The sequence below is a fragment of the Streptomyces sp. NPDC094448 genome (genome assembly GCF_044763775.1).
Taxonomy (GTDB): domain Bacteria; phylum Actinomycetota; class Actinomycetes; order Streptomycetales; family Streptomycetaceae; genus Streptomyces.
The window spans coordinates 445,879-561,221 of the sequence record NZ_JBIWGU010000003.1; the positions used below are offsets into that span (position 1 = coordinate 445,879).

Sequence of the window (115,343 nt, forward strand, 5' to 3'; positions counted from 1 at the left end):
CGGTCACGGAGGGCACGTCGCCGACGAAGGTCTCGTCCAGCGGCACCCCGCGCGAGGTCAGGTTCGGGGCGAATGCCGCGCAGACGAGCAGCGCCGTCAGGGTGCCGGCCCAGACCCGGCGCGGCGCCCGGTCCACCAGGCCGGCGATCCGGCGCCAGATCCGGTGCGATCCGGTCGCCCTCGCCGGGTCGTCCCGGTCGTCACGATCATCCCGATTGCCCTGGTTGCCCCGGTGGGGCCGTGCGGGCCAGTAGGCCGCGCGGCCGAGGAGGACGAGCACGGCGGGGAGGAAGCTGAGCGCCGCCGCCACCGCGCAGACGATGCCGATGGCGCCGACGGGCCCCAGCGCACGGTTGTTGGTCAGATCGCTCAGCAGCAGCGCGGGCAGCCCCAGCGCCACGGTGGCAGCGCTGGCCAGTACCGGCCCGGCCGTACGCCGCAGGGCGGCCCGCATCGCCGGCGTACGGTCGTCCCCCCGCTCCAGCTCTTCGCGGTATCTGGCCGTCAGGAGCAGTGCGTAGTCCGTGGCCGCCCCGATCACCAGGATCGACAGAATGCCCTGGACCTGGCCGTCGACCCGCACGATTCCCCGTGCGGCGAGCGCGTACACCACCGCGCAGGCGAGGGCGAGCGCGAACACGGCGGCCACGATGATCAGCAGCGGCAGCAGGACGCTGCGGTAGACCAGCAGCAGGATGACGAGCACCGTGGCCAGGGCCACGCCCAGCAGCAGACCGTCGATCCCGGCGAACGCGTTCTTGAGGTCCGCCTGGGCGGCCGCCGGACCCGCGAGATGGACGGTGGTCCCCGGCACCGTGCGGGCCGTGGCCCCGATCGCGTCCAGGGCGTCCGCCAGACCGTCGTCGAGATCGGTCCGCAGCGGCACCACCGCCCGCAGGGCGCGGCCGTCGTCCGATACGAGGGCGGGGGACGGGTTTCCGGCGAGTGCGCGGGAGCCGTCGAGCCCGTCCAGGGCACGGGTGGCGTCCGCGCGCGCCGTCTCGCGCAGCGGGCCGCCCCCGGGCGCGGTCCACACCACGACGAGTGGCACGGTGTCGTTCTGCCTGAAGTCCTTCTGCGCGTCGACGACCCGGGTCGACTCGGCGGTACGGGGCAGAAACGCGGCCTGGTCGTTGGTGGCGACCTCGCCGAGCTTCCCCGCGTACGGGCCGAGCATCCCGCCGACCCCCAACCAGACGGCGACGAGGAGCAGCGGGATCAGCAGACGGGCGGCGCGGGAGGACCGGGCGGGGCGGGCGGTTCGGGGCATGGAGGACACATCCGCTGTCTCGACGGGCAACTGACGGGCGACGGGCGAATTATCTTGATGGAGTGAGACATTCGGATCGTAGGTGATGCCGGTGTCCTCGGCCGCACCCACCCCGCACCCCGTTACGCCGCCGGGCCCGGGGGCTCCTCCAGCCGGGCCAACTCCTCGCTGAAGGCGGTCAGGAACCTCAGCACCACGTCGAGTTCCTCGTCGTCGAACCGGCCTCGCGCGCGCTCCCCCGCCACCGCCAGAGGACGGAAGAAGGCCCGCGCTGCCAGCCGCGCCTCGTCCACGTACTCGACCCGGACCACCCGCCGGTCCGTCTCGTCACGGGTACGGCGGATATGACCGGCACGCTCCAGCCGGTCCAAACAGGCGGTCACCGCGCCGGACGTCAGCCCCAGCCGCGTCCGCAGCAGCCCCGGGGTCACCGGCTCCTCCGCGTCCAGTACCGCGGCGAGCGCACTCATGTCCGTGGCATGCAGTCCCTGGGCTGTCGCGAAGGCGTCCGTCAGCCGGTTGATCCCGCCGTTCACCCGCCGCAGGGAGACGGCCAGCGCCCTCAGCCGCTCCGGCGCCACCGCGCCACCGTCCTTCTCGCCGTCCACGCCCGGCAGCGTACCGGCCGACTGTCGGCGAGGCCGCCGGTGCGGCTGCGTACACCCCATGTCGTGTCGTCCGGAACGAGCCACGCGATAGTCGGATCATCCGATCACGTGTCCCACGCTTCGCCGATTCGGATGAGGCTTGGCATCTTCAGCTCCTGAGCGGGTCAAACTCCGGGAGGGCGCGTGGCGTTTGGTGGAGAGCCATAGCGTGAGGTTCCTCCGGTCGGACCGGATCGGTCACGCCGGCCCTGCGGCGGCTTGGTCCATTCCAGGCAGCGACTGCTTCGACCTCCACAGCACCACAGCCCACTCCTGTTGTTCGGCGACTGATGGGACCTTTCATGCGAATCCTCCGGAACCTCTGGTCTGCCGTAGTACTCGCGTTATCCGCGGCCTTGCTGGCCCCGACCGCTCCGGCGGTGGCTGCGCCGCCACCGGTCATCGGCGGGAAGCCGGCATCCATCACGACCGCGCCCTACACCGCGTTCATCCGCGTCAACGGCTACGACTGGAAGCGGTGCGGAGGAACCATCGTCGCCCCGCGCAAGATCGTCACGGCAGCCCACTGCGTCCGCACGGCCTACAACCCCACGAAAGACCTTGAGGTGTTCACCGGCCGCACCAAGCCCATCCAGGACACGGGCGGCAGCGTGGCCAAGGTCATCCGGGCATGGGTCCACCCCGACTACAACCAGCCCCCCAACCCCAACAACCACGACATCGCCGTCCTCACCCTCGACCGCGACGCCGTGGGCCGCCCTCTCGCCCTGCCCGCGCAGGGCGAGACCGCCTTCACCACCCCCGGCACCACCGGTGCCCTCTACGGCTGGGGCCTGACCCGCGACGGAGACGTCACCAGCGTCTCCGACGGTCTGCTCACCCTGAACGAATCCGTGCTCCCCGACCGTGACTGCACCAGTATCGACTCCAACTACAACGCGTCGACCATGCTCTGTGCGGCCGGCACACCCGGCACCACCGGCTTCTGCAGCGGCGATTCGGGCGGCCCCCTGGTCATCGGCAACAAGCTCGCCGGCGTGATCGCCTTCAGCTACATCGGGGGCTGCGCAACCCAGGGGAAGGCCGACTTCTACATGCGCGCCTCCGCCTACACCACGCTGATCAATCAGCAGATCAACACCCCCTGACGCGAGGCACCACACGCGCCCCGAGGCCCGTCCTCAAACAGACCTTGCCCGAAGCTGGAACAACGCGAGGGTGACCGCCGGCTCGCGCGAGCCGGCGGTCACCCTCGCATCCGGTAGTGATGCGGCAGACCTTCCGGCACCACCGCGAACAAGCACCGCGCCTTCTCGAAGTGGCCAGGACTTCGTTCAAGGCCACCACCCGCGGTATCTGCTCGTCGTCGGCCGCCGACAGGCCCCGAATCCCGGAGGGGGAGGCGGAGTCGGCTCGGTCAGCTGTCCGGTGGCGCCAGGCTTCGGCTACGGCGACTTCACGATTCCGGCGATGTAGGGCTCGACAGCCTCCCTCCAGGCGGTCGGATTGTCGTAATGGAGGATGTGTCCGGCGTCCGGGACCAGAGCAAATTCTCCGCCGGTCAGCCGCTGGGTCATCGCCCGCTGCCCCTCGGCCGGAAAGTAGCTGTGCTCCCCGGCGACGACGAGCGCGGGGCATTCCACGGTGTCGAGTTCGTGCGAGTGGTCCCTGCCGTTCCAGTGTGTACGGCAGGCGAGCATGGTTTCCCGTGTCGCCAAGGGCCAGTGGCCGTCCGGGCGCTCGGTGAAGAGTTCGGTGAAGTAGTCGCCGCCGCCGTGCGGCCGGTGCTCCGGCTGGTGGCCGGAGAAGAAGCGGGCGAAGCTGTCGCCTCCGAAGTACTCCCGGACCTCGGCGAGGGTCTGGAAGGGGACCGGCCAGTCGGCCATCCAGGCTTTCCAGTTCTCCTGTGTGTCGGCGACGACGGCGGCCATGTCCCCCAGGACCAGGGCCTTGGCCAGCTCAGGACGCCGGCCGGCAAGCTGCCAGGAGGTGACCGAGCCCATGGAGTGCCCGATCAGCACGGCCGGGGCCAGGTCGAGCGCCTCGATGACGGCAATCGCGTCGGCCACATGCGCGGACCGGTCGTACGGGGCGGCGGGGGCATCGCTGAAGCCGTGGCCCCGGGCGTCGTAGGCCACGACCCGGCCATGGCGGGTCAGCCACGGCACCGTGCCCGACCAGGTGTTCGCCCGGCCCATCATGCCGTGCAGCAGAAGAATGCCCGGGCCTTCGCCGCCGAAATCGGTGACAGCGAGAGTGGTGCCGTCGGAACTGGTTACCTGCCTGCGCCGGATGGTCATTCTGTTTCCTTTCTCCGGTCAGCGTGAGACGGTGAGCGACCGGTGGCCGTAGAAGCCGAAGTTGGTGTTCCACACGGGTGGTGTGCTGATCCGGAGATCCGGCATACGGCTGTAGAGGGTCTCCAGTGCCATACGGGTCTGGATTCTCACCAGCCCGCCTCCGATGCAGTAGTGCGGCCCCAGGCCGAAGGCCACATGGCGGGCTTCCCGGCGAGTGATCCGCAGTTCGTCCGGGTCACGGAAGTGTGCCGGATCGCGGTTGGCCGATCCGGCGAACAACATCACGACCTGCCCCTTCTGGATGCGATTCCCTTGGTAGGTAAAGGTCTCAGCGGCTCTTCTGCCGATGTACTGCACCGGAGTGTCGTGCCGGAGGAACTCTTCGACGGCGCGCGGCCAGAGGGCCGGCCGGGAGAGCAGGAGCCGGAGTTGGTCCGGTGCTCGGTGCAGCGCCCAGACGGCATTGCCGATCAGATAGCGCGTCGGCTCCAGTCCGGCGAACATGAGAAGCATGCACTGGGCGCGGACTTCGTGTTCGGTGAAAGCGAAGCCGTCGGTCCGGGTTCCGGTCATTGCTCCGATCAAGGACTCCGGCCGGCGGACCTGATCGGTGGAGAGAAGGGTCAGGTATGCGGAGAAGGCCTGCAGGCTCGCCCGCCCTCGTGCCATATCCGCTCTCGTGAGGGTGCCGGCGCCGAACAGGTAGGCGATATCGTCCGACCACCGGGCGAGCCGCTCGTGGTCTTCTTCGGGGGCACCGAGCAGCCGGCTGATCACTCTGGCCGGCAGTGGCCGGGCGAAATCGGCGATCAGATCGACCGTCGGCCGGTCGCCCCACCGGGTGAGGAGCTGATCGATCACATCCTGGACCACGGCCTTGATCCGGGCCGGTTCCAGGACCCGGAACACCTGGTCCAGATGGTGTCTGCGCAGGGCGTGTTCCTCGCCGTCGAAGAACGCCACCCAGTCGCTCAGCACCGGAACGATATCGGCGAACTGGTCACGTTCCTCCGCCGGCAGGGCGAGCAACGGGAGCGCGGCACGGTCATTGGTGAGCCGGGGATCCCGAAGCAGCTCCGTCACATCGTCGAGCGAGAAGATTCCCCAGGATCCTCCGTACATCTGCGAGTAATGCACGGGTTCCTCGGCCCGAATCCTGCGATAGGCGGGATAAGGGTCGGCGCAGAGGGCCGGATTGCTCAAATGGAAAAGATGATCGTCCATCACGCTCTCGATAGAGGTTACCGACCCGCTCCGCGTACGGCCGGACAGGTGAGTTCGCGTTCATACAACAGGGCACGTGCGGAAGGCTGCGCCATGGCCGGAGACCTTGTGGACGGCTCGCTGAGGGCTGTCAAGAGGCCGAGGTGTACCGGACCTTAGAGCCGGACCTGCCACCACAGCCATCCCCCTCAGGAAGGAAGAACGGCAGAAACGGTTGACTCGGAGGTGATGGCCCGTTCGGACCACGGAGTTCTCCTGGGACCGTTGCTCAGCGCGGTGGGCATGGCGGCTGCGGGCAGCAATTAACGACACTTTCACGCCAATCCGACTTTTACGCCGAAAGAGTGTGCAGGGTGTGGACGCTTCCGCTGAAGCCGCACCGGCGGGCCTTCCCGGGAGGGGGAAGGCGTCGTGGCACCCCCCTTCCGGGTCAAGTCCACCGCCTGCGCCTGTGCGGTGTCGCATGCCTCGGCGAGCGGGTGGAACGCCCTGCTCGCTCGGGTGGGAATGCCGTCGTCATCGGCGAGAACGACCGGATCCACTCGGGCGCGCCGACGGGCGCGTACGACGGCCCTCTCCGGCCGCTTGTCGGGGTGTGGACCGGTTGCACCGAGGGGCGTTGCAGCGGCCCGAGGAGAACGGCGTCCGGCAGCTCATGCCGTTCTCCGGCGACACTTGTCTCCGGCTGTGCCGGTGCGCCACCCGCACCCACGCGTTCCGGTCCTGGACGGAGATGCGGCTGCGGCTGCGGCCGGATCGACACCGGGACAGCGGAACGGAAACGCGTCCCGCGCACGCGGGCCCGTCCGTCCTCGGCCGCCCACCGGCTCCCCGGAGGGTGGATGTCACCGTGCCGGCCGACGGGCGGCCGGTGAACTTCCATGATAGGGACAGCATCAGGAACGTCCACTCCGATCCGGTCCACGACGGCATGCTCACCGGTGCCTGTGCCGTCGCTGCCCGTCCGGCACCACCCGGCCCCGATCCGGCCCGGGCCGACACGGTCCTGGAACGGTCCGGACTTCCGGAGGACCACTACGGGCGCTACGGTCCGGCCACCGGCACCGGGCCCACCGCGCGGAAAGGCACCGACCGTCGATGACCCCCCGCCCCGATACCGCCCGTCTGCTGGATCTGCGGCCTCACCCCGAGGGCGGCTGGTACCGCAGGATCTACACCTCCCCTGTCACTCTGACCCTCCCGGCGGGCCGTGGTGAGCGGCCCTCGGCCACGCTCATCCACTATCTGCTCGCGCCCGGGGAGGAATCCCACTGGCACACCGTAGCCGGCGACGAGATCTGGCTCTGGCACGGCGGGGGCCCGCTCACCCTGCGCATCACCCCGCCGGGCCCCGCACCCACCGCACCCACCGTACCCACCGAGCATCTCCTGGGACCCCATACAGCCCCCGGCACCACCCTCCAGGCCCTGGTCCCGGCCGGTCACTGGCAGAGCGCCCGCCCCTCGGAGGACCGCGAGACCCTGGTGAGCTGTCTGGTGACACCCGGCTTCGACTTCGCCGACTTCACCCTCCTCACCCCGGACGAGGCCTGAAGGCCATTCCCGCCGCAGACCACAGCAGCCGAGCGGCGCCTGCCACCGCCGGCGGCTGCCCGTCTCCGCACGGACTCCCGGACAGCACGTCGTTTACGGGACAGCACTGCACGCGGGGACTCAGGACATAGCGCGCTTGAGCTGGGCGTTGCGGTCTCCGGCGAGGAGATCGGCCGCCGGCGCATCCGCACTCGGTTCCCGCTGTCCCGCGGCACCGTACGGACCGGGCGCGGCTTCGGTGCCGATTCCCGCCTTGGAGCGGGCAAGGAGCGCAAGCGCTCCACGCACCGACCAGCAGTGCTGCCCATGCGCCGCGACTGGTCACTTGGTGCAGATCAGCAACCTGGCCGTCACCGGACAAGGCCGAAGCGCCCGCCGCTCGTACCGGGGCGCCGGCTCGGGCCGGTGATCACATGTGTCTGTTCGCTACCGGGCAACTGCCCATGCGCCGAGGGACCGCGGCAGGTTTCGGCCGATGTCCAGGGTGGCGAGGGGCAAGCCGTTCCCTTCACCGGTTCGTGGGACCGGCGGCCGGCCCCTCGACACGAGGAGATCCATGACCGAGCGGGGGCCGCGCGCCGCGCGCCTGACCATGAAGGGCCGGGACCCGAGCGAGGCGCACCGGGCCGCGAGCCCCCTGGAACTACTCTTCGACCTCTGCTTCGTGATCGCCGTGGCACAGGCGTCCCACGGTCTGGGCGACGCGGTGGCCGAAGGGCACCACGTCGCGGGTGTGCTGCGTTACGCGGTGGTGTTCTTCACCATCTGGTGGGCGTGGATGAACTTCACCTGGCTGGCCTCCGCCTACGACCCGGACACTGTGCCGTACCGACTGGCGGTACTGCTCCAGATCGCGGGATCCCTCGTTCTCGCGGCCGGTGTCCCGCGGGCCTTCGTCGAGGACGACCTCCTTCTGGTCACCCTCGGGTACGTTCTGCTGCGCACCACGCTGACGGGTCTGTGGCTTCAGGTGGCGCGGTCGGACCCGGCACGCCGTCGGACCGCACTGCGATTCGCATTCGGTGTGACGGTCTGCCAGGCCGGCTGGGTGGTGTTGCTGTTCCTTCCCGAAAGGATCCGGCTCTTCGGTGTGATCGTGATGATCGTGGCCGAGACGGCCGTGCCGGCGTGGGCGCAGGCCGCGGGGACAACACCCTGGCACCCCGGCCACATCGCCGAGCGCTACGGCCTGTTCCTGCTCATCGTGCTCGGCGAGTCGATCGCGGCAGCCACGACGGCCATACGCGAGGCATTCGGTCAGGAGCACGGTTCCGGGGCGCTCCTCTCGCTCGCGGTGGGCGGATTGCTGACGGTCTTCGGCATGTGGTGGCTGTACTTCGCCCGTGCAGCGCACACCCTGCTCGCGACCACGCACCGGGCCGGCCGCCGCAGATTCACCTGGGCGTACGGCCACTATCTGGTCTTCGCGGCCGCGGCAGCCGAGGGAGCCGGGCTGGCCGCGTACGCGCAACTGCTCACCGGGCCCGGTCCGGCGCCCGCCCAGGCCGCGGGCGCCGCGGTCACCGTGCCGCTGGCCGTCTTCCTGATGACGGTGTGGGTCGTGCACGTGCGGCCTCACCGGCGCGGTTCGGTGGGAGAGTGGGGATATCCGGCCGTGGCCGCGGTGCTGCCGGCCATCGCTTTCCTGCCCCAGCCGGCGCTCGTGGCGGGCCTGCTGTCGGCGGCGCTCGTCGGGGTGGTCGAGGTGACGGACCGAGCGAGTGCCGCAGGGCGGGCCCGATGAGATGAACTCCGGTCGTCGGGCCGGACATGCGCCTCTCCGGACCGGACGTGATGCCCGCCGGTGAACCACCGCGCTCCCCGGCGGACGGGACGCGCGGATGCAGTGCCGACACCAGTGCACGGTCAGGACTGCATCGGTGCACTCGCAGGAAAGGCACCGGAGCCGGCCCGGCCTAACGTCGGTCGGGCAGGCGGACGCCGTGACCGTCGGCATCTGCCCCCCTCTTCCCCGGAGCGGTACCGCGCACATCGTCTCGCCCTCCGCTCGTCCCATTCCCGAAAGGGGTTGCCGAACGTGTCGCCCATGCCCGTCGGCGGGTACCTCCCCCGAGCCACCGATGCCACCGACGCCGCCGACCTCGTCGTCCGCAATGCGGCCATCCACACCGGCGAACCCCGATGCCCGCAGGCGGAAGCGCTCGCCGTCAGAGACGGCGTGATCTCGGCCGTCGGGAACGACAAGGACGTGGCCTCGCTCATCGGTCCACGGACCAAGGTCGTCGACGCCCTCGGCCGCCGGATGGTCCCCGGTCTCAACGATGCTCATCTGCATGTGATCCGGGGCGGTCTCAACTATGTGCTGGAGCTGCGCTGGGACGGTGTGCGGTCGCTGCGGCAGGGGCTCGCCATGCTGCGTGAGCAAGCCCTGCGGACACCGAAGGGGCAGTGGGTGCGAGTGGTCGGCGGCTGGTCGGCCGAGCAGTTCGCCGAGCGGCGACTGCCGACCGTGGCCGAGCTGAACGCGGCGGCCCCGGACACCCCGGTGTTCGTGCTGCACCTCTACCAGTCCGCCGTGCTCAACCGGGCCGCCCTGAAGGCCGCCGGCTTCGGCAAGGACACGCCCGACCCCCGGGGCGGCCAGATCGTGCGCGGCCGGGACGGGGAGCCGACGGGCCTGCTGCTGGCCGCACCCAGCGCGCTCATCCTGTACTCGACGCTCGCCGGGGCCCCGGTGCTGGAGGGCGAGGACCGCAAGATCTCGACGCGGCACTTCCTGCGGGAACTCAACCGGTTCGGGCTCACCTCCGCAATCGATGCCGCGGGCGGGTTCCAGAACTTCCCCGAGAACTACTCCACCGTCGTCGAACTCGCCGCCGAGGGCGCGCTGTCGCTGCGGATCGCCTATCACCTCTTCCCGCAGACCGCGGGGCAGGAGCTGGACGATCTGCGGCGGTGGATCGAAACGACCCGCCCCGGGGACGGAGACGCCTGGCTGCGCCTCAACGGCGCGGGCGAGAACCTCACCTGGGCGGCGGCGGACTTCGAGAATTTCGCCCAGCCCCGCCCCGCGCTCGGTGACTACGAAGCCGAGTTCGAGAAGGCGGTGCGGCTGCTCATGGAGAACGGCTGGGGGTTCCGGCTCCACGCGACGTACGACGAGACCATCCGGCGCGATCTCGCGGTCTTCGAGAAACTCGCCGCCGAGGGGCTCTTCCCGGCCGGCAACCGCTGGCTGTTCGACCACGCGGAGACCGTCTCGCCGGACAGCCTGGACCGCATCGCCGCCCTGGGCGGCACGATGTCCGTGCAGAACCGGCTGTCCTTCCAGGGCGAGGCGTTCCTGCGCCGCTACGGCCCCGGTGCAGCCGCGGACGCCCCGCCGCTGCGCGCGATGCTCGGGCGCGGGCTGACCGTGGCCGCGGGCACGGACGCCACCCGGGTCTCCACGTACAACCCGTGGGTGGCCCTGCACTGGCTGGTCAGCGGTCGCAGCCTGGGCGGTCTCGCCCTGCGTCCGCCGTCGAACCGCGTGGACCGGACCACGGCGCTGGAGATGTTCACCCGTGCGGGCGCCGCGCTCACCGGCGAAGAGGACGTCAAGGGAGTACTGCGCCCCGGCTGTTACGCGGATCTCGCGGTGCTGTCGGAGGACTACTTCACGGTCGCCGAACCGGAAATCGAGCACATCGAGTCACTGCTGACCGTCACCGGCGGCCGGATCGTGTACGCGGCCGCGGAATACGAGGGCCTGGACGAGGAGCTGCCCGCGGTCAGCCCCGGCTGGAGCCCCGTGGCGCACTTCGGCGGCTACCAGTCGGGCAGGCGGTCCCCGGTTCCCGGGGTGCGGCAGGCACAGCTGATCGGCGAAGCCGTCGCGGAGTCCGAGCAGCTCCGGCTCTGGCGCGCGGGCCGGGGGTTCACCCCGCACCCCACGGGCGCGCTCTTCGATCCCTGCTTCGCTCTCTGACCCCCGGCGGGGGACGGCGCGACACCAGCCGTCCCCCGCCGGGCCGGCCACCACAAACCCCGTCCACCGGACGGCGTTATCGCGGCGCGGACAGCCGTCCGCGCCGGAACCATCCATGGAAAGGCTGACCCTTATGGTCGACATCGCCGAGGTCACCGCGGCTCCCGGCCCGGACCTGCTGACCCCCGACAACTGCGCAGTGCTCTTGGTGGACCACCAGCCCCAGATGTTCTTCGCCACGGGCAGCGGCGACCGCACCGCGATCATCAACGCGACGGTGGGACTCGCCAAGGCCGCCCAGGTCTTCGGTGTGCCGATCGTGCTGAGCACCGTGGCCGCCGAGTCCTTCTCCGGCCCGCTCCTGCCGCAGCTCGCCTCGCTCGACCCGAACAACAAAATCGTCGACCGCACCACGATGAACGCCTGGGAGGACGAGGCCTTCGTCGAGGCGGTCAAGGCGACCGGCCGTACGAAGCTGGTCATCGCCGGTCTGTGGACCGAGGTCTGTGTGGTCGGGCCCGTCCTCTCGGCACTCGCCCAGGGCTACGAGGTCTACGTCGTCGCCGACGCGTCCGGCGGCGTGAGCCCGGAGGCCCATGAGCATGCCCTGCAGCGGATGCTGGCCGCCGGGGCCGTGCCGGTCACCTGGGTGCAGGTGCTGCTGGAACTCCAGCGCGACTGGGCGCGGACGGAGACGTACAAGGCGGTGACGGAGCTGGTCAAGGAGCACGGCGGCGCCTACGGCATCGGTGTCGTCTACGCCCAGGCCGTCATCGGCGAGCATGCCGTCGGCTGACGCTCCGGTTCGGGCGACGCTGATCAACTCCGAGTCGGGAACGGCGGAAGAACGATGGACGCTGGGCTGCTGCTCGTCCGGCTGGTGGTGGGACTGCTCATCGCCGGTCACGGGGTGCAGAAGGTGAGTTACCTGCTGGGCGGCGAAGGGCTGGCGGGGGGTACGGAGGAGTTCCGCCGCGACGGGTTCCGGGGCGGGCGGCTGACCGCCGTCGCCGCGGGAGGCAGCCAGATCGGGGCCGGCCTGTTCCTGTCCGCCGGGCTGCTCACCCCGCTGGCGGCGATGGCCGCCATGGGGGTGATGACGGTCGCGGGCACCGTCAAACGGCCCAAGGGCCTGTGGGTACAGCACGACGGATACGAGTACCCCCTGGTTCTCGTCGTCGTATCGGCCTCGCTGGCCCTGACCGGGCCCGGCCGCTGGTCCCTGGACCATGCGCTGGGTGCGACGCCCTGGCCGGTGTGGATCGTCGCCGCCGCGATCGCGGCCGGGCCGCTGAGCGGACTGCTGACCCGCGTCGCTCTGCACCGCCCGCCGACCGCTCCGGGAGGTGTCCGCCGTGCGCGCACTGCTGACTGACGCCTGCCGGACGCTGGTCCCGCCGCGGGGGGACCGCCACGGGCCGCTGCCTCCGCTGCTGCTGACCCTGACCCTGGTCACCGGGCTGGTGGACGCGGTGAGCTATCTGGCTCTGGGGAAGGTGTTCGTGGCCAACATGACCGGCAACGTGGTCTTCCTCGGCTTCGCCCTCACGGGTGCCGACGGGCTGTCCGCGCTCGCGTCGGTCGTGTCGTTGACGGCGTTCCTGGCGGGGGCGCTCGCCGGGGGCCGCCTGGGCCCGCGGTTCGCCGGGAACCGCGGGCGGCTGCTGGCCGTGGCCACCGCGGTGCAAGCAGTTCTGATCGCCGCCGCCGTGGTCGTCGCCGCCATCGGGGGCGAGGTCACCACCGCGGTCCGGTATGCCCTCATCGTGCTCCTCGGCCTGGCGATGGGCGCTCAGAACGCAGTCGTCCGGCGCCTCGGCGTGCCGGACCTCACCACGACCGTGCTGACACTGACCCTGACCGGGCTCGCCGCGGACTCCACCTCTGCCGGCGGCAAGGCGCCGCGCCCCGGGCGTCGGATCATGTCCGTTCTGGTCATGTTCCTGGGTGCCCTGGTGGGTGCCGTGCTCATCGAGTACGACCTGTTCGTCGCGCTGTTGGGCCTGGTCCTGCTGCTCGTGGTCGTCACGTCGGTGATGGCGTACCGCCTGTCGGCCGGCGGCGCGGCATGGACTCCGCCGCCTTCCTGACCGGCCCGGCGCGTGCGGGCGACCGGACCCCGGAGGTCCGGTCGCCCGTACACGCGTCCGCCCGTATACGCGTCCGCCCGTACGTCGGTCCGCGTGTACGGCTGTCCGGATATCTGCCCACGGATCAGCCCCGGTCTCCTTCCGTGCGCCGGCCCGAGGTCTCCCGCCACTCACTGGGCGACATCCCGTACGCGGCCCGGAACACCCGGCTGAAGTGGGGAGGGCTGACGAAACCCCAGCGGCCCGCCACGGCGGCGATCGTCCGTTGGGATCCGCCGCGCGGCAGCAGTTCGCGACGGCACTCCTCCAGACGCCGGCGCTGGATCCAGCGGCTGACGGTCAGCCCCTGCTCCTGGAACAACTTGTGCAGGTAGCGGACGGAGATGTGGTTGGCGTCGGCGATCATCTCCGGCGACAGGCCGGCATCGGCCAGGTGCAGCTCCACGTGGTCGAGGATCCGGGACAGGAGCGACAGCTCGACACCGCAGGACGGTGGCTCCGCACGTCGCAGTTGCTCGGCGGCGGCCGTGGCCAGCAGGTTCACCCCGTCGCGCACGAGTGCCTCGCTGACAGCGGGCTCGGAGTGGGCAGCTGAGTCGGCGAGACCGGAGAGGAAAGGCGACAGCAGGGCACCGAGGCGCGAGCCACCGGTGACGGGTGACCTGTTGAGTCCGTGCAGGACCGGTTCCGACAGCCCGAGTGCGGTGCGCGACACGAGGAAGACTTTGGTGCGGAACACTGCGGGGAAGTCGAGCGACGTCGGCTGATGGGCGTCGTAGAAGCAGATGTCGCCGGGAGCGAGGGCGATCTCCGCGGGGAGTTGCAGACAGGGCGTGATGCCACCGTGTACGCCGACGAAGAGGTACTCACCGCTGTCCCGGGCGACGAACCGGACCGGACGCCGGGCGAGGCCCGCCACGATGCCATTGACGGGTCTGGCGGTGCGCGGCAGGGCGGTCGGGGTGGCTTCGGATGTGACCACGTGCAGGCCGTGGGGCAACCGGCGCTTCGCCTCCGGCCCCATCGGGGCTGGTTCGTCGGGACGGGGAGTGATGGTGGAGTGCATCTTCTGCCCTTACCTCCGGGGCTTGTCTGAACGGGAGCCGGGAGTGGGAGCGCTTATGACCTGCGGGTTCGTCGCCGGCGCGGGGGCACCGGGCAGTGCCGTGGGGGCCTCGTCCACTCCGCCTGGAGCGTAGGCAGGCGGGTGTGCAAGAAAAGTGACGCCGGATGTCACCGGTCGGAGCCGTGCTCCTCGGCCAGTTCGGCGGCGAACAGGCGCAGCAGGGGATGGAGGACGTAGTGCGCGGGCCCGTCCTCGGTGAGGAGATGGACGCCGGCGAGCGCGCCCAGACGGGCGCGGGCATCGAGGACGGGCGATTCGGTGAGTGCCGCTGCCGACGTCGGTGTGATCCGGGGTCCCGGGTGCCGGGGCAGCAGCCGGAAGAGCCCGGCGTTCTCTGGCGACAGCGCCCGGTACGAGCACCGGAACGCGGTGCGGACACCGGCCGGGAACGCGTCAAGCCCACTGCCTGACCGGAGTTCCCCGGCGAGGGCGGCGAGCGGGAAACGCGGACGGGCCACAGCGCGGGCTGCGATGGCGGCCAACGCCAGCGGAAGGTGTCCACAGCGGGCCGCGATCTCCCGGACCGCCGCGGTTTCGGCGGCGACACGTGCCGCTCCGATCCGCCGCGCCAGCAGATGTTCCGCTTCCCGGGTGGGCGGGGGGCGCAGCCGCAGCGGGCGGGCGCCGCGGGCCACCAGGGGCGACAGGGTGCGCCTGCTGGTGACGAGGGTGAGGCAGCCCGGCGCGGCAGGCAGCAGTCTTCGCACCTGATCGGTTCCCGCGGCATCGTCGAGGACGACGAGTGCGCGACGTCCGGCCATCAGCTTTCGGTAGAGATCGGCCAGCGCGTCGTCGGTGTCCGGTAGCCCTCCGGCGGGAACGCCGAGCGACACGAGCATGCCTCGCAGGGCTTCCGCGGGGTCGAGCGGTTGGCGGACGGGGTCGAATCCCCCGAGTTCGACGTACAACTGACCGTCGGGAAAGCGGGCGGCGGCCTGGTGGGCCCAGCGGAGGGCGAGGGTGCTCTTGCCCGCTCCGGGAATTCCCCCGATGACGACGGCCGCCGCAGCACCGGCCGTGCCTTCGGCGTCGTCGGCGGCAGCGGTGAGAGCGGCGAGTTCCGCGGCTCGGCCGGTGAAAACGGCAAGATCGGCGGGTAGTTGGGTGGGAGCGGGGCGGAAGGGCACGGATGGGCTCGTCCGCCGCACCTGCTGACGCAGCACCCGGGTGTGGGCCGCGCTCAGCTCCGCCCCGGGGACGGAGCCCAGTTCGGCGGCGAGCCGGCGGCGCGCGGTCTCGTAGGCGGCGAGCGCCTCCGTCCGGGCCCCGACCGCGGCGAGACCGAGGACCAGCCGGGCGTGCAGCGACTCGTTCAGGGGGGCGAGGACGACGGCCTTCCTGATGCTCGGCAGGATCTGCGCGGTGCCGTCGTGGCTCAAGGCCAGATCGGCCGCGGTCGCCGTGGCCCGGACGAGTTCGCGTTCCACTGCCGTGAACGAGGGGTGGGCGCGGACCGCTTCGCGTACGTCCTCGGCGACCCGCCCGCGCCACCGGCCCAGCGCCTCGGTGAACTCCCGCAGCGCGGAATCGGGCCGTCCGGCGGCGGCGAGCCGGGTGCCCCGTCCGGCCTGCTCGCGAAACCGCAGCAGATCGACCTCGGCGCTCTCGGCGTGCAGCAGATAGCCGCCGCCGTGCCGCAGTACACGTCGGCCGGGGGTACGCGGCGCGGTCTCCGGCTCCAGCAGCCGGCGCAGGGAGCCCGCGTGCCGGCGTACCGCGTTCGCCGCGCTCGCGGGGGGCCAGCCGGACCACAGGGCATCGGCGATCTCCCCGAACGGTACGGGGCGGCCGGCCCGCACCAGGAGCAGGGCGAGCAGGGCGCGCTGCTGGGGGGACCCGAGGTCGAGTTCGCTCTCCCCGCGCCATGCGCGCAGGGGTCCCAGTACCTCGAACCGCAGCACCGCCGCCATCCCCGTTCGCACCGACCCGGCCTGCCCCTTGCCCGAAGGGTACGGCGCGGTCGAGGGAACGGGCGTGCCATGCGCCGACGGGCCACGAACCGTGCACGGGCGGGCAAGAATCCTCGGCCGCGGCCCACCCGCCCTCCGCCCGGAGCGGGGTGCGTCGTGGGCCTGCCGCCCGTGCTCGGATCGGGCCGGTCGGACGGCACTGTCTCAGGCTGTCGGTCCGACGTCGGCCCATCCGCTCCGCCGGTCGTCCAGCCGCGCGCTGAGCTGCTCGGCGAAGGGGTGCCCCAATTCGGTGAAGAGGGTGAGCGCCTCCCCCCAGGAATCCCGGGCGGCCTCGACGCCGCCGGTCGCGAGATGGGTGTCGCCCATGCGTTTCAGGGTCTCGGCCTCCAGGTACGGCACACCGAGCTCACGGTAACGGAGCAGGGCGTTCCGATAGCCGGCGAGAGCTTGCGGATGGCGCCCCAGGTGGTGGTGGGCGTAGGCGATGCTGTCCCAGGTGGCGGCCTCTCCGTAACGGTCCCCCAGCTCCTGGAGCATGGTCAGTGCTTGGTAGCAGTGGTGAAGTGCCTCGCGGTACTGGCCGAGCCGGGCGTGGTACCAGCCGACGGAGTTCAGTACGGAAGCCCGACCCGGCCGGTGCCCGGCACCGGTGAACAGGTCGAGCGCCAGCCGGTTGTGGCGCAACGCGCCGTCGATATCGCCCTGCTGGTCGCTCTCCCAGCCGAGGCTGCGGTGGGTGTGGGCCCGGCCGATGTCGTCGTTCAGCTCGACGGCCAGGTCCAGGGCGGCGGCCAGGCGCGGGCGGGACTGGTCGTGCAGGCCGATCCGGCCCTCGGCGCGGGCGAGTCCGCGCAGGGCCCGGGCGGTGGTCCGCGGGTCGTCCAGGCGCCGTGCCAGGTCGAGCGCGGTGCGGTGGGCGGCCAGCCCGTCGTGCCAGTGTCCCCGGCGGTCGAAGAACGGCTCCAGCGACCAGATGAGCCCGCACGCCGTCCGGCCGTGGCCGGACGCGGCGGCTGCCGCGACGACGGCGAGCAGCACGGCGTATTCGGCGGTGAGCCAGGCCAGCGCGCTCCGGTCGTCGGTCACCGCCCCGGCGGCCGTCGCACTCGGGGGGTCGGGGACGGGGTCCGCGGCGGGCGCCAGCAGCGCGTGGGCGGCGTGCGCTGTGGCCGCGTAGTACTGGTACAGCCGGTGTGCGGCGTCCCCGCGTTCGGTCCCGGTGCTGCGGGTGCGGAGGAGTTCGGCTGAGTGGGCGCGGAGCAGGTCGTGGAACGCGTAGCGGCCGGGTGCGTGCTCGGTGAGCAGATGGGCGCCGACGAGTTCGGCGAGCAGCGCTCTGCTCCGCCGTACCGGAATATCGGCGAGAACGGCTGCGGCGGGTGCGGTGAGGTCCGGTCCCGGGTGGAGTGCGAGGAGCCGGAAGAGGCGGGCGGAGTCGGCGCACAGGGCGCCTGTGGACCAGGAGAAGACGGTACCGACGTCTACGGAGACGTCGGGCATGGCGAAGGCGTCAAGGCTGCCGTGCGCTTCGCGTAGTTCGGTGGCGACGGTGGCCAGCGGGAAGTGGGGGCGGGCCGCGGCGCGGGCGGCGAGGCAGGTCAGCGCGAGCGGCAGACCTGCACAGCGTCGGATGATCTCGCCCACCGCGCGGGTTTCGGCAGCGACGCGTTCGACGCCGATGCGGTGGGCGAGCAGCTCCCGCGCCTCCTCGCCGTCGAAGGGGCGCAATGTCAGTGTGTGGGCACCGTGCGCGGCGACCAGACCGGACAGTTCGTTGCGGCTGGTGACGAGGGTGAGGCAGCCGGAGGTGCCGGGCAGCAGCGGCCGTACGTGCTCGGTGTCGCGGGCGTTGTCCACCAGGACGAGGACGCGCCGGCCGGCCAGGACACTGCGGTAGAGCCCCGCCTGGGCGTCCGGGCAGCGCGGGATGTGCTCGGGCGGTACGCCGAGCGCGTCGAGAAAGCCGCGGACTGCGTCCACCGACTGCACGGTCGCCCCCGAGGGATCGTAGCCGCGCAGGTTCACGTAGAGCTGCCCGTCGGGGAAGCGGTCGGCCAGTCGGTGGGCCAGGTGGACGGCGAAGGTGCTTTTGCCGACGCCCGCCATGCCGCTGATCGCCGCGATCGCGACCGTGCCGGGGCCGTCGGGGAACAGGGCGAGTGCCCGGTCCAGCTCCGCCCGGCGTCCGGTGAACGCGGGCAGGTCGTGCGGCAGTTGGGCGGGGGTCGGCAGCGCCTGCGCATACGGCCGGGACGGGGCGGCGGTGGGAGCGGCGTCGATGAGCACGGTGCGGTGTGCGTCGAGGAGTTCGGGTCCGGGGTCGATCCCCAGATCGGTGGCGAGCCGCTCGCGGACCGTATCGTACGTGCTCAGCGCCTCCGCGCGCCGGCCGGTGGCCGCCAGCGCGAGCATCAGCCGGGCCTGGACCGGCTCGTCCAGTGGGTGGTCCGCCGCGGTCCTGCGCACTTCCGGCAGGACCGCGGAGGGCCGGCCGGCCGCGATCGCCGTGTCCGCAGCTTCGCGTACGACCACGAGGCGCTCGTGTTCCAGGGCTGCCAGCGGCAGAAGTGCCCGGGTCTCGGGCGCGAGTCCGGTGGCGACCGGTCCGCGCCACAGGCCCAGGGCCTCGGTGAAGAGGTCCAGCGCCCGCACGGGTGCGTCCTCGGCGGCGGCTTCCCGGGCCTCCTCGTGGAGTTGCCGGAACTCCAGCAGGTCCAGCGAGTCCGCGTCCGTCACCAGCCGGTAGCCGCCGGGGGCCCGGACCAGCCGACGACCGGTGGCCCGGACCGGCAGGCCGGGCTCCAGCAGCCGGCGCAGCGAACCGACATGGCGGCGGATCACGTTGACCGCGCTCCGGGGCGGCCGGGGCCCCCAGAGCGCGGCGACGAGGTCGCTCAACGGGACGGGCTGTCCGGCCCGGATCAGCAGCAGTGCCAGTAACGCCCGCTCCTGGGGGCGTCCGAGATCGAGCTCGGTTCCGGCCCGCCAGGCCCGGACCGGCCCGAGTACCGCAAACCTCACCGGTTCCACCCGTTCGGACTCCTCTCGAAAAGCCGCCGTCACGGCGCTCGACCGTGCGTCACCCCTGCCGCGGCTCAGTATTGCCCAACGTGACGGTGGGGACGGGCGCCCGCGGGCGAGGAGCCCTCCGGCACGCGTGCCGCGGGCCGGGCCGCGCCGAGGGTCACCCCCGTGCCGGAGCCGCACCGGGCGGGCGGCCGTCCGGGACTTCACCTCGCGGGGTGTCCGCGGACCGTGTCGCGGAAGGCGATCGGGGTCTGTCCGGTGCGGTGGTTGAAGTACTTGCTGAAGTGGGTCGCGCTGGAGAAGCCCAGCTGGTCGGCGATGCGCGCGGCGGTCCGGTCGCTGTGGGCCAGCAGGCGTTTGGCTTCGAGGACGACACGACGGTCGATGAACTCCTTGGCGCCGAGGCCGGCGGTGGCGAGGGTGGCCCGGGAGAGGGTGCGCGGCGAGTAGCCGAGCGCCTCGGCGTAGTCCTCGACCCGGCGGGTGCGGCTGAAGTCCTTCTCCACCGCGTCACGGAACCGTAGATAGGTGGCGTCCAGCTCGGGCGCGGGGCTGCCGGCGGGCGTGGTGAGGTGGGCCAGACGCAGGACGAGAACCGCCAGCAGGTGGCGCAGGGCCGCGGTGTGCACCTCCAGGGGCAGGCGGCCAAGGGCGTGGAACTCTGCGGTGAGGTGGTCGGTGGCCAGCCTCAGGGGCGCGACATCGTGGGGAAGGGGCCGCCGCAGGATCGGGGCGTGCGGATCCTCCAGTCGGGCGCCGTCGGTGGTGGCCGGGTCGAGGAAGTCCCGGCGGAACAGGATCAGGGTGCCTTCGGCTTGGGTGAGATCGTCCCACTGCTGGACCTGGCCGGGGCGCACCCAGAGCCAGGGACCGGGGTCGAGTGCGTAGGCGGTGAAGTCGACCGTGTGCCGCAGGGTTCCCTCGGTGAGGGTGATCAGTTGGTGGAATTCCGGGCGCCGGGGAGCCCCGAGCCGCTCGGCGGGTACGCGCCGACGCAGGTCCGCGAGGTGCAGCACTTCGACGCCGGCGGGGGTTCCGACAGGTGCGGCAAAGAAGATCTCCGGGATGCCATGAGCGGCATCGTGTCGCTTTTTGACCATCGTAAGTCGTCAGCGTATCTGATTCATCCTGCTCATGGCCGCTAACTTGAGAGGGTCAGCTCGTCCAGCAGCAAGGGATTGTCGGAAAGAGGAAAGAGATTCCGTCACCTGTGCATCACCCCCTTGTGCCGACGCTGCTGCCGCACACCTCCACGGCGCCGCCCGGTGGGCGGCTCGGATTCCGGTCCGCTTCCCCGACCGCCGTACTCGACCGGCGTCCGACGACGCCCCGTGCCCGGCCTTCCATCCATAACCCGACCTCCCCGAGGAGACGATCCGTCATGAGCAATGCCAGGAACTCCGTCCTGTCCGCCACCGCCGACCTGTTCGGCCGGAAGGACCCGAGCGCGGTGGACCGCTGGGTGGCCGCCGACTACCGCCAGCACAGCTCTCTGGCCGCCGACGGCCCCGAGGCCCTGCGAGAGCTGATAGCCGGGCTGCCGGAGGGCTTCCGTTACGAGGGAGCCCGGGTGATCGCCGACGGCGACCTGGTGGCCCTGCACGGCACGTACCACGGCTTCGGCCCCGGCCCGCTGGTCGCCTTCGACATCTTCCGCGTCGACGCCGACGGCAGGCTCGCCGAACACTGGGACGCCCTGGCCCCGGTGGTCGAGGACACCGCCTCCGGCCGCTCGCAGACCGACGGCCCCGCCGAGGTCACCGCGCCGGAGACGACCGGGGCCAACCGCGCGCTGGTCGCCGATTTCGCGCGGAAGGTCCTGGTCGGGGCCGACTACTCGGTGCTCACCGACTACATCTCGACCGAGACGTACCACCAGCACAACCCGGAGGCCGCCGATGGCCTGGCCGGTTTCGGAGCGGCTGCCGCGATATGGGCCGAGCAGGGCAAGAACCTCCTCTACAAGACGGTCCACAAGGTCATCGCCGAGGGCGAGTTCGTCCTGGTCCAGTCCGAGGGCGAGTTCGGTGTCCCGGTGGCGTACTACGACCTCTTCCGGGTGACCGACGGCAAGATCGTCGAACACTGGGACGTCATCGCTCCCATCCCGCCTGTACTCCCCCACACCAACAGCCTGTTCTGACATCCGCGAGGAAGCGGGCCGCGGGCTCGCCACCGAAGCCCCGAACCCGCCCGAACACTGCGCCGCCGCGGCCGCCTTCGGTGTGGCGCTGGAGGTTGGCGCAGACGGCACCGCGCACCCCCGGCAAGGCCCCCTGTACGCGGCCGGATCCCCGCCGCCGGCCGGCAGGGTACGGATGGTCATGAGCCCGGCCGTCGCCGTCCCCGCACCGGGCGGCCCCGGGCCGTCATCGCCCATCACCGGCCGCCGGACATTCCCGGGTGATTCCGCCACCTGCCGCCGAGGTGGCCCAGAGCGGCGAACCGGCGGAACCGGGAGGCCGCCTGACCGGCACGGTCGTCCTGCGCGCGCACGGTTCCCGTTACGGTCGACTCCGTCCGGCTGACCCTCACAGCGCAACTGGCGCCCTATCCGGCCCTGCCCCCGGAGGCAGCGGAGGGCGGCCGGTACCCGCGCCCCCGGAGGTCATGAGCGAGAGGCCCTCGTCGGAGACGGATCTGCCGGCCGAGCGCGTCCCCGGCGCCGCCGGGAAACCCGCCGCCGGGGAGGAGCGGAGCCTGTCCGTCGCGCCGGCCCTGCCGGCATGGCTGCCGGTGCCGGGCCTCCATGGGCAGGAACTCGGCGGCTGCCTTGGCGTCCGGTTCGGCAACCCGGGCGGAGCGACCACCGGGCCGGGCCGGGTCGACAGCCGGCGCCGGAGTTCTGTTCTCGCGGACCGTCAGGGCTCAGGTGTCTCCGAGGTGCGTTCTCCGAAGTCGGGGCCGGGTCGCTGCAGACCGTCGGCCCTGGCCGCCTGCTCGGCGGCATGTCGGGCCTTCGCCTCGTCAAGCGCGTCGCCCATGCGGCTGTACAGCGCCTCCCTGCGCCCGACCGCGAGGGCTCGTGCGGCGTCGAGACGTTCGAGACTGCCTTGAAAGTGCGGGGCGACCTGCTGCGCGAACAGTTCGAAGTGCTGACGGGTGGCGTCTGCCCTCGCCCATTCGTGCGCCATCATGAGGTAGCAGCCGAAGCCGTGGGACTGCTCTTGCAGCAGGCGGATGTGCCGGATCGCGTCGTCCGGTGTGCCGATTACGCCCATGCCGGATTCGTTGATCCAGTCGATGCGTTCCTTCAGCGTCGAGCCGCCGGGCTCGAAGTGCGGTACCGCAGCTTCATACTGCAGATAGCGGCACCAGTCATCGAGTCCGTACGCGACGTCCTTGTAGGCCTGTTCTTTCGTTTCGGCGATGTGCATCGGTCCGACCAGTCGCCATGCGGCGCGTTCAATCATGGTGCCGAACTGATGGGATCGTTCTTCCATCACGCTCCAGTGCGCGGCGAGCATGTCCAGGTCGCCGACCATGGTCGCGCCGATGGACAGCAGCGCCAACCCGTGCTTGCCTGCGATCCGTGGGCCGGACGGCGAGGCGATCGCCGCGATGCCGACTTCGAAGCAGGGTGTGGTGTACGGGCGTAACTGGCATCTGGCTTCGACGAGGTTGTAGCGGGCGGTCTTCTTGGTAACGGGTTCATCCTGGGTGAGCAACTGGATGAGGACGTCGGTGTCCTCTTCGAGCGCAGACCTCTGTGAGACCGGGTCGATGCCGATCATCGTCGCGTCCGTCGGGAGGGAGCCGGGGCCGAGGCCGAGCATGAATCGGCCCCGGGTGAGGTGATCGAGCAGGATCGCACGGTCCGCCACCCACAGTGGGTTGTGATACGGCAGAGAGAGCACGCCGGTCCCCAGCCTGATGTGTTTGGTCTGGGCTGCGACGTGCGCAATGAAGATCTCTGGGCTGGCGATCAACTCCGATCCGCCGGAGTGGTGTTCGCCGATCCAGGCTTCGTCGTAGCCGAGCTCGTCGAGTTGCTGAAGGGTGGCCACGTCCCGTGCGAAAGCAGTGAGGGGGTTCTGTCCCCGAGCCGTGTGAAACGGTGCCATGAAGACTCCGAAACGCATCTCATGTGTCCTTCCGTAAGATCGGATACAGGCCTGGCGACCCACCGCTGAAGGGCGCCCTCGCGTGGTGCTCGGGCTCCGGGCCGTTCTGGTCGAGGCCTCCGCATTCGCCGACAGCCTGCCCGCCCAGCGCGATGCCGGCGCCTTCACCGAATCCGCCTCCGGCGCCTGAGGAATCCCGTCGGTGCGCTCGCCCTGATCCCGCTCGTACGGGGGTGGGTTCGCCCCCGCCCCGCCTCGGTGACGGGGTGGGGCGAGGGGGTTTCAGGTGGTGGTCGGGAGTGGTGGGGGTCAGGGGATGGTGATGAAGCGGGCGGTGCTGGGGACTCCTTGGGCGTTGAGGGCGAAGAGCATGTAGGTGCCGGGGAGGACGACGCCCCTGTCGGCCGGGATGGAGACCGTATGGGTGTTGGTGCCCGCGGGGGTGGAGGTCAGGGGGACGCGCCGCTGGTCGTTGTCGGTGGAGTGGGTCGCGGCCGCCGCCCGCATCAGCACGAAGGAGGCCACCGGCCCGCCGGTGGTGACCGTGAGCGAAGTGCCCGCGGGGGCCCGGGTCGGTACGCCGCCGGTGATGGCGGGACGCGGTTTGGGTGAGCCGTCCGCGTTGAGCAGGTACGGCGGGGTGAACACGGCTCCGTCGGCGTGGTTGGTGGCGCAGTCGCCGCAGAGGCCGCCGCCGCCGGAGAAGATCCGGCCGTCGGGCAGCAGGTTCGCCACGCTGTGGTAGTTCCGCGGGATGGCCATGGTGGCGAGCGGGGTGAAGCTGCCGGTCGCCGGGTCCCACAGTTCGGGGGTCAGCACGGAGGTGGCGTCGCTGAACGGCACGGGGTACGACTGGCCGCCGAAGACGGCGACCTTGCCGTCGGGCATGACGACGCTGTTGGCGAAGGCGCGGGCCTGGTCCATGTCGCCCGTACGCGCGGCCTGGACCTGGCCGCCGTTGATGCTCACGGTGTACGCGCGCCGGGTGGCGGGCACGTTGTCGTACGCGGGCGAGCCGCCCAGGGTGAGCAGTTTGTCGATGTCGTACGCGACGGCGTTGCCGGTCATGGCGTCCTGGCTGTCGGCGCGGGTGCCGGCCGGGGTGATGCTGCCGTTCCCGGCGGTGGTGATCCAGTTCATCTGCTTGCTCGGGCCGAGCTGGAGCACCTTGCCGCCCGAAGTGGCGTACAGCCACATGTGGTTGTCGGCGCGGTAGGGGCCGGCCGGGTCGGCGGTCATGGTCGAAGTGGCCGGGACGCCGGGGAGCTTGCGCCAGGTGGAGGTGTTCGGGGACCAGACCTCGCCGGCCTTGTCGCCCGGGGCTCCGCTCCAGGACCCGCCGAGGACGAAGGCATCGCCGGTGGAGAGCAGGGTCATCGACTGGTAGCCGCGGGCGATGTTCATGTTGCCGGTCGTGGACCAGGTGTCGGTGGCCGGGTTGTAGATGCTGGCCTTCTCCGCGTTGCTGCCGCCGGTGACCAGGACCCGGCCGTCGGCGAGCATCGCGATGCCCGGGCAGAACATGTCGTGGCCGGTGTTGTCGACGCGGCGCTGGGTGACCTTGCCCGTCTTCAGGTCGAGGATCGCGGTCTGGGTGTAGCCGTTGCTGCCGCCGAAGCGGTCGACCGCGTACGCCGACCAGGCCAGGAGCTTGTCGCCGGGCAGGACGGCGGTGGCCACCGGTACGAGGGGGAATCCGATGGTCCGGTCCCAGGCGCCGTGGGTGGCCGGGTTGGCCGGTCCGCTCAGGCGTATCTCGGCGGCCGTGGTCCAGGGCCCGCGGTTGCCGGCCTCGCCGGTCGCGGTCAGGCGTACGTAGCGGGCGGTCGCGGTGCGGGTGAAGGTGGCGGTCTTGACGGTGTCGTCGTCGCGCCAGGTGCCCGCCGCGACCGGGGCGCCGAAGGTGGTCCCGTCGGTGCTGGTGGTAACGGTGTACGCGCCCGCGCGCCCGTTGGGGCCGTCGTTGCGGGGCTGGTAGACGAGGGCGGAGACGACCGCCGTGCGGTTCATGTCGATGGTGATGCTGTGCGGCAGCGGGGCCGGGGTGCCGGCATACCTGCTGTGCCAGATGGTGGCCGCGTTGCCGTCGAGGACGTTGGCCGCGCGGCCGTTCTCGGCGGCGGTCTCCTCATCGCTCGCCGTGGCCGTCCATCCGGTGCGGGGCAGGTCGACGGTGGCGGCCGGGGTTCCCGGGTCGCCGAGCAGGTTGAGCTCGGCGGCGGTGGTCCACGGGCCTCGGTTGCCGGCCTCGGTGGCAGCGGTGAGGCGGACGAACCGGGCGCCCGTCGGGGCGAATCCGAGGGTCTTGGCGGCGGCGTCGTCCGCGAGGGTGCCGGTGGCGACGGGACTGCCCCAGTTCTGCCCGTCCGCGCTCATGCTGATGCTGTACTCGCCGACGCGCCCGTTGGGGCCGTCGTTGCGGGGCAGGTAGACGAGGCCGGAGACGACCGCCGTGCGGTTCATGTCGATGGTGATGCTGTGCGGCAGCGGGGCCGGGGTGCCGGCATACCTGCTGTGCCAGATGGTGGCCGCATTGCCGTCGAGGACATTGGCCGCGCGGCCGTTCTCGGCAGCGGTCTCCTCATCGCTCGCCGTGACGGTCCATCCGGTCCGGTCGAGTAGCGGAGCCGCCGGCTCCATGGCGTTCGCCGGGGCCACGGCGTGATGCGGCGACGCCTTCGCCGCCTTTTGGCCGACTGGTGCGGACGCCGGCCGGAGCGCTGCCCCGTCGGGGCCGCCACCCGGCCCGGCACTCGCCACGCCGAGCCATGGCGTGGCCCCGACGAGCAACGAGCCGAGGGCAAAGGCGATGAGCAGAGGGGAACGGCGTAACGCTCGGGGGAGAGCGGAGATACGTCTGGGCTGCAATCGGACCTCCTGGGCAGACCGCGGAAGCGGAAAGAGAACGGTGAAGCGCCGACATCGGCTGTGAGCCCGCTGCGAATCTCTTGAACATAAGATCGTCGCACATTAACTCGGGCGCATAACAAGCGAGTTGGCGCAAAACCTCCGCCCTTGTACGCGAAGCCGACGCCTCCGCCGGTGCAGACCCTCGCCGCCGCCGGCGAACCCCTTCGCGTCCTGACCTACGACGGGCTGCGCGCCGCCGAGGCCAAGGGCGCGAAGGGCGGGCGTCGCCCCGCCGTCGCGGCCGCGACGGCCGCCGACGTGCGCACCGCGTACCTGGAAGACAGCTCCATCGCCGCCCTCACCCGCGGCCACCGGGTCAGCCGCGGCACGATCCGGACCGCCGTCGTCGGCCTCCTGCCCGAGCACACCGCCAGCGATGAGGAGGCGCCCGCCCCGGAGCTACCGGTCACACTGGACAGCCGGGCAAGGTCGCCGACTACCTCCGCGCCACCGAGCTGGAGCCCGCCCAGCGCGCCGCGCCCGGCCAAGGGGTGGCCGTACGGCACGGCCGGGGCTGCACCCTGCGCATCAGCGCCGTCCCTGCCGTGCACCGATCGCTCCTCGCCCACTGCCACCCCCTCGACGGCACTCTGGGTATCCCGGCCCTTTCGGCCCGGCGCAAGGCCCGCCGCGAGCACGAGAGCCGCGTCAACGCTCTCGTGGCCGACCACCTGCATTGAGAGCGGTCCTGGAGGTATGGCCCGCCGCCGGTACTGCCACGTGCGCGATGCCGTGCTCCCGGAGACCGCGACACGGCGGCGCCCGTATTGCGATCCGGCCTGACGCGCCCCGGCGGGCCGGGCCCGCCAACGGACCCGGCGGGACGGAAAGCTCGGCCGACTGCTATTCAAGGGATGTCGCACACGACGGGGCCGGAGTTCCGGCGTGTGCACGGGCCTTGGAGCACGGTGTCCTGTCCTTCTCCAGCCCGGTGGCGAAGGCCGCCGCGGGGCGGGGTGTCGGGAAGGGGAGCAAGCGCGGTCAGCAGCTTGCCCGCGCCGTGCCCGCCGAGGGGAGCGCCGCTGCCCCGTTCCGTTCAGCGGCGACGGCGTGCACGGCCAGGCACCCGGCGGCCGGATGCCTGGGCCGTAACCCGGCTTACAGGGTGGCTTTCCACCGGCCGCGGGCGAGTGTGGTCCGGCCGTCGGGGGTGATGGTGGCCTTGGCCCCGTAGACCGGCAGTTCGCCCCAGGTGTTGAGGTAGGTGCGGATAGCCTCCAGCGTGCAACCGCACTCGAAAGGCTCCACTCCCGTGACCTACCAGGACCTTCTCCCGGCCCTTGCCGGAGCGAGCGAGCAGCTCGATTGACAGCGGCCACGCGGAAATCGCTCTGACCGCAGCTTCGTGAAAGGCCGGATCAGGACGGTGCCCTGGCGCTTCGGCGTTGTCATTCGCGCTCGCGGGCTCTCGCGAGTGTGGAGACCATGATCTGGGCTTCGGCGGGCTGATCCGCGAGCCGTCCTGCTTCGAGGATCGCCTCGTCCGTCATCCGCGCGCCGACCTGGTGGGCTCGGTGAACGGCGTCGACGTTCAATTGTGCGGTCAGCACGAGGAGCCAGCGCATGGCCTGCACGGGGTCGGCTTCCGTACCGACGCCGTCCCGGTACCAGTCGGCCGCGACATCCGCCGCGCCGGCGTGGCCGTTCTCAGCTGCCCGCACGTACCAGCTCAAGGCTTCCTCGTTGCGTCTGTCGGCTGCCAACTGGTCTCCCAGCACCGCGGCAGCCTGCGTGATGCCTCCGCCGGCGGCCTGGGTCAGCAGTCGGAGGTACTCGTCGCGGTCAGCGCGACAGTTGCCTTCCCTCTGGGTGACCGCAGCGTTGAAGGCCCCGTAGGCGTCCCCTTTCGCGGCTGCCGCACGAAACAGCTCCAGAGCCTCGTCACGGTCCTCCTCCACTCCCTTGCCTCGCACCAGCATGAAACCGAAGGTGCGAAGGCCGGCGGCGTGACCAGCGGCGGCCGCGGCCCTGGCATAGCCGACCGCCATCGGAAGGGCGTCTTCGGTGAAGTAGTCCATCAAGATCCCCGCCATCAGAGCCTGCGCGGCAGGGTCGCCCGCATCAGCGAGCGGTCTGATGTGAGGGGCTGCGAATCTGCCGGCGGCGTTCGCGCCGTCCAGGCTGCCCAGCTTGGCAGCCTCGATCCAGGCAAGCCCGGCATCCACCCAGCGGCCGCCCTCAGCCGCTTCCTGCCCGGCGACGAGGAGCTCTTGTATCCGCGCCGACTCAGGTTGGGGCTGGACGGACATCACTGAGGCTCCTGGAAAGAGTGCGGGTGGCAACCGGCCATTGAAGCAGAAGCGTCTCTTCCGCACGGCGTCGGCCCCGGCAGGACGGATGCAGCTTGATCTCGCATCGGAGATCGGCGTCGACGCCGAGTCTCCCAGGCCCTCAAGACGGAACTCGGGTCAGACCCATTCGGGCAGTTCCCATACCCGACTCCACCATTACACCCGGACATGTCCCGGATCACCGGCGCCGGAACGGCCTTCACCGCCCACCTCGACCCCGTCCGCACACCCCTCAGCCTCGCCATCCAGCCCGCCCCCGGAAGGCCCCGCTGGACCGTGTGGTCCCCAACTGGTCCCCAAGAACAACGGAAAGGCGGCACCGGATTACTCCGATACCGCCTGCGACCTGCGAAAACACAAGTCGGGACGACAGGATTTGAACCTGCGACCCCTTGACCCCCAGTCAAGTGCGCTACCAAGCTGCGCCACGTCCCGTCCGCCGGCCCCGCCGCCGTGCGGCCGGGCTTGCAGGGAAGACTTTACCCCACTCGGCGGGTGGGTACGGCCGGTGGCCTGCGGGCGGGTGGGGGTTTCGGGGAGAATTCGGAACGTGGACAGGGCACCGAGAGACCGGGACAGTGAAGGGCGCGCCCGCAGTGCGCGGCCCCGGGACGGTTTGGGGCGGCCGTTGCCGTACGGGCGGGCCGGGGTGGCCCGTCAGGCCGAAGGGGTGGTGCGGGCGCCGCGCGACACCCTGGAGACGGCGCAGAAGCTGCTCGACGAGGGGAAACCGTTCCATGCGCACGAGGTGTTCGAGGACGCCTGGAAGTCGCGGCCCGAGCCGGAGCGCGATCTCTGGCAGGGGCTGGCCCAGCTCGCCGTGGGGCTGACCCACGCGGCGCGCGGCAATGCGCAGGGCGGGGTGACGCTGCTGCGGCGGGGGGCGGAGCGGATCGCGGGTTACGGGGATCCGTACGGCGTGGACGTGTCGGGGCTGACTGCATGGGCCCGGGATCTCGTGGAGCGGCTGTCCCGCGGGGGCGCGCCGGTCGATGCGCGGGCCGAGGCGCCGCGGCTGACCCTCACCTGAGGCGGCCGCCGGTTCCGCTGTGAGGGGGTCCGCTGCGGCCGGGGGACGGACGTGAGGGAGACTCGGCGGGTGAGGAAGATTTACGTGATCGGCATCGGGGCGGGCGACCCCGATCATCTGACGCTCCAGGCGGTCAAGGCGCTGAAGGCGGCCGACGCCTTCTTCATCCTGGAGAAGGGTGAGGTGAAGGCGGACCTGACCGGGCTGCGGCGGGACATTCTCGACGCCCATCGGGAGCCGGGCTCGTACCGTCTCGTCGAGGGCCGGGATCCGGAGCGGGACCGGGAGACCCCGGAGTATGTGCGCGCCGTCGACGACTGGCGGGTCCGCCGGGCCGATCTGTTCGAGCGGTTCATCGCGGACGATCTCGGCGACGGCGAGTGCGGGGCGTTCCTGGTGTGGGGCGATCCCGCGCTGTACGACTCCACTCTCGGGGTGCTGGAGGAGGTGGCGGCGCGCGGCACGGTCCGCTTCGACCACGAGGTGGTACCGGGCATCAGCTCGGTGTCGGCGCTGCTGGCCCGGCACCGGACCGGGTTGAACCGGGTGGCCCGCCCGGTGCAGATCACCACCGGGCGGCGGCTCGCCGAGGGCTGGCCGGAGGGGGTCGACGATGTGGTGGTGATGCTGGACGCCCGTACCGCCTTCACCCGCCATCTGGACCAGGACGCGTACATCTACTGGGGTGCGTACGTCGGTACGGCGGACGAGATCCTGGTGCAGGGGCGGCTCGCGGAGGTTTCGGAGCGCATCGAGCACCTGCGGGCGGAGGCCCGGGAGCGCAAGGGGTGGATCATGGACACGTATCTGCTGCGCAGGGGCTGAGGAGCGGGCGGTTCGGTCCGGGGGCGGCGGTACGGCGGCCTTCGCCGCCCCGGGCCCGAGGAGGGGCCCGCCCCGTCCGGACGGCGGTACAGCAGGTCGCTACGCCGTGCGGAGATCGTTCTCCCATGGGCTCCACCGGCGCTCCGGGTCATGGCCCTCCCCCGCGGAGTACGCCTGTTCGCCGACGGTCACCGTGAGGACGTCCACCCGCCAGAAGTAGAGCCACCGCTCCACGGTGATGGCGGCCCGGCCTGTGAAGGCCGCCGTCAGGAGGTCCGGCAGATCGGCCGCAGGGATGCACTCGAACGTCCAGCGGCCGAGGAAGAGGCGGACATCGGGGGCGTCGGGCCCCGCGCCCTCGAAGGTGATCCCCACTTCGGAGCCGCGCAGTTCGCCGTCCCATTCGGCCAGCCAGCCGGCTCCGCCGGTGGCGTGCACCTCGAAGCGGGGCTCGGTCGCGCCGAGGGCCTCCAGCGCGCGGGCGGCACGCGCCACGACGGGGACCTCGTCCGGGTAGGGAGCACGGACGGCCCTGCCGCGCCCGCGCGCCTCGTCGGCTTCGTGGACCTCGTACGTCCCGTACTCCCCGGATGCGTCCGGGGCGCTTCCGCTCCGCTCCCCCGCCATCTCCGGCCCCTTCCTGTCGGTACGCCTCAGGGGTGGGCGACCGGGCCGGCCTCCGATGTCCCGGGCGGCCCGCCGTCCCGTGGGCAGGATCCCACAGGCCGTGGTCCCGCCCGGTGCCGCAGACGGCGCCGCCGCCGTGGCGGGGGCGGGGAAATCCCCTGGTCCCCGGGCAAACTCCGGCTCGTACCGACCGTCCTCCGGAGACGACGAATGCCCGCGCGCCGTCGCGGTTCTCACGGGGTGTCAGCAGACCTGCCGGCCGGATGACCTGCCGCGGGCGAACCGCGGCGCACGGCGAACCGGGGGGAACGGCCGCGGGCGGTGGACAACGCGAAGAGCGAGCCGTCGCTCGCCTGGCCGTGTCCGCGCGGCACCCGGCCGATCCTGAGCCACCGGAGCTATCTGCACTCCCAGCGGCTGCTCGCCTCGCAGGGCTATGTGACCGTGTCGATATCCGCCAACGGCATCAACGCCCAGGACAACGACACGGCGGATCTGGGGGCGCAGGCCCGGTCTTCCCTGGTCCGCCTCCATCCGGCGCGCTGGGCCGCGTGGTCGCGCGGTGGCACGGCGCCGGACGCGGTGCGCCGGGCGGGCCCGGCCGATCTCTCCCGGGTGCTGCTCGGTCTGGTTCGGTGAACTGTTCCGGGCATCGCCGTCGCCGGAGCGGGCGCTGTCGAAGGCCTGGCCGGAGTACACCTCGTTCGGTGTGGAGTTCCCGGTCGGCGGGACCGGTGTGGACATCACCGTCCCGACGGTCGCGGACGCCGTGCGCGAGCCGGTGGAGAACGTGGCGCTGACGCTGCTCGACGGAGACGGCAACAGTACGGGTCCCGAGGTGCGGGGTACGGTGCGCGACGCGCCCTGACCCGTCCGCCCGGTGGGCCGGCCGGGCCTGTTCCGGTCCGGCCGGCCCACCGGGGACCGGCTATCCCGCGATCGCCGCCGCGATCTGCCGGGACGTCTGGGCGGCGACCCCCGGGTTCACCGCGGCGTAGTGGCGGTACGCGTTCAAACCCGTGGCCAGGGCCCAGCCCCGGCCGCGGGTCCACGTCGCCTCGTCGGCGCCGAGGGCGGCGCGGAACACCTGCCGGGTCCGGGGCGACAGCAGGGTGAAGGCCACCATCAGGTCCCGGGCCGGGTCCCCGAGACCGAGGCTGCCGAAGTCGATGACGGCGCTCAGTCTGCCGTCGCGGGTCAGCAGATTGCCGGTGTGGAAGTCACCGTGGAACCAGACCGGGGGCTGCTGCCGGGCCGGTGCCGCCAGGGCCGCGTCCCATACCGCGGTCATCGCCGCCGCGTCGAACACCCCGCCGGTGGCGGCGATGGCCGCCCGGGTGGCACCGTCCCGCCCGGCCAGCGGGTCCGCCGCGAGCGCGGGGTCGCGCAGCGCCTCCGCGCCCTCCGGGCCCACGGGCGCGAACCGCTGGAGCGCGGTGAGGAAACCGGCGAGCGTTTCGGCCGCGGCGGCCGATTCGCCGAGGCCGCCCGGGGTTGCCGTGGAGCCGTCCAGCCAGCGGGAGACCGCCCATGGCCAGGGGTATCCGAACCCGGGTTCGCCGACGGCGACCGGTACGGGAACGGCCAGGGGGACGTGCGGGGCGAGGCGGGGCAGCCAGATGTACTCCTTGGCGGCCTGTCCGACGGCCTCCTCGTGCCGCGGCAGCCGGACCGACAGCTCCCCGCCGAGGCGGAAGATCACGTGATCGGAGCCGCCGGGTTCGACGGGGACCAGCGGCAGACCGGACCAGCGCGGGAACTGGTCGTCGACCAGTCGGCGGGCGAGCGCGGCGTCGATCGCGGGCCGGGTACCTCCGGTTGTCGCCTGTGCCACCACGGTCTCCCCCGGGTCTCGGCCCGCGGTCGGCGGGCGGTCACCGCCCATCCCAGCCGACCGGACCGGGGAGCGTCGAGCCGTTTTCCGTACGGGCACCCTCACGGCCGAGGGTCGTTCGTCGCCGGTACGTGTCGGGGCTCAGACGCCGGGCTCCGTGGCCGCCCCGGCACCGGCGGCCCCGTCCGCCGTACCGCCGGTGCCGTCGGTGCCGTCGGTGCCGTCGGCAGGTTTCTTCCCCTCCTTGACGGAGAGTTCGAGTTCGCCGTCGGCCGCGTCGGCGACGACCGTGTCGCCGGGGTCCAGGCTGCCGTCGAGGAGCAGCGTCGACAGCCGGTTGTCGAGTTCGGTCTGGAGGGTGCGGCGCAGCGGCCGGGCGCCGAACTCGGGCTGGTATCCGCGGTTGGCGAGGAGTTCCTTGGCGGGTTCGGTGACCTCCAGGCCGATGTGCTGGGCGTGGAGCCTGCGCCGGCTGCGGTCGAGCAGCAGGTCGACGATGTGGACGAGGTCGTCGCGGGTCAGCGCGTGGAAGACGATGACCTCGTCGACGCGGTTGAGGAACTCGGGGCGGAAGTGCGCCTTCAGGTCGCTCATCAGCTCGTCCTTGATGGCGGCGACCTCCCCGTGGTGCGCCAGGATCCGCTGGGAGCCGATATTGCTGGTCATGATGACCACGGTGTGCCGGAAGTCGACGGTACGGCCCTGGGCGTCGGTGAGCCGGCCGTCGTCGAGGACCTGGAGCAGCAGGTTGAAGACGTCGGGGTGGGCCTTCTCGACCTCGTCGAAGAGGACGACGCTGTACGGTTTGCGGCGCACCGCCTCGGTGAGCTGTCCGGCCTCTTCGTAGCCGATGTAGCCGGGGGGCGAGCCGACGAGCCGGGAGACGGTGTGCCGCTCCTGGAATTCGCTCATATCGAAGCGGACCATCCGGTCGGCGTCGCCGAAGAGCAGCTCGGCCAGGGCCTTCGCCAGCTCCGTCTTGCCGACGCCGGTGGGGCCGAGGAAGAGGAAGCTGCCGGTGGGGCGGTCGGGGTCGCCCATTCCGGCCCGGCCTCTGCGGACGGCCTGGGAGACGGCGGTGACGGCCTCTTCCTGGCCGACGACGCGTTCGTGGAGGGAGTCCTCCAGTTTCAGCAGGCGTTCCCGTTCGGTCTCGGTGAGCTGGGAGACCGGGATGCCGGTACGGGCCGAGAGCACCTCGGCGATATCGTCGGCGGTGACGCTCGCGGCCTGTTCGCGCTCCCGGCCCGTCTCGCCGATCTCCTTCTCGGTCTGCCGGATTCCCTCCTTGAGGGCCCCGGCGCGTTCGTAGTCCTCGGCGCCGACGGCCTCGTCCTTCTCCCGGCGGAGTTTGGTGAGTTTCTCTTCGAGGTCCGCCGACGGGGAGGGTCCGCCGACGTTCCGCAGCCCGACGCGGGCTCCGGCCTGGTCCATCAGGTCGATGGCCTTGTCGGGCAGGAAGCGGTCGGTGAGGTAGCGGTCGGAGAGGGCGGCGGACGCGTCGAGGGCCTCGTCGGTGAAGCGGACCTGGTGGTGGGCCTCGTAGGCGTCGCGCAGCCCGCGGAGGATCTCCACGGTCTCGTCGACGGTCGGCTCGGGCACCATCACGGGCTGGAAGCGGCGTTCGAGTGCGGCGTCCTTCTCGATGTGCTTGCGGTACTCGTCGATGGTGGTGGCGCCGACGACGCTGAGGTCGCCGCGGGCGAGCGCGGGTTTGAGGATGTTCCCGGCGTCCATGGCGCCCTCGCCGCCCCCGCCCGCGCCGACGACGGTGTGGAGTTCGTCGATGAAGAGGACGATGCTCTTGTCGGCGGCGGTGACTTCGTCGATGACCTTCTTGAGCCGCTCCTCGAACTCGCCGCGGTACTTGGATCCGGCCACCAGTCCCGGCAGGTCGAGGGAGACGACCCGGCGGTCCCGCAGGGACTTCGGGACCTCCCCGGCGACGATCCGCTGGGCGAGGCCCTCCACGATGGCGGTCTTGCCGACGCCGGGGTCGCCGATGAGCACGGGGTTGTTCTTGGTGCGGCGGGAGAGCACCTCCACCGTCTGTTCGATCTCCTGGGCCCGGCCGACGACCGGGTCGAGGCGTCCGCCTCTGGCCTCTTCGGTGAGGTCGCGGCCGTACTGGTCGAGGGTCGGGGTGTCCCCGCCGCCGCGGGGGCCCTCGGCGTTCCGCCCGGGTGCCGGGCCGCCCAGTGCCCCCGAGGGGACGCCTTCCGAGCGCAGGGCCGCGCCGAGTCCGGAGCGGGGGTCGTCGGCGAGGGCGGCGAGGATGTGTTCGGGGCCGATGTAGGAGGCACCGGCGGCCTGGGAGCGGGCGTGGGCGGCGAGGAGGGCCCGTTTGGCGGCCGGGGTGAGAGAGGGTTCCTCGTCGCCGCCGCCGGAGGGGAGGGTACGGGCGATGTCCTCGGCGAGCCGGTCGGGGTCGGCGCCCGCGTGCTCCAGCACCTGCCGCCCGGCGGGCACCTGGGTCGCGGCCCAGAGCAGGTGCGGAGTGTCGAGGTCGGATCCGTCCCGGGCGGCGCGGGCGCCGGCCGCGGCGAGCAGTTCGTGCGCGGAGTCGCTGAGCAGCCGGCCGATGGGCACCCGCTGGACGGCGGGCGGGGAGGCCGCGGGGCTCATCCCGAAGAACCGGTTGAACAGGTCGGAGAACGGGTCCCCGGACCCGAAGGGCGAAGTCGTCACGGTGATCATCCCTCCGCCGGGCGTCACCGGGCCGGGGTCCGCCCGCCGGGCGCCCACCGCATCGTTTGTGCCCGTACCGGCACCATTGTTCCCTTGTGTCCGGGGTCCGGCGACCGGAGCGCGGCGCCGGTGGGGCCGTCCGGGGAGCCCGGCGCCCGACGCGGTCAGCGTGCGCCGGATCCGGGCTCCGCTCCGTACCCCATCTGTGCCGAGAGCCGGCCGACGGTCTCCAGCAGTGCCTCGGCGCAGCGGCCGGCCTCCTTGCGGAAACGTTCACGGGGGCCGCTGATGCTGATCACTCCGACGGGGTGGCCGTGGTGGTCGAGGACGGGGGCGGCGACCGACGAGGAGCCGGGCTGCCGTTCGCCGCTGGAGCGGGCGTAGCCTCGGCGGCGGATGGCCGCGATGTCCTTCCGGAGGGCCGCCGGGTCGGCGGGGGTGGCGTCGGTGAGGCGGGTCAGCGGGGCCCGGTCCAGATAGGCAGTGATGTCGTCGTCGGGCAGGAACGCCAGAAACGCCTTGGAGGAAGCGCCCGCGTGGAGGGGGTAGGGCACGCCGAGCCGGACCGACATGATGACCTCCCGGCTGGGGGTGACCTGGTCGACGTAGACGCGGCTGTCGCCGGTCCGGATCGACAGGGTGGCGGTTTCGGCGCTGAGCCGGGAGAGGCGGGTCAGTTCGGGAGCGGCGAGCCGGCGGACGTCGATACGGTCGAGGTAGGCCAGGCCGAGGCGCATGGTGGAGAGTCCCAGCGCGTACCGCCGGGTGGCCTCGTCGAGTTCGACGAGGCCGCGCAGCCGCAGGGAGGTCAGGATGCGGTGCACGGTGGGCTTGGAGAGGCCGAGCCGGTCGGCGATCTCGGTGACGCCGAGGGTGATCGCGCCGGGTTCGGCGAAGAGGAGCAGGACATCGGCCGAGCGTTCGACGGTGGACGCGCTCTGGCTGCCGCCCGCCGAGCCCCGGGGCGCGGCCCCGGTAGCGGAAGTGGTGGTGGTGTCGGTGCTGTTGGTGGTGTCGGTCGGCATATGCGTCCCCTGCCCGTGGAGCGGTCGTGGTCTGGTGTCCGGACGGACCCCGCGCCGGGTGGCGGGAGGCCGTCCGGGCCCCGGCCGGACCGGCGCGGCGGTTCCGGGCCGGCCGTCGGCATTCCGATGATAGGAACGCAGTTCCGCCCCAGGGGTCGCGGGGTCTCAGCCGAACAGCGCCGCGGTATCGGGCGCCGTGGCCAACGAGCCTACGGCGTCCGCGAGTTGCCGGGCACGTTCCGGAGTCGTACCGCGCTCCGCGTTCAACCGGAACTTGGTCAGCAGCTCGGCGCGGCTCAGTGGATGACCGGGGCCGCCGCGGGAGGAGTCGACCCGCTTCTCCAGCCGGGCCCCGCCGCGGGTGCGGACCCGCAGGACGGCCGCGAAGGCGGTGGGGAAGATCTCGCCGGCCCGCTCGTCGGCGAAGCAGGTCACCCGCGCCGCCAGGGCGAGCCTTCCGGGGTCGCCCAGGGTTTCGGGGGTGAAGTCGTCGAGGTGGACGCCGAGTCCGCCGCCGCCGAGCAGGGCGGTGGCAACGGTGAAGGGCCCGGAGAATTTGGCGTGGTACGGGGTACGGGGGCGGACCTTCTCGTCCCGGGGCTCGGCCACCGTCCGCAGGGTGGGGGCCGGCAGGCCCAGTTCGGCGGAGGCGATGTCACCGGGGTCGAGGCCGTCGGCGCGCAGGGCCAGGGCGCAGTCGATGGCGGGGTGGGTGAAATGGTTGGAGGGGTAGGGCTTGTAGACGGTTCGCAGTGTCTCCCACCGGTCACCGAGCCCGCCGAGCAGGGCTTCCGTATCGCAGGTGCCGTCCAGCCAGGCCCGGAAGAAGCCGAATCGTCCTTCCAGGACGGTCGGCGGGCCGGTGATTCCGGCGTGGGCGAGGGCCGCGGCCATGACCCCGGAGTGGGCGGCCCAGCCGCAGTGGATCCGTTTGACGGTGCCTCCGGTGCGGTTGGCCTCCAGAATGCCGGAGCCCATGCTGGCGGCGATGCCGAGGGCGTCGGCGACGCCCTGTTCGTCGAGTCCGTAGAGCAGGGCGACGGCGGCCGCGGCCCCGAGGGTGCCGCAGATGGACGTGGCGTGCTGGCCCTTCTCGAAGAAGAGGGAGTTACGGATCCCGGGGACGTACGACGCCATGCCGAGGCGGTTGCAGATCTCGATACCGGCGGCGACGGCCGCCGCGAGCCGGACGCCGCTCGCCCCGGTCTCCTCGGCTGCGGCCAGGGCGGCCGGCACCACGGAGGCGCTGGGGTGGAGAACGGACGGCAGATGGGTGTCGTCGAAGTCGAGGGTATGGGCGAGGGTGCCGTTGACCAGGGCGGCCTGGGCCGCCGGGAGTCGGCCGGCCGCCCCGAACAGGCTCGCGCGGGGGCTGCCGCCCATGGCGCGTACGGTGTCCAGCACGGCCTCGGCCGGGCCGCCCTCGGCCCGTCCGGCCAGACAGTTGCCGACGACGTCGAGGACCCGGCCGGTCACATCGGAGGCGACCTCGGCGGGCAGCCCCCGGTCCCGGCAGTCCACGGCGAACCGGGCGAGCCGCTGGACCGCGGTACGGGGGTCGGCCGAGGCGTCCGGGCCCGAGGCGGCCCCGACCACGTTCGCTGTCGTACGGGAGTTCCCGCTCACGACCCGTCACCCCCGTCCGCACGGGGTCCGTACGGCGCGGCGGTGGAGTCTTCCGGTGGCGCCGGAGGGGCCGGTGCTCCCGGGGCAGGGCCGGGGTCGGGCAGCAGGGCCAGCGGGCGTACCGGCGCTCCCGTCGCGCCGACGACCGGCAGCGGATTGAGTACGAGGGTGAACTCCCGTGCCCCGCTGTCGAGCAGTTCGTCGAGCTTCATCGTCTCCACGATGTTGACGCCCGATTCGACCAGCAGGATCCGGTGGACGGGCAGGGTGGCGTGCCCCTGTCCCGGCGCGAGGTGCTCGAAGGCGATGGTTTCGCCGCCCACGGCCCGGGGGCGGTGCCCGGCGAGCCACCGTCCCGCGGCCTCGCCCGGCCCCGGCACCCCCTGCTCCCGGCCGATGAAGGCGGTGGCGTCGGCCCAGTGCCGGGACCAGCCGGTGCCGATGAGCAGGACGTCCCCGGGGCGGGGTTCGAGTCCGGCCGCCGCCCGTTCCAGGTCGTCGGGGGTGATCTCGTATCCGGCGGGGAGGACCGGCACTCCGTGTACGGCGGCGAGGTCGAGGAGCAGGGCCCGGCCGACGTACGGTTCGAAGGTGTCGATGCCCAGTGCGCCGAATCCGAGGTGGTCGCTGATATCGGCGGGGCGCAGTCCGCCGTACAGCAGACCGTCCTGGGAAACATGGGCGAGGGCGTCGACATGGGTGCCGACATGACCTCCCATGACGATGATCTCGTTGGCGGCCGAGCCGCCGTCGGGGCGCAGCAGATCGCCGTGGCGGCGTTCCAGGGCCATCCGGAACGGAGGGTGGTTGGGCGACTGGGGCATGCCGCGCCGCAGGGGCTGGGCGAGGTCGATCGTACGCATGGTCAGATGACGCCCTTCGCATGGAGTCGGTCGAGATCGTCGGGGCCGAGGCCGAGCCGTTCGCCGTAGACCTCGGCGTTGTGGGCTCCGATCGCGGCGCCGGTGCTGCGGATCGACCCGGGGGTCTCGGAGAGCCGGAAGAGGACGTTTTGCATCCGGAGGGGTCCGAGGTCGGGGTCGTCGACGGTGGTGACGGTGTCCAGGGCCCGGTACTGGGGATCGTCGAAGACGTCCCGGATGTCGTAGACGAGGGCGACGGCCGCCTGGGCCGCCTCGAAGGCGTCGACCACCTCGGCGGCGTCGCGGGCGGCGATCCAGTCGCCGACGTGGGCGTCGAGGAGGTCGGCGTGGGCGGCGCGGCCCGCGCCGCCCGAGAACCAGGGCGCGTCGATGACCTCGGGGTGGCCGACGAGTCTCATCACGCGTTCGGCGATGTTCTGGGCGCTGGTGGAGACGGCGACCCAGCGGCCGTCGCGGGTGCGGTAGGTGTTGCGGGGCGCGTTGTTGGCGGAGCGGTTTCCGGTGCGTTCCTGGATCCGGCCGAGCTGGTCCCAGATCATCGGCTGGGGGCCGAGCAGGGTGACCAGCGGTTCGATGATGGCCAGATCGACGATCTGGCCCCGGCCGTCTCCCGGTCCGGTGTCCCGGTGCCGGAGCGCCATCAGGATGGCGTTGACGCAGGTCAGTGCGGCGATTCCATCGGCGAGGCCGAACGGCGGCAGGGTGGGCGGCCCGTCGGGTTCACCGGTGGCGGCGGCGAATCCGCTCATCGACTCGGCGAGGGTGCCGAAGCCGGGCCGGCGGGCGTAGGGGCCGAACTGGCCGAAGCCGGTGACCCGGGCGATCACCAGCCGGGGGTTGATCCGCCGGAGTTCCTCGGGGGCGAGGCCCCAGCGCTCCAGGGTCCCCGGGCGGAAGTTCTCGATGAGCACGTCCGCGTCGGCGGCGAGCGCACGGAGCAGCTCCGCGCCTTCCTCGGTGCCGAGATCGCAGGTGACGGCCTTCTTGTTGCGGCCGAGCATCTTCCACCAGAGGCCGTGCCCGTCCTTGGCCGGGCCGTGGGTACGGGACGGGTCGCCCTTGGCGGGGTGTTCGACCTTGATGACCTCCGCGCCGAAGTCTCCGAGGACCGTGGCCGCGAGGGGTCCGGCGAAGAGGGTGGCGAGGTCGAGGACGAGGGTTCCGGCCAGCGGGCCCGGGGGGTGCGGCGGCCGGGTGCCCGGGGCCGGTCCCGGGGGCGGTGGTGGTGGGGAGTCGTGGTCGTGGTGGGGCTGCGGTGCCGGTCGTGCCATCGGTCCTCCCGCGGTCGGAGCTGTTCCTGTGAAGCGGGTCCGTTCCGGTGAGCGGAACGCTGTTACGAATTCTCGTTCACGACCCTGGCGCTTGAATGTAGAACGGCGTTACGTTTTTTGGAACAGGCCCGGCAGCAGCGGCCCTTCATCCCGAAGGAGGTGATGGCCGGTCGGATCCCCCTGACCGGCCCGATCCGTATGACTCGATACGACCTGCTCGTCAAGGGCGGCCTTCTGGTGGTGCCGTACCACGGCGAAGTCCGCGCCGACCTCGCCGTCTCCGGCGGCCGGATCGCGGCGATCGGCGACGACCTGCCGACCGCCGGAGCGGCCGAGGTGATCGACGCCCGGGACCGCTTGGTGCTCCCCGGCGCCGTCGACGCCCACTACCATCTGGGGATCTACCGCGACCTCGGGCTCGACGCGGCCGAGGAGACCCGTTCGTCCCTGGTCGGCGGGGTCACCTCGGTACTCTCGTACTTCCGTACCGGGCAGCACTATCTGAACCGCACCGGCAGCTACCGGGAGATCTTTCCCGAGGTGCTGGGCGCGGTGCAGGGCCGCGCCTACACCGACTACGGCTTCCATCTGGCGCCGATGACCGTCGGCCAGATCGCCGAGATCCCTTCCCTGGTCGCGGACCACGGGGTGACCTCGTTCAAGTACTACATGTTCTACAAGGGCTTCGACCTCGCGGCGAACAGCCGGGACGCCCGCTCGTTCACCATGGGGGACGAGTACGACCTCGGCCATCTCTATCTGATCCTGGAACAGCTCGCCCGCACCCAGCGGGACCACCCCGAGCTGCGGCTCTCCCTCTCGCTCCACTGCGAACAGGCCGAGCTGATGCGGGTGTTCATCGAGCGGGTCCGGGCGAGCGGGGCGCCGCAGAATCTGCGGGCCTACTCGGACGGGCGGCCCCCGCTGACCGAACAGGTCGCCATCGGCGAGGCGGCGACGCTCGCCGCGCATGCGGGCGCCCGGGTCAATCTGCTCCATCTCTCCAGTGCGGATGCACTGGAGTCGGCGCTCACCGCCCGCCGCCACCACGGCACCGACATGCAGTTCGAGGTCACCCTCCACCACCTCTGCCTCGACCACGAAACGCTGGACGCCCGCGGTGGTCTCGGCGGCAAGGTGAATCCGCCGATCCGTACGGCCCGGGACGCCGAACGGCTCTGGGAGGGCGTCCGCGACGGGTCCGTCGACTGGGTCGCCTCCGACCACGCCTGCTGTATGGAGGAGGAGAAGGGGGACGAGCTGTGGCCCGCCCGTCCGGGGTTCGGCGGCAGCGCCCTGCTGTACCCGGTCCTGCTGAGCGAAGGGTTCCACCGCCGGGGCATCCCGCTGACCAGGATCGCGGAGCTGGCGTCGGCCCGGCCGGCGCGGGCGTACAACCTCTGGGGCCGCAAAGGCAGTCTCACGGTCGGCTACGACGCCGATTTCACGGTCGTCGATCCCCAACTGGAGCAGGAGGTCCGGGCCGAGCTGCTGCTGTCGGGCCAGGACCACTGTCCGTTCGAAGGCGTACGGGTGCGGGGGTGGCCGGTGACGACGGTGGTCGGCGGCCGGATCGCGTACCGGCTCGGTGACGGCGGACCGGAGGTGGCGGATGAACCCACGGGCCGCTATCTGCGCCGCGACTGACCTTCCGGCCCCCGGCCGGTCCGGGGACGGGAGCGGGCCGTGAGATCCGCGCTGTACGTTCCCGCCGACGCGCCCCGCAAGCTGGACAAGGCCCTCAACCTGGAGACCGACGAGATCATCGTCGATCTGGAGGACGCGGTACCGCCGCCCGCCCGGGCCGGCGCGCGCAGGAGCGCGGCGGAGTGGCTGGCGCGGAACGCGCCCGGCGCCGGCCCGGGGATCTGGGTACGGGTGAATCCGGGGGCCGCCGGAATCGAGGACGCCGCCGCCGTGGCGGTGCCCGGGGTCGCCGGGGTCGTCGCGGCGAAGACCGGTTCGGCCGCCGGACCGGCCGCGCTCGGGCCTCCGCTGCGGGCGGCCGAGGAGCGGTACGGACTCGCCGCGGGCAGCTTCGGGATCGTCGCCCTGGTCGAGACGGCCGCGGGCGTGCTGGCGGCGCCGGAGATCGCCCGGGCGCCCCGGGTGGTCCGGCTCCAGCTCGGCGAGGCGGACCTCCGGGCCGAACTCGGCGTCGAACCCGGCCCGGAGGGGCTGGAACTGCTGTACGCGCGCTCCCGGATCGTGCTGGCGTCGGCGGCCGCGGGGCTGCCGCCTCCCCCGGCACCGGTGTGCACGGACGTCCGGGACACCGAGGCACTGCGACGGACCACCCTGGCCTTCCGCGCCCTGGGATTCCGCGGCCGCGCCTGTATCCATCCCGCCCAACTCGCGGTCGTCAATGAGGTGTTCACACCCAGTGACGACCAACTGGGCCGCGCCCGTGATCTGGTCGAACGGTATGAGCGGGCGCTGGCCTCCGGGGCCGCGGTCGGCCTGGACCCCGACGGCGGACTGATCGACGAGGCCGTGGTGCGCTCCGCCCGGCGGCTGCTCTCCGGCGCCTGAATCCGCACGTCACGGCCCGGCGGCCGGGTCCCTCCGGCGGATTCGCGCCATGCCCCCTCCCCGATCCCCTCGATTTTCGGCCGAACTCATTCGGCCAAAAGCATTGACGGCCTGTCGGCAAAGTTGTTTTATCCCCTAACAACTGGGAGGCAATCATGCCAGATGTCCTTGTTGCCGGTGCGGGCCCCGTGGGTCTGACCACCGCCCTCCTGCTCGCCGAACACGGTCTGACCGTCGAGGTTTTCGAAGCCGCCGACGCCATCAGCACCCAGCCGCGGGCCTCCACCTTCCATCCGCCGACCCTCGACCTCCTCCACCGGATCGGGCTCGCCGAACCCCTGATCGCCCAGGGCCTGAAGGCCCCGGTCTACCAGCACCGGGACCGCGAACGCGGACGCGTCGCCGACTTCGACCACGCCCATCTCGCCCGGGACACCGGCTTCCCCTTCCGGCTCCAGGCCGAACAGCACAAGCTCTGCGCCCTGCTCCTCGAACGGCTCGGCGACCGGGTCCGCTTCAACCACCGGGTCCTCGGGGTCTCCCAGGACGAACAGGGGACCGTCGTCTGCGCCGAGGGCCCCGACGGGCCCCTGGTCGCCCAGGCCGGCCATCTGATCGACGCGGGCGGCGCCCCCGGCGCCGTCCGCCAGGCCCTGGGCATCGGATTCGAGGGCTTCACCTACGAGGACCGCTATCTGGTACTGCTGACCGACTTCCGCTTCGAGGACCATCTCGAAGGACTGGCGAAAGTCGCCTATATCTCCGACCCCGACGAGTACGTGGTGCTGCTGCGGGCCCCCGACGCCTGGCGGGTGCTGTTCCCCGTACGGGAGGACGTCACCGACCCGGCGGAGTGGGAACGGATGCTCCAGGGCGTCGTGGCCCGCCCGGAGCCGTACACCGTCCTCCACCACCAGCTCTACTCCGTGCACCAGCGGGTGGCGGAACGCTTCCGGGCCGGCCGGGTCCTGCTGATCGGCGACGCCGCGCACATCAACAGCCCCATCGGCGGTATGGGCATGAACAACGGGATCCACGACGCTTTCGCGCTCGCCGCGGCGCTGCGGCCGGCCGGGGTGCGGGACGGATCCGCGCCCTGGACGGACGAGGCCCTCGACTCCTGGGCGGACCGCCGCCGCCGTACCGCACTCGAATACGTCAAGGTCATCACCGACCGCAACGCCCGCGCCCTGGGCGAGAAGGACCCGGAGCGCAGGCGCACCGCCCAGGCGGAACTGGCGGCCACCGCCGCCGACCCGGAGAAGGCCCGCGACTGGCTGCTCGACGCCTCGATGCTGCGCGCGGTCCGCGGACAGGGACTGCTGCCGTGCTGAGGATCGGCGGCCAGCGGGCCCGGCTCGCGGTCCTCGTCCCGTCCACCAACACGGTCGTGGAAGCCGAGTACCAGGCACTGGCCCCGCCCGGGGTCACCGTCCACACCGGGCGGATGCCGGTCCCCGCCCCCTCCGTGGCCAGCGACGACGACACCACCCGGCTCCTCGCCGACGTCCGCAGGGGGGTGCCCGGCGCACTCCGCTCGGTGCTCGACTGCCGTCCGGACCGGGTACTGCTCGGCATGTCGGCACCCACCTTCTACGGCGGGACCGAGGGGGCGCGGGCGTACGAATCGGAAATAGCCGCCCTGGCCGGGATGCCCGTCACCGCCGGATCCACCGCCTGCACCCGGGCGCTGCGGGCCCTGGGCGCCCGCCGGATCGCCGTCCTCAGCCCCTATCGGCCGGTCAACGACACCCAGGTACGGCGCTACTTCACCGAAGCCGGATTCACGCTCACCGGGCTGCGGTCACTGCTCTGCACCTCGGCCACCCAGATCGCGGAGGTCGGCGAGGAGGACATCGTGCCCGTCGTCGAGGAGCTGGCGGCGACCGCACCCGACGCGATCGTGCAGGTCGGCACCAATCTCTGGTTCGCCGGTCTGGCCGCGGAACTGGAGCGCCGGCTCGCCCTGCCGGTGGTCGCGATCAACACCGCGACCCTCTGGACGGCCCTGCGCGAGCACGGCATCACCGACCGGGTCGAGGGCGCCGGCCGACTGCTGGCCGAACACTGAAGGGAACCCCGTATATGCCCACCCCCGCACCGTCCGCCTCCGCCCCCGCGGCACCCTCGCGGTCCGGCAGTTCCGCGGACGAATCCTGCGACGAACCCGGGCCGCCGGCCGCGGACTCACTGATCGTCAGCCCGATCGACGGCCGGCCGATCCGGCGCGTCGGGCGGATGACCGCGACCGAGGTCGCCACCGCCTACGACACCGCCCGGACCGCCCTCGCGGACTGGCGCGAGACGCCCGCCGAACGGCGCGGCCGGATCCTGCTGCGCACCGCCGAACTCCTGGACAGCCGGGTCGAGGAGTTCGCCGCAGCCGAGACCCTCAACACCGGAAAGCTCCTCAAGGACACCCGCCGCGAGGCCACCCGGGCCGCCGCCTGCTTCGCCTACTACGGCGGGCTCGCGGACAAGGTCACCGGGGACACCCTCGACGTACCGGGCCCCTTCCACACGTACACGCGCCGCGAACCGTACGGGGTCGCGGTCGGGATCATCCCGTGGAACGTCCCCTATGTCTTCGCCGCGAAGAAGATCGCCCCCGCACTGGCCTTCGGCAACGCCAGTCTCCTCAAACCCGCAGAGGAGACCCCGCTGACGGCGCTGATGCTGGCGGAGGTGCTCGCCGAAGCGGGGCTGCCCCCAGGGGTGGCGCAGATCGTCACCGGAGACGCGGACACCGGCCGGGCCCTGGTGTCGGATCCGCGCGCCGACCTGATCGTCTTCACCGGGGCCGACAGCACCGGGCGGGCGATCGCCGCCGAAGCGGCGGCCCGGCTCACCCCGACCGCGATGGAGCTGGGCGGCAAATCACCGCAGATCGTCTTCGCCGACGCGGATCTCGACGGGGCGCTGGCCTCCGTGCTGCTGGGCGCGTTCAGCGCCACCGGACAGATGTGCATCGCGGGCTCCCGGCTGCTGGTCCAGCGGGAGGTGTACGAACCGTTTGCCGCCCGGCTGCGCGAGGCCGTGGCGGGGCTGCGGGTCGGTGATCCGCGGGAACGGTCCGTGCAGGTGGGGCCGCATGTCACCCCGGGGCAGCGGGACAAGACCCTGCGGATGATCGAAGCCGGTCTCGCGGAGGGCGCGGTACGCGCGGCGGCCGCACCCGTACCGGACGACGAACGCCTCGCGGGCGGCTTCTACGTACCGCCGACGCTGTTCACGGGAGTGACTCCGGAAATGACGGTGATGCGGGAGGAGATCTTCGGCCCCGTACTGGCGGCGATGCCGTTCGACACCGAGGAAGAGGCCCTGGAACTGGCCCACGCCACCGATTTCGGGCTCGCCGCCGGGGTCTGGACCACGGACCTGGGGCGCGCCCACCGGATGGCGGCCCGGCTGCGCGCGGGCACGGTCTGGCTGAACACCTACCGGATGCTCTCCGACAGCGTGCCGTTCGGCGGCGTCGGCCGGTCCGGGTACGGCCGCGAGGGCGGGCCCGACGCCGTCCGCCTCTACACCTGGACCAAGAGCGTATGGACGTGCACCGAGCCGGGTCCGCCTCCCGGCTACGAGTTCTGAGCAGATTCCCGGCCCCACCGCACACCCCGACCCCAACCGGATCCCCTGACCTGGAGTCACCATGCTGATCGTCCTCGCGGGAGCCACCGGCCGTACCGGCCGCAGGCTGATCCCGCTGCTCACCGCCGCCGGGCACGCCACCCGGGCGCTGACCCGCTCCGAAGGGCCGGTGCCCGGCGCCGAGGCCCACCGCTGCGATCTGGCCGCCGCGGACCCCGGTGAACTGGACCTGGCCGTGGCCGGTGCGGACGCCGTGATCTGGCTGGCGGGGCCGGGCGGCGGCTCGGTGGAAGGCGCCGAACGGCTCGACAACACCGGCTGCTGCGCGCTCGTGGACGCCTGTGTACGGCAGGGGGTACGGCGGTTCGTCCTCGTTACTTCCAAGGGCACGGACGCTCCAGGGCGCGCGCCGGAGTTTCTGCGGCCGTACTTGGAGATCAAGGCGAAGGCGGAGGCCCATCTGGCCGGCAGCGGACTGGACTGGAGCGTGCTGCGGCCGGGCGGGCTCACCGACTCCGAACCGACCGGGCGGGTCGTCCTCGGCGAGGGACTGGCGCGGGGGAAGGTGACCCGCGCCGATGTGGCCGCCGTCGTCGCCGAACTCGTCGGGCGCCACGACCAGTCGGGCCGGGCCCTGGAGGTGCTCGACGGCGAGCTGGCCCCGGCGGAGGCCTTCGACGCCGTCACCCCGTCCGTGAACATCGTCGACTTCCTCTTCGACCTCCGGCGGCTGGGCCGGGTCCATCTGGCGGTCTTCGGCGGCAGCACCGGAGAGGCGATGGCCGAGGCGAAGGTCCACTTCACGGACTGGCAGGTCAGCGAGCGGTACGTCAACTACTTCGAAGGTCCCGAACTGCACTTCTCCCGGCGCACCCGGTGGCGTCTGGAGTTCGGCGAGGGCCCGGGCCGGCACTCGGGCAAGCCCGAGTACTGGGTGATGGTCCACAACGAACGCGGCGAAGGCGTGTTCCGGTTCGGACTGCTGCGGCCCGAGGGCTCCGAGGAACACGATCCGGAGCTGGTCGCCGCCTACCGCGTCTTCCGGGACCACTACACACGGCGGCAGACACCGTCCGCACCCGGCCCGCAGTGAGCGGCCCGGCCCTCGAAAGGAGGTTCCGTTGGCAGGCCATGTACTGCGCCGGGCGGCCGCCATGGCGGTGGTCCTCCTCATCGTCCTGACCCTCGTCTTCTTCCTCATGCGGATGGCGCCGGGCAGCCCGGCCTATCTGATCGTGGGAGCCGACGCCACCGAGGCGGAGATCGCCCAGGTGGAACGGGAACTGGGACTCGACCGGCCACTGTTCGTCCAGTACGCGGCGGAGCTGGGCCGGATCCTCACCGGGGACCTCGGGGACTCCATCTTCACCGGGGAGCCCGTGGTCGACGAGCTGATGCTCCGGCTGCCGGTCACCCTGGAGCTGACGGCCGTGTCGCTGGCGTTCTGGATTCCGCTGGCCCTGCTCGCCGGCCGGTTCGCGGCCGCCCGCCGCGACACCGCGGCGGACGCCGCCGTCCGGGTGATCGGCAATCTCTCCATCGCCGTCCCCAGCTTCTGGCTGGGCGCCCTGCTGATCCTGCTCTTCGGGCTCTATCTGCCGGGGGTGCTGCCGTCCAGCGGCTGGGTCGGCTTCGGCGAGGACCCCCTGGGCCACCTCCGGGCGCTGGTGCTGCCCGCGTTCGTGCTCGGGCTCGGCACCTTCGGCGTCACCGCGAGCACCCTGCGGGTGTCCATGCTCGAAGCCGTCCGTACCGACTACGTCCGCTTCGGCCACGCCATGGGCCTGTCGGAACGGCGCATCCACCACTCCCTCGCCTTCCGCAACTCGCTGCTGCCCACCACCGCGGTCGTCGGACAGCTCGTCGGGGTCATGCTCAGCGGCTCCGTACTGATCGAGAACCTCTTCAACCTGCCCGGAATGGGGCGGCTGCTGGTGGACGGGATCCGCCGCCAGGACTATCCCCTCGCGGTCGGCGCCACGCTGGCCCTCGCGGTGTTCTTCCTGCTCGCCAATCTGATCGTCGACATCCTCTACGCGGCGCTCAACCCTCGCGTACGGCAGAAATTCGCAGGTGCCTGAGCCATGACCACGATCATCCAGCCCCAGGTCCGCGCCCGGTCCCGCCCCCGGCGGCGCATCGTCGTCCAGGGCCGCCACATCAAACCGCTCACCCTCCTCGGTGTCGTTCTGGTCACCGGCTATCTGCTCTTCGCGGCCTTCGGACCGCTGTTCACCCCCGATCCGCTGGCCCGCACCGGGGCACCCCTCGAAGGGCCCTCCGCCGCCCACTGGTTCGGCACCGACCATCTCGGCCGCGATCTGCTGTCCCGGGTCGCGTCCGGGGCCCGGGTCTCGGTCCTGGTGGCCGTCTTCAGCGTCGGCATCGGACTGCTCGTCGCCCTGCCGCTGGGCATCGCCGCCGGATACTGCGCCGGACGCTGGCCCGACGAACTGATCATGCGGGTGTTCGAGGCGATCCAGACCGTGCCGCTGTTCGTCTTCGCGATGGTCGTCCTCGGGATCACCGGCGTCACCTCCTTCCATCTCGGTCCGGTCGAGATCGGCGCGGCGGGGAAGATCGTGCTGCTGATCGCGATCGCCGCGACGCCCTACTTCGCCCGGGTCGCCCGAGCCGCGACCCTCGCCGAAGTACAGGAGGACTACATCTCGGCGCTGCGGCTGCTCGGGGTCTCCCGCCGCCGGATCATCGGCAACGAACTGCTGGTCAACGTGTTGCCACCGGTCATCGTGCAGAGCTGTCTCTGGATGGCGGTCGCGGTCTTCGCGGAGGGCGCCCTCGGCTTTCTCGGGGTAGGTGTGCAGCCGCCGACGCCGACGCTCGGCGGGGTCATCGCGGACGCCACCCGCTATCTGATGGCCGGCGCCTGGTGGTACTGCGTCATGCCCGGTCTCGTCCTGCTCGTCGCCACGGTCGGCTTCGGCCTGCTCGGCGACGGCGCCAACGATCTGCTCGACCGAGGAGAACGCTGATGAAGAACCGCACGGGCCGGGGCGGGCCCGCCGCCGGTCCCACGGCCGGTGACCCGCCCGGTGCCACGCCCGATCCCACGGCCGGTCCCACGGCCGGGGAGCGGGCCCGCAACGGCAGGCCCTGGGAGCCGGGCCGGACCGCGCCGCTGCTGGAGGTCGAGGACCTCAGCGTCGTCTTCGACACCGCGCGGGGGCCGGTGCCCGCCGTCCGGGACGTCTCCTTCCGGCTCGAACCCGGCGAGATCTTCGGCCTGGTCGGGGAGTCGGGCAGCGGAAAGAGCACCGTCCTGGCCGCGATCATGCGGCTGCTGCCGTCCGTCGCCGTCACCGACGCCACCACCCTGCGGTTCCGGGACACCGATCTCCTGCGGCTCGACGCCGCCGGGCTCCGCTCGATCCGCGGCACCGGTATCGGGCTCGTACCGCAGCGCCCCATGACCTCCCTCAGCCCGGTCACCCCGCTCCGCAAGCAGCTGCGCTGGTTCCTCGGGGACCGCGACCCCGCCGAGGTCACCGAACTCCTCGACCAGGTCGGCCTGCGGGCCGTCGCCGAACGCCTCGACGGCTATCCCTTCGAATTCTCCGGCGGCCAGCTCCAGCGGCTGCTGATCATGCTGGCGGCCCTGGCCCGCCGCCCCGCGCTGCTCCTCGCCGACGAACCGACCACCACCCTCGACGCGACCGTCCAGGCCCAGGTGCTGCGGCTCCTGCTGGACCTGCGGGACCGGCTCGGCATCGGCATCGTGTTCGTCAGCCACGACCTCGGTGTCATCGCCCAGATCTGCGACCGGGCCGGGGTGATGTACGCGGGACGGCTGGTGGAGAGCGCCCCCGTCGGAGAACTCTTCGACGCGCCCCGCCACCCCTACACCCGGGCGCTGCTGCGGGCCCTGCCCAGCCGCTACACCCGCGGCCAGCGGATCAAGGTGATCGAAGGTTCGGCGGCGGGGGCCAACCGGATCCCCGGCTGCGCGTTCGCACCCCGCTGCCCGCGCGCGGACGCCGTCTGCGGCGAGCAGGTGCCCGCGCTCCGCACGGTCGCCGGATCCCTGGTCCGCTGCCACCACGCCGAGGAGGACGCGGCATGACCGCGGTCGTCGAAGCCATGGGCCTCACCAAGCACTTCACCCTCCGGGGCCACGGCGGGCCACGGCTGCGCGGCCGGGGCACCCGTACCGTCCACGCCGTCGACGACGTCGGCTTCCGCATCGACGGCGGCCGGACGCTCGCGGTGATCGGCGAATCCGGCTGCGGCAAGTCCACCGTGGCCAAACTCCTCCTCGGGCTGCTGAACCCCACCTCCGGCACCATCACCGTGACCGGGGAGCGGCGGATCCAGCTCGTCGCCCAGAACCCCTGGTCGGCCCTGAACCGGCGCAAAACCATCGGGCACGCCCTCGACCAGCCGCTGCGCATCCACCGCCGCGACCTCGACGCCCGGGGCCGCGCCGCCCGGATCCGGCAGCTCCTCGAACTGACCTCCCTGCCCGCCGAATTCCTCGACCGCTATCCCGCCGACGTCTCCGGTGGCGAGCTCCAGCGGGTCACCATCGCCCGGGCGCTCGCCGCCGAACCGCGGGTCCTCGTCCTCGACGAGCCGACGGCCAGTCTCGACGTCAGCGTCAAGGCCGGTCTGGTCAATCTGCTCTGCGATCTCCGCGACGACCTCGGGCTGACGTATCTGCTGATCACCCATGAGATCGACGTGGCCAGGCTGCTCGCCGACGAGGTGCTGGTGATGTATCTGGGGCATGTGGTGGAGTCCGGCGATGCCGACGAGGTCTTCGACCGGCCCGCCCACCCCTACACCCGGTCGCTGCTCGACAGCGTCCCCCTGCCCGATCCGCGCCGCCGCCGGACCCTGCTGCCGCTCACCGGGGACGTACCGTCCGCGGTCGATCCGCCCAGCGGCTGCCGCTTCCGCACCCGCTGTCCGCACGCCGTCGAGCAGTGTGCCGGGGCCCGCCCCGACGCCGTCGACATCGCCCCCGGCCATACCGCCGCCTGCCATCTGACCGCCTGACGGCCGCCGACCCCGAACAAGGAGCCCGTCATGACACCGTCCACCACCAGGAGATCCATCGGCCCCACCCGCCGTCCCAGCCGCCGCGATCTGCTGCGGACGGCCTCGGCGATCGCCGCCGGGGCCGCCGTCGCGGCCTGTACCGACCCCGACTCCGGGGGCAGCGGATCCGGCTCCGGCACCCTCTCCGTCGGGCTCTTCGAGATCCCCGTCGGCTACGCCCCCCTCTACTCCAACTCGCAGAACGTCCGCTGGGTGACCGAACCCGCCACCGACGCCCTCTACACCCATGACACCGCGGGAAAGCTCGTCCCCCAGCTCGCCGCCGCGCCGCCCGCGGCCGGACCCGGCGGGGTCTCCTGGACCGTCCGGCTCCGTCCGGGCGTCCGCTTCCACAACGGGGACGAGCTGACGGCCGAGCATGTCACCGCCGGGCTCAACTTCATCCCCGGCAGCCGGGGCCGGAGCCAGTTCCTGTCGCTGCTGTCGCCCTGGTTCAAACAGGCCGTCGCCGTCGACCCGACGACCGTCCGGATCGAACTGCGCATGCCGTACGGCATCCTCCCCGACCAGCTCGCCCGGATTCCCGTCAGCCACCGGGACTTCATGGCCGAGAAGGCCGAACTGGTGGGCACCGGGCCCTTCCGGATCGACAAGGTCGTCACCGGCCAGTCGATGAGGATGGTCCGCTTCGACGGCTACTGGGGCGAGAAGCCCGCGCTGCGGGCCATCGAGATGACCTCCGTACCCGACCCGTCCACCCGGCTGGTCAATCTGCGGGAAGGCCGGATCCATATCGCCACCGGGGTACAGCCCGTCGATGTCGCGGGCATCCGGCGCGACACCTCGCTGCGGCTCCACGCGGTCCAGGGCACCGGCGGCGTACGGGCCATGATGAACCTGACCCGCCGCCCCTTCGACCGGCCGGACTTCCGGCGGGCCCTGGCCTTCGCCATGGACCGCGAAGGCGTCCGGGAGGCCGTCTTCCACGGCCGGGCCCGGACCGCGCAGGGACCCCTCGGCCCCCTGGTCACCGGCCATGAACCGGACTACCGGCCCTATCCGGAACGGGCCGACCTCGATCGGGCCGCCGAACTGCTGACCCGCTCCGGCATCCCCCGGAACACCACCTTCCGGATCATGGTGTCGACCAGCGGTGCCGCCCGCGACATCGCCCAGGTACTGGCCGAGAACTGGGGCCGGCTCGGGCTCAAGGTCAGCCTCGATGTCGCCGACCCGGCCAACTGGAACCGCCGCTGGCTGGTCCGGGACTACGACATGTCCCTCACCGTCCAGGAGTACGGCCTGGTCGGCGGTGTGATGCCGCTCTCCCAGTTCACGGTCTACCGCACCGCGTCCCGGCAGAACCCCGGCTATCGCGACGCCGCCTACGACCGCGACTTCGTCCGGCTCTTCGGCACCGCGCCCGAGGCCGAACGCGCCCGGATCGCCGCCCGGCTCAACCGCGCCCTCACCGAGAACGCCGTCGAACTGCCGCCCGTCTACCCCGAACTGCTGATGGCCACCCGGGCCGAGATCAGCGGGGTCGACGAGAAGGCACTCACGCTCGGCCGGCTCAACCTCCGCGGCATCCGCATCGGAGGCTGACCGGCCCCGCACCCCCGCCCCGTACCACAGCACCGCCTGCGAAAGGACTCCCATGCTGGGACTGAACGACGAGCCCGTCACGGGCACCGAACGCGCCTATCTGGACTTCTACCTCGGCCTGCGCATCGGCTGGGCCAAGCTCCACCACCCGCTGCTCGACCTGTTCGACGCCCGTGCGGAGGACTGGGCCGCCGAACACGGCCGGGCGCCCGCGGAGACCACCGAGATCGGCGAGGTCATCGAGGACTCCGCACTCTTCCGGTACTTCATGTACCTGCAACGGCACACCCAGCTGCTGATGAAGTACGGACCGCACGGCACCCACGCCTATATCGAGGCCCGCCGGGAGGAGCTGGCGGAGCGCATGGGCTCCGGCGACGGGCCCGAGCTGGACCCGGAGCTGCCGATGCCCGCCTACTACGCGGACACCGACTACCACCTGGAGAAGGGCGGCTACTGGCAGGACGACCTCGACGGGCCGGTCTACGACTTCGGGACCCGGATCCACTTCGCCGGGCTGGAGAACGTGGGCTCCATCCACCGGGCCAAGACCGAGGCACTGCCCCGGGGCGACTACCGGCGGATCATCGACCTGGGCTGCGGCACCGGCGACGGCACCTTCGGGCTCGCCGAGACCTTCCCCGGCGCCGAGGTCATCGGGGTCGATCTGGCCGCGCCCTTCCTCAAATGGGCCCATCTGAAGGCCGGGGAGCGGGGACTGCCGATCCGCTTCGTCCAGAAGGACGCGGCCGACACCGGCTTCGAGAGCGGTTCGTTCGAGCTGGCCACCTCCACGATGATCTTCCACGAGATGCCCGCGGACCATATCGCCGCGATCGTCCGGGAGAGCTTCCGGCTGCTGGCGCCCGGCGGCCGGTTCGCCATCTACACGGCGGGCGAACTGCCCACCACTTACGGCCTGTTCATGATGGATTGGCACGCTCACATCAACAATGAGCCGTTTATGTCCGACTTCTTCAGGGCCGATCTGGAGAAGCCCCTCGTGGACGCGGGCTATACGGAGGTCGCCACCACCGTCGTGGACGCGTTCCGGCACGGGGACAAGAAGGCGTACGGCTCCGCCGCACCCCCGGACCCGCGCCGGGCCCGGGCCGGCGGCTGGCGCCTGGTCACGGGAAGGAAGCCGGTATGAAGAACCCCGCAGGCATCACGGACGGCCAGATGGTCTTCTTCGAGGACCCCGCGGTCGACAAACTCCTCGGCATGGTGCTGGCCCTGGCAGGTGAGATCTACGTCCAGCGGGACCGGATCCGGGTCCTGGAGCACCTGCTCACCGAGAACGGCACGCTCCCGGCCGGAGCCGCCGAATCGTACCTGGTACCCGATGCCGCGGCGGGCGAGTGGCGGGCCGAGCGGGACGCCTTCTTCGACCGCATCCTGACCCCGCTGGCCGCGGACTACCTGGGTCCGGAGGCCACGCACCGCGCGGCGGACGCGCAGCGCAGGGCGGCCGGCTCATGAGCGGCACCGGGACCCCGGCCGGTGCGCCCGCGGTGGCTGCGCCCGCCTGGCTGACCCGGGAGCCCGTCCAGGGAGGCGCCCCCGTCCTCTGGCGGACCAGCATGATCACCATCCGCTCCGCCGACCAGCCGCGCGCGGTCCGCTGGTACCGCAACGTCCTCGGCTTCCAGCTGGAGTTCGATATCCCCATCCGGGTCCCGAACCGGCCCTTCCGGATGGCGGTCCTGGTCGGACCGGACAACCGCCGCGTCGAGATCACCGGCCGGGGGCTGCCCAAGGGACGGCCCGCGGACGTCTGGGACACCCCCGTCTCCGTCACCTACCAGGTCGACGACCTGGACACGGTCCGGTCCCATCTCCAGGCCATGGACGTGCCGTACTTCACCCCCGAGTTCAACGGGCAGTACGGAAGGCTGCTCACCCTGCTCGACCCCGACCACAACATCATCAAGCTCCAGGCGCCCAACGAGAGGTGCATCGCGGAGCAGAACCTCGAAGACCCGGACACCCCGCGCTACCCGGACGAGCCCAGATACGTCCCCGACCCGGAGGCGACCGATGCCTGAGACCACGAAGCCCGGCGGCGCACCGCCTCCGCCCCGCACCCGCCCGCCGCTGCCGGAGGGCTGGCGGCCCACCCTGCTCTCGCTCCGGCTGGCGAAGAAGCACCCCAAGCTCTCCCGGGCGGTGATCCGCTGGGAGATGCGCCGGGCCCCGAAAGCGACCGGTCCGGGCGATCTGTCGGATCTGCTGGCGCCGGGTCAGCGGCGCCCGGCCGACTTCCCCGCGTACTACATCGCCAATCCGGTCCACCAGATGAAGGGACTGCACTGGATGCACCCCTCCATGGGGTACCGGCTGGAGCGGATGGCGGAGGACTTCCCGCTCGGCAAGCGCGAACAGATCCGGTGGTGGGTGGAGAGCCAGGTGCTGGACCGGGGGGTGCGGCCGCGGCGGATCCTGGAGGTGGGCGCCGGGACGGGGGCGACGGCCTTCGTCTACGCCCAGGTCTTCCCGGAGGCCGAGGTCATCGGGGTGGACCTGTCGCCGTCGGTGCTGCGCTGGGCCCGGCGCCGCGCCGACGAGCTGGGGATCCGCAACGTCAGCTTCTACCATATGGACGCCGGTGACCTGTCGGCGTTCGACGACGGCAGCTTCGACGTGGTCCACGAATCGCACCTCCTCCACGAGATGCCCGCCTACCAGATCCGGCGGACCGTCTCGGAGATGGTCCGGGTCTGCGCCCCGGGCGGCTTCCTCGGCTTCTTCGACTGGGCCATCCCGGAGAACGAGCGCGACTGGCGGCAGCGCGAGGGCATGGTCCGCAGCAATGTCGAACCCTTCATGCTGGAGTACTCCCGTACGGACCATCCGAAACTGCTCGCCGAACTCGGCTGCGACGATGTGGTGATGGTGGAACGGCACAGTCAGTCCGCCAGTTGGCGGGCCCGCAGGAAGGTAGCCTGAGCCGGGTGGAGAACCACACCGACGCGCTGTTCCGCGGATCCGAGAACCACCTCAGCGGTCTGCTGACACTGACCGCCCGGCTGGTCCAGGACCGGCTCTCGGCGGCGCTGCGGCCGTACGGTGTCACCTATGCCCAGGCCGCCGCGCTGGTGCGGCTCTGGCGCACTCCGGACGGGCGGATGCTCCAGCACGACTTCGTCACCTCGCTGGCGCTGGCCCGTCCGTCCGGAACGCTGCTGATCGGCGATCTGGAGCGGTCCGGGCTGGTGGCCCGCTCCCCCGACCCGACCGACGGCAGACGACAGGTGATCACCCTGACCGAGGCCGGGCGGGAGCTGGAGGGCAAGGTCCACGGGGTGATCTCCGGACTTCAGCGGGAGATCGACCGGCTCGTCGGACGGGAGGATCTGGCCCGGACGATGCGGGTGCTGACCACGGTGCTCTCGTGGCTGGAGCCCGCGGCGATGGCGGCCCTGCCCGTGCACGACCGGGACCCGGGCCGCCGTACCACCGGGTCCGCGCTGCCCGCGCCGCGCCCGGCGGAGCGGTAGCGGCGCACCGGCACGGCAGGTGCGGGGGCCGTTCCGGGGAGCCGGCTGTGCTCCCCGGAACGGCCCCGGTCATCGCGGGTTCACCGGATCCAGGTCGGCTCTTGCGGATCAGGCCGGGCTCGCGGGGTCCGGCCTCATCCGAAGAAACGCCCTAGGCGACCGGTGCCGGGAAGGTGGGGTACTCGACTCCGGAGACGTGCTGGACGACCCGGATCACCTGGCAGGAGTAGCCGAACTCGTTGTCGTACCAGAGGTAGAGGATGGCGTCGTCGCCCTCGACCTTGGTGGCCCCGGCGTCGACGATCGACGCGTGGCGCGAGCCGATGAAGTCGCTGGAGACCGCGTCGGGCGCCGTGGTGAAGTCGATCTGGCGCTTCATCGGCGAGGTCAGCGATACCTCGCGGAGGTAGTCGAGAACCTCCTCGCGGGTGGTCTCGCGCTCCAGCCGGAGGCTGAGGATGGCGATGGACACATCCGGTACGGGGACGCGGATGGAGCTGCCGGTGATCCGGGCCCGGAGATCGGGCAGCGCCTTGGCGACGGCGGACGCGGCCCCGGTCTCGGTGATCACCATATTGAGGGGCGCGGAGCGGCCCCGCCGGTCGGACTTGTGGTAGTTGTCCAGCAGGTTCTGGTCGTTGGTGAACGAGTGGACCGTCTCGACATGGCCGCGCAGCACCCCGTACTCGTCGGCCATCGCCTTCAGCGGCGGCACGATCGCGTTGGTGGTGCAGGATGCGCAGGAGATGATCTGCTCGTCCGGCTTGATCATGTCGTGGTTGACGCCGTGCACGACATTGGGGACGTCGCCCTTGGCCGGGGCGGTCAGGACGACCTTGGCGATACCGGGGCGCAGATGGTTGGAGAGCCCCTCGCGGTCGCGCCAGCGGCCGGTGTTGTCGATGAGGATGGCGTCCTTGATGCCGTACTCCGTGTAGTCGACCTTCGCCGGGTCGTCGGAGTAGATCATCTTGATCTCGTTGCCGTTGGCGACGATGGTGTCGTTCGCCTCGTCGACCGTGATCGTGCCCTGGAACTGGCCGTGGATGGAGTCGCGGCGCAGCAGCGAGGCGCGCTTGACGATGTCCTGTCCGGCGCCGCGGCGGACGACGACGGCCCGCAGGCGCAGCCCGTTGCCGGAGCCGGCCTTCTCGATGAGCAGGCGGGCGACCAGCCGGCCGATACGGCCGAAGCCGTAGAGGACCACATCGCGGGGTTCGCGGCGGTCGATCTTGTTGGCGCCGGTGGCACCGGCGACCGCCTCGGCGGTGAAGTCGGCGACGGAGAGTCCGCGGCTGTCGGCCCGGTAGGTGGCCGCGAGCATGCCGAGGTCGATCTGGGAGGGGCCGAGGTCGAGCGTGGTCAGCGCCTCCAGGAACGGCATGGTCTCGGTGACCGATAGCTCCTCGCCCGCGATCTGCCGGGCGAACCTGTGGGTCTTGAGGATGCTGACCACCGACTTGTTCACCAGGGAGCGGCTGTGCAGCAGGACGGTGACGTCCCGCTCGCGCTGCAGCTTCCCGATGATCGGGATCATCGACTCGGCGATCTCCTCACGGTTCTTCCAGTTGGTGAACGAATCCTCGATGACAGTCACAGGCACTTCTCTTTCGAGCTAGGTGGCGCTCATATGCTAACCACCTGATCCACCCATGATTCAAGGGGTGCCGGGTGAGCCGCACATCACCTTTGAAGGCGGTCCGCCCGGCATCCCTTCTGTCCATCGCGGTCGGATCGCCGTCAGACCACGTTCACCGTGAGCCGGGCGGGGGGCAGCACGGTGCCGTCCCCGGTGCGGAAGGTGAAGGCGACGGTATGGCTGCCGGGTGCGAGGGAGGCGGACGCCGTGAGGACGAGCCGGTGGACGGCGTCCGCGGCTCCGGCGGGGCTGAGCGTCCCGGAGACCGCGCCGGGGACCAGCCCCGGGGGTGCCGTTACGCTCCAGGTCACGGTGTGTCCGCGCCAGTCGACGTCCTGCGCCCGCAGCCGGACGGTGCCCGAGCCGCCGCGGGCGACGGTCAGCCCGCTCTCGACGGGCGCGGCGTGCGCGGGGAGCCGGTAGACGGCGTGCCCGTCCCGGTGCGCGAGGGTGCCGCCCCAGCGCTGGACGGACCGGATGTCCTGGAGGACGAGCCCGCGGAAGCGGTGCTCCTCCAGAAGGGTCCGGTAGGCGGCGCGGGCGGCCGTACGGGCGGCGGCGGTCGGCGCCGTGGTGATCGCCACATCGGCGAGCGCCAGGTCGATATGGGACCGGAGCAGCGCGGCGACGGGGTACTCCTCCCGTCCGGCGAGCACGGCCAGAGCCCGGTCGAGCGCCGCCGCGGCGGCCCGGTAGCCGGTCTCGGCGGCCGAGGCGTAGGCGGGCGCGGTGAATCCGTCGGGGTCGGCGGTGGTCCGGGCGTAGTAGTCGGCGAGGTGTCCGGCGGCGGGGCCGAAGCGGTCGGCCAGATATCCGGCCAGCCAGGGGGCCGGGTCGGTCCCGGGGTCGCGGGCGAGCCGCGCCGAGAAGAGGTGGACCGCCTCGAAGGGCAGCCAGTCGGCGGGCTCCGCGTAGGAGCCCAGTCCGTCGATGCCGAGGGAGGCGTAGAAGCGGGCGTCGGCGGCCAGGATCCCGAGCGGACGGACCGGCAGCGACCGCCACCGGTAGCGGCGGTTGTAGTCGTAGACCGCGAGCGGCCCCTCGGCGGCTTCGGACCAGGACCGCAGCAGCGCTGCGAGCGGGGCGTTGGTGCCGGAGGCCGGATCGTCGACGGCGTGCTGGTAGGTGCGTTCGTACGGGGCGAAGTCGATCAGCACCTCGGGGTGGAAGCCCCGGCCGGGCGTGGGCGGGGCGATGGCCGCGCCGTAGGCGATGCGCTCCACCCGTACCCCGGGCAGGGCCGTGGCCAGTGCGGTGCGCAGGGTGTTCACCACATGCGCCTCCGCGTTGGCGACGGTGCCGAAGGCGGCGACCGCCGCGGCGGGCCAGGTCGCCGTGTCCGGGGGCCAGCAGTCGAAGACGGTGATCTCGGGCCGGGCGGCGAGATGGGCGACGACGGCCCGGACGTAGGCGTCGAGGGCGTCGGGGTTGTGGACGTCGAAGACGTTCGCGCCCCCGCTGTAGTAGGCGGGGTACCGCTCGCGGGGCAGGAAGCTCTCGTAGCCGTGGCCGCCGACCTCGACGGCGATGCCGCGCCGGGCCGCCTCGGGGGCCACGGCCGCCCGGACCCGGTCCCACGTGATCACGGACCAGTGGTTGTAGTCGGAGGGGTGGACGAGGGTGTTGAGCCGGTTCTTCGCCATCCAGTCGAGCAGCAGGACCAGGCCTTCGGCGGTGTGGCTGGTGCCCTCCTCGACGTATTTGCGCCGCCAGGTCCACGCGGGTTCCTCGACGGTGCCGTGGGTGCCGGACAGGACGAGGGCGGGATCGCGCGGTACCCGCTCCGCACGGCCCTGGTACGTGGGAAAGGCGGGGGCGAAGAACCGGACCCCGGCGCGTTCGAGGAGCGCGTAGACGGCGTACAGCACCGCCCGCGGCCCGCGGCCCGCCGCAAGTGCTCCGGCCGGTCCCACGACGACGGCGTGCGCGTCCCCGCCGCGCCCGGCGAGCAGGGTGTCACCGGCCGCGGCGAGGGCGGCGGGGACACCCTGCTCGACGGGCGCGGCGGACGCGGGCAGCAGGGCCACGCCGCGGCCCGGCCGGTCCGCGCGGTGCCGTGGGAGCGGCCGTCCGGTGATGCGTTCGAGATAGCGGGCGAGTTCACCGGCGGCGAAGGAGACCGGGTCGGACGCCGGATCGGAGGGGCCGTCGGAGGACCACCAGACGACGGTGGTCCCGGCCACCGGCAGGGGCGCGGGGGACCTGCGGCGGCGCGGGGCGCGGGGCAGTTCGCGGGCGGCCGCCGGGGCGGCGCCGAGCCCGCCCGCCACGGTGACGGCGGCGGTACCGGCCGCCGTTCTCAGCAGGGTTCTGCGCCCGGGGAGGGCGGCGGGGTCACGGGGTTCGGGAGACATGGGTGCGGGGTCCTTCCGGGGCGGGCGGGGGGTGGGGAGTCGGGAGTGCGTCCTCCGGTACGGCGGCGACCGCTCCGGCCGCCGCCGGAGACGCCGCTCCGGACGCCGCCGGGGATGCCCCTCCGACGGCCGCTCCGGCGGTGGATTCGAAGGAGCCGAGGGAGGTGTCACCGGGCGGACCGCCGGTGTCGAGTACGGCAGCCATCCAGTGGTGGAAGTTGTCCCCGCGTTCGACCAGCAGCCGGTACAGGCTCCGGACCAGCCGGTCGCGGTCGTCGCGCAGCGCCGGATCGTCCCAGGCGTTGCGGAGTTCATGGGGGTCGTGGTCGAGGTCGTACAGCTCGCACAGCGACTCGGGATTGACCACGATCTTGAAGCGGGCGTCCCGGAGCATGCGCTGCGGATAGGGGAAGTGGTGGCCGTGGAACTCGGCGACCACATGACGCGGCCAGGAGCCGGGGGCCGGACCGCCTGCGGCCAGCGGCAGCAGGCTGCGCCCGTCGACGGCGGGCGCGGGGTCGCAGCCCGCGAGGTCGAGGATCGTGGCGGTGAGATCGGTGAGGGTGGCGAACTCCGGGCGGACGGTTCCGCCGGGGGCGCCGGGGATCCGGAGCAGTCCGGGGATGCGGTAGACGTCCTCGTACATCGCCGGACCCTTGTCGTGCATCCGGTGCGAGCCGGTGAACTCACCGTGGTCGGCGGTGAAGAGGACGGCGGTGGAGCCGTCCAGACCGAGGTCCGCCACGGCGGCCCGGATCCGGCCGATCTGATGGTCGATCAGGGCGACATAGCCGTGGTAGGCGGCGATCAGCTTGCGGTACTCGTCCTCGGTGAGGCTGTCGTGCCCCCAGAGGGCGCTGTAGTTCCGCTGGACCGGGGGTTTGTTCTCGAAGGTCTCCGCGAGGGATTCGGGGAGCCGTACGGTCGCCGGGTCGATCAGGTCGTAGTAGGCGTCGGGCAGCAGATAGGGCAGATGGGGGCCGAAGAAGTGGGTGGCGAGGAAGAAGGGGCGGGCCGTGTCGGCGGCGGCGTCCGCGTCGGCCCAGCGGTGCAGGAGTTCGATGGCGCGGGTCGCCAGATAGTGTTCGAAGGTCGCTTCGACGGGCTGTCGCAGCCGGGCCGCCAGCAGGGGTCCGGGGCCGCCGCCGGGGAGCCGGGTGCGGACCGGGTCGGTGATCGCGTACGGCGGCAGTCCGCGGGCGTCGAGGTAGTCGAGGTAGTCGGGGTGGGTGACGGGGTTGTGCCAGCCCGGCAGATAGGGCCCCTCGAATCCGAAGTCGGCCGGCAGGCGCCGTACCCCGGTATGCCATTTCCCGATCAGCCCGAGCCGGTAACCGGCCTCGGCGAGCGGGGTGGTGAAGGTGAACTGGTCGTCGGCGAGATCCTCGGCGAATCCGACGTTCCGCTCGTAGTTGGCGAGGAGGCGGTGCCGGAAGGGGGCGTATCCGGTGAGCAGGCTGGCCCTCGCCGGGGTGCAGATGGAGGTGGGGGTGTAGCAGCGGTCGAGCCGGGTCCCGGAGGCGGCGAGGTCGTCGAGGTGGGGGGTGTGCCCGCCGGTGGCGCCGTAGGCGCCGATGGTGTCCGTGCGGTGCTGGTCGGTCATCAGGAAGAGGATGTTGCGCCGGGGGGTGCCGTCGGCGGGGCGGGGCGCCGCGGGGCCGGTCATCGGGCCGCCGCCCGCTGGTAGAGGTCGCCGGCGTAGAACTTCTCCACGGGTACGGGGGCGTCGAGTTTGCCCGCGCGGACGAAGAAGCCCTGGAGGGCGGTGAACCAGCGGGCTACGGTTCCGTCCCGGCCCGCCGCCACCAGCTCGGCCGTGGACAGCGGCTCGGTGTTGCGGGCGTCGGCGGCCACCGCGTCACGGTCGAGCCGGAGGAACCGGGCGGTGATGTCGATCGCCTTGCCGGGGTTCGTATGCCGGAAGTCATTGGCCTTCTGGAGGACCCGGACGACGTCCTCGACCAGTTCGCGGTCCTTCCCGACGGCGCCGGGGGCGGCCACCACGGAGCTGGGGAAGGCGAACTCGGCGGCGAAGTCGGCGCTCTCGGCGAGCCGGACCAGACCGGGGATCCGCTTCTCCACGGTCGCCAGCAGCGGATACCAGAGCGCGGCGGCGTCCACCTGGCGGGAGGCCAGGGCGGAGACGGCGGTGGCCGGGGCCATGGGGACGGTCTTCACATCCTCGCGGGAGAGTCCGGCCCGGTCCAGGGCGAGGCCGAGGATCATATCGCCGGAGGTGCCCTCGGGGACGGCGACGCGTTTGCCCTTCAGATCGGCGGTACGGGAGATGCCGCGGCCGGGCAGGGCGACGACCCGGTCCGCGCGGCCCAGCTGGTTGACGGCGACGACGGTGGCCCGGCCGGAGGCGGGCAGCCAGGCGGCGCCGGGGCCGATGGTGCCGAAGTCCAGGTCGCCGGCGCCCAGGGCGGTGATCTGGGTGGGGCCGTCGGTGAAGACCTTGTACGTGGCGCGGATGCCGTGCTCCTTCCAGAGCCCGCGCTCCCGGGCCACGGCCAGCAGCCCGGCCTGGTTGTAGTCCGCGATGTAACCGAAGTCGACCGACCGGGTGCCGTCGCCGTCCGCCGAGTCCGCGGTGCAGCCGCCGGTGGCCAGGACGGCGAGGACGGCGGCCGCGGCGACGGCACGGCGGGGGCGCGGCGGGTGAAGAGAGGGGGACATGGGGATTCAGGGCTCCAAGGAGGTGGGAGTCGGAGGGGTGGTGCGGGATTCCTGCTCATGGACGGCCCGCCAGACCTCGGTCCGCAGCGCGGTGAACGCGTCGGCCAGCCGGGTCGCGGCGGTCCTGGGCCGGGGCAGACCGATAGCGACGGTCCGGTGGATCCGGCCCGGCCCGGCGGCCATGACGATCACCCGGTCGGCGAGGAACACGGCCTCGTCGACGTCATGGGTGACGAAGAGGACGGTTCCGCGCTCCCGCTCCCACATCTCCAGGAGCTGCTCCTGGAGACGGGATCGGGTCAGCGAGTCGAGCGCGCCGAAAGGCTCGTCCATCAGCAGCACCCGGGGGTCGGCGGCGTAGGCGCGGGCGATGGCGCAGCGCTGCCGCATTCCGCCGGAGAGGGTCTTGGGCAGGGCGTCGGCGAAATCGGTGAGGCCCACCAGGTCGATGAAGTGCGCCGCCCTGCGGCGGCGTTCGGCCCGTGGTACCCGGGCGGTGCGGAGCCCGAACTCGACATTGCCGCGGACGGTGAGCCACGGGAAGAGGGCGTACTGCTGGAAGACCATGCCGCGGTCGGGACCCGGGCCGCGCACCGGGCGGCCGTCGAGCCGCACCTCGCCGCGGCTCGGCTCGACGAGTCCGGCCGCGATGCCGAGAAGGGTCGATTTTCCGCAGCCGGACGGGCCGACGACGACGGTGAACTCCCCCTCGGCGATATCGAGGTCGACGCCGTCGAGTGCGGTGAACCCGCCGTCGGGGCCGGGGAAGTGACGGGTCGTGTCCCGGAAGGCGATCAGGGGCGGCGGCAGGGCGGGAGCCCCGGGCAGGGGGCCCGGCGGGGCTTCGGCCGAGGTTCCGGGCCGGGGGCCGGCGGGGGTCATGCCGTCCTCCTCTCCTGCCAGACCGTGGCCCGGCGTTCGGCGGCGATGAGCAGTCGGTCCATCAGCAGCCCGAGCGTGCCGATGGCCACGATTCCCACAAAGATCGTTTCGAGGTCGTAGTAGAGCTGGGCCTGCTGCATCCGGTAGCCCAGCCCCTGCTGGGCGGCGATGAGTTCGGCGGCGACGAGCGTGGACCACGCCGCCCCCAGGCCGACCCGGGCCCCGACGAAGAGGAACGGCACCGTGGCCGGGACCACCACCCGGATGAAGATCCCGGGGTCCCGGGCGCCCAGCACCCGGGCCGCGTCGACAAGGGTCCGGTCCACCGCGACGACGCCCTGGAAGACGGAGACCACGGTGGAGAGGAAGGCTGCCAGGAAGATGACCGTGATCTTGGCGGGCTCGTCGATGCCCAGCAGCACGATCGTCAGCGGGATGATCGCCAGGGGCGGTACGACCCGGAAGAACTGCACCCAGGGCTCCAGCAGCGCCCGGGCCAGGGGGTACCAGCCCATCAGCGCGCCGACGGGGATCGCGGCTGCGGTGCCGAGCGACCAGCCGGTGAGCACCCGGCGCAGCGAGACCAGGGCGTCCGTGGCCAGGGTCCCGTCCCGGAGGAGTTCCGCTCCGCGCGCCGCGACCGGCCCGGGGCCCGGGACGCCGACCGTGCCCGGCCCGGCCGCCAGCTGCCAGAGCCCGATCCCGGCGACGAGGGAGAGGGCTCCGGTCAGCCGGGCGGCCGTCACCGGTCCCCGGGCCCGGCGGATCGCACCGGCCGGGGCGGCGCGCGACGGCACCACGGCGGGTGGGGAAGGGGAGGATCGTGGGGTGGTGCGTGGCATGGCGGGCCGCCTCTGGGTCCTGGGGCGTACGGGAGGGGAGGTACGGGGTACGGGCCGGGCCCCGTACCGGACCACGGTGCGGGGCGGCCGGGGGCAACGAGCGGGGTGGAGCCGGTGGTTCGGCGCGGCCGGTCGCGGCGGAGCACCCGGGCGCGGCAACGCGCCCGGTGCGGGGACCGCACGGCGGACGGTGCGCGGCGGTACGGCGGACGGTGCTACGGAATCCCGGGCGGCCGGGCCCGGCGGGAGCGCGGTGCCGGAGCACGGGCCGGGCGGGCCGCCGGCGGGGACGGCCCGGCGCGCCCGGCAGGTACGGGAGCAGTCAGCCGGCGCTTCCCGGCCCGGTACACGCGGCGAGCGGCACGCGGGCGTTCCGGGGCCCGCCCGGCACGACCGGTACGGGCGCCTCCTGGCGGAGCAGGGCGATGGCGCCGAGCGCCCCGCCCTCGTCCCCCAGTTGCGCGGTGACGACGCGCAGTCCCACCCGTGCGGCGGGCAGGGTTCGGGCCCGCAGTTCGGACTCCAGGGGGCCGAGCAGCCGCGGTCCCAGCGCGGCGAGTTCCCCGCCGATGATCAGCAGCTCGGGGTTGACCGTGGTGCACAGTCCGGCGAGGACCCGCCCGGTCAGCCGGCCGGCCCGGGCGACGGCCTCGTCGTCGCCGGTGCCCCCGGCCGCCGTCACCGCGGGCAGCGAGGCGTACAGCTCCAGACAGCCGTGGTTTCCGCAGCGGCAGCGCGGCCCGCCGGGCTCGGCGGTGACATGTCCGATCTCCCCCGCCGTACCGGACGCGCCCCCCAGCAGCCGCCCGTCGACGACGAGTCCGCCGCCGACACCGTGCGACAGCCGGACGTAGATCGCGTGCCGGGCACCGGCACCGGCGCCGTGCACGGCTTCGGCGAGTGCCGCGAGCCGGGTGTTGTTCTCGGCGAGGACCGGAGCGCCGTAGCGTTCCCGGAGGAGCCCCACCACGCTCCCGGCCCGGTCCCCCGGTTCGGTGACCGGTCCGACGAGACCGATCCCGATGCCTTCCAGTCCGGCCGCGGAACCGTCGAGCAGTTCGTCGAGGAGTTCCAGCGCCGCGCCGGTGCGCTGCTCTTGGGGGGCGTCGGACGGCCAGGCGCGGGCCCCGGAGGCGACGATGTCGTGGGCGGCGTTGGCGACGACCGCCCGGACCCGGCCGCGGCCCAGGTCGATACCCGCGCAGCGGCCGGTGGCCGGGTGGAGGCGGAGCAGTTCGACGGGCCTGCCCCGGCCGCGTACCCCCTCGGCGGGGGCGGGACCCGCGACGACGACCGCCCGTTCGATCAGGGCGGCGGTGATGGACGACAGCGCGGTACGGGAGAGTCCGGTGTGCTGCGCCAGCCCGGCACGGCTGACCGCGCCGAGCCGGCGCAGCACCTCGACCACCTGCGCCTCGTGGGTACGGCGGAGGAGGGTCAGCGCGGTGGGTTCGGTCCTGGGCATGCGGAGGAGCGTGCCGCCGCCCCGGATTTACGTCAATGTTCCGGAGGAATTCCCGGACCCGTCATGACCGCACGAATCGCCATCAAATGACGGGCCGATTGGAGCTTTTCGCCCGACTGGCGCCCTCTTTGCGGCATTTCCTGTGCCATGGAGTGTTCACGGTCCCTTGATACGGCCGCCACGGTTCCGGCCGTGCCCCGGACGGGGCTTCACGCCCGGCCGGGCAGTTCCCGTCCGGGCAGCTCCCGGTCGGCGGGCACGATCGCGTCCGCTTCGATCTCCATCAGGAACTCCGGCGATACCAGCGATACGACCTGGAACGCCGACGACGCCGGGAGCCGCGCCGGGTCCATCACCTCGTTCCGCGCGACGGCGACCTCCTTCAGCTGGGCGACGTCCGCCATGTAGTAGGTCAGCCGCACCACATCGCCGAAGCCGGCTCCGGCGGCCGCCAGACAGCGGCCGAGGTTGGCGAAGACCTGACGGGCCTGGGCCAGCGGGTCCCCGGGGCCCACCAGCTGCCCCTTCTCGTCCAGGGCGATCTGCCCGGAGACGGCGACCCACCGTCCGGTGCCGGTCACGACATGGGTGTAGGGGACCGCGGGGTGCACGCCCTCCGGGTCCGGGATATGCGTCAGATGGTCGATCGTCATAACGTCATCTTCCACTGCCCGGAACCGGGCGGGCGGCCCGCCCCCGCGACGAGCGGGGACGGGCCGCCTCCTTCCGTACCGCACGGGCGGTGCGGAGCCTTCAGACGCGGTCGGCTGCGATCAGCAGATACTGGAACGAACCGTCCTTGTAGGAGTTGATGAACGCTTCCTCGATGCCCGTCGTCAGGGACGAGGTGGCGCGCAGCTCCCAGTAGGGCAGGGTTTCGGCCGTCAGGTCGACGACCGCCTGGGGGACGAGCCGGTTGTCCGCCATGGCCCGCAGGTATTCGCGGCGGGAGTGGATATTGCACTCGAAGTGGGCGTTGATCTGGGAGACCCATTTCGAGGGCTGGCCGTAGATCGGGTTCCAGCAGCCGGTGATCGTGACGTAGCGTCCGCCCACGGAGAGGATCCGGGAGTGTTCGGCGAACAGGTCGTGCAGGTCGACGTACATGCTGGACTCGTTGTTCCAGGAGGCCGCGGCCTCACCGGTGGCGAACGGCATGCCGAGCATATTGCAGACCCGGGCCCGGACCGACTCCTCGATGCCCAGTTCCTTGGCGCGCCCGTTGGCGAAGTCGGCCTGCTTGACCGAGAGGGTGACGCCCTCGACGGAGCAGCCGAAGCGCTGGTGGGCCATGACCATGGAGCCGCCGCGCCCGCAGCCCGCGTCGACCAGGGTGTCGTCCCGCTGAATGGGCCCGAGGTGGTCGAGGAGGACATTGGTCTGGGCGGATTCCAGCCGGTGGAGTTCGGCGATCAGCCGCTCCTCCCGGTCCGGGGCGCCGGGGGCCCCGAGGGCGGCGTGGTCGACGTCGCCGATGCCGTAGTGGTGGTGGTAGAGGCCGTCGACATCGCCGAGGCGGAGGTTGACGGGTCTGGCCTCGTGGTCCCAGTAGCGGGCGATGTCGCCCTGGTAGGGCGTCGCCGGGTTGGGGATGGTGACGGTGTCACGGGTGGTCACGTCGGACAGAGACAACGACGGGTTCCCTTCCTTGCCGGAGGTCGTATTACCAGAAGTCGGGCAGGCTGTAGCGGTAGGTGTTGCTGCGGTGCCAGTGGTGGTTGCCGTCGACCCAGACGGCCACGCCGCGCAGGAAGCGCGTCAGGACCGGCAGGGGGAAGGCGGCGGACAGGGCTGCGGCCTCGGCCTCGAAGGCGTGCATCAGGTCGTTGTGGACCTCGACCGCCTTGAGGTACGCGTCGCGCTCGGAGCGGTTCTCGCGTTCGGCGATGACCACGGGGAGGTTCAGATGCCGGCCGGGGCTGTCCAGCTCCTTGGTGTAGGAGTAGAGGTCGTTGACGATGGTGGTGGCGTTGGAGGCGAGGGCGATGACCCGCTGTAGCTCCGGTCGGGCGTGGAGGTCGGCGGGCAGTTCGTAGCCTCCGACGGTGTCGGTGATGGTGGGGCAGGGGCGGAAGTTGTTGAACTGCCGCATGGCCAGGTACTCCCACACCTCCGGAACGTGGTCCGTCTGGTCCCAGGCGCCTTCGGCGAGGTAGCCGAGGTGGAGCCGGGCCATATCGTGCCGGAACCGGTCCGCCTGGGACGGGGTGGCCGCCTCCAGGAAGTGGTCCATGGCGGAGCGGTACGCCCTCCGGGGGGCGTCCGCCTTCAGCGATTCGGCCCAGGGCGCCCGGTACTCGGCGGTGAGGTGCAGGGGGTCGAGCGCCGTATGGGCCAGCAGCAGCCGGCCGCCGAGCCCGACGGGCGAGCCTCCGTGGTCCTCGCAGTAGCAGTCGTCGACAGCGTTCTCGGCGACCATCAGCCGGGCGGCGACCATCAGATGCTCGACCGTGGGGGCGTCGGGGTGGCAGACGGTCATATACGCCCCCACCTGGAAGCCGTCGAACTGCTCCGCCCACTCGGGGGGATACAGCTCGATTTCGTCGATGGCCCAGATCTTGATGAGCCGGTCGACCTCGGCGGCCCGGCCCCGGTCGTACTCGGCCACCGGATGGTGGTAGAGCCCCGGGACGGGGCTTCCGGGCGGCGGCGGTCCGGCGGCCGGGCCGCCGGGGTCCGCCGCCGGGGGCGGTACGGGGGCCGGCGCCCGCTCCGGGGCCGGGGCGGCCTCGGACCGGGGCGGCTCCGCGCGGCGCACCGGGATCAGGTCCGCCGTACCCAGACCGGTCGGTCCGCCCGGGATCCACCGCAGTGCCTCGGTGCTCATGACCGCACCACTCCTCCTGCGGGTGAGGTGGTCCGCACCGGCCCGCTCAGCTTCCGGTACGGGCGATCTGCACGTTCTCCAGCACCCCGAGCGCGTCGGGGACCAGGACGGCGGCGGAGAAGTAGGTGGTCACCAGATAGGAGATGATCGCCTTCTCGTCGATCCCCATGAAGCGCACGGACACCCCGGGCTCGTACTCGTCCGGCAGTCCGGTCTGGTTGAGGCCGATGACGCCCTGATTGTCCTCGCCGGTCCGCATCACCAGGATGGAGCTGGTGTTCTCCTTGGTGATGGGGATCTTGTTGCACGGCAGGATGGGCACCCCGCGCCAGGCGGGCACGCTCTGTCCGCCGACGTCGACGTGGTCCGGGTAGAGACCGCGGGCGTTGAACTCCCGGCCCATGGCGGCGATCGCCCTGGGGTGGGCGAAGATGAAGCGGGAGCCGCGGCGGCGGCTGATCAGCTCGTCGAGGTCGTCGGGGGTGGGCGGGCCGGAGTGGGGCTGGATCCGCTGGTTGAAGGCCGTGTTGTGGAGCAGCCCGAAGTCGCGGTTGTTGATCAGCTCGTACTCCTGGCGCTCCCGCAGCGCCTCGATGGTGAGCCGCAACTGCTGCTCGGTCTGGTTCATCGGCTTGCTGTAGAGGTCGGCGACGCGGGTGTGGACCTTGAGGACCGTCTGGGCGAGGGAGAGTTCGTACTCCCTGGGCTTCAGTTCGTAGTCCACGAAGGCACCGGGGAGTACGGCTTCCCCCTCATGGCCGGAGGACATCGCGATCTCGGCCTCGCCGAGCCGGTTCTGCCGCTGTTCCGGCAGGGAGACGAATTCCCGCAGATGGGTCTGGAGGGCGGGGGAACCGGCGGTCACGGCCGCGAAGTCGGTCCGGGCGAGCGTGAGCAGGGTTCCGGCGGTCCTGGCGACGGCGGTGTACTCCCAGACCCCGTCGGTGTCGAGCAGTGCGCTCTGGCCGAAGCGGTCGCCGTCGGCGAGCACACCGGTCACGGTCTCGTCGCCGTAGGGGCCTTCCGAGATCTGTTCGATCCGGCCGTGGGCGATCAGGTGGATCTGCTCGGCGGGGGTGCCGCGTTCCACGATCACCTCACCGGCGCGGAAATCGCGCTGGACGCACCGGCCCGCGATTGCGGACAGCACCTCGGCGTCGTCGAAGCCGCGCAGCAGGGAGAGTTCGCCGAGTTCCTGGGGGATCACCCGGACGTCGGCGCCGTCCTGGACGAACTCGATGCGTCCGTCGCCCACGGTGTACGTCAGACGGCGGTTCACCCGGTACGTTCCGCCGGAGACCTCGACCCACGGCAGCATCCTGAGCAGCCAGCGGGAGGTGATCTCCTGCATCTGCGGGGCGGACTTGGTCGTGGTGGCGAGGTTGCGGGCAGCCGCCGTCCCGAGGCTGCTCTGCGGGCGCGGATCCTGCTGTTGCGGCTCCGGGCTGGTGTCCACGGTCATCGGGCAGTGCTCTCCTTCACGAGGGCAGCGTTGAGCATCGGCGCAGTGCCGAAGGTGTGGATGAGATGCGAGGGAATCGGGGGCGGTCATCCCCCGGACCCGCCAGAACCGTAGGTGCTGTGAGGACCGTTCAGCCATGCAGAGAGTCATTTCGTCCTACGAACCGGTGAACTCCATGCAGCGGAGGTTTAATCGCGCGCAGAACCGTACTCATGGTCATACGAACACATGAGCGCATGGCGGGTTTCGCTCCCGGTACCGATCCGGAGTGCGCCGGAGCAGGGGAAACAGCCCCCGGCGGTACCGGGCCGAGGGCCGGGCACCGGGTGGGAAAGCGGTACCACCGGCGCCCGGTACGGTGCCGACCAGGCCGCGCCGCGGGTGGCCCGGGGTCCGGTTCCGGTCAGCGTCCGGGGCGGTGCCGAGGACCGGCCGGGAAGCCCCGGCAGGCCTGGGGGGCCGGGGGCCGGGGGCTACTTCGCGGGCGGAAGCAGGGTGGCGGGGGTCGGCCCGTCCGGGCGGACGGTGATCCCGTACACCGTGCCGGCCGGTACCGAGCGGAAGCGGGGCGTATGGGCGGGCAGCAGCCGTTCCAGCAGGGCGGCCGACTCCCGGAGCGCGAACTGGAGGCCCAGGCAGGCCCGGGGGCCGAGGCCGAACGGGAGATAGCCGCCCGGGTGCGCCGGCCGGCGGCCCTGCGTCGTGAACCGCTCCGGGTCGAACCGTTCCGGGTCCTCCCAGACGGCCGGATCGCGGTGCGTCAGATAGGGGCAGACCAGTACGTCGGTGCCCGCCTCGACCCGGTGACCGGCCAGTACATCGTCCTCGGCGGCGCAGCGCGGCAGCATCCAGGCCGACGGATAGAGGCGCAGCGTCTCGTGGACCAGGGCCTGGACGGCCCGGCTGCGCTCGGGCGAGCCTTCCACCCCCGCGGCCAAGGCCCGCTCCCGGGCCTCGGGGTGACGGTCGAGCAGCAGAAACAACCAGGTCAGGGTGGTTGCCGTGGTTTCGTGACCGGCGAAGAGCAGGGTGACCAGCTCGTCCCGGATCAGCCGGTCGGTGTACTCGGGGCGGGTGCCGGCCGCTTCCAGCAGTACGTGCAGCAGGCCCGGCCCGTCGGGTCCGGATCCGGCCCGGGCCGTCGCGACGGCCCGGCTCGCCAGGGCGTCGATCCGGGCCAGTTCGGCGGCGACGTCCGCCTCGGCGGCGGTCGCGTCCGCGGGCAGGCCGGGCAGCGCGGCCACCACCGCGGGCACGGACGCCAGACCGTGTTCCACACCGGGGTCGAGGGGGTGTCCGGTCAGGGCCCGCCAGATGGTGTCCAGGGCGAAGCGGCGCAGCTCCTCACCGACGTCGAAGACCTCGCCGGTCGCCGCGTACCCGTCCCAGCGCGCGGCGGCGACCCCGGCCGCCGCCGCGATCCGCTCCTCGTACCTGCGCATACCCCGGCCGGTGAACTGGGACTGGAGTAGCTTCCGCTGCCGCTTCCACGCCTCGCCCGTCGCGGCCAGTACACCGTCGCCGATGAGGAGCCGGGCCCGGTGCGAGCGCTTCACATAGCGCTCGGGGCGGAGCGCCAGGACCTGTTGCACCGCCTCGGGGGAAGTGACCAGCACGGTCGGGCGCGGTCCGAGCGGAAGCGCGGCGAGTCCGCCGAGCCGCCGCTGCGCCTCGGCGAACAGCTCGACCGGTTCCCCGCCGGCGGCCCGCCAGCGGCCGACGACGGCGGAGTCGAGCGCGGGCACCGGGCGCCCGGCCGGTGGGGGCGGGCCGGGACGGACGGAGGTGGCCACGGGGCGACTCCTCATCGACGGGGCTGTCGTCACGCACTGTAGCGGAGCAGGCGCGGCGGGCGACAGCCCGCGCGGGCGCCGTCCCGTGGTGTCCGCGGTACGGCCCAGACCCTGCGGTCCAGGGGGGCCGCGACGTCGCGAATACCCCCAACTTCCTTGTCAAAACGGGTTGTTCATCACGTACCGCAGACGCTTCACGCTCTGCTCAACAGCACCTTTCCCGTTCGCTCTTCAGTACGATCATCGGCAGTCGCCCGGCTCCGGCCGGGCGATTCTTCCGTCCCGATCCGTATCGGAGAGGCAGATCATGCGAAGAACCCCCCACAGCCGGCTGCGCACCACCGCGGCCGGTGCGCTCGCGATGATCCTCGGCACCGCCGGGCTCGCGGCGATCCCCGGCACCGCGAACGCGGCCGGCACCACGGCTGCGCCCGGCACCGCAAGCACGTCCCCCACCGTGGCGAGCACCTCCGGCGGCACTCTCGCCGTGCAGTACCGCACCGGCGTGAGCAGTGCCGCCGCAAGCCAGTCCGCGCCCTGGTTCAGGATCCGTAACACCGGTACGGCCGCCGTACCGCTCAGCGGCGTCAAGCTCCGCTACTACCTCAAGGCCGATGCGGCCACCACCAACTACCGCTTCGCCTGCGACTGGGCGGTCCGGGGCTGCTCCAACGTCACCGGCTCCTTCGGCACGCTCGCCCGGCCCACGGCAACGGCCGACCGCTATCTGGAGATCGGTTTCACCGCCGCCGCGGGCACCCTCGCCCCGGGCGCCGACTCCGGTGATATCCAGGTGCGCTTCCACCGCACCGACTGGCAGCAGCTGGTCCAGAGCGACGACCACTCCTTCGGGGCCGCGCAGTCGGCCTACGCGGACTGGCCGAAGGTCACCGCCCAGCTCGCCGGCACCACCGTCTGGGGCACGGAGCCCGGCGGCCCGGTCGATCCGCCGCCCGCCCAGACCCTCTTCGACGATTTCGCCTACACCGCGGCAAACGACCCCCGGCTGACGGCAAACGGCTGGATGATCCGCAGCTGGGGCGGCGGCCCGGGGGTCCCCGGGGCCACCTGGTCCCCGCAGAACATCGGCTTCGGCACCGAGGGCGGCAGCACCCTGCTCAAACTGAGCACCTCCACCGAGGGCACCGCGGCCAGCACCCGGCAGGCGGAGATCTCCACCAATACGATGAAGTTCCGCAACGGGACCTACGCGGCCCGGGTGAAGTTCAGCGACGCCCCGGCCGGCGGCCCCGACGGCGACCATGTGATCCAGACGTTCTTCGCCATCAACGACCTCAAGTCCCCGATGGCCGACGACTACGCGGAGTACGACTTCGAGTATCTCCCCAACGGCGGCTGGGGCGAGACCTCCAGCGCCTTCTTCACCACGTCCTGGGAGACGTACCACCCGGTGACCGGGCAGGTACTGAACACGCACACCGTGGAGCGCCGGAGCTTCGACGGCTGGCGCGATCTGGTGTTCACCATCGACGACCAGGACATCCGCTACTACGTCGACGGCAGGCTCTTCGGCACGCACAGCTCCGCCTATCTCCCGGAGCGCGGGATGCTGATCGCCTTCAACCAGTGGCTGACGAGCCTCGCGGGCCAGACGTCCACCGCGCCCAGGACCTACGAGCAGCAGGTCGACTACGTGCTCCATGTCAAGGACCGGGTCCTCACCCCGGCCGAGGTCGCGTCCCGGGTGGCGGCCTACCGCACCGCGGGCACCTCGTTCGAGGACACCGTGACCGCGAGCTGAGGCCACCGCGGCGGCCGGCTCCGGCACCCTCGTGGTGCCGGTCCGGTCCCCGCGGGCCCGTGCGTCACCGCCCCACGGCCGCCGCCCGGTCCCGCAGCGCCTCGATCAGTGCGGCGAGCGGGGGATCGTTCCGGCGGCGGCCGATCACGGCGATCCCGATGCGCCGGACCGGCTCCGGCTCCGCGACCGGGACGGCGCACACCCCCGGGGGCATCTCCTGCGCGAGCGCGATGGACGGGATGAGCCCCACGCCCAGCCGCGCGGCGACGAGGGAGCAGGCGAAGAAGTAGTCGGTCGTCGTACCGCGGACCTGCGGGACGAAACCCGCGCGTCCGGCGTAGCGCCGCAGATACTCCTCCGTCTTCAGACAGCCCAGCACCCATGGCTCGGACGCCAGCTCACCGAGGTCGAGCGCGGTACGGTCCGCGAGCCGGTGACCTGCGGGCAGCACGATCCGCAGCGGATCGTCGAGCAGCGGAATCCAGTCCATACCGGAACGCCTGCCCGGCAGCGGGCCGTCGAAGCAGTAGGCCAGCCCGAGCTGCACCGCCCCTTGGCGCACCTGCCGCAGGGCGTCCTCGGGTTCGGCCTCCCGCACATGGAGCATGGCGTCGGGGCACGCCGCCGTCAGCGCGGTGAGGGCGCCGGGCAGCAGAAACCTGCCGCCGCTGGTGAACGTGGCGATGGTGAGCTGGGGGCGGCCCGAGCCCAGCAGGTCGACCTGCTGCCGGGCGTAGGCGAGTTCGGCGGCGACCGACTCCGCCGCGGCCACCATGATCCGCCCGGCCTCGGTGAGAGCGGCCCCCCGTGTGCTGCGGCTCACCACCGGGGTGCCGACGGTCCGTTCCAGCGCGGCGATGTGCTGGGAGACCGCGGACGGTGTGAGTCCCAGCGCCGCCGCCGCGCGATTGAAGCTCCCGCACTCCGCGACCTCCCGCAGCACCCGGAGCCGCTGCACATCAATCAACAGTTTTCCTTAATACCCATCCAGCAAGGAACCAGTTCCACTGAGGACCCTAGGACTTCACGATGGGGGCATGCAAAGAATCTGTGTGATCGGCGGCAGCCGTTACTTCGGCATCCTCCTGGTCCGGCGTCTCCAGGCCGCCGGGCACCGGGTGACCCTCGTCAACCGGGGTTCGGCCCCGCCGCCTCCGGGCGTCGACCATGTCCTCGCCGACCGCAACGATCCTGCGGCGCTCGAAGCGGCCCTGGGGTCCCGTACCTTCGACGCGGTCTCCGACCAGTTCTGCTACAGCCCCCTCCAGGCGGCCGAGGCGGTCCGCGTCTTCGGCGGGCGGACCCGGCGGTACGTCATGACCTCGACCATCGAGGTCTACAATCCGGCGACGACGTCGCTTCCGCAGGTCGCGGAGGACACTCTGCTGTCGGAGGGGACCGTGAACCCGGTGGGCCGGCCGGTGGATCCGGGGCTGCCCTGGCGCGACCAGGAGTTTCTGGACGCGCACTACTCGGAGGGCAAGCGGCAGGCCGAGGCCGTGTTCACGCGGGAGGCGGACTTCGAGTTCGCCACGGTACGGGTCGCCCATGTACTCGGCGGGGGCGCACAGGACTTCACGGGCCGGCTGGCCCACTACACCGAACGCATCGTGCGGGGCGAGGAGATCGCGATCCACGCACGGGCGCTCCCCTCGTCCTTCGTCCACCACGAGGAGATGGCGGACTGCCTGCTGTGGGCGGCCACGGAGACCGATTTCACGGGCCCGCTCAACGCCTGCTCCGACGGGACCCTGGACGTCCACGGCCTGACCGCCGCCATCACGGCCCGGACCGGCCGTGAGCCGCGGTTCCGGACGGTTGCCGAGGGCGAGGAGGCATCGCCGTACTCCTTCGACCGCCACTACGCCATGAGCAACACCCGCGCCGCGGAGCTGGGATTCCCCTTCTCCCCGGTCCGGGACTGGCTGCCGTCCGCCGTCGACGAGGCGCTCGCCGCCGCCGGACTGCCGACCGTCTGACCAGCCTGCCGACCGCCTGCCGACCGCCGATCGGTCCCGCCGACCGGGGCCGGGTGCGATGTCCGGGCCGGGTGCGGTATCCGGTTCCCCGCCGGCCTCCGCGCCCGGCACCCGCGTGATGCGCCGGTCCACCGGTCCGCCGGGTCCCGCCCGTCAGGCGCCGGGGGCGTCCGGTCCGGCCGTCGGCGGCGGTTCCGCGACGAGCATCGTGCCGATCCGGCGGAAGCCGAGGCGGGCATAGAGCCGGGCGACCGATTCGTCCGCCGCCGAGAGCACCACCAGCGATGCTCCCGCCGACCGGGCGTCCGCGATCAGTGCCGCCGTGACGGCGAAGCCCAGACCGCGCCGGCGCGCCGACGGCAGGGTCGCCACCCCGACGATCTCGGTCGCCCCGGCCGACGGCAGATGCTGCCCCGAGCAGAGCACCTCCCCGTCCCCCGTGACGGCCGCCGCGACCCCGAGCAGCCCCGCCCGGATCCGGTCCTCCGTACGGGAGAGGCTGCCGTCGGCCTTCACCCGCTCCGCTTCCGCCGCCAGCCGGGTCCGCTCCTCCGGTACCGCACCGTGCGCGGCGGGCCCGGGGCCGAAGACGAGCCCCGCCACGGCGAGGGCGCCCGGCAGCTCCACGTCACCGGCCCGCAGCACCCGTATCCGTACCCCGTCGGCAGGCTCCGGCACGGCGGACGGCGCCTCGTCCGGCGCCAGGGCCATCAGGGGATACTCCTGCACCGCGAGCCCGGCGCCCTCCGCCGCGGCGCGCAGCGCCGGTGCCGTCTCCGCGACCCATTCGAACCGCTCCGGCGCCCCCAGCTCCCGCTGCCGGGCGCGCACCCGGGTCATATCGCCGGAGGTGATCCGGCTCCCGGGGGCAGGGCGCGCGAACCGGGGCCAGCCCCCGCCCGGGCCCTCGGGGACGAAGAGGGTCAGCGGGCCGAAGTCCTCGGCCCGGGCGGAGGAGCGGGGCACCGCGTCGAAGTACGCCTCCGACGCGGCGCGCAGGAACGAGTCGTCGTGAACCCTGTGAGCCATGGCCGCATCCAACCAGACACCCCGGACACCACTGACAACGCCCCCGGGCCCGCGCGTCCGGGTGCGGTCGGCGGTACGGCTCCGGACGGGTTTCGGGACCGGGTTCCGAACAGGATTCCGAACGGTCCGGACGGGTTGGGCAGGGGTAGACCGAGACGGGGCGCGGTGCCCCGACGATCACGAAGACAAGGGCGGGACACATGCCGGAGATCAGCGGGTTCCTGGAGCGGAAGCTCGCGCGGAGGTTCCTCACATACGACACCGACCGTGACGGTTTCATCGAGCGCGAGGACTTCGAGACCGCGGTGCGCAGGCTCGGTGCCGCGTTCGGCCGTCAGGAGGGGTCGGCGGACCTGGGGCGGGTGCGGGAACTGGCCGTGGGGCTGTGGGAGCACCTGGTACGGGTGGCCGATACCGACGGGGACGGGAGGATCGACGAGGGTGAGTACCGGGCGGCGTTCGCCGCCGGGCTGCTGGTGACGCCCGCGTCGTTCGACGCCGGATACATACCGTTCCTCGACGCGCTGATGGACGTGGTGGACGGGGACGGCGACGGACGGCTGACCCGTGCGGAGCAGGTCCGCTGGACGGGCGCGCTGATGGGGATGGAGGAGGGCGACGCACGGGAGGTCTTCGGGCGGCTCGACGGAGACGGGGACGGGCTGATCCACCGGGACGACCTGCTGGAGGCGATCCGCGGGTACTACTTCGACGAGGACCCCCACGGCCCGGGTGCCTGGCTGCTGGGCCCGCTGGACCTCGGCTGACGCAGCGGCGACGGGGCGCCCGGAGCCGTACCTTCGTACGGTGTCGGCCGGGCGCCCCGGCACCGCCCGGATCCCCCTGCCGCGGGCCTCCGGCCGCCGGACACCGAGCACCAGGCACCAGGCACCAGGCACCAGGCACCGGCGGGCCATGACCGGATCCGCGCCGGAGCGCCGGGTTCCAGTCAGGTTGGGCGTGCCGGGATATCCGGCGCGGGTCCGGGGAAAAGATCATCCCGTCCCGATCTTCCGCAGACCGAACCGGAGCAGCCGCACCCCCACCCGCATCCGCCCCGTGCCGACTCGTCACCGCCGACAGCAGGCACAACCCCGCAGCCCCGCAGCCCCGCAGCAACACGACAGCAGGACAGCACGGTTCAGAGCACGTCCTTCCCGGCCGTTCCATGACCGAAAGGCTTCTCTCCTTGCGTGCCCAGACCCCCAAAGCCGCCGCCGAACCCTCCCCCACGGTGTTCGAACGGTTCCCCCTCATCCAGCGCGGTCTCGACCGGCTGGAGCGCCGGCCCACCGCCTTCGGACTGGCCATGTGGGCCGCCGGACTGGTCAAGCCGGTGTTCCTCGACCATCTGGTGGTGCCCGAGCCCCGCGCCGAACTCGCCCCGGTACGAGAGTTGCTGGAGAAGCACCGGGAGACCTATGCCGAGCGTCTGACGGGCTTTCTGCAGCTCGCCGATCTGCTCGCCGGGATCTCCGTCGAGGGGAGGGAGCTGGGCACGGTCCCCTACTGGGGCAACACCTGGCTGCCGCCCCTGGACGCCCTGTCCCTGTACGGTCTGCTCGCCGAGAACAAACCCGCCCGGTATCTGGAGATCGGCTCCGGCAACTCCACCAAGTTCGCCCGCCGCGCCGTCGACGACCTCGGGCTCGCGACCAGGATCGTCTCGGTCGACCCCCGCCCCCGGGCCCCGATCGACGCTCTCTGCGACGAGGTCGTCCGGGTACCGCTCCAGCAGGCGGACCCGGCGGTCTTCGAGCGACTGGAGCCGGGGGACATCGTCTTCCTCGACGGGTCGCACCGTCTGCACATGGGCTCGGACGTGATGGTCTTCTTCTTCGAGCTGCTGCCGAGACTGAAGCCCGGAGTACTGATACAGGTCCACGACATCATGCTGCCGGCCGACTATCCCGAGTCCTGGCGCTGGCGGCTCTACTCCGAGCAGTATCTGCTGGCGGCGATGCTCACATCGGCCCCTGAACGGTTCGACGTCCAGCTCCCCAATGCCTTCGTCCACGGCGACCCGGAACTCCGGGCCCTGCTCCGTCCGCTCTGGCACCGACTCGGGGTCACCCGGCACTTCCGCCCCGCCTCGTTCTGGTGGCGTCACCAGGGCTGACGCGGCGCAATGCCGGACGCCCGCCCCGGGGAGCGGTGTCCCCGCTCTCCGGGGTCCGTGCCCGTGCAGCCGCCGTCCCGCCGTCCCGCACTGTCGCAGGACCACCGATCCGATGGCCCAGAGTGGCGCCATATCGCGCCAGCACCGGCCTCGACCCTCGGTTTCCTTGGGACTCCCCAGCCTCTCGGCCTGCGCCGATCCGGCTCATCGCCGGTGAATCCCCGGGGTTTCACCTGGACAAACAGGGACTAACGGACCGGGGGGCGGGACGGGGCCCGGCAGGCGCCGCGCGGCGCAACGGCTGTGCCATGATAGTTCCATGGAACTACGGGAGTACGTCGAGTCCCTGCGCGACGAGCTGGTCGCCGCCTCCGCGGCGGGCGATGCCGAGACCCGCGCGGTGGCCGAGCGGCTCGTCGCTCCTCTGGAAGCGGCCGTCCGGCTCACGCTGCTCAAGGTCCTGTCCGACGCGGCCGACGAGATCACCCGGGACCTGGCCCCCGGCTCGGTGGACCTGCGGCTGCGCGGGATGGAGCCGAGTTTCGTGGTGACCCCGCCCCCGGGTGACGAGGGTCCCGCAGGGGACACCGCCGACCCGGTGGACGACGCGGCGAGCGAATGGACCGCAGGAGGCTCCGGCGGCGCGGCGGGCGGCGCCACGGCACGGATCAACTTCAGGCCTCCGCAGGCGATGAAGGAGCAGATCGAAGAGGCCGCTTCACGGCAGGGCATCTCGGTCAACGCCTGGATGATCCGCGCCTCCGCGGCGGCGCTGGCGAACAACCGGCGGACACCCCGCGGCAAGCAGCAGTTCAACGGCTGGGTGCGATAACCACCCCGGCCCACGGCCCCGCCCGGGACCCCGCGGTCCGTCGGCCGCGTACGGAGCACTCCGCTTCGTACGCGACGAGGCACCCGACGAGGCACCCGGCGAGGCACGCGACAAAGCCCGTCAGGCCCGGTGGACCGTGATGTCCCCGTAGGACGTCTTCCCCCGGACCGCGATCGACTGCTCGGACGATTCGGCGACGCTCTCCAGCGTGTTGAACACCCGCCCGTACCCGGTGGACAGGTCCAGCTTCGCCGGAAGGCCCGCGCCGAGCCCGATCTCCAGATCCCCGGTGGACGTCTTCAGCTCGACCGTACCGCGGGTCACCTCCCCGATCCGGATGCTGCCGTTCGCGGTTTCGGCCTCGGTACTGGCCCCCCGGGCGCGCTCGACGGCGATATCGCCGTTCGCGCAGCGGATCCGGATATCGCCGGTGACCTCGCGGATCTCCGTACGGCCGTTGGAGTTCCTGGCCACGACGGCCCCGCTGACCTCTCCCACCCGGATCCGTCCGGTGCCCGTGATGAACTCGGCATCGCCGTCGACACCGGCCACGGTGATCCGACCGCCTCCGGTCTTCAGTCGCAGCGGACCGGTGCGGTCCAACTGGATATGCCCGACGGAGGTCTTGTACGTGCACTCCCCGAGGCGCCCGGAGCCGTGGAGGTCCGCCACCTCCGCTTCGGCGCGCAGGGCCGAGCCGCTGGGCACCACGATCGACACATCGACCGAGCGGGTCTTCCGGGAGAGGTCCAGCTTCTTGGACTTGGGGGTCCTGATCGTCAGCACTCCCTCGGCATACTCGACGCTCACCTGCTCGGCGGCCTTCACATCCGACTCGTCGGTGTCGTCGCTCGGCTGCACCTCGACGACGGTGTCGGTCCGGTCCTCGGCGAGGATCTCCACATCGCCCGCCCCCATGTCGATCACGACGGAGATCGGTTCGGGAGTCTCAAAAGCAGGCATGCCTGGTTCCCCTTCTCGCACTGTCCCACGGTCGTCCCCGCACCTCACCGACGGGCACTCGCATGGCGCCATTATGGTGCAGGCATTGCACCACATCAAGTCGCCCTCTTCACCCGTGATGGCGCCGCGCTGGCGCCATCACGGGTGGATCGGTCCGGCGCGGCACCGCCGGGCACGGCGCAGTCGCTCCGTGCGGTGTCCGGCCTCAGCCGACGGGCAGGCCCAGTCCGGCGGCGACGGCCCCGGTCCGGGTGAACACCGACTTCAGATGCTCCGTATCGCAGTACTTGTTCCCGGTCGAGACCACGCCGATGACCCGGCCGCCGGCGATCAGCGGACCGCCGGAGTCACCGCGACAGATGCTGTCGGTGGTGCCGGCCCCCGGCAGGCCGCAGACCTTGAGCGTCCCGGAGTCCCCGGGCTCGGTGAACGGCTCGCACTTGGCCAGCGGCCCGAGGGTGAGCACGGCCGACTTCAGCCGGGTGCCATTGGTGTCCCGGGCGGTCAGCCCCCAGCCGACCGCCTTCGCCGTCTTGCCGTGGGCGTAGAGCGCCGACTCGTTCGGTCCGGCGACGGGCAGAGTGGCGTACGGCATCGCACCGGCGAGGGTGAGGACGGCGGCGTCGTACGCGAAGGTGCCCTGTGTGTACTTGGCGTGGAGCTTGATGGACGAGATCGCGCGTACGGTGCCCTTGGTGCTCTGGATCTCGGTCCGGCCTCCGATCACCTGGAATTCGCGTGCCGTCGGACCGGCCACGCAGTGGGCGGCGGTCAGCACCTTGGTGGGCGCGACCAGGGTGCCTCCGCAGACATGCGCCCCGTCCTGGGAGACGATCCGCATGGCGTACGGATGGTCGGTGACGGTGGTGTTCTGGCCGCCGCGGACGGCGACGGCGGGAGACACGGTGGCGGCGGTCCCCGCCGCCGTGAGCAGGGTCGCGGTGAACACGGCAGCGGTGGCGCGCCTGTTGGACCTGGGCATGGGAGCCTCTCGGGAAGCGGGCGTACGGCCGGGTCGGCGGTACGTCCCCCCAGCAGGACGGCACCTTCGCCCGCCGGGTTCGTCCGCCCCGCCAACGGTGGCATTCCTCTCATCAACTTGCCTCGGACAACCGTTTGTTGGGTCCGGAGAAGCCCGGTACCGGCAGGGGCCTCGGGCCGCCGGCGGACGGACGGCGCCGGCGGACGGACGGCGCCGGTGGACGGACGGCGCCGAGGGGCGGGGTGAGCCGGGACCGGAGTGGCCGGCGGGTTCGGGGTGTCGGTGGGAGGTGGTTCCATTCGGCCCATGCCTGATGATCTGCACAGCGACAACGGTGTCGGGAACGGCTCCGAGGAGGTACCGGGGCCGGTGACCGGGGCTTCGGGGCCCGCACGTCCCGGCGGGGCCCCCGGGCCCGCGGAGGGTACGGACCGGCCCCCGGGTGTCCCCGCGGAAGCCTCGTACATCGAGGAGTGGGAGCTGTTTCCCGGCGGCCCGAAGTGGCCGGCGTGGGGGATCGGTGAGCGGAGCGGCACGGCTCCGACAGGCCGGTGGCGGCTGTGGCGTCCCGACGGGATACCGCTGGAGGAAGGCGACTGGCGCGACGGGAAGCGTCACGGAACACTGCTGCGCTACCACGACGACGGCACCCTCGCGGTCCGCGCCGAGCACCGTGACGGCACGCCGGTGACCGTGACGGGCCACCGCAGCGACCACCCCAGTTGCGACCCGTTCTCGTTCGACGGCTGGCCCCCGGCCGTCCGTACCGTCGTCCACGATTTCGACGAGGGGGGTACCAAGGTCCGCTGGGCCTGCTTCGCCGCCGACGGCACCGAGGTGACCATGGCCGGTGATCCCGTGCCGGAGCGCCCGGCCGGGGTGCCGGACACCGCCACGTACTGGCCGACCGGGAAGTGGTCGGCCCCGCGCTGGCGGGACGGCCGCCTCGAAGGGGTCGCGCGGCACTGGAACCCCGACGGGACCCCGCATCTGATCGTCTACAACCGCGCGGGCGACGAGGTCGCACGCCACGGCGACAGGCCGCTCGCCGAGGCGGCCCGGGACGGTGATGCCGCGTCGGTCGAGCTGTGCCTGGCGGCCGGGCTGGGGAATTCGCCGGGGGTGGTGCGGTACGCCGCGTACGAGGAACTGCCGCAGCTGGCACTGCGGTTGCTGCGACGGGACCGGGCCGGGGAGGGGCCGCCGGCACCGGTCGCCGCGTACGAGCCCGGTCCGCCGCCTCCCGAAGCGCCCGCCGACGCGGTGTGGGTGCAGAGCTTGGAGTCGTACGTCGTCGGGGACGTCGACGAGGAGACCGGTGCCGCGGTCGGGACCTGGCGGATCTGGAAGCAGTCCCGCTCTACGTCGCACTTCGAGCACCGTTACAGCGAGGCCGATTTCACGGACGGACGGCGGGCCGAACGGCGCAGCTACTTCGCCGGCGGTGAGCTGTCCGGGCTGGAGCGCCGGGGGCCGGACGGAACCCGGCTGAGACGTTCATGGGACTACCGCCACCGCCTCGACCGGGAAACGGAGTCGGCTGCCGACGGCACCAGGACGGTGCGGTCGTTCCACCGCGACGGGGCCGTCCGCATGGAGCGGACCACCCGCGACGAGGCCCTGGTGGTGGCGTCCTGGTACGACGCTTCCGGGATCCGTACCGCCGAGGTCACCGCGGCCGACACCACCGTCGGCGGCGAACCGGTCGAATGGTGGCGGGCCCTGGACGCGGCCGGTGCGCTCGTCGCGGAAGGGGCCGTCGAAGCCGGTACGGGCGGCGGGCCGGTCGGGCCGTGGCGGCTCTACGGCGCCGACGGCACCGGCCTCGGCACCGTGACCTTCGACGGGCTCGACCGGATCGCGGCCGACGCCGATCTGGGCCGTATCGCCCATGCCCTGCCCGGCTGGCACGCGGCGCCGGCCGGGCCCGAACTCGCCGGCGCCGACACCGTGCCCTGGTCCGGCCTCGCCACCTTCTACGGCGACGCCCGCCATCTGCCGTTCCTGCTCAAGGGGTTGACCCTGCCCGATCCGTACGCCTTCTCCACCGCGCTGGCCGTGCTGTCGAACCTGCTGTGGCACCAGGAGACCATCACCACGGCCACCGGACCGGCGTTCCGGTATCTGACGGCGCTGGTCGACCGTGTCGCCACCGACGACGGCCGGAAGCGGCTGCTGGACCTGCTGGCCGCCGTCGTCACCGTCGACAATGCGACCGGCGAGACCGGCGAATCGGTGAGCGGTCAGATCCGGCGGCTCAAGTCCGCCTTCGCCGGTGCACCCGCCCGCGGTGAATGGTCGACCAACGACACCGGCTACACGGACTACGGCTGGGAGGACGCCTACCACGAGATCTTCACCAGCCTCGCCGGCGCGGTACCGGTGTGGCGGGCCCTGGCCGCCCACCCGCGGGCCGACCTCCGGCAACTCGCGGTCGTCCTGCTGGCCGCCGCACCGGGCGAGGCGGCCGCGGCCGTACTGTACGAGCGGCTCACCGCCGAACCCGCGGCCGGGATCCGGGCGGAGATCCTGCTCGGCCTGGCCCTGCACGAACCCGGCCCGCGCAATCTGCAGTCGCTGGAGCGCCATCTGACCGACCCCGACCCGCTGCTGCGCCTCTGCGCCTCGCTGAGCCATCACCGGCAGGGGTACGCCCCCGCCGGTGATACGGACCGTACCGTCACCGCGCCGGCCGAAGACGGCCTCGACCCGGCCCGCTATCACCGGCTGAGGCTCGCGGGGGACGAGCTGCCCACCCCGTCGGCCCCGGAAGCCGCCGGCTGATCAAGGGAACGGGCCCGGGTCACCATCGGTTCTCCGCCGCCGGGAGCTGGGCCGCCGGATCCCACCCGTGCCGGTTCCGGGCGGGCCGTGCCGTGTGCCGTCGGCCCGCCCCCGCCGTCTGCGTTCGCCGGGGCCTTCCCGCCCGGTGCGACGGGGTCCGGGTCCGGAACCCGACACCCCCGGGGGTCCGTGTGCGGCCGCCGGGCATCCGGCACCCCGCCCGCCCCCGTATCCCGTCCGCGCCACCGGCTCCGTTCGCCGTACCCCGTCGGTCATGTTGTCGTACATCTTCAGTAGGCAGCATGGGAGTTCCCGCCAACGGGAAACGACCCCCTTGCGCGGGTCCGCACCGGCGGCGTATCCCGTCCTGAGACGAACGGGGGGAAGTCGATGCGGAACGAGGATCGTGAGCTGCCGCCGTGCTCCGACACCGGGCACGGCATGTCGACCGGGGCGGGGGCCGATGTCCAGCGGCGGCTGGAACTGCTGGTACGGGACTTTCGCAGCAGCCATCCACCGATGCCGGTGGTCGTCCTGCACACCCGGAACGGCGACGCCCCCGACGCCGCGGCGGGCCGGGACGGCACGAACACCACGGTGGCCACGGGTACGGATGCCGAGCAACAGGTCGTCCGTCTGGTGGAGGAGCTGTACGCGGGCCATGACGCGCACGGGTCGCGCTGCGCCGTCGCCCCCACCGTGCTGGAGGGGGCGACCGAGGTCCGGCGCGCCGCCGGTCTGGTGCGCCACCTCGGCGATCCGCTGCGGTGGAACAGCCGGCGGGCCGGCTACCGCCGCTACTCCTTTCCCCGGGTCCGGCTGGTCGGCGCCATCGAGGACGCCGTCCGCGAACTGGATCCGGACTGGCCCCGGTCGCCCGCGTCGACGGGCTTCTCCCAAGGGCTGCCCGACCCCGCGCAGAGCCTGCTCGACCAGCTCGCCCGGCAGCGGTGGCGGCCCCGGGGCTCCTCCCGCTGGAGCGACCGGCTGCACCTCTTCGACATGGCGCACATCCTGCCGGTCAGCCTGGTGGCCGTATTCGGCGCACTGGCCACCCGCGCCGACTGGTCCATCGCGCTCATCTCCGGCCTGGGCTTCCTGCTGCTGCTGGTCCTGCTCGACAATGTGCTGCCCGGCCGGGCACCGCTCTTCCTCTGGCTGCGCCGGGAGAGCCGCTGGTTCCTGACCACGACCTTCCTCCGCGCCGCCTCGCCCGGCCGTCCGACCGATTTCTCCCTGGTGCGCCCGGTCCGCTCCTGGAACGCCATCGCCGCCCGGGCCCACGAGGTCGCGGAGGCGCTGAAGACGGGGGACGATTTCCAGCTCCAGCTGTACGTGCTGGCGCTCTGCGAGGATCTGCGCGACAACCACCGGCGCTGGAGCTGGGACCTCCGCGGTTTCAAACGGCCCCGCCCGCCGGTGCTCTTCGTACCCCGGGCGAGCGCCGGCAACGGCGGCATCGAGCTGATCAAGGCGGTCAGCGACGTCCGCAGCCGGCGCAGCGAACTCGACCCGCTGCTGCTCGTCGCGTCGGTCCGGGCCGCCGATGTGGAGCGGCTGCAGCGCAGTTCCGTCCAGGACGCCGGTACGGCTCCCTGGACCTGGTATCAGGAGTGGGGCCGCAATCTGCGCGCCGGGCAGTCGCCCAGCCGGGCCCTGGCCGAGCTGCCCTGGGTGATCAAAGTGCCGCTCCGCGCGGACCGCCTGGTGGTGGCCGACGAAGCGCGGCGGCAGTGCGTCCGGGCGACGACCCGGCCCACCGTCGCCCGGCTGGTCTGGTCGGTGCACACCCTGGCCCTGGTGACCGTGCTGATCGCCACGGGAACCGCCCTGCACGCCCGGGAGCTGGCGGACCGGTACTGCTCCAGCTCCCTGCTGTCGGCCAACCGCGATACCGTCCGGCTGAGAGCGCCCGGGGCGTCCGAGCCCGAGTGCATCGGCATCGCCGCCGGGGACGTCCGCTTCTCCGACTGGCTGAAGGAGGACGAGCAGGCACCCGGACCGGGCCGGCTCCCGTGGACTCTGGAACAGCTGGAGAAGAGCATCCGCAAGGAGAACGCCAAGGTTCTCCGGGACAACCCGGACAACTATGTCACCGTCGTCTACGCGGGCCCCTTGAGCACCTCTCCCCGTGAGCGCACCTCCCCGGTGAAGGGCATCGAGGAGCTGGCGGGCGTCCATCTCGCCCAGGCCGTGATCAACAAGAGGAGGTCGACGGGGCTCCGGGTGCTGATCGCCAACGGCGGGGTGGACATGCGCCATCAGAAGGCCATGGCCGAGTCCATCGCCCGGTACGCCCGGCGGGATCCCACGCTCGTCGGGGTCGTCGGCGCCGGGCGCGATCTCACCACCAGCACGGACACCGCGATCATCCTCGCCGACGCCGGGCTTCCGGTGGTCTCGGGCACCAACTCCGCGAGATTTCTGCCCCGGGAGCGTGCCAACTGGTTCAGTCTGGCGGCCCCCGACGACTGGCAGATCGAACAACTGGGTCTGATCGCCCGGCAGCTGCGCACCCCGCAGACCACCCAGTACGCACTCGTCCTCGCCCGCGACACCAGGAACTCCGACGACCGGTACACCAACGAACAGGCCGCCTTCAGCAACAAGATGCTGGCCAGGGAGGACTACGAGGTCCTGCCCGAGCGCCGGTACGCCGTCCGGTCCGGCCGTGCCGAGCTGGAGGCGCAGACCGAGGAGATCTGCCAGGGTCCCCGGGTCCCCTCGGTGATCTACTTCGCGGGCCGGGTCGAAGACGTCGGCCCGTTGATGAGTCAGCTCAACACGGAGCAGGGCTGCGCCGGCCGGAACATCTCCGTACTCACCGGCGACGACCTGTCCAAGGCCGACTTCACCCCGCAGGGCGGCGAGGGGATGCCGGCCAATGTCACGCTCTACCACGCAAGCCTCGCCAGGCTCGCGGCGCAGGGCGCCACGAGTTTCTACCGGGACGCCGAGAACCATCTGCCGGGTCCCGACGGCCGGCGGGACTGGGCCGGTCCGGGCTCCGCCGTACTGGCGAGCGGTCAGACCGCCCTCGCGCACGATGCCACCCGGGCCCTGCACGAGGCGGCGGGCGTCGGGGACCAGGCCCAGAGCCGGGCCGCCACCTGGGTCAACCTGCGGACGGTCGTCCTGCCCAATATGGCGACGGGGACCATCGACTTCACCGGTTCCCGGCCCCGCCGGCCCCGTTCGGGCCACAGCATCGTGCTCAACAGGGTCCGGAGCGGCCCGGACGGCACACCCGTCCGCCGTGCCTTGTGCGCCAGGGCGGCAGGCGACGTCCGTCCGCTGACCGTGGCGGAGTGCTCCATCCGCCGCTGAGCCCGGCTCCGGGAGCTGGGCGCACCGATCGGCGGCCCCGGCCGGACACCGGTCAGCGGGCGAGCCGGCCCAGGTCTCCGCGCAGCCGCTGGGCGCGGAGGACCAGTTCGAGTTCGAATCGCCGGTCGGGGTCGTCTATCTCGTCCCCCCACAGCTCCCGGATCTGGCGGAGCCGGTAGCGGACGGTCTGCGGATGGACCCCGAGCCGGCCCGCGACCTCGGGAGCGCCGCCCCGGGTCTCCAGCCAGGCGAGCAGGGTCTCGGCGAGCCGGCGTGCATGGGTCCGGCCGCAGTCGGCGAGCGGTGCGAGGGTGCGGCGGGCCAGATCGTCGATCAGCTCCTCGGGCTGGAGGAGCACCAGGGCCTGGGTGTGCTCGGTGGAGTACAGCACCTCCCCCGCCGGAAGCAGCCCGCGTTCCATGAGGCGTACCGTCGCCTGCGCCCAGCGCAGCGACTTCGCGGCGTCGACCAGCGGCACCGGCGGGCCGATCGCCCCGGCCCAGCCGGTCATGGCGCGCCGCAGCAGTTCGGGGCGGCCCGCCGCGTCCGGGTCGGGCACCACCATACGCGGCTGTTCGGCTTCCATATCGAGGAGGACGCCCTGGACGACGGCGGGGGCGACGGCTTGGCGGGCGGGGCGCAGCAGCACCCCGGCGGCGACCTTGGCCGGCAGTGCCCAGCCGATCCGGGCGGCCCGTTCCGTCAGGGCGGCGACGATCTCGTGCGGTCCGGCGGCGGGGCGGGTGCGGTGCTCGGCCAGGAGCAGGTCCATGAGTTCGCGCTGGAGCCTGAGACGTTCACCGGCCTGCCGGGCGGCGGCCTCGGCATAGCCGCGGACCGACTGGTCGACGAGGCCGTCGAGATACTCGTAACCCGCGTCGACGAGTTCGTACATGGCCCGTGGCGGGATGTCCACGCGCTGTCCGATCTCCGCGAGCCGCCGCCAGGTCAGCCGGACCCCGAGGCGGTAGATGGCCTGGAGGGAGTCGAGGCTGCGGCCGCCGATGCCCTCCCCCCGGCCGAAGTCCTGGAAGACCTCGGGGTGGACGCGGGGCCGGTCCTCCGCCGTCTCCAGATGCATGACGAAGATCTCGATGGCGCGCCGGATGCCGATGAGGGATTTGGGTTCCCCCGAATCGTCGAGGACGACCGGGACGTGCGGATACTCACGGCGGATCTCCCGCAGGATCTCCTCGGCCAGCGCCGGGGCCTCGGCCATGGCGAGTGCCGCGAATCGGCGTACCTGGCTGCGGGGTACGTCGTGCCAGGCCGAACGGGCCCCGGATGGCGGCACCGTCCGGTCCCCCGGGGTGACGGCGGCCGAAGCGCCCGGGGGGCCGAGGGCTGAGGTCGGGGTGGGCACGGGTCAGCGCTCCCGGGAGGCCGTCTCGTAGGTGACGAGCGGGGTGTTGGGCTGTTCGGGCGTGGCGTTGAGCAGGGCCACGACACCGACGGCGGCACCGACGGCGAGGGCGGCGGCGGCCACGGCGGTGAGTGCGGCGGCAAGCAGTCTGGGCATGCTGGGGGTCCAGCCTTTCCGGTCGAAAGGTCGTCCCCACCCTGGATGATCCACAGGATCCGTGCCAGTGCCCACGGGCCCTGGTCGTGGGTGGTCACGGGTCCCCGGCCGTGCCGTCCCGTGGTGGTGCGCGCCGGCCCCGACCGGCTGGGGCCAGTGTCAACAATGTATTGACACCTAGTCAAGGGGGCGCCTACGGTTCCCGGCCCATACCGCGCCTGCACTTTTCCTTGCCGCGCGCATACGTTCCGTCACCGCGTGACCTCGGTTTTCCGACACCGTTTCGAGCCGTCTCGAACTCTTCTGGAGTGCCCGGATGCGACGTACCACCTCCCCCGTTTCGCTCGTTCTGCTGGGCATCGGCACCTTTCTGCTGGTGCTGGCCGCGATGCTCGCCTGGTATGTCGAGCCGCGTGCCCAGCGCACCCCGATCGACACCGATGTGACCACGGTCTTCACTGGTCGGGGCAGCTATTTCGACGCCAGGAAGGTTGAGACCGTCGATGAGACAAACCTCACCATCACCCGGAAGGTCCGGGGCGATGTGGCCGACAGCGACAAGAGCGGCCGGGCGATCTGGGACGTGTCGACGAGCGTCGACACCGACGACACGCTGCCCGCTTCCGATCCCCATGACTCGTTCCTGTGGACGGTGGAACGCTGGGTGACCGACCGGAAGACCAACGCCCCCGTGCACTGCTGCGGGGAAACCCCCCGATTCGAGGGCGAGGCGTATCTGAAGTTCCCGTTCAACGTGGAGCGGCGGGCGTACCGCTGGTGGGACAGCACCCTCGGCGGCACCGTGGAACTCGCCTTCAAGAACACCAGGAAGGTCCAGGGCCACGAGGGGTATCTGTTCACCGGCACGGTCGCGGCGGTGAAGACCGGGACGCGGCAGGTGCCCGGTGTGCTCGTCGGCCAGAAGGAGCGCGGCCAGGTCCTCGCCGAGGAGTGGTACGCCAACACGGGCATCGAGCTGGTGGTGGACCGGAAGACCGGGCGGATCCTGTACGCCGCGATCCAGCCGAGGAAGACGCTGCGGGCACCGGGCGCCACCACCGACGCGGGCGAGGTGGTGCTGCTGGAGAGCAGCACGGGCATCGCGTTCACCGAGGAGACCCAGAAGAAGCAGGTCGAACTGGCGAAGGCCGACAACCGGAAGCTCCGGCTGGTGGGCGTCACGGCACCCGCGGGAGCGGGCGGTCTGGGGCTGCTGCTGGCCGTGGTGGGCTCGGTCCTGGTGTTCCGGGGGCGCCCTGAGGACACCCCTGTGGTCCCGGCTGCCGCCCCGGCCCCGGAATCCGTCACTCCGTGATGAGGTACGGCCGGTAACAGGTCGGCAATTTATCACCCCGGTGAGTAGCCGCAGCGAACCTCTGGGCGAAAACTGTCCATCCCACCCACCCGAACACATCATCCGTGCAAAACCCCCGGCACATCCGGGCCGCCCCGGCACCCTCCGGGGCGGTCCCACCCCGGACCGGAACCCCACCGGAATCCCACCGGGACCGCGCACAGCACCAGTTGCTCCCCGGCACGGTCCCGGTTCCGGCCCCTCGGTCCGGCCCGCCAGGCCCCGTACCGCCCGTGCACCTCGCCCGTACCGCCCGTCCCGTACTGCCTCGTACTGCCTCGTACTGCTCGTGAGTCCTCTCCCTTGCTGCGTACCACCGTGATGTCCCCGACCCTTTCCTCCGTCCACCCTCCCGTGCCCGGCGTGCACCCCGCACCACGACCACGGCACGGTTCCCGCACCCTCAGACGAGTCGGAGCACCAATGCCCCAGCACGTGCCCGCTTCGCTGCGCACGGCCGTTCCCCGGCCCGCTCAGCCCCCTGCGGAGCTGCCCTCCGAGCCGCGCCGCATCGTGTTCCTCGCCCACCGGGATCTCGGTCATCCCGCCGCGGGCGGTTCCGAACTCCTGGTCGACCGGCTGGCCGACGGTCTCGGCCGCCTCGGCCATCAGGTCACCCTCGTCTGCGGCGGCCCGGCGGCCGACCGCGGCTACCGGGTGGTCTCGGCAGGCGGCGACCTCGGTCACTTCCTGCGGGCCCCGGGCACCCTGGCCCGGCAGGTCGGCGCCTGCGATCTGCTGGTCGAGGTCTGCAACGGCATGCCGTATCTGGCGCCGTTGTGGCATCGCGGGCCCACCCTGTGTCTGGTCAACCACGTCCACACCGATCTGTGGGACATGCGCTTCGGCGGCCGGGCCCTCGCGCCCGCGGGCCGGCTCGGACGCCGGCTGGAGCACTGGGCCCTCAAGGAGGCGCAGCGGCGGAATCTGATGGTCGCGGTGTCCCCGTCGACCGCCGGGGAACTGCGCGCGATCGGCGTCGACCAGCACCGGATACGCGTGGTCCACAACGGAGTCGAGGAGCCGGGACCGCAGGAGCCGCGCTCACCGGAGCCGCTGTTCCTGGCGGTGGGCCGGCTGGTCGAGTACAAGCGGATCGACCTGCTGCTGCGGCTGTGGGAGCGGGTCAGGCCGGTGACCGGCGGGCGGCTCGTCATCGTCGGGGACGGTCCGGAGCGGGACCGGCTGATGAGGCTCGCGGGCCCGGGAGTGGAGTTCACCGGCCATATCACGGAGGCGGAGAAGCACCGGCTGCTCTGTTCGGCCTGGCTGCTGCTGCACCCGTCGGCCGTGGAGGGGTGGGGCCTGGTGGTCACGGAGGCCGCGATCCGGTCGACCCCGGCGGTCGGCTTCGATGTGCCGGGGCTGCGGGACTCGGTCGACGACGGGGTGAGCGGGGTGCTGGCCCGGGGCGAGAGCGCGTTCGCCGCCGCCTGGTGCTCACTGGCGCTCAGCCACGAGCGGCGGACGGTCATGGGCCGGGCGGCGCGCGAGCTGGCGGCCGGATACACCTGGGCCCGTACGGTACGGACGTTCCGCGATGTGGCCGTGGAGGCCGCGGCCCGGGGCCGGGGCCCGGAACGGGACCGGGAGCGGAAACGGAGCCGGCATCAGGGCCGGGGCACGGGCGGCACATCCGCCGGGGCACGCCCGGACGCGCCGCCCCTGACCGCCGCACCACCGCCACCGCCACCACCGCCACCACCGCCGTCCGCGCCGGACGGCCCGCAGGACGCCCTGCCGCACGGCCTCCGCAGCGGCCACTACTCGGGCCGCGACAGCGACCGTGAGCCCGCCGGGCACCTCACCGGCGAGACCGTCCGGCCGGGCGCCCGGCGGACCGAGCCCCAGAACCGCCCGCACCGCGCACGGATCGCCCCGCGGGCCGCCGTGCGCACCCGCCGGAAGTGAGGATCCATGCCGGCCCCTGGTCCCAGAGCCTGCGCCGCCGCGGACACCCCCGGTGTCCCGCGGAAGGGCGGCCGCTCCACCCCGACCTCGCCGAAAGACCCCTCGTTCGCCCGCTCGCTGGCCCTGTTCCGGGCCTTTATGCACGAGCAGGACGACCCCGCCACGTGCTACCGGCTGCTCGCACGGGACGCCGCTGACCAGGTCGAGGCGTACGACGGGCCGGTCGGCGGGAAGACGGTCGTCGACATCGGCGGCGGTGGCGGGTACTTCACCGCCGAGTTCCGGCGGCGCGGCGCCCACGCCTTCCTCTTCGAACCGGATGCCCGGGAGCTGGGGCCCGAGCCGCCGGAGGGAGCGGTCGCCGCGGACGGCTATCTGCTGCCGCTCGTGGATGCTTCGGCCGATGTGTCCTTCTCCTCCAACGTCCTTGAGCATGTGGACGATCCGCAGACCTTCCTCAGCGAGATGATCCGTGTGACCCGCCCCGGCGGGCTGATCTACGTCTCGTTCACCAACTGGCTGTCCCCCTGGGGCGGTCATGAAGGGGCGCCCTGGCACTATCTGGGCGCCGCACGGGCCCGGGCCCGCTACGAGCGGCGCACCGGACGCCCCGCCAAGCACGTCCTCGGCGAGAACCTGTTCGCCGTGCACATCGGTCCCACCCTGCGCCAGGTACGGGCCAGGACCGATGTCACGGTGGTCTCCGCCCGCTCCCGGTACTGGCCGTTCCTGGCCGGGGCGGTGACCCGGGTGCCGGGCCTCCGTGAGTTCGCTACCTGGAATCTCCTCCTCATTCTTCGGCGGTGTCCATGACCAGTACGGCCCCAGCGGCCCAGGTTCCCCCTCCGGCGGGCGTCCGGACGACCGGTGCGACCCAGGACCCTCCCGAAGGGCCCCGGTCGCGGCGGTGGCTGCTGGGTTTCTGGGCCGTGGTGTTCGCGCTCTTCCTCGCGGTGTCGCCGGGGCGCATGACGTTCGAGACCAAACTCGGAGTCGCCACCGACCCCTGGCAGTTCATGGCGGACCTCGGCGGGCTGTGGCACGCCCGCGGCGGCTTCGGCGGGCTCACCGACCAGTACATCGGGTACGCGTTCCCGATGCTGCCCTACTACGGCCTCGCCGACCTGTTGCAGCTGCCGGTGTGGCTGGCGGAGCGGCTGTGGCTGTCGCTGGTCGTGGCCACGGCCTTCTGGGGTGCGCTGCGGCTGGCCGAACGCCTCGGCGTCGGCAGCCGTCCGACCCGGCTCCTCGGCGCCGCGGTGTACGCGCTGTGGCCGACGTTCACTATCGTCGTCGGGTCGACCTCGGCCGCCGCGCTGCCCGGCGCGCTGCTGCCGTGGGTGCTGCTGCCGCTCGTCGACGACCGGTACAGCGCGCGGGTCGCGGCGCTGCGCTCCGCCCTGCTGATCCCGCTCATGGGCGGCGTCAACGCGGCGTCGACCCTGGCGTCGCTGCTGCCGGTGGGCCTCTATCTGCTGTCCCGGCCGAACGGGCCGCGGAAGCTGAAGCTCCTTCTGTGGTGGGTGCCGGGAGTCCTCCTGGCGACGCTGTGGTGGGTGGTCCCGCTGCTGCTCCTCGGCGCGTACGGGGAGAATTTCCTCCCGTACATCGAGACGTCGCAGATCACCACGGACACGATGGCGGCCACCGAGACCCTGCGGGGCGCGGGCAACTGGGTGGCGTATCTGAACTTCGGTGAGGCCTGGCTGCCCGCCGGATGGAGCGTCGCGGCGTCGGTTCCGGTCGTCGTGTGCTCGGCGCTGGCCGCCGCGCTGGGGCTGGCGGGGCTCGCCCGGCGGGATCTGCCGGAGCGCCGCTGGCTGGTGCTGACCGTGCTGACGGTCGCGCTGCTCACCCTCTCCGGGTACGCGGGCAAGTTCGGCGCCCCGTTCGCGGGGCCCGTACAGGATCTGCTGGACGGGGCGCTGGCACCGTTCCGGAACATCTACAAGTTCCAGCCCGGTCTGGCGCTCGCCCTGGTCATCGGGCTCGTCCACATCACCGCCGTCGCGGTGCGGGAGCGCGGGACGCGGCCGGTGCACGGGGTGCGGTGGGGGCGGCGGTACGCCCCCCTGTTCGCGGCCCTGCTGGTGCTGCCGGGGCTCGCCCTGCCGTATGTCAACGGGTCGATCCTGCAGCCGGGTTCGTTCCGGGAGCTGCCGGCGTACTGGGAGGACACGGCCGGCTGGCTGAAGAAGAACTCCCCGCAGAGCCGGGCCCTGGTGGTCCCGGCGACCGCGCACGGCATCTACACCTGGGGCTCCCCCATCGACCAGCCCCTCGATGTGCTCGCCGAGTCCCCCTGGGCGCAGCGCGACTATGTGCCGTTCGGTACGCCCGGCAACCGGCGCGCCATGGACGCCGTGGAGCAGGCCCTGCTCACCGGGGCCGCGATACCGGGGCTGCGGGACTATCTGAACCGGGCGGGACTGCACCATGTGGTGGTCCGCAACGACCTGGACCCCGACCAGATCGGCTATGTGCCGACGACGACCGTGAAGCGGGCGCTGGAGCAGTCGGGCTACGAGCGGGTCAAGGGCCTCGGCCCGGAGCTGACCGGTGGCCGGATCGCGGACGACACCCCGCTCCAGGTCGAGGGGCTGTTCCCGCGGCAGCGGGCCGTGGAGATCTACGCCCCCGCCGGGGGCGCCCGGGAGCCCGGCCGGGCCGGGATCTACACCGCCGCCGACACGGCCGTGGTGTCCGGCGGACCGGAGTCGCTGCTGCCGCTCTCCGCCGACCCTTCGCTGCGCAACCGGCCCACCGTGCTCACCGGTGACCGGCACCCCGGCGTCGACAAGCCGGCGCTCCAGGTCACGGCCGACGGGCTGCGGCGCGCCGACACCCGGTTCGGCCTGGTGAACACCAACACCTCGTACACGTACACCAAGGACGAGCGCAATCACCCCGACAGCGTGCAGGATCCGGGGGATGCACCCCATCAGATCCTGCCGGTGAAGGGCGTCGAACGGCAGACGGTGGCGGAGCTGCGGGGGGCGCGCGAGGTGACGGCGTCCTCCAGCGGCAACTGGCTGTTCCATCTGCCGCAGTACGACCCGGTGAACGCCTTCGACGGCAATCCGGACACGGCGTGGGCCGACGGTTCGTCCGGCAGCTCGAAGGGTCAGTGGCTGCGCGTCGCTTTCGACGGGCAGAAGGAGCTGCCGAACGAGCTGGAGGTGACCCCGCTGCCCCAGGAGGGGGTGCGGTCGGCCGCGACGCGGGTGAAGGTGGAGACCGAGCGGGGCAGTGTGATCAGCCCGCTGGAGACCAACGGCAGGACCCAGCGCGTCGCCGTCAAGGAAGGCGCGACCCGGTGGCTGAAGATCACCGTGCTGGAGGCGGAGACCGGGCGGCCGGGGCTGACCGGTGCCGGGTTCGCCGAGATCACCGTCCCCGGTGTCACCGTGACGCGCATGCTGAAGCTGCCCACGGACGGTACGGGCTCGGACGCGGCTGCCGAGACGGTGTCGCTGAACCGGCTCGCCGACCCGGGCGGGCTCTCCCCCGCCGGTACGGAGCCGGGGCTCCACCGCACCTTCACCACCGGATCTTCCGGCGCGCACGACGTCGGGATCAGCGCGGTGCCGGTGCCCGGCGAGGAGCTGGACAGACTGCTGTACCGGGTGGCGCCCGGGCAGTCGCGGCAGATCGTCGCGACCGCCGACTCCACCGCCCGGCTCGGCACGGGGCTGTCGGCACGGAATCTGACCGACGGCGATCTCACGACCGCGTGGATCGCCGGCGGCAAGCCGGTGATCCGTCTGAAGTGGTCCGGCGAGAAGGTGAAGGTGGACTCGCTGGTGCTGGGCGCCGCGGGCGGGCTGTCGGCCCGGCCCACGAAGATCGAGATCAGCTCGCCCCATGGCGCGGCCATCGCGAACGTCGACGACAACGGCTGGGCCCGCTTCGACCCGATCGAGACCGACCAGCTCGACATCACGGTCACCAGGACCGCTCCGGTGACCCTGCACAACCCGCTCGCCGACGGCGGACTCCAGCTCCCCGTCGGCCTCACCGAGCTGCACGTCCCGGCGCTCGCCGCGGGCCGCACCGCGCAGCCCCTCGCCGACCTGCCGTTCACCCTGGCCTGCGGCGAGGGTCCGGAGCTGGCGGTCGACGGAACCCTGCACGCGACCGGTGCGAAGGGCACCGTGAGGGACCTCGTGGAGCGGCGCCCCATCGAGGTGACGCTCTGCCAGGAGGGCCGGGAGCAGCCGGAGCTGGAGCTTGCTTCGGGCGAGCACCGGGTCGAGGCCGGGGACGCGGGGCCGCTCGCGATCACCGGGGTGACGTTCACCCGGGGCGAGGCCGCCGCACCGGCTACGGCCGGCCGGCAGCTCACCGCCGGCGACTGGAAGGACGACCGCCGCAAGGTGTCGGTCGGCGCGGGCGCCGCCTCGTACCTGACGACGTACGAGAACTACAACGAGGGCTGGAAGGCCACGCTGAACGGCAAGGAACTCAAGCCGCTCCGGCTCGACGGCTGGCAGCAGGGCTTCGCGATCCCGGAGGGCGAGGGCGGCACGGTCGAGCTGTCGTACGGGCCGTCCCGGGTGTACGGGGCCGGGCTGTTCGCCGGTGCCTTCGCCCTGCTCGTCCTGGCGGGTCTGGTGCTGTACCGCAGGCGTGAGGAGAACCCCGAGCGCACGGCCGGCACGGTACCGGCGCCGGAGCCGAACGGGCCGGGAACCGTCCTCGGGCTGGCGTCGCTCACCCTGGTGGCCGTGGTGGTCGCGGGCTGGCTCGCCCTGCTGGTACCGGCGCTCGCGCTGATCGCCCTGCGCCGTCATGCGCTGCTGGCGCCGATCGCGTTCGCCGCGATGGCGGGCGCGGGGATCGCGGCGGCCACCGGGGCCGGTGAGTCCCCGGCGGCCGGGGATGGTGCCTTCGGGTACGCGGCCCAGCTCCTGGCGTTCATCGCGCTCTTCGCGGCTCTGGTGACCGTCGGTGGACTGGGACGGTTCGGGCAGGTGTCCGGAGCCGAACCGCCGGAGCCGGCCTTTGCCGTCCGCTCCGGATTCGGTACGGGCCAGGAGTCCGGTCCGGGTACGGTCGCCGGGCCGGAGGGGCTGCCGGACGCACCGGCTCCCGGGACTCCCGGCCCGTCCGGCGCCCCGGACGCTCCCGGCGCCCCCGGAGGTGACGTCCGTTGACGGCTGTGGGCGGTGCCGCGCGTTCCCTCGGGGGCGCGCGGCCCGCCCTCGTCCCCTTCCCCGTCGTCGACGAGGTCGAACGGCACTGCCTGCGGGCGGGGGAGCCCGAGTCCATCCATATCGAGATCCGGCTGCCGGGACGGCCCGATCCGGTGCGGCTGCGGCAGGCGCTCACCGGGGCCCTCCGCCGCCATCCGCGCGCCCAGGTGCGCCAGGCGCCGGGTCCCTGGTATCGGCGCCGGTACTTCTGGGAGCTGACCGGGGAGCCCGATCCCGGTGTGGACGTGGTGACGGTTCCGGCGCCGGAGCCCGGGGCGCTGGAGCGGGCCAGGGAGCGTTCCCTGGCCTCGGCCCCTCCGCTGACGGCGTCCCCGCCGGTCCGGCTGGAGCTGGTCGACGACCCGGAACGGCCCGGCGGTACGGCGCTGTTCCTCACCGTCAACCACACCGCGCTGGACGGGCCCGCGTCGCTGCGGCTCCTGGCGACGGCCGCCGAGCTGTACGGCGGCCGGAGCAGCGCCCCGGCGGCGCCTCCGACCCGTACCGCCCCTGCCGAGGGAGCCGCCGGGGTGCCGGGGCCGTCTCCATGGGCGCGTCCCGCCCGGGTGGCGCAGGGCAGCCCTTCGGGCGGGCCGGGCAACGGTCTGCTGGTGGCGGACCTGGCCGTGCCACGGCGCCCGCCGGGTGCCGCGTACACCGTGAACGACCAGCTGCTGGCCGCCACCGCGCTGATGATCGCGGACTGGAACCGGGCGCACGGCGCCCCGCCGGGGCCGATGCGGATCACGATGCCGGTGGACGACCGGCCGCGCGGCGCCGATATGCCGATGGGGAACGGCACCCGGCTCGTCCAGGTCCCCTTCACCGCCGCCGAGCTGGCGCCCGCCGGGCCCGCTGCGGTGGGTGAGCTGCTGTCCCGGACCGCCGCCAGGACCCGTGCGCTCAAAGCCGTACCCCGTCCGCAACTCGGCTACGGGGTCGGGCTGCTGGCCGCCCCGGTGGTGCCGGTGGCATGGCGTGCGGTCGTGGCCCGCGGTCTGCGGCGGGCGGCGGGGCCGTGGACCGCGACGACCCTGCTCAGCAATATCGGGCGGATCCCGTACACGCTGGATTTCGGCGACGCGGGCCGTGCGGACGCGGTCTGGTTCTCGGCGCCCACCCGGATGCCCCGGGGCCTCAGCGTGACGACGGCGTCCAGCGCCGGGCGGCTGCATCTGGCCCTGCGCTGGTCGAGGGCGCTGCTCGGCCGGGAGGACGGGACGAGGCTGCTGGGGCTGTTCGAGCGGTACCTGGATGCGACGGAGAACGCCACGACCGGGTACGGCGGGGCGACGGAAGGAGACCCGCGATGACGACACCGGCCCGGTCGGGGGCGGACACGGCACCGGACGCGGAGGCCGGGCGGCCCGCGGCGGCCGGGAAACGTACCGCCCCGGGGGCCCGGCACCCCGGCACGACGCCCCGGGAGCAGACCGTCCCGGAGGCCGCGCCCACCGGTGCCGCGCCCCGAGGACTGCGCGAGTTCTACGAGAACCCCGCCGTTCCCGTCGCTTCCGGGGACGCCCGCAGCCTGCGGCAGGCCCGGATGCTCGCCGCCGCGCTCGGTCCCGCCGCGGTCCGGCCCGCCGTCGTCCTCGACGTCGGCTGCGGCGACGGTACGGCGGCGGCCACCGCCGCGCCGCTCCTCGCCGGGCACCGCGTCATCGGCGTCGACTGGTCGCAGGACGCCCTGCGCCGGGCCCGGACCCGGCTCACCGACGTGGTCCGCGGCGAACTGAGCGACGGACGGCTGCCGTTCAGGTCCGGCGCGGCCGACGCCGTACTCTTCAGCGAGGTCGTCGAGCACCTCGTCGACCCGGACAGCGCCCTGGACGAGCTGCGGCGTGTGCTGCGCCCCGGCGGGCATCTGATGCTGTCCACCCCGAACCTGGCCGCCTGGTACAACCGGGCCCTGCTGCTCGCCGGTGTCCAGCCCGTGTTCTCCGAGGTCAGCCTGCGTGCCATCCACGGCCGTCCCGGCCGTGAGGTGGTCGGGCACCTCCGGCTGTACACGGCCCGCGCGCTGCGGGAGTTCGTGGCCGCGTCCGGCTTCGAGGTGGTACGGCTCGCGGGCGCGCCCTTCCACGGGGTGCCGCGCCCGCTGCGGCCCCTGGACCGGCTGGCGTGCGCGGCGCCTTCGCTCGCGTCGATCCTGCTGCTGCACGCGCGGAAGACGTAGGCCGTGTGGTGGGGGGTGGCCGCCGCACTGCTGGCGAACGTGCTCTACAGCACCGGATTCGTCCTGCAGAAGAGGGCGCTCGGAGGGATGCCCGCCGTATCGGTCCGGCAGCCGGCCCGGCTGCTGCTGCGGCTCATCGGCAGCCCGCTGTGGATCGTCGGCGCGCTGGCGCTGGCGGCCGGATTCGGGGCACAGCTCGTGGTCTACCGGACGCTGCCGATCGCCGCCGCGCAGGGCATTTTCGTCTCCGGTCTGGTGCTGCTCCTGCTGCTGTCGGAACGGCTGCTGGGCGAACGGATCCCGGGGCGGGAGCGGCTGGCGGTCGGGGTGATCCTCGTCGCCCTGGTGATGGTGGTCCTCTCCCTGTCCCCGGAGACCGACACCGTCGGCGCCGGGGCGCCGGTTCCGGTGATCCTGCTGGTCTGTGTGCCGTCGCTGGCGGTCGGGATCTGGTGGTACGCCGCGGCCGAGCGCCGGGCCCGGCGGCAGCACCGGAAACCGGCGACGGGGGTCGGGTACGGGGTGGCGCTCGGGCTGCTGTACGGGGTGAGTTCGCTGGCGGTCAAGGGGGTGTCGGTCCGGTCGGCCGGGCTGCTCGACCGGCCCGCCGCCGCGCTGTCCGGCGTGCTGGGCTCCCCGTACCCGTACCTCCTCCTGTTCACCGGCGCGTTCGGGCTGGTCATGTCGCAGGCGGCCCTTCAGCGCTGCCGGGTCTCGCTGATCGTGCCGGTGTGCACGACCGTCACGAGCGTGTTCACCGCCGTACTGGGTACGTTCGCCTTCGGCGAGGCGCTGCCCGGCGATCCGGTACGGCTGGCACTGCGGGTCATGGGCACCCTGCTGGCGGTGTCGGTGCTCCTCGCGATGCCGAAGCACGACCCGCCGGAGCCGCCCGGTCCGGCAGTCCCACCGTCACCGACCCCGGCCGCGACCGCGACCGCTGAGGAGCTGACCGCCCATGAACGCCGATGACCCGCTGCTGGGCATCCTGGTCTGCCCACTGGACAAGGGGCCACTGTGGCTCGCGCGCTCCGGTGCCGGCCCGGTCACCGTCACCGCCTCGGACGGTGATGCCCTGTACAACCCGCGGCTGCGCCGCCTCTATCCCCTGGTGAACGGCGTCCCGTGGCTGCTGCCGGCCTCCGGAGCGCCGGTTTCCGACGAGGACCATGCGCGGCTGACCCGCCAGGGGTGTAGCGCCGAGGCCCCGGGGGTCCCGGCCTCCCCGGACCCTGGGCACGGTCCGCAAGGGAAGGCCTGACCACCCCGCCCAGGGCGATCGGACCCGTCTCGCAGGCGAGGACGACGGCCCGGCCCCGGTCGCGCAGGTGCAGCCTCGACAGGTCCGTCGCGACGGGCGAAGCGTTCGAACGACCCCCGAGCACACCGCCGGGTGCCGCTCCGGCAGCAGGGGGACGACGAACCGGTCCGTGGACTCCGGCGCCCCGAAACCGGGTCCTCTGTCCAGCCGGCCGGGACACCGCTCCCGAGCCGTAACGCATCACAGACGTTGTCGTTGATCATGCTCGGGGCGGGGCGTGGCCCGATCCGGGCCGAGCGCAGAGCGGGTTTGCCCCTTCTGTCAGTGATTCCGTCGATTGTGGACCTGTCGGTCCGGGGGGCTGTCACCATGCTTTCCACCCATCTGTCATCGAGTCCGGCACGGACCGCGCCCGAACGGGACCGTGCGAGACGTCTGGTCGACGAGATGCTCCGGCGGGCCGGTTCACCGGCGGGCGGCGGCGATCCCACGGCGGCCGCGGCCCGTACCGTCGCCACCGTCGAAGAGGCCTTCGAGCTGTACGAGGGCCGAGCCGTACCGGACCTGCCGGCCGACCGGGTCTTCGTGGTGCCCAGCCTGATCAGTCGCCATGACCCGGCCCGGGGACCCGAAGTCCACCACTTATTACCGCTGCTCGACCCGCGGTACGGGGTCTCGGCGAGCCTGGGCCAGCATCTCATCGCGGCCCTTCCGCCGCTGATCCTGGCCTCCTACGGCGACCATGCGGGCCGCCGTGGCGTGGTTCTCCAGGCTCCGGTCACCGCGGACCTCGTCACCGATCTGCCCCCGGGGGCGGCCGCCGACCGCATTTCGGACATCGTCCGCGAAACCATCGCCTTCGCGCGGAAGCGGTTCGGGGCCCGGGTGGTCGGCCTCGGCGCCACCCTCCCCGCCTTCACCCGCTTCGGCCGCGACGCGACCCCGCCGGGCAGGAACGTTCCGGTAGTCACTTCCGGTCATGGCGGAACGATTCACCTGATCCGCGGGCTGACCCACCAGGTCCTCGAAACCACCGCCTCCGGCAGCGGGCCGGTGCGGATCGGGGTGATAGGCGCGGCCGGTTCGATCGGTACCTCGATCCTGACCACGCTTCTCTCCGAGCTGCCCGACACGGGGTTCCTCGCCTGCGACCGGCCCACCCGTCTGGGCCGCGTCGACCGTGTGGTCCGGGCAGCGGGCGCCGGGGCCCGTACCCGGGTCACCGCCGACGCCGGTGAAGTCCTGCGTATGTGCCGCGTCACCGTCAGCGCCATCACCGAGAGCCTCGATCTGGAGGGCCTGGTCCCGGACGCCGACCTCAGCGGTCATGTGCTCATCGACGACAGCCAGCCCGGCTGCGTCGACCGCGACCAGTGGCTCCGACGCGGCGCCCATCTGCTGTGGCCGATCGGCACGACCAGTCCTGCCCCGGGGCCCCTCCACCGCCGTGAGGGCTATCGCTACGGTATCGGCACCGGGCTCCTGCGCTCCCACGACCTGTGGGGATGCGAGGCCGAAGCCGCCGCCCTCGCCCTGAGCGGCGACCACGGGGCCGCCCTCACCGGGCCCGTCACGCCCGGGGCCGTCGCACGTATCGGCGCCCTGTGCGACGGGATCGGCATCCGGCCGGCCGAGCCCCAGTCCCAGGGCCGGCCCACCCCGGCCGACCGCGGCACCGCCGCGACGGCAGGCGGCCGGACCGTCCCGGCTGCCGGACCGGCGGCCGCCCGGACCCCTTGACACCCGCGGACCACAGCGGACGGGCGAAACACACGGCAAACAGTGGAGTACGGCCGCGGCCGCGGCCCGAACGGGCCCGGTCCGGCCCCGCCCACGCGTGACCATCCGCCGGTCAGCCGGCCGCCCGGAGCAGTCCGCCCGTGCACCATGCGCCCCCTTCCCCCGTACCCGAGACCGACCCGAGCCCGGCCCTGCGCCCATGACGCGGAGGACGGCGGGCTCAAGGAGCCTGATGAGCCACCAGTTCGATGCCCTGCTCTCCGCGTCCGCACCGGCGCCGCCCCCGGGGCGCGACGGGCTGGACGTCTCCACCGCCGAGCTGGACCGCATGCTGGACCATGCCCGGCAACTGGTGTGCGACTTCCACGACGGGATCGACGGAAGCCCGGCGCAGCACGGAGGGCCCGACGCGGGGCTCCTCGCCCGGCTGTCCGCCGCCCCGGCGGAGGAGCCGGGCGACGTCCGGCGGCTGATGGCGCTGGCCGCCCTCGCCGCGAAGACCTCTGTGGAGACCTCCTCGCCCCGCTTCCTGGGCTACGTCCCCAGCGGCGGCCTGGCCACCTCCGCGGTGGCCTCCCTCCTGACGGCCGGGTTCAACCGGTACTCCGGCCTGCCGGACCACAGTCCCGCGCTGGTCGCCCTCGAACACGGCGTCATGCGATGGCTGTGCCAAGAGTTCGGGCTCCCGGCCACGGCCGTCGCCACCACCCATACCGGAACGTCGATGGCCACCCTCACCGCGATCGCCGCGGCCCGCCACACCCGCCTGGGCGAGGACGCCACCGGGGCGACGGTCTACACCACCCGCCACACCCACCCCGTCGCGCTGCGCGCCCTGCGCATCGCCGGGCTTCCGCAGTCCTGTCTGCGCATCGCCCCCACCACCGGCGACCTGCGGATGGATCCCCGGGCCACGGCACGGATGATCGAGGACGACAGGAGGTCCGGGTATCGCCCGTTCCTGCTCATGGCCAATGCCGGCACCACCACCACCGGCACGATCGACCCCCTCGACCGGCTGGCGGACCTCGCCCGCCGCGAAGCCCTCTGGCTCCATGTGGACGCCGCCTACGGCGGTGCCTTCCAGCTCACCGAGCGCGGCCGCGAGCGACTGGCCGGGATCGGCGCGGCCGACTCCATCACCCTCGACCCCCACAAGGGCTTCTTTCTGCCCAACGGACTCGGTGTGCTGCTCGTCCGGGACGCGGCGGTGCTGCGCGACACCTTCGCCCTGCGCCACCGCCACTGTCTGGCCGACCAGTGCGACAGCGGAGTGCTGCCCTCCTACAGCGACCTCGGTCCGGAACTCACCCGCGAGTACCGGGGGTTGCGCTTGTGGCTGCCCCTGCATGTGCACGGTGTCGGGGCGTTCCGCCGGGCGCTCGACCGCATGCTCGACCTGGCCGTCTTCGCCCAGGAGCGGCTGACCGCCGCTCCCGCGCTGGAGACCATGGGCGCTCCGCCGCTCACGGTGGTCCCGTTCCGGCTGCGCCGTGGGGGCGATCCGGCCAATCGTGCCCTCGTGGCGGAGATCAACTCCACCCGTTCCGTCTTCGTCAGCGGCGCCGAGATCGACGGCCGCTACACCGGGCGGATCTGCCTGCTCAACCAGCGGCTCACCACCGGTCACCTGGAGGAAGCGCTCCATGCCATCACCGGGGCCGCCGAAGGCGCCGATCGCAGCGCCCACCGGCAGCCCGCGGCCGGATGATCCCGCGGACGCCCCGCGCAACCGTACGGAAGGCCGGGCCGGAGGGCTCCGGGTAGGACGAAGAAGCGCGCCGATGCCGTCGTCGGCCGGCCCAGCGGTGGACACCCGGTGGCTCATTGCGACGGCCGGGCCGGCCCCCGCCGATTGACAGTCGCAGGCATCGGCGCGACGGTGGGGGTCCGCCCGTGGTCCGAAGCCGGAGGTTCCCCCTTGGTCGTTTCATCAGCACCCCGTACGGAGTCCGAACTCCTCGACCGGGTCAGCGCGTTACATCCGTTCATCCGCTCGCACTCGGCACGCGCCGAGCGGGAGCGGCGGGTGACGCGCGAGGTCGTCGAGGCCATCGGGGACTCCGGGATCCTGCGCATGAACGTCCCCCGGCACTACGGGGGCTACCAGACCTCGTTGCGCACGCAGATCGACGCGCTGAGCAGGATCTCCGCCGCCTGCGGTTCCGCCGGATACCTGGCGCTGAGCCAAGCCGCCGCCGCCTTCATCGCGGCCCTCTTCCCCGACGAGGCCCAGGACGAGTTCTTCACCGTTCCCGACGTCCGGATCAGCACCACGCTCGTGCCGGGCTCGAAGGCCGTTCCGGTGGACGGCGGCTACACGGTGGACGGGAAGTCGCCCTTCGCGACCGGATGCCAGGACGCCGACTGGCATCTGCTGACCGCGCTGGACGACACCGGGGAAGGCCCGCCGGAGCTGTTGTGGCTGGCGATTCCCATGGCCGACCTCCGGATCCTGGACGACTGGGACTTCTCCGGTCTGACCGGGAGCGGCAGCAACACGGTCGTGGCCGAAGGCCTCCGGGTGCCCGCCCATCGCGTCCTGCGGGTGGGGCCGCTGCTGGAGGGCACGTCCCCGTCCCGGCGGAACAGCGCCGACCCGTTCTACGGGATGCCGCTGATCCTGCTGTTCTGTGCCTGGACGGCCGCCAGCGTCGTCGGGCTGGCGCGGGGTGCCCTGGCGGAGTTCGGGGAGCGCATCCACCAGCGGGGTATCACCTATACCTTCTATGAGCACCAGCACGAGGCCGCGGTGACGCATCTGCAGTTCGCCGAGGCCGAGATGAAGGTCTCCTCAGCGGAGCTGATCGTCGCCGACCTGGTGGGGCTGCTCGAATCCCGGGCGGCCACGGGAGAGCCGTACACGACGGTCGAGCGGGCGCGGGTCAGGGCGCAGTGCGGGTATCTGGCGCGGCTGTGCAAGGAGGCGGGGGATCTCGTCGGGTCCGCTTCGGGCGCCTCGTCCCTGCACCGGGACGTGCCGGTCCAGCGGATGGTACGGGATCTCAACGCCCTGAACCTGCACTCGTTCATCAATCCCGCGACCAACCTGGAGCTTTACGGCAGGGTGCTGTCGGGGCTCGAACCCGATACGCCATTCCTCTGAAACGACGCCCCCGACTCGCCCATGCGTGACCATGCGGCGGGACCGCCACGGCCCGGTACCCGCCCTTGAGGAAACGCCGCGTACGACGCCTCCCGTACCGCGGCTCAACAGAATTCGCCCCAGCCCGTCGCGTCTCACCGGACGCCTTCGGCACACGCCTCGGCTTCCGGCTCAGCGGTGGGGAATTCCTTCGTCGGCCGGGCCGTCGCAGGCTTGCGCATCCCTCCGGGCAGCGGCAAGACTGTGGCGGTCCACGGGCATGGGGAATCCGGTGGGGGGACCGCTGCATGGTCATGGCGAACGGGGACACGCATTCCTACGCGGCGACCTATGAATCGGACGCCGCCGCATTTCGCGCGATGATTCAGTTTCTGCGCGACCGGTTCAACCCGGGCATCGGAACCCCGCCGAACCCGGATACGCGGTTCGTCCGGGTCGATTTCGAACTCGACTACGGAGCCAAGGCGGTCCGGGTCTATCTCCTGAAGGAGAACCTCTACCTCCAGGGCTGGTCGATCGGCCGGGCCGGCGCCGCGGAACACTTTCTCGCCGCCCGCGGCAGTCAGGCCGCGCCCGAACAGCCGGTCCCCGTCCGGACGGATCAGCGTGTTTCCTCGCAGTACTCCGAGGCGGCGCCGGACTTCGACATCGGAGGGTTCCAGCTGATCACTGATCTGGAAACCCTCTACAACCATGTGGACAAACTGGTGAGGACCGGATCGGGAGCACCGGCCAAGGCCGAGGAGGCGTTCCACCGGCTCATCATCATGACGGCGGAGATGGCCCGGTTCGGCGGATTCTGCGAGAGCTTCCTCACCGGCTGGCCGGAACTCTGGTCCCAGTACACCCGTCTGCCGAGGCCGGACGGTACGGAGACGATGTACTTCAACGAAGCGGTCAAGAAGTGGGACGACCTCTCGGCGGTGGTCCGCGGGACGAAATCCGGCCTGTCGTACGCCGGACGCGAGGTGGGGCCGGCCGAAGCCGGCCAGATCATGGGGAACGGCGCTCTGCACCGGTAGCCGACGACGGAGGGGTCCGATGGATCTCGATGCCCTGGAAGCGCACCTGACGAGCCTGGGGGAAACTCCCGTACTGCGCGCCACGGACACCCTGCTGCCCCCGCAACTGACGGACCTGCTGGCCACGTTCCCGGACGGGGTCTGCCGGGGCACACCCGGTTCGCAGGCACCGCGGATCGACCCCGGGCACACCACGCTGGCCTTCGGCCTGAGCTGCGTATCCACCGGCTGGCCCGCCGGCGGGCGGGTGACGCTCGCGGTGACCGGCGTGAGCGTGACCGCGTCGGCGGACGGCTCCGTCGTCCTGGTGCTCAGCGGGGCGTTCGACTCCGTCGCGGTGGTGTGCACCGTGACCGAGGGTGAGGACGGCAGCCTCACCGCTGCCGTACGCCCACGGCAGCGGGCGGCTTTCGCGGACGCGCTGGACGAACTGGGGGAACGCCTCAGCGACGCCTCCGTGTGGCAGAGCGCCCGGCAGGGGCTGCATGCGCTCGGCTTCGCCGCCCGTGACGTCGCCGGTTTCGATATCCGGCTGGCCCCGAAGGAGGGTGCCGTACCGGCTGTCCGCGCAGTGGCCTCCATGGCGGTCGTCGCCGCGCTCGACATCAAGGCGCTCGCGCTGGAGATCGCGGTCTGGCTGCCCGAGCTGCGGGTCACCGGCCGGCTGCGGGACGGCGAGCCGCTCGGCCTCCGGACCGTGCTGGAGTCGTTCGGGCTGCCCGTGGGCGAGGTGCCCGCGTCCCCGGCCATCGGCGAACTGCTCTTCACCGCGAGCCTCGGCAGGGCGTTCCTGGTCCGGATGACGGCCACCGGTGACTGGGACATCGGCCCCTTCGCGCTCACCGCCCTGTCCGTGGCCCTGTCCTACGATCCCGCCCGCGGGTTCGCCGCCCAGATCGGCGGCACGGTGTCGATCGGCCACTCCGTCGACATCGAACTGTCCGCCTCGCAGACCGGCGGCGCGAAGGGCGGCTGGACCTTCAGCGGTGGGCTCGCGGCCGGGGAGACCGGCGTGGGCGAGGTGATCGACGCGCTGCGGCTGCCCGATGCCCCCGGCCCCCTCCGCGCCCTGGAGCTGACCGCCCTCCGGCTCTCCCACACCACCGGCACCAAGGTCTTCGACTTCCTCTGCCGGGGCCGGATCACGATCGCGGACGGGATCACCGCCTCCCTGGCGCTGACCGTCACCCGGGACGACGCCGCGATCCGCTACGGCGGCCGGCTGGCCGTCGGTGATCTCTCCTTCGACATCGTCCTCGACGAGGAGCGGACCGGCACCGATCTCCTCGTCGCCACCTTCCACTCCGCCGACGGCGACGCCCGGGTCACGCTGCGGGACCTGGTCGCGCACTTCTCCGCCGACCTCGCTTCCGATATCCCCGACGGTCTGCGCATCGGGCTCAAGGACGCCAAGTTCGTACGGTTCGAACCGGCGAACGGCCCCGCGGTGTTCTGCATCGGGGTCGATCTGTCGGCATCGGTCGATCTGGCCCGGCTGCCCCTCGTCGGTGGATTCCTCTCCGCGGTGGGCGGCGAACTCGCCGTCGACGGCCTCCAGATCCTCTACGCGTCCGGCGGGTTCGACACCGCCGCGGCCGGGGCCGCCAACACGCTGCTCGCGCGGGCCGGGGTGGTGGAGTTACCCGGGGGCGGGCTGAAGGCCGGACCCGCCGCCCTCGCCGTCCTCCGCATCGGCACGGAGCGGACACCCGTCGCCCTCGGTCTGCCCGCGGGCCCGGCCGCATCCGGCCGCTCCGCGCCCGCCGTGCCGGACGCCCCCGCAGCCCCCGCCGTGCCGGACGCCCCCGCGGCGCCCACCACGCCGGGCACCCCCGCCTCCAGCGGCGTCTGGTTCGACGTCCAGAAGCAGCTCGGGGTGGTCCAGATCAACCGTATCGGCGTGATGTACCAGCACAACACGCTGCTCTTCGGCCTCGACGCCGGGGTGCAGCTCGGGCCGCTGTCCATGTCACTGGACGGGCTGGCCGTCGGCTCGTCGCTGGAACGATTCGCCCCCGTCTTCCGTCTCGACGGCCTCGGCGTCGGCTACGCCACTCCCCCGGTCGAGATCGAAGGCGCGCTGCTGCGCCTCCCCGACGACCGGCTGGACGAGGGAGTGGCCTTCCAGTTCGACGGGACCGCGACCGTTGCCGTACCGGACTTCTCCCTGGCCGCCGTCGGCTCGTACGCCCAGCCGGCCTCCGGACAGCCGTCGTTGTTCGTGTTCGCCCAGCTCGAAGCGCCCCTCGTGGCGGCGCCGCCGATCCTGGTCACCGGGCTGATGGCCGGATTCGGCTTCAACCGCGAACTGACCCTGCCGAGCGCGCGCGAGGTGTCCGGCTTCCCGCTGCTGGCACTGAACAAGCAGGGACCGGACGCCGACCGGCGGCCGTCCGCCGTCCTGGACGTCCTGGAGGGGCGCAGGCCCGCCGTGCCCAACGGCCCGTTGCGGGAGTGGATCGCCCCGCGCCAGGGTTCGTACTGGCTGGCCCTGGGCGTCGAGTTCACCGTCGCGGAGGTGGTGAACGCCAAGGTGCTGCTGGCCGCCGAGTCCGGCCGGGAGACGGCGTTCGCCGTGCTGGGGATCGCGACCCTCCAGCTTCCGATCCCCGCCGAGTCCGCCACCCGTGCCTACGTCTACGCCGAGCTGGGACTCGAAGCGGTCGTCCAGCCCCTCACCGGAAGCTTCGAACTGGCCGCGCAGCTCGCCCCGGCGTCGTACGTCCTGACTTCCGCCTGCCGTCTCACCGGCGGTTTCGCCGCCTCGGTCTGGTTCGGTGACCGCCCGGACGCCGGACAGTTCGTGGTCACCCTCGGCGGCTACCATCCGTCGTTCCGGCGCCCCGCCGCCTACCCCGACGTACCGCGGCTCGGCATCGACTGGGCCGTCAGCGACAGCCTGACGATCACCGCGCAGGCGTATCTCGCCGTGACCCCGTCGTGCGCGATGGCCGGAGGACGGCTGAGCATCGTCTTCCACGCGGGGGACTTCCGGGCGTGGTTCACCGCCCAGGCGGACATCCTGCTGTCCTGGCGGCCCTTCTTCTTCACCGCCCGGGTCGCGGTGAGCATCGGCGCCTCGTACCAGGTCAACATCGGCATCCTCCACAAGACGGTCAGCGCGACCGTCGGCGCCGAGCTGGAGCTGTGGGGGCCGCCGACCGGCGGTTCGGTCACCGCGCACTTCCTGACCTTCTCCAAGACGATCGGCTTCGGCCCCGGCCCGTCCGGGGCGAACACCGGGGCACTCGGCTGGGACGCGTTCGCGGAGCTGCTGCCGGAGCCGGCGGACACCGTCACCATCGCCCCGGTGTACGGCGTGGACAACACCACCACAGACACCACGGACACCACCGCAGGGGAGCGCGGCAGCAGCGGCAAGATCTGGTACGCCCGCGCCCGTGACCTGCGGTTCTTCACCCAGTCCGCGATTCCGGCCAGCCATCTCCGCCTGGGCGGCGCCCCGCTGTCGTCACCCGGCCCCGAGGACGGGCCCGCCGTCGACATCAAACCCATGGACCGCACCGGCCTGGTCGGCGAGCACCGTCTGGAGCTGTTCTACGAGGGCGCCCCGGCGCCGCTGGACGGCTGGACGGCGACCGCCCGCACCCACAACATGCCCGCCGCCCTGTGGGGCGCCCCGCCGAGCCCCTTCAGCCATACTCCGGACGCGCCCGGCGCCGAGGTGCTCCCCGGCCGGCCCGTCGGCTTCGACCTCCGGGCGCCCCGGCCCGAACTGGCCGTCTCGCGCGGGGTCTTCCCGCTCGGCGAGTACACCGCGGACGAGATCCCGCCGGGCCTCGCCCCGCTGCCCTCGTCGCCCGTTCCCGACCGCGGCTTTCTCTGCGTACCCGACGACTCCTCGGTGGACCGGATCGGGAGCATCGACCGGGGTACGGCCCGCACCGGGCGCGATCTGCTGTACGCAGCGCTGGCCGACGCCGGTCTGTTCGGCGGCCCGGCGGACACTCCGGCCGGGCTGGCGGCGGGGGCCGCCCACCTCTACAGCCGGGCCCCGCTGGTCCGGAACCCGTCCCAGGACTGATCTCCGGTCCCAGGCCGATCCGCCGGACCCCGCCCCAGGACCGAGGGAGTTCTCCGTGAGCCCGAGCCCGCAGCACCCCGCCCGCGACACCATCCCGGTCGGGGACGTCGAACTGCACGACCACTATCTGCCCGCGCTGCCCGCGGGTGACTACCGGATCGAGGCCACCCACACCCTGCGCACCGGCGCGGGCGGGGGCGCGGAAACCGTCGGTGGTCCGTTCCGGGCCGTGCAGCGGTTCACGGTACGGGCTCCCCAAGTGGCCTTCGACACCTCGGCGGTGCTCGCCCGGCAGCCGCCGGACTCGGCCGAGGGCCGGTTCGCCGAGGTACTACCGCATGTGGTGCTCGGAGACCCGCTGCTGCCGTGGGAGCGCCCGCTGCGCGGAGCGGACCGCGCCACTCCGTGGCTGGCGCTGCTGGTCCTCACCGACGACCAGATCGCCGGGGGTACGACCAGCCCGGCCCGCTCCGAGCCGACCACGGTGGGCGGGCTCCTCGCGGCCGACCAGGACGTACTCAAACCCGCGCTGTCCCCGGAGGCCGATATCGGGCGGGACGATCCGTGCGAGACGGTCCGGATCCCCACCGCAGTCTTCCGCCAGGTGGTTCCCCGGCTGGACGAACTGCGGTACCTGGCGCACTGCCGGGGCGCCAACACCGGGGACCGGCCGATCCTCGGCATCCAGGAGGACGGGCTGTTCTCCGTCGTCGTCGCGGGCCGCTTCCCGGCCGCCGCACCGCCCGGATCACCCCCGGAGGCCCGCACCAAGAACATCGTCCACCTGGTCTCCCTGGAGGGCCACGAACCGCTCCTGGGGCCGGACCCGGACTTCCGGGGCCGTACCTCGGTCGCGCTGCTGTCCCTGTGCCGCTGGACGTTCTGGGCCCATCCCGACGCCGGGGCGCACTTCCGCGGCCTCGCCGAAGGACTCACCCGCGGCCCGGACCGCTCGCGCGCGGCGACCCGCGACGAGATGTGGCTGCGGCTGCCCTCCCCGTACCGGGACGCGGACGGCACCCCTCGGGCCCGGCGCGAGGTGGCCCGGCGGATCGGCGCCGGCTATGTGCCGCTGCCGTACCGGACCCGGTCCGGCGAGCGGACCTTCGGCTGGTACCGGGGGCCGCTGACGCCCGTACTGCCCGCGGCGGTCGACCGGGTGGCCACCGCCGGCACCGCGGACGCCCTGCTCGGCTACGACCCCGCCTGGGGCAGCTTCGACGTGTCGCTCGCGACCGCGTTCGAGACGGGCCGGGCGCTCGCGCTCGCCGACTCCGCGTACGTCCGGCAGCTCACCGCCTTCCGACACGCCGCCCGCGGTCTGGCCGACACCCTCTACCACCGGGCCACCAGCGTCCATCTGCCGCCGGACGGCGGCGAGGAGCGGCCGCACCCCGCCCGTACGGCCTTCGCGGCACTCCTCGACGGGCCGTTGCTCACCACCCTGGGCGCGGTCCCGGCCCGCCCGGACGGCGTCTGGTCGCCGCCCGCGCCCGAGTCCGCGCCGGAGGATCCGAGCGGGGATCTGGACGCCTTCCTGCGGTCCGACGCCGCCCGCGCGGCCGTCACCCGGGCCCTGGACGAGGACGAGGGACTCAGGGAGCGGCTGGCCCCGGTAGTGGACTGGCTGGGGGGACTCGTGCTGCTCCGGGCGGTGCCGTTCAGCCATCTCGTACCCGACGCGCGCATGCTGCCGCCGGAGTCGCTCCGCTTCTTCCACACCGACCCCAACTGGACGGCCGCGCTGGTGGGCGGGGCGCTGGGGATCGGCGCCCAGTCGAGCCGGGACACCCGCCAGGACCAGGTGGTGGCCGCCGCCGTACGGAGGAAGGCGGCGGAGTCGGCGGCGGCCCGACGGGACGTGGACCGCGGGGTCCGGGACGATCCCCCGGACGGTACGCCCGCCGTCCTCGGCCCGGTGAGCGGTCTGCTGCTGCGCTCCGCGCTGGTCTCCGGCTGGCCCCACCTCGCCGTGCGCGCCGTCGGTGCCGACGGCCGGCCGCTGCCGGTGCTGCGGATGGACCACCTCTCCCCCACGGTGCTGCTCTGCCTGTTCAACGGGGTGCCCGCCACCGTCGAACTCGCCGAGCCCCAGGAAGGCTTCCGCTTCGGAGTGGAGGACGACGGCCGAATCCCGCTGCGCAGCATGACGGCACCGGACACCGGCCCCCGGCTGCCGCTCGGGGAGCAGCTCGGCCCGGACACCACCTTCAGGGTCCTGGACCATCTCCGCCCGTCCCAGGACCCCGCCGTCCGGGTGCTGGACCTCGGGTCGCTCGTTCCGGCGCTGTCCGCCGCACTGGACACCGCGCACGGCACCGCGCTCGGGCCGTTGGGCCCCGCCGACCTCGCGCTCCAACTGGTCAAGGTGCCCGAGGCGATCCGGTTCGACGGCCCGGACGGTGACCGGTTCCCCGCCCGGGAGGCCCGGGAGGCCCAAAAAGGAGACCGAGGATGAGTACGGGCCCCGCCCTCGTCGTACCGGTCGCCCTCGACGCCCTCGTGGTGTCACCGGCCGTACTGCGCCGCGACGGCTTCCGCACCTGGCGCCGGAACTACCTCGCCCTCAACGACTACATGAGCCCCGAACCCGACGAGGGCGACCGCCAGACCGACGACCCCCTCTTCAGCCGTACCGGGGTGCATCTGCACTGGACGCTGCCCCGGGGCCTGCGCCACGGCTTCGAGGACCCCGCCACCGGCGAGGTCGACTATCCGCTCGTGCCCAACCGGTGGCTCGTCACGCGCTTCAGCGGCACCGCGGCCCGCCGAGTCAGGGCCTGGGTCGTCGAGAGCGACTGCCCCCACACCCCGTACGCCCGGCAGCAGGGCCACCCCCTGGAGCACTCCAGCCCCTATCTGGTCACCGGTGACACCCTCGTCGCCTGGTCGGCGAGCCCCGACCCGTACCGCAGCGCCAGAACCTCCAAGGCCCACCAGGCGGCCATCGGGCTGGCCTTCCCGCACAGCGACGCCGGGCCCTGGACGGAACGGGCCCCCCGGGATCCGCTGTTCCTCACCGCCATGGCCGCGGGTGACCCGCACTTCACCACGTACGTGCCGCACAACACCAATGTCTTCTCGTTCCTCGACGACCTGGCCGACGTCCCCGGTCCCGACACCCTCGGATACCAGGTCGTCGGCTGGTACTCCGACCCCGCCGCCGATGTCCTCGCCGCCCTGCCACCGGGCACGTCCTACGCCGACCGGCTCGACCGGCTCGGCTGGCGGGACCCGCGCCTCACCGGCAACCCCGTCCTCGACGCCGGTCTCACCCCCACGGTCCGCAGCCTCTACCAGGGTCTGGCCCTGACCGTCCCCTGGGACCCGGCCGCCGCCGGCGCCCCCTCCCCCGACCCGCTCCACACCGTCAAGGACAGCGGAGCGCTCAATGTCGCCATCGGCACCACCACCGAGGACTCCTTCACCGCCCTCGCCGGACACGCCCTCCGGGCCGCCGGCGCCCGGCCCACCGCCGGCGATCTGCAACTCCTCCGCGCCTTCCTGCACGATCTGCTGCCCGTCGCCGACGAAAAGGGCGGTGACGAGCGGGTGCGCAGGGCCGTGCACGCCGCCTCGTTCGGCGCGTCGGCGGGCGGCTACCACTGGACGGTGACACCGCCGCCCGCCGACACCGGGCACACCGGCGCCGGGGCCGCCGGAACCGAATCCGCCGGAACCTCGGCCGGGGGCGCGCCGCCCGAACCCTTCACCCCACCCGCCTGGCTCACCACCCTCAACGACGACCAGCACCGGCTGGACGGCCTGCTCGGCGAGGTGCACGCCCTCCAGTGGCGGCTCAACTCCCTCTGGCTGAAGAACGGTCTCCTCGGCATCCTGGACCCGCCACCCGCCCGTGCTCCCCACCAGGACGGCATCCAGCAGGAACTCGACCCCACCCGTGAGGGCTCCCTCGCGCATACCGT

At 72.4% G+C, this 115,343-nt stretch carries 86 protein-coding genes, 1 tRNA gene and 3 pseudogenes (2 of these 90 only partly in view); 52 read left to right on the top strand and 38 right to left on the bottom strand.

Annotation, left to right across the window (positions count from 1 at the left end; genetic code table 11):
- Positions 1–1,270 carry the 5' portion of an MMPL family transporter gene (locus tag ACIQ9E_RS08060; RefSeq protein WP_403703716.1) on the bottom strand. Its footprint begins 884 nt before the window's first position, so the window shows 1,270 of its 2,154 coding nt (coding positions 1–1,270); the start codon lies at positions 1,268–1,270; its stop codon lies beyond the left edge, outside the window.
- Positions 1,271–1,392: 122 nt separating this feature from the next.
- Positions 1,393–1,887, bottom strand: a complete 495-nt coding sequence (locus ACIQ9E_RS08065; RefSeq protein WP_403704061.1) for a MarR family winged helix-turn-helix transcriptional regulator — start codon at positions 1,885–1,887, stop codon at positions 1,393–1,395.
- A gap of 410 nt (positions 1,888–2,297) precedes the next feature.
- Here ACIQ9E_RS08065 and ACIQ9E_RS08070 point away from each other — a divergent pair, with 410 nt between their 5' ends.
- On the top strand, positions 2,298–3,026 hold the full coding sequence (locus ACIQ9E_RS08070) for a S1 family peptidase (protein WP_403703719.1): 729 nt from the start codon (positions 2,298–2,300) through the stop codon (positions 3,024–3,026).
- A 297-nt stretch (positions 3,027–3,323) separates the two neighbouring features.
- Here ACIQ9E_RS08070 and ACIQ9E_RS08075 read toward each other — a convergent pair whose 3' ends face one another.
- Positions 3,324–4,178: an alpha/beta fold hydrolase gene (locus ACIQ9E_RS08075; protein WP_403703722.1), complete on the bottom strand. Its 855-nt coding sequence runs from the start codon at positions 4,176–4,178 to the stop codon at positions 3,324–3,326.
- Positions 4,179–4,196: 18 nt separating this feature from the next.
- A complete protein-coding gene (locus ACIQ9E_RS08080) occupies positions 4,197–5,402 on the bottom strand; it encodes a cytochrome P450 (RefSeq protein WP_403703725.1) in 1,206 nt (401 codons plus the stop codon).
- An 871-nt stretch (positions 5,403–6,273) separates the two neighbouring features.
- Here ACIQ9E_RS08080 and ACIQ9E_RS08085 point away from each other — a divergent pair.
- The 7 genes from ACIQ9E_RS08085 to ACIQ9E_RS08115 all read left to right on the top strand — a co-directional run bounded on the left by ACIQ9E_RS08085 (position 6,274) and on the right by ACIQ9E_RS08115 (position 12,977).
- Positions 6,274–6,504, top strand: coding sequence for a hypothetical protein (locus ACIQ9E_RS08085; RefSeq protein WP_403703727.1), 231 nt, complete (start codon positions 6,274–6,276; stop codon positions 6,502–6,504).
- On the top strand, positions 6,501–6,956 hold the full coding sequence (locus ACIQ9E_RS08090; protein ID WP_403703730.1) for a cupin domain-containing protein: 456 nt from the start codon (positions 6,501–6,503) through the stop codon (positions 6,954–6,956). The genes ACIQ9E_RS08085 and ACIQ9E_RS08090 overlap by 4 nt, the downstream gene beginning before the upstream one ends.
- Before the next feature lie 556 nt (positions 6,957–7,512).
- Positions 7,513–8,700, top strand: a complete 1,188-nt coding sequence (locus ACIQ9E_RS08095) for a low temperature requirement protein A (RefSeq protein WP_403703733.1) — start codon at positions 7,513–7,515, stop codon at positions 8,698–8,700.
- A gap of 303 nt (positions 8,701–9,003) precedes the next feature.
- A complete protein-coding gene (locus tag ACIQ9E_RS08100) occupies positions 9,004–10,887 on the top strand; it encodes an amidohydrolase (protein ID WP_403703736.1) in 1,884 nt (627 codons plus the stop codon).
- A gap of 133 nt (positions 10,888–11,020) precedes the next feature.
- On the top strand, positions 11,021–11,683 hold the full coding sequence (locus ACIQ9E_RS08105; protein ID WP_403704064.1) for a hydrolase: 663 nt from the start codon (positions 11,021–11,023) through the stop codon (positions 11,681–11,683).
- Between the two features lie 54 nt (positions 11,684–11,737).
- Complete coding sequence (locus ACIQ9E_RS08110) at positions 11,738–12,262, top strand: DoxX family protein (RefSeq protein ID WP_403703739.1); 525 nt, start codon at positions 11,738–11,740, stop codon at positions 12,260–12,262.
- Positions 12,243–12,977, top strand: coding sequence for a YoaK family protein (locus tag ACIQ9E_RS08115; RefSeq protein ID WP_403703742.1), 735 nt, complete (start codon positions 12,243–12,245; stop codon positions 12,975–12,977). The genes ACIQ9E_RS08110 and ACIQ9E_RS08115 overlap by 20 nt, the downstream gene beginning before the upstream one ends.
- A gap of 124 nt (positions 12,978–13,101) precedes the next feature.
- Here the strand turns inward: ACIQ9E_RS08115 and ACIQ9E_RS08120 are convergent, their stop codons facing one another.
- The 4 genes from ACIQ9E_RS08120 to ACIQ9E_RS08135 form a co-directional block, all read right to left on the bottom strand.
- Entirely contained in the window at positions 13,102–13,959 is an 858-nt protein-coding gene (locus ACIQ9E_RS08120) for a helix-turn-helix domain-containing protein (protein ID WP_403703744.1), read from the bottom strand.
- Between the two features lie 251 nt (positions 13,960–14,210).
- Positions 14,211–16,013, bottom strand: a complete 1,803-nt coding sequence (locus ACIQ9E_RS08125) for a BTAD domain-containing putative transcriptional regulator (protein ID WP_403704067.1) — start codon at positions 16,011–16,013, stop codon at positions 14,211–14,213.
- Positions 16,014–16,217: 204 nt separating this feature from the next.
- Entirely contained in the window at positions 16,218–19,046 is a 2,829-nt protein-coding gene (locus ACIQ9E_RS08130) for an AfsR/SARP family transcriptional regulator (RefSeq protein ID WP_403703747.1), read from the bottom strand.
- 200 nt (positions 19,047–19,246) lie between these two features.
- Positions 19,247–20,143, bottom strand: a complete 897-nt coding sequence (locus ACIQ9E_RS08135) for a helix-turn-helix transcriptional regulator (protein WP_403703750.1) — start codon at positions 20,141–20,143, stop codon at positions 19,247–19,249.
- A 281-nt stretch (positions 20,144–20,424) separates the two neighbouring features.
- On the opposite strand from ACIQ9E_RS08135, the gene ACIQ9E_RS08140 reads away from it, so the two are divergent.
- Positions 20,425–21,186 (top strand): nuclear transport factor 2 family protein, encoded by a 762-nt coding sequence (locus tag ACIQ9E_RS08140; RefSeq protein ID WP_403703753.1) that lies wholly within the window; start codon positions 20,425–20,427, stop codon positions 21,184–21,186.
- 718 nt (positions 21,187–21,904) lie between these two features.
- Here the strand turns inward: ACIQ9E_RS08140 and ACIQ9E_RS08145 are convergent.
- Together ACIQ9E_RS08145 and ACIQ9E_RS08150 are read right to left on the bottom strand one after the other, a co-directional pair.
- The gene (locus ACIQ9E_RS08145) at positions 21,905–23,125 is read right to left on the bottom strand and encodes an LLM class flavin-dependent oxidoreductase (protein ID WP_403703756.1); all 1,221 of its coding nucleotides are present in this window, start codon (positions 23,123–23,125) and stop codon (positions 21,905–21,907) included.
- A 291-nt stretch (positions 23,126–23,416) separates the two neighbouring features.
- Positions 23,417–25,765: a discoidin domain-containing protein gene (locus ACIQ9E_RS08150; protein ID WP_403703758.1), complete on the bottom strand. Its 2,349-nt coding sequence runs from the start codon at positions 25,763–25,765 to the stop codon at positions 23,417–23,419.
- Between the two features lie 797 nt (positions 25,766–26,562).
- Here ACIQ9E_RS08150 and ACIQ9E_RS08155 point away from each other — a divergent pair.
- A complete protein-coding gene (locus ACIQ9E_RS08155) occupies positions 26,563–26,697 on the top strand; it encodes a hypothetical protein (protein ID WP_403703761.1) in 135 nt (44 codons plus the stop codon).
- A gap of 418 nt (positions 26,698–27,115) precedes the next feature.
- Here ACIQ9E_RS08155 and ACIQ9E_RS08160 read toward each other — a convergent pair whose 3' ends face one another.
- From ACIQ9E_RS08160 to ACIQ9E_RS08170, 3 genes are all read right to left on the bottom strand, one after another.
- Positions 27,116–27,265, bottom strand: coding sequence for a hypothetical protein (locus tag ACIQ9E_RS08160; protein ID WP_403703764.1), 150 nt, complete (start codon positions 27,263–27,265; stop codon positions 27,116–27,118).
- A 140-nt stretch (positions 27,266–27,405) separates the two neighbouring features.
- Entirely contained in the window at positions 27,406–28,266 is an 861-nt protein-coding gene (locus ACIQ9E_RS08165; RefSeq protein WP_403703767.1) for a tetratricopeptide repeat protein, read from the bottom strand.
- A 403-nt stretch (positions 28,267–28,669) separates the two neighbouring features.
- Positions 28,670–28,743: transfer RNA gene (locus ACIQ9E_RS08170), tRNA-Pro, on the bottom strand.
- Between the two features lie 214 nt (positions 28,744–28,957).
- Here ACIQ9E_RS08170 and ACIQ9E_RS08175 point away from each other — a divergent pair.
- Both ACIQ9E_RS08175 and cobF read left to right on the top strand, forming a co-directional pair.
- Positions 28,958–29,338, top strand: coding sequence for a DUF309 domain-containing protein (locus ACIQ9E_RS08175; protein WP_403703770.1), 381 nt, complete (start codon positions 28,958–28,960; stop codon positions 29,336–29,338).
- A gap of 69 nt (positions 29,339–29,407) precedes the next feature.
- The gene (gene cobF, locus ACIQ9E_RS08180; RefSeq protein ID WP_403703773.1) at positions 29,408–30,163 is read left to right on the top strand and encodes a precorrin-6A synthase (deacetylating); all 756 of its coding nucleotides are present in this window, start codon (positions 29,408–29,410) and stop codon (positions 30,161–30,163) included.
- A gap of 99 nt (positions 30,164–30,262) precedes the next feature.
- Here the strand turns inward: cobF and ACIQ9E_RS08185 are convergent, their stop codons facing one another.
- Positions 30,263–30,790 carry a hypothetical protein gene (locus tag ACIQ9E_RS08185; RefSeq protein ID WP_403703776.1) on the bottom strand — a complete coding sequence of 176 codons (528 nt, stop codon included), beginning with the start codon at positions 30,788–30,790 and terminating at the stop codon, positions 30,263–30,265.
- Between the two features lie 348 nt (positions 30,791–31,138).
- Between ACIQ9E_RS08185 and ACIQ9E_RS08190 the strand changes: the two are divergent.
- A pseudogene (locus tag ACIQ9E_RS08190) lies at positions 31,139–31,414 on the top strand (hypothetical protein); the annotation flags it as partial.
- Positions 31,415–31,499: 85 nt separating this feature from the next.
- Positions 31,500–31,658, top strand: coding sequence for a hypothetical protein (locus tag ACIQ9E_RS08195; RefSeq protein WP_403703779.1), 159 nt, complete (start codon positions 31,500–31,502; stop codon positions 31,656–31,658).
- Positions 31,659–31,718: 60 nt separating this feature from the next.
- Here the strand turns inward: ACIQ9E_RS08195 and ACIQ9E_RS08200 are convergent, their stop codons facing one another.
- The 6 genes from ACIQ9E_RS08200 to ACIQ9E_RS08225 form a co-directional block, all read right to left on the bottom strand.
- Positions 31,719–32,624: an aminoglycoside phosphotransferase family protein gene (locus ACIQ9E_RS08200; RefSeq protein WP_403703782.1), complete on the bottom strand. Its 906-nt coding sequence runs from the start codon at positions 32,622–32,624 to the stop codon at positions 31,719–31,721.
- Between the two features lie 141 nt (positions 32,625–32,765).
- Entirely contained in the window at positions 32,766–35,321 is a 2,556-nt protein-coding gene (locus tag ACIQ9E_RS08205; protein ID WP_403703785.1) for an ATP-dependent Clp protease ATP-binding subunit, read from the bottom strand.
- A gap of 155 nt (positions 35,322–35,476) precedes the next feature.
- Positions 35,477–36,337: an IclR family transcriptional regulator gene (locus tag ACIQ9E_RS08210; protein WP_403703788.1), complete on the bottom strand. Its 861-nt coding sequence runs from the start codon at positions 36,335–36,337 to the stop codon at positions 35,477–35,479.
- Positions 36,338–36,502: 165 nt separating this feature from the next.
- A complete protein-coding gene (locus tag ACIQ9E_RS08215; protein ID WP_403703791.1) occupies positions 36,503–37,963 on the bottom strand; it encodes an MmgE/PrpD family protein in 1,461 nt (486 codons plus the stop codon).
- Positions 37,960–38,826 carry a cyclase family protein gene (locus ACIQ9E_RS08220; RefSeq protein ID WP_403703794.1) on the bottom strand — a complete coding sequence of 289 codons (867 nt, stop codon included), beginning with the start codon at positions 38,824–38,826 and terminating at the stop codon, positions 37,960–37,962. Before ACIQ9E_RS08220 ends, ACIQ9E_RS08215 begins: the two co-directional genes overlap by 4 nt.
- A 2-nt stretch (positions 38,827–38,828) precedes the next feature.
- The gene (locus tag ACIQ9E_RS08225) at positions 38,829–40,118 is read right to left on the bottom strand and encodes a CaiB/BaiF CoA transferase family protein (protein WP_403703797.1); all 1,290 of its coding nucleotides are present in this window, start codon (positions 40,116–40,118) and stop codon (positions 38,829–38,831) included.
- 198 nt (positions 40,119–40,316) lie between these two features.
- Between ACIQ9E_RS08225 and ACIQ9E_RS08230 the strand changes: the two genes are divergently transcribed.
- From ACIQ9E_RS08230 to ACIQ9E_RS08305, 16 genes are all read left to right on the top strand, one after another.
- Positions 40,317–41,765, top strand: a complete 1,449-nt coding sequence (locus tag ACIQ9E_RS08230) for a dihydroorotase family protein (protein ID WP_403703800.1) — start codon at positions 40,317–40,319, stop codon at positions 41,763–41,765.
- A 39-nt stretch (positions 41,766–41,804) separates the two neighbouring features.
- The gene (locus ACIQ9E_RS08235) at positions 41,805–42,650 is read left to right on the top strand and encodes an HpcH/HpaI aldolase/citrate lyase family protein (RefSeq protein ID WP_403703803.1); all 846 of its coding nucleotides are present in this window, start codon (positions 41,805–41,807) and stop codon (positions 42,648–42,650) included.
- Positions 42,651–42,805: 155 nt separating this feature from the next.
- Entirely contained in the window at positions 42,806–43,984 is a 1,179-nt protein-coding gene (locus tag ACIQ9E_RS08240; protein WP_403703806.1) for an FAD-dependent oxidoreductase, read from the top strand.
- Positions 43,978–44,721 (top strand): hypothetical protein, encoded by a 744-nt coding sequence (locus ACIQ9E_RS08245; RefSeq protein ID WP_403703808.1) that lies wholly within the window; start codon positions 43,978–43,980, stop codon positions 44,719–44,721. The genes ACIQ9E_RS08240 and ACIQ9E_RS08245 overlap by 7 nt, the downstream gene beginning before the upstream one ends.
- Before the next feature lie 14 nt (positions 44,722–44,735).
- Complete coding sequence (locus ACIQ9E_RS08250) at positions 44,736–46,241, top strand: aldehyde dehydrogenase family protein (RefSeq protein WP_403703811.1); 1,506 nt, start codon at positions 44,736–44,738, stop codon at positions 46,239–46,241.
- 61 nt (positions 46,242–46,302) lie between these two features.
- On the top strand, positions 46,303–47,334 hold the full coding sequence (locus ACIQ9E_RS08255; RefSeq protein ID WP_403703814.1) for an SDR family oxidoreductase: 1,032 nt from the start codon (positions 46,303–46,305) through the stop codon (positions 47,332–47,334).
- Positions 47,335–47,362: 28 nt separating this feature from the next.
- Positions 47,363–48,322, top strand: coding sequence for an ABC transporter permease (locus ACIQ9E_RS08260; RefSeq protein WP_403703817.1), 960 nt, complete (start codon positions 47,363–47,365; stop codon positions 48,320–48,322).
- Between the two features lie 3 nt (positions 48,323–48,325).
- Positions 48,326–49,234: an ABC transporter permease gene (locus ACIQ9E_RS08265; RefSeq protein WP_403703820.1), complete on the top strand. Its 909-nt coding sequence runs from the start codon at positions 48,326–48,328 to the stop codon at positions 49,232–49,234.
- Complete coding sequence (locus tag ACIQ9E_RS08270; RefSeq protein WP_403703823.1) at positions 49,234–50,322, top strand: ABC transporter ATP-binding protein; 1,089 nt, start codon at positions 49,234–49,236, stop codon at positions 50,320–50,322. Before ACIQ9E_RS08265 ends, ACIQ9E_RS08270 begins: the two co-directional genes overlap by 1 nt.
- Complete coding sequence (locus tag ACIQ9E_RS08275; protein WP_403703826.1) at positions 50,319–51,257, top strand: oligopeptide/dipeptide ABC transporter ATP-binding protein; 939 nt, start codon at positions 50,319–50,321, stop codon at positions 51,255–51,257. Before ACIQ9E_RS08270 ends, ACIQ9E_RS08275 begins: the two co-directional genes overlap by 4 nt.
- Before the next feature lie 30 nt (positions 51,258–51,287).
- Positions 51,288–52,865, top strand: coding sequence for an ABC transporter substrate-binding protein (locus ACIQ9E_RS08280; protein ID WP_403703829.1), 1,578 nt, complete (start codon positions 51,288–51,290; stop codon positions 52,863–52,865).
- A 52-nt stretch (positions 52,866–52,917) separates the two neighbouring features.
- The gene (locus tag ACIQ9E_RS08285) at positions 52,918–54,018 is read left to right on the top strand and encodes a class I SAM-dependent methyltransferase (RefSeq protein WP_403703832.1); all 1,101 of its coding nucleotides are present in this window, start codon (positions 52,918–52,920) and stop codon (positions 54,016–54,018) included.
- Positions 54,015–54,347: a hypothetical protein gene (locus ACIQ9E_RS08290; protein ID WP_403703835.1), complete on the top strand. Its 333-nt coding sequence runs from the start codon at positions 54,015–54,017 to the stop codon at positions 54,345–54,347. The genes ACIQ9E_RS08285 and ACIQ9E_RS08290 overlap by 4 nt, the downstream gene beginning before the upstream one ends.
- Positions 54,344–54,913, top strand: coding sequence for a VOC family protein (locus tag ACIQ9E_RS08295; protein WP_403703838.1), 570 nt, complete (start codon positions 54,344–54,346; stop codon positions 54,911–54,913). The genes ACIQ9E_RS08290 and ACIQ9E_RS08295 overlap by 4 nt, the downstream gene beginning before the upstream one ends.
- Complete coding sequence (locus tag ACIQ9E_RS08300; protein ID WP_403703841.1) at positions 54,906–55,814, top strand: class I SAM-dependent methyltransferase; 909 nt, start codon at positions 54,906–54,908, stop codon at positions 55,812–55,814. The genes ACIQ9E_RS08295 and ACIQ9E_RS08300 overlap by 8 nt, the downstream gene beginning before the upstream one ends.
- A gap of 5 nt (positions 55,815–55,819) precedes the next feature.
- Positions 55,820–56,365 carry a MarR family winged helix-turn-helix transcriptional regulator gene (locus ACIQ9E_RS08305; RefSeq protein WP_403703844.1) on the top strand — a complete coding sequence of 182 codons (546 nt, stop codon included), beginning with the start codon at positions 55,820–55,822 and terminating at the stop codon, positions 56,363–56,365.
- Between the two features lie 151 nt (positions 56,366–56,516).
- Here ACIQ9E_RS08305 and ACIQ9E_RS08310 read toward each other — a convergent pair whose 3' ends face one another.
- From ACIQ9E_RS08310 to ACIQ9E_RS08365, 12 genes and pseudogenes are all read right to left on the bottom strand, one after another.
- A complete protein-coding gene (locus ACIQ9E_RS08310) occupies positions 56,517–57,962 on the bottom strand; it encodes a glyceraldehyde-3-phosphate dehydrogenase (protein ID WP_403703847.1) in 1,446 nt (481 codons plus the stop codon).
- Positions 57,963–58,105: 143 nt separating this feature from the next.
- Positions 58,106–60,358, bottom strand: coding sequence for a DUF4838 domain-containing protein (locus ACIQ9E_RS08315; protein WP_403703850.1), 2,253 nt, complete (start codon positions 60,356–60,358; stop codon positions 58,106–58,108).
- A complete protein-coding gene (locus ACIQ9E_RS08320) occupies positions 60,339–62,024 on the bottom strand; it encodes a sulfatase-like hydrolase/transferase (RefSeq protein WP_403703853.1) in 1,686 nt (561 codons plus the stop codon). The genes ACIQ9E_RS08315 and ACIQ9E_RS08320 overlap by 20 nt, the downstream gene beginning before the upstream one ends.
- Entirely contained in the window at positions 62,021–63,037 is a 1,017-nt protein-coding gene (locus tag ACIQ9E_RS08325; protein ID WP_403703856.1) for an aliphatic sulfonate ABC transporter substrate-binding protein, read from the bottom strand. Before ACIQ9E_RS08325 ends, ACIQ9E_RS08320 begins: the two co-directional genes overlap by 4 nt.
- Before the next feature lie 6 nt (positions 63,038–63,043).
- Positions 63,044–63,919: an ABC transporter ATP-binding protein gene (locus tag ACIQ9E_RS08330; protein WP_403703859.1), complete on the bottom strand. Its 876-nt coding sequence runs from the start codon at positions 63,917–63,919 to the stop codon at positions 63,044–63,046.
- Positions 63,916–64,761, bottom strand: coding sequence for an ABC transporter permease (locus tag ACIQ9E_RS08335; protein WP_403703862.1), 846 nt, complete (start codon positions 64,759–64,761; stop codon positions 63,916–63,918). Before ACIQ9E_RS08335 ends, ACIQ9E_RS08330 begins: the two co-directional genes overlap by 4 nt.
- Positions 64,762–65,083: 322 nt before the next feature.
- Positions 65,084–66,226, bottom strand: coding sequence for an ROK family protein (locus ACIQ9E_RS08340; protein WP_403703864.1), 1,143 nt, complete (start codon positions 66,224–66,226; stop codon positions 65,084–65,086).
- A 209-nt stretch (positions 66,227–66,435) separates the two neighbouring features.
- Positions 66,436–66,879 (bottom strand): RidA family protein, encoded by a 444-nt coding sequence (locus tag ACIQ9E_RS08345; protein ID WP_403703867.1) that lies wholly within the window; start codon positions 66,877–66,879, stop codon positions 66,436–66,438.
- 100 nt (positions 66,880–66,979) lie between these two features.
- Positions 66,980–67,858 (bottom strand): geranyl diphosphate 2-C-methyltransferase, encoded by an 879-nt coding sequence (locus ACIQ9E_RS08350; RefSeq protein ID WP_403703870.1) that lies wholly within the window; start codon positions 67,856–67,858, stop codon positions 66,980–66,982.
- A 31-nt stretch (positions 67,859–67,889) separates the two neighbouring features.
- A pseudogene (locus ACIQ9E_RS08355) lies at positions 67,890–69,020 on the bottom strand (family 2 encapsulin nanocompartment cargo protein terpene cyclase); the annotation flags it as partial.
- 79 nt (positions 69,021–69,099) lie between these two features.
- Positions 69,100–70,515, bottom strand: coding sequence for a family 2B encapsulin nanocompartment shell protein (locus tag ACIQ9E_RS08360; protein WP_403703873.1), 1,416 nt, complete (start codon positions 70,513–70,515; stop codon positions 69,100–69,102).
- Between the two features lie 473 nt (positions 70,516–70,988).
- Positions 70,989–72,308 (bottom strand): cytochrome P450, encoded by a 1,320-nt coding sequence (locus ACIQ9E_RS08365; protein ID WP_403703876.1) that lies wholly within the window; start codon positions 72,306–72,308, stop codon positions 70,989–70,991.
- Between the two features lie 307 nt (positions 72,309–72,615).
- On the opposite strand from ACIQ9E_RS08365, the gene ACIQ9E_RS08370 reads away from it, so the two are divergent.
- Positions 72,616–74,070: a cellulose binding domain-containing protein gene (locus ACIQ9E_RS08370; protein WP_403703879.1), complete on the top strand. Its 1,455-nt coding sequence runs from the start codon at positions 72,616–72,618 to the stop codon at positions 74,068–74,070.
- A gap of 64 nt (positions 74,071–74,134) precedes the next feature.
- Here ACIQ9E_RS08370 and ACIQ9E_RS08375 read toward each other — a convergent pair whose 3' ends face one another.
- Positions 74,135–75,037, bottom strand: a complete 903-nt coding sequence (locus ACIQ9E_RS08375) for a LysR family transcriptional regulator (protein ID WP_403703882.1) — start codon at positions 75,035–75,037, stop codon at positions 74,135–74,137.
- A 70-nt stretch (positions 75,038–75,107) separates the two neighbouring features.
- Between ACIQ9E_RS08375 and ACIQ9E_RS08380 the strand changes: the two genes are divergently transcribed.
- A complete protein-coding gene (locus tag ACIQ9E_RS08380; RefSeq protein WP_403703885.1) occupies positions 75,108–76,049 on the top strand; it encodes a reductase in 942 nt (313 codons plus the stop codon).
- A 153-nt stretch (positions 76,050–76,202) separates the two neighbouring features.
- Here ACIQ9E_RS08380 and ACIQ9E_RS08385 read toward each other — a convergent pair whose 3' ends face one another.
- Positions 76,203–77,078: a GNAT family N-acetyltransferase gene (locus ACIQ9E_RS08385; RefSeq protein WP_403703888.1), complete on the bottom strand. Its 876-nt coding sequence runs from the start codon at positions 77,076–77,078 to the stop codon at positions 76,203–76,205.
- 200 nt (positions 77,079–77,278) lie between these two features.
- Here ACIQ9E_RS08385 and ACIQ9E_RS08390 point away from each other — a divergent pair, with 200 nt between their 5' ends.
- From ACIQ9E_RS08390 to ACIQ9E_RS08400, 3 genes are all read left to right on the top strand, one after another.
- Complete coding sequence (locus ACIQ9E_RS08390) at positions 77,279–77,845, top strand: EF-hand domain-containing protein (RefSeq protein ID WP_403703891.1); 567 nt, start codon at positions 77,279–77,281, stop codon at positions 77,843–77,845.
- Positions 77,846–78,246: 401 nt separating this feature from the next.
- On the top strand, positions 78,247–79,197 hold the full coding sequence (locus tag ACIQ9E_RS08395) for a class I SAM-dependent methyltransferase (RefSeq protein ID WP_403703894.1): 951 nt from the start codon (positions 78,247–78,249) through the stop codon (positions 79,195–79,197).
- Positions 79,198–79,516: 319 nt separating this feature from the next.
- The gene (locus tag ACIQ9E_RS08400; RefSeq protein ID WP_403703897.1) at positions 79,517–80,029 is read left to right on the top strand and encodes a hypothetical protein; all 513 of its coding nucleotides are present in this window, start codon (positions 79,517–79,519) and stop codon (positions 80,027–80,029) included.
- Positions 80,030–80,149: 120 nt separating this feature from the next.
- On the opposite strand, the gene ACIQ9E_RS08405 is transcribed toward ACIQ9E_RS08400, so the two are convergent.
- Both ACIQ9E_RS08405 and ACIQ9E_RS08410 read right to left on the bottom strand, forming a co-directional pair.
- Entirely contained in the window at positions 80,150–80,992 is an 843-nt protein-coding gene (locus ACIQ9E_RS08405) for a DUF4097 family beta strand repeat-containing protein (RefSeq protein WP_403703899.1), read from the bottom strand.
- 205 nt (positions 80,993–81,197) lie between these two features.
- Entirely contained in the window at positions 81,198–81,974 is a 777-nt protein-coding gene (locus ACIQ9E_RS08410; RefSeq protein WP_403703902.1) for a S1 family peptidase, read from the bottom strand.
- Positions 81,975–82,280: 306 nt separating this feature from the next.
- On the opposite strand from ACIQ9E_RS08410, the gene ACIQ9E_RS08415 reads away from it, so the two are divergent.
- Together ACIQ9E_RS08415 and ACIQ9E_RS08420 are read left to right on the top strand one after the other, a co-directional pair.
- Positions 82,281–84,758, top strand: a complete 2,478-nt coding sequence (locus ACIQ9E_RS08415) for a toxin-antitoxin system YwqK family antitoxin (protein ID WP_403703904.1) — start codon at positions 82,281–82,283, stop codon at positions 84,756–84,758.
- Positions 84,759–85,148: 390 nt separating this feature from the next.
- The gene (locus tag ACIQ9E_RS08420) at positions 85,149–88,085 is read left to right on the top strand and encodes an ABC transporter substrate-binding protein (RefSeq protein ID WP_403703907.1); all 2,937 of its coding nucleotides are present in this window, start codon (positions 85,149–85,151) and stop codon (positions 88,083–88,085) included.
- A gap of 52 nt (positions 88,086–88,137) precedes the next feature.
- On the opposite strand, the gene ACIQ9E_RS08425 is transcribed toward ACIQ9E_RS08420, so the two are convergent.
- On the bottom strand, positions 88,138–89,379 hold the full coding sequence (locus ACIQ9E_RS08425; RefSeq protein WP_403704069.1) for a helix-turn-helix domain-containing protein: 1,242 nt from the start codon (positions 89,377–89,379) through the stop codon (positions 88,138–88,140).
- Positions 89,380–89,451: 72 nt separating this feature from the next.
- The gene (locus ACIQ9E_RS08430; protein WP_403703910.1) at positions 89,452–89,604 is read right to left on the bottom strand and encodes a hypothetical protein; all 153 of its coding nucleotides are present in this window, start codon (positions 89,602–89,604) and stop codon (positions 89,452–89,454) included.
- A 316-nt stretch (positions 89,605–89,920) separates the two neighbouring features.
- On the opposite strand from ACIQ9E_RS08430, the gene ACIQ9E_RS08435 reads away from it, so the two are divergent.
- From ACIQ9E_RS08435 to ACIQ9E_RS08505, 15 genes and pseudogenes are all read left to right on the top strand, one after another.
- Entirely contained in the window at positions 89,921–90,919 is a 999-nt protein-coding gene (locus ACIQ9E_RS08435) for a DUF3068 domain-containing protein (RefSeq protein ID WP_403703912.1), read from the top strand.
- Positions 90,920–91,381: 462 nt separating this feature from the next.
- Positions 91,382–92,536, top strand: a pseudogene (locus tag ACIQ9E_RS08440) (glycosyltransferase family 4 protein); the annotation flags it as partial.
- Between the two features lie 339 nt (positions 92,537–92,875).
- Complete coding sequence (locus ACIQ9E_RS08445) at positions 92,876–93,682, top strand: class I SAM-dependent methyltransferase (RefSeq protein WP_403703914.1); 807 nt, start codon at positions 92,876–92,878, stop codon at positions 93,680–93,682.
- Positions 93,679–98,025, top strand: a complete 4,347-nt coding sequence (locus ACIQ9E_RS08450; RefSeq protein WP_403704072.1) for an alpha-(1->3)-arabinofuranosyltransferase family protein — start codon at positions 93,679–93,681, stop codon at positions 98,023–98,025. Before ACIQ9E_RS08445 ends, ACIQ9E_RS08450 begins: the two co-directional genes overlap by 4 nt.
- Positions 98,022–99,377: a condensation protein gene (locus tag ACIQ9E_RS08455; protein WP_403703917.1), complete on the top strand. Its 1,356-nt coding sequence runs from the start codon at positions 98,022–98,024 to the stop codon at positions 99,375–99,377. Before ACIQ9E_RS08450 ends, ACIQ9E_RS08455 begins: the two co-directional genes overlap by 4 nt.
- Positions 99,374–100,243 carry a class I SAM-dependent methyltransferase gene (locus tag ACIQ9E_RS08460; protein WP_403703919.1) on the top strand — a complete coding sequence of 290 codons (870 nt, stop codon included), beginning with the start codon at positions 99,374–99,376 and terminating at the stop codon, positions 100,241–100,243. Before ACIQ9E_RS08455 ends, ACIQ9E_RS08460 begins: the two co-directional genes overlap by 4 nt.
- A 15-nt stretch (positions 100,244–100,258) precedes the next feature.
- Entirely contained in the window at positions 100,259–101,215 is a 957-nt protein-coding gene (locus ACIQ9E_RS08465) for a hypothetical protein (RefSeq protein WP_403703922.1), read from the top strand.
- Positions 101,202–101,504, top strand: a complete 303-nt coding sequence (locus tag ACIQ9E_RS08470; RefSeq protein WP_403703925.1) for a Trm112 family protein — start codon at positions 101,202–101,204, stop codon at positions 101,502–101,504. The genes ACIQ9E_RS08465 and ACIQ9E_RS08470 overlap by 14 nt, the downstream gene beginning before the upstream one ends.
- Positions 101,505–101,873: 369 nt before the next feature.
- Positions 101,874–103,244 (top strand): hypothetical protein, encoded by a 1,371-nt coding sequence (locus ACIQ9E_RS08475; protein ID WP_403703928.1) that lies wholly within the window; start codon positions 101,874–101,876, stop codon positions 103,242–103,244.
- A gap of 232 nt (positions 103,245–103,476) precedes the next feature.
- Positions 103,477–104,955, top strand: coding sequence for a pyridoxal phosphate-dependent decarboxylase family protein (locus tag ACIQ9E_RS08480; protein ID WP_403703931.1), 1,479 nt, complete (start codon positions 103,477–103,479; stop codon positions 104,953–104,955).
- Positions 104,956–105,165: 210 nt separating this feature from the next.
- Positions 105,166–106,350, top strand: coding sequence for an acyl-CoA dehydrogenase family protein (locus tag ACIQ9E_RS08485; RefSeq protein WP_403703934.1), 1,185 nt, complete (start codon positions 105,166–105,168; stop codon positions 106,348–106,350).
- Between the two features lie 287 nt (positions 106,351–106,637).
- Complete coding sequence (locus ACIQ9E_RS08490) at positions 106,638–107,372, top strand: ribosome-inactivating family protein (protein ID WP_403703937.1); 735 nt, start codon at positions 106,638–106,640, stop codon at positions 107,370–107,372.
- Positions 107,373–107,391: 19 nt separating this feature from the next.
- A complete protein-coding gene (locus ACIQ9E_RS08495) occupies positions 107,392–111,417 on the top strand; it encodes a DUF6603 domain-containing protein (protein ID WP_403703940.1) in 4,026 nt (1,341 codons plus the stop codon).
- Between the two features lie 55 nt (positions 111,418–111,472).
- Positions 111,473–113,875, top strand: a complete 2,403-nt coding sequence (locus ACIQ9E_RS08500) for a hypothetical protein (protein ID WP_403703943.1) — start codon at positions 111,473–111,475, stop codon at positions 113,873–113,875.
- On the top strand, positions 113,872–115,343 hold the start of the coding sequence (locus ACIQ9E_RS08505) for a hypothetical protein (protein WP_403703946.1). The gene runs 2,458 nt beyond the window's last position; only the first 1,472 of its 3,930 coding nucleotides appear in the window; the start codon lies at positions 113,872–113,874; the stop codon falls past the right edge of the window. Before ACIQ9E_RS08500 ends, ACIQ9E_RS08505 begins: the two co-directional genes overlap by 4 nt.

Excerpts from the sequence above, each read along its gene's own strand:
- ACIQ9E_RS08415 (WP_403703904.1), top strand. The coding sequence starts at position 82,281 with ATGCCTGATGATCTGCACAGCGACAACGGTGTCGGGAACGGCTCCGAG.
- ACIQ9E_RS08110 (WP_403703739.1), top strand. The coding sequence starts at position 11,738 with ATGGACGCTGGGCTGCTGCTCGTCCGGCTGGTGGTGGGACTGCTCATC.
- ACIQ9E_RS08265 (WP_403703820.1), top strand. The coding sequence starts at position 48,326 with ATGACCACGATCATCCAGCCCCAGGTCCGCGCCCGGTCCCGCCCCCGG.
- ACIQ9E_RS08320 (WP_403703853.1), bottom strand. The coding sequence starts at position 62,024 with ATGACCGGCCCCGCGGCGCCCCGCCCCGCCGACGGCACCCCCCGGCGC.
- ACIQ9E_RS08295 (WP_403703838.1), top strand. The coding sequence starts at position 54,344 with ATGAGCGGCACCGGGACCCCGGCCGGTGCGCCCGCGGTGGCTGCGCCC.
- ACIQ9E_RS08325 (WP_403703856.1), bottom strand. The coding sequence starts at position 63,037 with ATGTCCCCCTCTCTTCACCCGCCGCGCCCCCGCCGTGCCGTCGCCGCG.
- ACIQ9E_RS08370 (WP_403703879.1), top strand. The coding sequence starts at position 72,616 with ATGCGAAGAACCCCCCACAGCCGGCTGCGCACCACCGCGGCCGGTGCG.
- ACIQ9E_RS08165 (WP_403703767.1), bottom strand. The coding sequence starts at position 28,266 with ATGTCCGTCCAGCCCCAACCTGAGTCGGCGCGGATACAAGAGCTCCTC.
- ACIQ9E_RS08385 (WP_403703888.1), bottom strand. The coding sequence starts at position 77,078 with ATGGCTCACAGGGTTCACGACGACTCGTTCCTGCGCGCCGCGTCGGAG.
- ACIQ9E_RS08100 (WP_403703736.1), top strand. The coding sequence starts at position 9,004 with ATGCCCGTCGGCGGGTACCTCCCCCGAGCCACCGATGCCACCGACGCC.
- ACIQ9E_RS08420 (WP_403703907.1), top strand. The coding sequence starts at position 85,149 with ATGCGGAACGAGGATCGTGAGCTGCCGCCGTGCTCCGACACCGGGCAC.
- ACIQ9E_RS08405 (WP_403703899.1), bottom strand. The coding sequence starts at position 80,992 with ATGCCTGCTTTTGAGACTCCCGAACCGATCTCCGTCGTGATCGACATG.
- ACIQ9E_RS08475 (WP_403703928.1), top strand. The coding sequence starts at position 101,874 with ATGCTTTCCACCCATCTGTCATCGAGTCCGGCACGGACCGCGCCCGAA.
- ACIQ9E_RS08445 (WP_403703914.1), top strand. The coding sequence starts at position 92,876 with ATGCCGGCCCCTGGTCCCAGAGCCTGCGCCGCCGCGGACACCCCCGGT.
- ACIQ9E_RS08285 (WP_403703832.1), top strand. The coding sequence starts at position 52,918 with ATGCTGGGACTGAACGACGAGCCCGTCACGGGCACCGAACGCGCCTAT.
- ACIQ9E_RS08280 (WP_403703829.1), top strand. The coding sequence starts at position 51,288 with ATGACACCGTCCACCACCAGGAGATCCATCGGCCCCACCCGCCGTCCC.
- ACIQ9E_RS08275 (WP_403703826.1), top strand. The coding sequence starts at position 50,319 with ATGACCGCGGTCGTCGAAGCCATGGGCCTCACCAAGCACTTCACCCTC.
- ACIQ9E_RS08185 (WP_403703776.1), bottom strand. The coding sequence starts at position 30,790 with ATGGCGGGGGAGCGGAGCGGAAGCGCCCCGGACGCATCCGGGGAGTAC.
- ACIQ9E_RS08095 (WP_403703733.1), top strand. The coding sequence starts at position 7,513 with ATGACCGAGCGGGGGCCGCGCGCCGCGCGCCTGACCATGAAGGGCCGG.
- ACIQ9E_RS08270 (WP_403703823.1), top strand. The coding sequence starts at position 49,234 with ATGAAGAACCGCACGGGCCGGGGCGGGCCCGCCGCCGGTCCCACGGCC.
- ACIQ9E_RS08090 (WP_403703730.1), top strand. The coding sequence starts at position 6,501 with ATGACCCCCCGCCCCGATACCGCCCGTCTGCTGGATCTGCGGCCTCAC.
- ACIQ9E_RS08390 (WP_403703891.1), top strand. The coding sequence starts at position 77,279 with ATGCCGGAGATCAGCGGGTTCCTGGAGCGGAAGCTCGCGCGGAGGTTC.
- ACIQ9E_RS08460 (WP_403703919.1), top strand. The coding sequence starts at position 99,374 with ATGACGACACCGGCCCGGTCGGGGGCGGACACGGCACCGGACGCGGAG.
- ACIQ9E_RS08315 (WP_403703850.1), bottom strand. The coding sequence starts at position 60,358 with ATGTCTCCCGAACCCCGTGACCCCGCCGCCCTCCCCGGGCGCAGAACC.
- ACIQ9E_RS08220 (WP_403703794.1), bottom strand. The coding sequence starts at position 38,826 with ATGCGTACGATCGACCTCGCCCAGCCCCTGCGGCGCGGCATGCCCCAG.
- ACIQ9E_RS08145 (WP_403703756.1), bottom strand. The coding sequence starts at position 23,125 with ATGCGTTTCGGAGTCTTCATGGCACCGTTTCACACGGCTCGGGGACAG.
- ACIQ9E_RS08480 (WP_403703931.1), top strand. The coding sequence starts at position 103,477 with ATGAGCCACCAGTTCGATGCCCTGCTCTCCGCGTCCGCACCGGCGCCG.
- ACIQ9E_RS08345 (WP_403703867.1), bottom strand. The coding sequence starts at position 66,879 with ATGACGATCGACCATCTGACGCATATCCCGGACCCGGAGGGCGTGCAC.
- ACIQ9E_RS08210 (WP_403703788.1), bottom strand. The coding sequence starts at position 36,337 with ATGCCGACCGACACCACCAACAGCACCGACACCACCACCACTTCCGCT.
- ACIQ9E_RS08075 (WP_403703722.1), bottom strand. The coding sequence starts at position 4,178 with ATGACCATCCGGCGCAGGCAGGTAACCAGTTCCGACGGCACCACTCTC.
- ACIQ9E_RS08205 (WP_403703785.1), bottom strand. The coding sequence starts at position 35,321 with ATGATCACCGTGACGACTTCGCCCTTCGGGTCCGGGGACCCGTTCTCC.
- ACIQ9E_RS08335 (WP_403703862.1), bottom strand. The coding sequence starts at position 64,761 with ATGCCACGCACCACCCCACGATCCTCCCCTTCCCCACCCGCCGTGGTG.
- ACIQ9E_RS08395 (WP_403703894.1), top strand. The coding sequence starts at position 78,247 with ATGACCGAAAGGCTTCTCTCCTTGCGTGCCCAGACCCCCAAAGCCGCC.
- ACIQ9E_RS08340 (WP_403703864.1), bottom strand. The coding sequence starts at position 66,226 with ATGCCCAGGACCGAACCCACCGCGCTGACCCTCCTCCGCCGTACCCAC.
- ACIQ9E_RS08495 (WP_403703940.1), top strand. The coding sequence starts at position 107,392 with ATGGATCTCGATGCCCTGGAAGCGCACCTGACGAGCCTGGGGGAAACT.
- ACIQ9E_RS08255 (WP_403703814.1), top strand. The coding sequence starts at position 46,303 with ATGCTGATCGTCCTCGCGGGAGCCACCGGCCGTACCGGCCGCAGGCTG.
- ACIQ9E_RS08080 (WP_403703725.1), bottom strand. The coding sequence starts at position 5,402 with ATGGACGATCATCTTTTCCATTTGAGCAATCCGGCCCTCTGCGCCGAC.
- ACIQ9E_RS08240 (WP_403703806.1), top strand. The coding sequence starts at position 42,806 with ATGCCAGATGTCCTTGTTGCCGGTGCGGGCCCCGTGGGTCTGACCACC.
- ACIQ9E_RS08250 (WP_403703811.1), top strand. The coding sequence starts at position 44,736 with ATGCCCACCCCCGCACCGTCCGCCTCCGCCCCCGCGGCACCCTCGCGG.
- ACIQ9E_RS08140 (WP_403703753.1), top strand. The coding sequence starts at position 20,425 with ATGAGCAATGCCAGGAACTCCGTCCTGTCCGCCACCGCCGACCTGTTC.
- ACIQ9E_RS08105 (WP_403704064.1), top strand. The coding sequence starts at position 11,021 with ATGGTCGACATCGCCGAGGTCACCGCGGCTCCCGGCCCGGACCTGCTG.
- ACIQ9E_RS08380 (WP_403703885.1), top strand. The coding sequence starts at position 75,108 with ATGCAAAGAATCTGTGTGATCGGCGGCAGCCGTTACTTCGGCATCCTC.
- ACIQ9E_RS08330 (WP_403703859.1), bottom strand. The coding sequence starts at position 63,919 with ATGACCCCCGCCGGCCCCCGGCCCGGAACCTCGGCCGAAGCCCCGCCG.
- ACIQ9E_RS08360 (WP_403703873.1), bottom strand. The coding sequence starts at position 70,515 with ATGACCGTGGACACCAGCCCGGAGCCGCAACAGCAGGATCCGCGCCCG.
- ACIQ9E_RS08125 (WP_403704067.1), bottom strand. The coding sequence starts at position 16,013 with ATGGCGGCGGTGCTGCGGTTCGAGGTACTGGGACCCCTGCGCGCATGG.
- ACIQ9E_RS08470 (WP_403703925.1), top strand. The coding sequence starts at position 101,202 with ATGAACGCCGATGACCCGCTGCTGGGCATCCTGGTCTGCCCACTGGAC.
- ACIQ9E_RS08300 (WP_403703841.1), top strand. The coding sequence starts at position 54,906 with ATGCCTGAGACCACGAAGCCCGGCGGCGCACCGCCTCCGCCCCGCACC.
- ACIQ9E_RS08490 (WP_403703937.1), top strand. The coding sequence starts at position 106,638 with ATGGTCATGGCGAACGGGGACACGCATTCCTACGCGGCGACCTATGAA.
- ACIQ9E_RS08290 (WP_403703835.1), top strand. The coding sequence starts at position 54,015 with ATGAAGAACCCCGCAGGCATCACGGACGGCCAGATGGTCTTCTTCGAG.
- ACIQ9E_RS08400 (WP_403703897.1), top strand. The coding sequence starts at position 79,517 with ATGGAACTACGGGAGTACGTCGAGTCCCTGCGCGACGAGCTGGTCGCC.
- ACIQ9E_RS08225 (WP_403703797.1), bottom strand. The coding sequence starts at position 40,118 with ATGGCACGACCGGCACCGCAGCCCCACCACGACCACGACTCCCCACCA.
- ACIQ9E_RS08430 (WP_403703910.1), bottom strand. The coding sequence starts at position 89,604 with ATGCCCAGACTGCTTGCCGCCGCACTCACCGCCGTGGCCGCCGCCGCC.
- ACIQ9E_RS08450 (WP_403704072.1), top strand. The coding sequence starts at position 93,679 with ATGACCAGTACGGCCCCAGCGGCCCAGGTTCCCCCTCCGGCGGGCGTC.
- ACIQ9E_RS08135 (WP_403703750.1), bottom strand. The coding sequence starts at position 20,143 with ATGGTCAAAAAGCGACACGATGCCGCTCATGGCATCCCGGAGATCTTC.
- ACIQ9E_RS08410 (WP_403703902.1), bottom strand. The coding sequence starts at position 81,974 with ATGCCCAGGTCCAACAGGCGCGCCACCGCTGCCGTGTTCACCGCGACC.
- ACIQ9E_RS08435 (WP_403703912.1), top strand. The coding sequence starts at position 89,921 with ATGCGACGTACCACCTCCCCCGTTTCGCTCGTTCTGCTGGGCATCGGC.
- ACIQ9E_RS08230 (WP_403703800.1), top strand. The coding sequence starts at position 40,317 with ATGACTCGATACGACCTGCTCGTCAAGGGCGGCCTTCTGGTGGTGCCG.